The following is a 115,343-nucleotide window of genomic DNA, read 5'->3' as shown; positions in this document are numbered from 1 at the left end:
GATCGGGGTCGATCTCCTCCTCGATGCCGACCGCCGACGCCGGATCCTCCAGCACGCTGATGCCCGCATAGCTGATTTCGTCGAGCAGGGTCGCGAGCTGTCGGCGGTCCTCGGACTCGTCGATCCCCTGCACCTTGAGCAGCCGGATGAGCCACGGCAACGTGCCGCCCTGGACGACGAGCGTCACGACGGCGACCGTGAAGGCGATGAGGACGAGCTGTTCGCGGTACGGGGTGCTCTGCGGCAGTGACTGTGCGGCGGCGAGCGTCACGACGCCGCGCATACCCGACCAGCTGAGGATGACGCCTCCTCGCCAGTCGATCTGCTCCAGCCGCAACTGCTCGAGGTCGGCGCGCTGCCGCTCGTAGGCGCGCTCCCGACGCCGCCGTCGATGCCATCGGCGGTTCTGTCTCGGGAACCGTTCCGAGTACCCCATCGACAGCCACCGTTGCAGGGTCTGCCGCTCAGCCCAGCGTTCTCGTGCACGGAGCCCGAGCACCAGCGGGCCCACCCACAGGAACCGCAGCGCGATGAGCGCGGCCGTCGCGACGAGACCGATCCCGATGGACTCCTCGACGGACAGGATCTCCGCGTCGACGGCGCCGATCAGCGTCCGGATCTCGAGTCCGATGAGGAGGAACACGGCGTTCTCGAGCAGGAACTGGATGGTCCGCCAGTTGATGCGGTCGCTGATCCGCGCCTGCGCCGAGAACGCGGCCGAGCTCGCGTGGCCCGTGTACAGGCCGGCGATGACGACGGCCAGCACGCCGGACCCACCGAGCGCCTCGGTCGGCATGAACGCCACGAAGGGGACGGCGATGGAGATCGCGGTGTCGAGGACGGAGTCGTTGAGCTTCGATCGCAGCCAGACGGTGACGTACCCGGCGATGAAACCGACGATGATCGCGAGCACGACCGCGTAGACGAAGTCACCGACCGTCGCCCACGGCGTGAGCATGCCGCCGGCCGCCGCAGCGCTCGCCGATCGGAGGAGCACGAGCGCAGTCGCGTCGTTCACGAGCCCCTCGCCCTCGAGCACCGTCAGGAGGCGGGGCGGGAGGCCGAGACGGCGCCCGATGGAGGTCGCCGCGACCGCGTCGGGCGGGCTGATGATCGCGCCGAGGGCGATGGCTGCGGCGAGGTTGAGGTCGGGTAGCAGGCTGAAGAGGAGGAAGCCTGCACCGAACGCGGTGACGATGACGAGCACGACCGACAGGCTCGTGATGGTCGCGAGGTTGCGGCGGAAGTCCATGATGGGAACGCTGATCGCGGCGGCGTACAGGATCGGCGGCAGGACGACGTCGAGCACGAGTTCCGGTTCGACCTCGATCTCCGGGACGCCCGGGAGGTAGGAGAGCCCGACACCGACGATCACGAGGATGATCGGCGCGGCGACGCCGAGCTTGCGGGAGAAGGCCGCGACGGCGACGATCACCGCGATGCCGACGACCGCATACACCCCGAGTTCCATAGCGATCAGGCTATCGGTCGCTCGGCCGGCCCCACCCCGACGGCTGTCGTGGGCGCCGGGAGACTATTCGAGCAGGCCTCGGATGTCCTCCGCGGTGAGCGCCTGACTGAACACCGCATCGTCGTCGAGGACCGCGGCGAAGAGCTCCGACTTCTTCGCTTGGAGCGCCATCACCTTCTCCTCGATCGTGTCGGCGGCGACCAGCCGGTAGACCATGACGTTCTCCGTCTGGCCGATGCGGTGCGTCCGGTCGATGGCCTGCGCCTCTGCGGCCGGGTTCCACCACGGGTCGAGCAGGAAGACGTAGTCCGCCTCGGTCAGGTTGAGGCCGAACCCGCCGGCCTTCAGGCTGATGAGGAAGACGGGGGCGTCACCGGTGCGGAAACGATCGATGACCTCACCCCGACGACGGGTGGATCCGTCGAGGTACTCGTACGCGATGCCCTGTTCCTCCAGCCGACGAGCGGCGGTGCCGAGGAAGCTCGTGAACTGGCTGAAGATGAGCGCCCGGTGGCCCTCGGCGACGACGTCGTCGAGCTGCTCGAGGAGTGCGTCGAGCTTGCTCGAGGGGATGCCCGCGTGCTCCTCGGCATCGATGAGACTCGCGTCGAGGCTGAGCATGCGGAGGAGCGTGAGCGAGCGGAACACGATGAACCGGTTGCGGTCGAGGTCGTCGACGAGTCCGAGGAGCTTCTGCCGTTCGCGCTGGAGGACGAGGTCGTAGAGCTTGCGGTGGGCCGGTGCGAGCTCGATACGCAGCACCTGCTCCTGCTTCGGCGGCAGTTCGGGCGCGACCATCTCCTTGGTGCGTCGCATGAGCAACGGTCGGATGCGTCGGCGCAGGGTCTGCAGCCGACTCGAGTCCAGGCCCTTGCCGATCGGCTTGACGTAGTGCTCGGTGAAGCGCGGTGCCGACGCGAACAGACCCGGTGCGACGATCGACAGCAGCGACCAGAGCTCCATGAGGGTGTTCTCGATGGGCGTGCCGGTGATCGCGAGCTTGAACGGTGCTCTGAGGTCGACCGCGCACTCGTGCAGCTTGGCGCGGTGGTTCTTCACGAACTGCGCCTCGTCGAGGATGAGCCCCGACCACTCGACCGCCTGGTACGCCGCTGCATCGAGCCGGAACAGCGCATAGCTCGTGACCACGATGTCGGCGCCCGCCGCGAGGTCCGCGATTGACGCGCTGCCCTTCGCCTGCGTGGCCGTGATGCTGCGGACGACGAGGCCGGGCACGAAGCGCGTGGCCTCGGCGACCCAGTTGGAGACGACCGACGTCGGGGCGACCACGAGGAACGGTGGTGCCGTGGTCCCGGTCGTCTCGCGCGCGTGGGCGACGAGGGCGAGGGTCTGCAGCGTCTTGCCGAGCCCCATGTCGTCGGCCAGGATGCCGCCGAGTCCGTGCTGCCAGAGGAACGCGAGCCAGCGGAAGCCCTCGACCTGGTAGGGCCGGAGGTCGGCGCGGAGTCCCGACGGCAAGGGGGTGTCGGGGACCGCTTCGATCGCGTTGAGTCCGGCTGCAGCCTCGCGCCAGGAGACGGCCTGCTCGGTCTCGTCGGCGAGGTCTTCGAAGTCGGCCCAGAGGCTCGCCTGATAGCGACTGATGCTCGGCTTCGTCTCCCACTCCTTGAGCGCGGCCGCCTCGGTGAGCAGTTCGCGCAGGCGGTCGAAGGCGGGGTGCTCGAGCGAGAGGTAGGTGTGGTCGACCATGAGCAGCTTCGTGCGCCCCTTCGAGAGGGCCTTGAAGAGGGGCTCGAAGGGGACGCTGTACTCGCCGATGTGGATGACGATCCCGAGGTCGAACCAGTCGCGCTGCTCCGTCTCCACCGTGGTGACCGAGATGTGAGGTGTGCCGGTGAGCTCCCGGTACTCAGGGCGGTCGCCGGACACCTCGACGAGGACGTCGTCGAGCGATTCGATGACGGGCAGGGTGCGCTCGGTGACGAGTGCCGCGTCGAACTCCGTCAGGACCTGCGGCCTGGGCGGCCAGACGCCCGGGGTCGTGAGCTCGTCGAACGAGCCGGCGGCGAGCGCGCGGCGTTCCGGTTCCGCTGCGGCGGCGATGGCGGCACCGACCCGGTCGAGGATGGCCCGTTCCGCGCGTTCGTCGCGGAGGACCTCCGCTGCGGCAGTGCCGGTGGCGGCGTCGGTCGGCGCGCCGTTCGGCACCGTGGACACGAGTGGTCGCCCTGCGGCGAGCGCCGGGGTGCCGCCACCGATCGGGACGCGCTGCGCCGGGGCGTACTGCCAGAACCAGGCGAGGCGAAGGGTCTGCTTCGGTTCGAACAAGGCCGCGAGCACGAGCACCGGTGGCACGATCTCGGGGAGGGCGACGGTGCCGTCCGTCGAACTCAGCGAGATGCTGCGGCGGAGTCGTGGGACGTAGTGCTCGAGGAACTCCGCCACCTCGGCCTCGGGGACGACGACGGGCTCGCCTGGCCCGAGGAGTCCGCGGGCCTCGTCCGTCAGCGGTTCGGCGAGCGGTGCGAGCACGATCGCCTGCTGGGGTTCGAGCGTGTAGTGGTAGAGCCCATGGTCGCCGAGGGCTCCGCTCGTGGCGGCGTCGACGTCGGTGCCGTCGATCGTCACGACGGATCGGAGGACCACGCCCTCGTCGTCGTGCGCGGCGTCCAGCCGGATGGCGGCTGTGGTGCCGAGGGTGACCGTGCCCTTGCGCGTGCCGACGAGTTCGATCCCGAGTTGGGCCGCCTCCTCGAACAGATGCCAGAGGACGGGGCTGCCGAAGTCGTCGAGGACGAGCCAGTCCGAGTCGCCGGCGCCGGCGTAGGCACCGGCCGGCGGACGGGTGGCACGCAGGAGCGCCTGGAACTGCGTGAACCACTGCTGGTGCGCCGGATCGAGCGACAGCCGGTGGCCCTGGTGCGTGAACGAGGTCCACGAGATCGTCGACTTCACGAACCCGCCGCCGGCCTTCTTGACGACGGGTCGGACGGCGATCCGGCGGGGGTGCCGTGGCTCGGGCGGGCCGTCGGCCGTGCGGGAGGTCGGTCCGCGCCAGCGTTCGGCGGTGCGCGGGATGCTCTCGCGGACCGCGAACTGCAGGCCCATGGCCGTCGGTGCCGTGGCGCGACCGGCGTCGCCGGCGAGGGAGTCGAGTCGGTTCCGCCAGCTGGGCGGCGCCGGCGGTGTCTGCGGACTCGGGGTCCATCGCGCTGCTCGCCGTTCCGCCTCCGGACGCCAGGAGGCGGGGAGGTCGTCGAGCTCGTCGAGGGCGTACATCGGCTGGTGCTCGGCCGGTTCGTCGAGCGCGGGGTCGTTGATGGGTGCGGTCCAACGCCGGTCGGAACGCCAGGACGCCTCCTTCACCGACGGCGGCCGCTGTGGGGCCACCCACCGGTCGGAGCGACCTTCGGCCCGGAGGTGGGCCGCGTTGCTGTGCAGCAGGGTGGCGACGATGTGCTTGCAGTCGCCGCGCAGGGGGCACGAGCAGGCGCTTCCTTCGATCCGTGCGAACCCGCCGGTGTCGTCGCCGAGGTCGATGATGCAGGCGTACGGGACGTCGGTGGAGCCTTCGACGATCCCGTGGAGCCGACGCTTGTCGGGGTCCCAGTCGGCAGCGGTGACCCGACCGTCCCTCGCGTAGACCCGGCCGCGGTCGAACGCCACCCGCCCGACGAGCCGGACGAGGTCGGCCACGTCGACCAGTGGTGCGGGCTCGGGAGTCATCGCCCCATGGTCTCACGCACGACGGACACCCTTCCCTCGGTCCAGCGCGGTGCGCTGACGCGAGCGCGGGTCTCCGACGTGAGCGCGCCCCTCCGGAGGGGCGCGCTCACGCCTGCGGGTCGCGGTCGGTCCAGCGCCCCGCGCTGACCACAGCACCGTCCGAGGCACGTCCGGCGGCTCGTAGAATGAAGCAATGACCTCTCTCCCCCACGACGAGCCTGCGAACCACGCTCCCGGCGACGACGCGGGCATCGATCCCACCGATCTCAAGGTCACGCTGCGCGTCCTCCAGACGATGGCGACGATGGACGAGGAGCACCCCGACTACCTCCAGGTGCGCCGCGCCACCGCCAAGATGTTCAAGGCGGTCAAGAAGGAGCGCCGACTCGACCGCCGGGCCCGGATCGCCGACGCCGACCGCGCCGTGATCGCCGCCACCGCGACGGGCGCCCCCGACCGCATCGACGACGAGACGCGAGGCATCCCGCTCGCCACCACCACGACGGCTCCGACCGCCGGCGAGCTGCTGGTGCCGCGCAACTGCTACATCTGCAAGCAGCCCTACACGACGGTCGACGCCTTCTACCACCAGCTCTGCCCGCAGTGCGCGGCGATGAGCCACGCGAAGCGCGACGCCCGCACCGACCTCACCGGCAAGCGCGCCCTCCTCACCGGCGGCCGCGCGAAGATCGGCATGTACATCGCGCTGCGACTCCTGCGCGACGGCGCACACACCACCATCACCACGCGATTCCCACGCGACGCCGTCCGCCGCTTCAGCGCGCTCCCCGACAGCGCCGAGTGGCTGCACCGGCTTCGCGTCGTCGGCATCGACCTCCGCGACCCGGCCCAGGTCATCGCTCTCGCGGACTCCGTGGCCGAGCAGGGCCCGCTCGACATCCTCATCAACAACGCCGCGCAGACGGTCCGCCGCACGAAGGGCGCGTACCAGCCGCTCGTCGACGCGGAGCTCGCCCCGCTGCCCGACGGCCCACTGCCCGAGCTCGTCACCTTCGGCCACACGAACGACGCACACCCGCTGTCGCTCGCGGCGTCGGTGTCCGCCCACCCGATCCTCGCCGCTGCGGCCGCCAAGGCCGACGCCCTCACCGAGGCCGCCATGACGGCCGGGTCGTCCTCGCTCGAACGCCTCGCCGCCGGCACCGCGATCGACGCCGGCGGACTCGTGCCCGACGTCGACCACAGCAACAGCTGGGTGCAGAACGTCGACCAGGTCGAGCCCATCGAGATGCTCGAAGTCCAGCTGGCGAACGCGACCGCCCCGTTCATCCTCATCAGCCGGCTGCGTGTCTCGATGGCGGCATCCGACTTCCCGCGCACCTACGTGGTCAACGTCTCCGCGATGGAGGGCGTCTTCGGTCGCGGGTACAAGGGCCCGGGCCACCCGCACACGAACATGGCGAAGGCCGCACTGAACATGCTCACCCGGACGAGCGCACGGGAGATGTTCGAGACCGACGGCATCCTCATGACGAGCGTCGACACCGGCTGGATCACCGACGAGCGCCCACACCCGACCAAGGTGCGACTGGCGGAGGAGGGCTTCCACGCCCCGCTCGACCTCGTCGACGGTGCGGCGCGGGTGTACGACCCGATCGTCCGCGGCGAGGCCGGCGAGAACCTCTTCGGCGTCTTCCTCAAGGACTACCGCCCGAGCTCCTGGTGAGGTTCGACTCGCGGTCGTGGTCGAGGACCCGGCGATGATCGGTCCGGCGGCCGTCCGCTTCCTCCGGGAGGCATCGTTCGGTTCGCGGGTCGTCGTGCGCTTCGCACTGCCCGAGGGCGCCGAGGCGGGTGCGACCGATGCCCTCGGCGAGCTCGTCGAGCGGTCGGACACGGGCTGCACGGTCGAGACCAAGCGCGGACCGGTCGAGATCGCCGACACCGACGTCATCGCGGCGAAGCCCGTCCCGCCGGCACCGGCACCACGGGAACGCCGCCGCTCGCCCTAGGCTGGGCCGATGAGCAGCGAAGCCACCCAGGACCCGTCGCCGACGCAGCATCGCGTCGAAGTGACACTCCGACGTCCCTGGTACGGCGCTTTCCAGCGTCCGACGGTGGTGTTCGACGGGCGCGGCCAGCCGGCGCAGTGGGGCACGGGGAGCTGGCAGGTCGGCGGGAAAGACGTCTCCTTCGAGGTCTTCCTCTTCAACCGGGTCTGGCGGTACGGCGCGGCCCGGACCACCTTGACCGCCGGCGTCGACACGTCGCTCGTCTACCGCGCTCCACTCCTGCCGTTCCTCCCCGGTCGGTTCACAGCGAGCTGAGCGGTGGCTCGGAAGCCCGTCGGCGGCCGCCCCTAGGCTGGCCGGATCACCCCTTCACGCACGGGCATCGGGAGAACACGGCATGGCGAAACGCACCGGAACGACGGCACCACGGCTCGACCCCGTCCGTCTCATCGGATTGACCGACGGCGACGAGGGCGCCCTCGACGCACACGACAGCGTCGAAGGCCTGCGGTTCGCCGACCTCGACCTGTCGCACCGTGACCTCTCGGGTATCACGATCTCCGAGTCCTTGCTCGCGGGCATTCGAGCCGACCAGACCGACTTCCGGGCGGCGTCGTTCCTCGACTCCCGGCTCGAGCGGTGGGACGCGCCCATCCTCCTCGCCCCACGGAGTCGGCTGCGCGACGTCGAACTGGAGGGGTCACGGGTCGGTTCCGCCGACTGCTACGACGCGAACTGGCAGTCGGTGCGGGTGACCGGGTGCAAGCTCGGGTTCGTCAACCTGCGGGGTGCTGTGCTGCAGGACGTCCTGTTCGAGGACTGCACGATCGACGAACTCGACCTCGCCGATGCGACGGCCACCCGGGTGCGGTTCGTCGACTGCACCCTCAACAGTCTCGACGTCACGCGGGCGAGGCTCACCGACGTCGACCTCCGGACACTCGAGCTGCGGCGCATCGCCGGCATCGAGCACCTTCGGGGTGCGACGATGACCCCGTTCCAGGTCGGCGAGCTCGCGGCGATGTTCGCCGAGCAGTTCGGCATCCGAGTCGAGGACTGACCTCCCGGGTTGCGCCAGCGCGGTGCGCTGACGTCACCGCGGGTCTGACGCGTGAGCGCGGGTCTCCGGAGGCCCGCGCCCACGCGTGTGCCCCGCGCCCACGCCGGTTCCCCCGCGCTCGCGCCAGCGCACCGCGCTGGCACCCGATGACCCGCGCTCACGCCAGCGCACCGCGCTGGCACCCGAGCCATCGGCACCCGTTACCGGGGCAGACGGACCCCGATGCGCTCCAGGTGTGCATTCGAGAAGGTCCCGTCGGGGTCCAACTCCTCGAAGAGGTCCCGCGCATCGGCGAGCCGCGGCACGACCTCGGCGATGCGCTCGGCGGTGAGGAGGTTGAGCTTGCCCCAGTGCGGGCGGGCACCGAAGGGCGCGAGCGCCTCCTCGATCGCGGGCAGCACGGCCCGGACCTCCTCGGGCAGGTTGCGCCAGGTGAAGTGCACGGCGAGCATCTCCCGGTGGTACGCACCGCTCAGCCAGAGCTTGTCGGGCGCCGCCGTGCGCAGTTCGGTCACGAGCAGCAGCGGGGCGATGCGGTCGCCGAGCGCGCGCAGGGCCGTGATCGCGGCGGGTCCGTCGGCGCGGTCGATGAAGTACTCGGTCTGGATCTCGTCGCCGTTGCTCGGCGTCGACTCGAGCCGGAAGTGCGGCAGCCGCTCCCACCAGTCACCGGGGACACCGCCCTGGAGCGTGAGGTTGTCGGGGTCCGTCTCGACGAGATTGCCGGCGGCCAGGGAGTCCCGCTGCACGCCGAGCCACGACTCCGGGACCACGGGCAGCTCGTCGTTACCAGCGGCCAGGCGGGTCTTCCACCAGATCTGCTCGACGGTGTCGCCGAGCCAGTTCGTGAAGATGCTGACACTGTAGGCACCGCCGGTGACGCCCTCGAAGTCGGCGAGGACGGCGTCCCACGGGACGTCGCGGTAGACGTCCTGACGCACGCGGTAGGCGGGCTGCACGTCAACCGTCACGCGCACCACGATGCCGTACGCGCCGAGCCCGACGACGAGGCCGTCGAAACCGGGGTCCCCGCGACGGACGTGGACGAGTTCGCCCGTGGCGTCGACGTACTCGAGACCGCTGACGGCTGAGGACAGGATGCCGTTGTCGTTGCCGGATCCGTGGGTGCCGGTCGCGATCGCGCCGCCGATGGAGATGTGCGGGAGCGAGCCCATGTTGTGGAAGGCGAGGCCCCGTTCGGCGAGCCAGGCGGCGGCGATCCCGTAGCGCGTCCCGGCTCCGATCGTCACCGAGCCGGCGGCCTCGTCGAACACCGGGTCGGCGGGGATGTCGAGCACCGTGATGAGCGTGCCCTCGGAGTCGGCGAGGTCGGTGAACGAGTGTCGGGTGCCGAGGGCACGGACCCGCGTGCCCGTCCTGGCGGCCTCCGCGACGAGTGCGCGGACCTCGTCGATCGACGTGGCGTTCACGATCCGCGGCGCTGCGAAGGTGTGCGTGCCGGCCCAGTTGCGTTCAAGCGTCATGAGCGCAAGCTTGCCAGAGCTGAGACGACCCGCAGGCGTTCCCGAAACATTTCCGGTCAGGCGGGCGGGGTGGCGTGCTTGTTCTCGAGCAGGATGCCGACGGAGACGAGCACGACCGCACCGAGGAACTGCGCGATGATCCAAGGGATGCCGCTGAACGGGAGCGGGAGGACCGGGTTCCACACGATCGCGACGAGCAACGTCGGGATCATCCAGAGCGGCTGCTTGGCCTGCCAGGCGAACACGGCCATGATGAGCGCGAGGATGCTCACCACGAACAGCACGATCGTGAAGGCGTCGAGTTCGAGCAGCGCGAGGCCGAGCATGAGCGCGACCGCACCCATGATGCCCGGGATGAGCGCCGGGCGAAGGGCGAAGGGCGCAGGGGCTGGAGCTGACGTCGGACTCGGCATCCCACGAGTTTACGTGGAGCGGCGGGGCGTCGCCGAGCGGTGCGGCGGGGCGGATACGGCACAATCACTGCATGGGCGTTCTCATCTACGGTGCCGGAAGTCACTACGACTTCGACGACCGCGTGCTCGCCCACCTCAGGGCGGCGATCGGGAACAAGCTGCGTCGTCGGGAGTCATTCTTCGTCGAGTGGACGAAGGGGGCTGTGGATGGCGGTGGGCGGGTGAGCCTCTGGATCACGAGCGACGTCCCGTTGCAGTTCCGGTTCGCGCAGCCGGAGCCCTCGGTCAACCAGGCGTGGGTGCGCGCCCTGCTCGACTCCTCCTACACCCCGGGTGGCATGATCCTGACGCCCGAACCCGACGCATCGGCCGCATGATCGGGACCGTCCACACCCGATGATGACCGGTCAGCCGGCGTCGTCCTCCACGCGGGCGAAGCGCGGTCCCTCGTAGCCGTCGCGCGAGACGGGCTCGACGAACATCGCGAGCGGTCGCACCCACGACGTGGGTGGGGTCGTGGTCGTCCGATAGAAGACGTACGGCTCCTCGGTCTCGCTGTGGCGCCCGACGCCGATGACCTCGTACCGTGCACCCTTGAAGTGTCGGTAGGTGCCGGGTTCGACGCCGAAGGACTCGCCGTCGTCGGTGCTGGCTGTGCTGTCGTCGCTCATGCCGCGATTCTAACCAGCGGGCGTCGCAGAATCAGCGCTCGCTTCGTCGGCCCGGAGCTCGGACACGTGCCGCACCAGATCCTGCATCTGGCGGGGGAACGCCTCGCCGATGTCGATCCCGAACCGGTCGGCGAGCACGAGACACGACCAGACGGCATCACACAGTTCGTGCTCGAGCTGTTCGAGTCCGATGCCGTCGATGCGACGCGTCCCTTCGAGCGTCATCACGATCTTGGCCAGGTCACCGACGTCGCCGACGAAGCCGAGGGCGACCTCCTGGTTCGTCCACGGGCGTCCGATCCGCTTCGTGCTGAGATCGTCGTAGGCGGCGGCGACCTCCATGGCGTGGGCGTTCAGCGTTGCGAAGTCCTGAGTCATCCCCAGAGCCTAGTCAGCGCGCAACGAGGATCCCAGGCACTCACCCGGCGGTCGGCACCACGTCCCAGTGCTCGCGGATGAGCTTGTCGTCGACCCGGAAGATGTCCGCCGCCAGAACCGGGTCGTCGGCCTTCGCTCCAACGCTCTGTGAGAACGTCCACACGAGGTCACCGTCGCTCAGCGAGATGACCGACTCCTGCGGCGGGAAGGTCGCGGATCCCGAGAAGAACGACTTGAGCGCTGCCGTGCCGTTCGGTGCGACCGGGTTGTGCTGGAGGTAGGCGGGGTCGAAGGCCTTGTCGAGGATCGAGACGTCCTGGTCGCGGAACAGCGTGTTGTACGCGCTGACCGCGAACGTCCGGTTCTGTTCCTCCTGCTTCTCCGACGGCGCGACCGCGGGCTTCGCCGGGCTGTAGAGGTCGCTGAACATCGTGTTGGTGTTCCCGCTCGCGGGCGTCCCGGTCGCGATCGGCTGATCGAATGCCCAGCGCTCGACGACGGCGCCGTCCCGCACCCGGAACAGGTCGACGGCGGCCTCGCCCGTCCGTTCGTCGGCCGGGTCGGAGGCGACCTGGTAGTGCACGGCGACGAGGTCGCCGTCGGCGGCGGTGTGCTTGACGACCGCCTGCGCCCCGGGGACCCGCGTCCGGTCGGCGGTGAACTCCGCCAGGAGCCCGCTCGGACCGGACTTCTGCCCGGAACCGTGCGCGACGGCGTCGGCCGCGACGAGCTTGTCGGTCGTGGCCACCGCCTTCGAGGAGGCGGGGTCGGGGAAGGCGTCCGTGTAGAGCTTGAGCACGGCGGCGAGGTTCTTCTGCTCGGTCTTCGAGTCGCTGCGGTCGCCCGTCGAGCCGCCGTCGGCACTTCCCTTCCGCGCCGTCGAGACCGAGGACGACGGATCAGGCACGGCTGCCGAGGTGGCCTGGCACCCCGCAAGCAGTGAGACGCCGGCGAGGACGGCGGCGGTGCGGACGAGGGGAACGACGAAGGCACGTGATCTGGTCATGGAATCACTGTGCGACGGCGTTCTGAACCTCAGGTGAGGTGTCCCTGGGCTTCGCTGGGAATCGGTGTTTTTCAGTTCGACAGCAATGGAGACTTCCCACAGTCTCCTCTCGCAGCTCGCATCCGTTCGATCCGTTCTCTACCCTGGGTGCAACGACCGTGACATCCGGGGGGGTGCATCGTGGGCCTGATTCAAGACGTGGGTGGCGGGCTGCTGCTCGCGCTCGGACTCCTGCTCGCCGGGCTCGTGCTCTTCCTTGTCCTCGCGCTAGGCACCCAGTACGTGCGGATGCGCCGCCGACGGCCGCAGGGCAAGGTGGCGCGCGCCGACGCCGAGCTCCGAGCGCAGTTGCTTGATGAGGGCTTCACCACGAGCGAGGCCGCGGATGCGATCCGGTCCAGCGATCCTGCCCTGGACTCGGAGAAAACTCACCATGACTGAGTCATGGCTCCTGGTCCTGATCCCCATCTGCAGCGTCCTCGCGATCTGGTCGGCACTGCAATTCCTAGCGGGAAGCAAACGGGTCAGCGTCGGGGTCCTCGTCACCATCGTCTGTGTCTACCTGCTCGGGGCCCTCATCGTGCTGTTCGGTGGGCCGTTTCTGGCGCAGATCGACCCTTCATCGGATGAACTGACGGCTCCCTCCATCGACGGAGGTCTCGTGATGGCGTACCTCGGCCTGGTCGCTGGCGCACCGGCTGTCATCACAGCACTCGTGCTCCTTGCCGGGTACTGGGCTCTGGCACGGCTCTCACAGAGGACCGCTGGGGTTTCGGGTGGGCAGATGTAGCGCGACTCGTAACGCCCCGACGGCGAGACGACCGCGAACTGCTACTCGCGACCCTGCCTGTTGGTATCGTCGCTGCCCCCCCCCCCCCCCCCGTTACGGGCGGCACATCGACGAAAGCCCCTCCATCCCAGCGGCCTCATAACCGTCGGAAATCGGAAACGATCGAAGAGCGTCTCAGGTGTGCACATTTTCGCTCGCTGCGCCTGGCTAAGCTCGCCCCAGGTCTTACGAGTTCTGGTACATATCCCTGCCGTCGGGGCAACGGTTCAGGGGTGAGTCGGAGGAAGATGCGGCGAACCGTGAACTATCTGAACTCGTTGACCGTGGGTGGGAGCCGGTGAACGCGACCCGTCCGGGAGCGATTGGACCGATCGGGTTCCTGCTGCGGAAGGAGAAGTGATGAACGATCGCACGCCGCCGGGTGTTCCGAAGGAGAAAGCGAGCCGTCCAGCGAAAATCGTCGCGTGGGTTGCCGTGATCGTGTTGGTGGCACTAGTCGTGTGGATTGCGGTGAACACGGCAGGTTTGGTGTGACATGTCGAGTCGCTCGGAGCAGCACTACCCCGCCGCGCCGCAAGATCTCGGGAGCAGGTCGTCACACACGGAACGTGCGGCCTCGAAAGAGAAGAAGCCCCCTCCGTCCCGGTGTTGCTCGGGGATGGAGGGGGCTTCTTCGTGGCGGTACCGGTGGGATTTGAACCCACGGTGCTCTTTCAAGCACACAACTTTTCGAGAGTTGCACCTTCGGCCGCTCGGACACGGTACCGGGGTCGAGTGTAATAGAAGACGAGCGCCGACGCGAATTGAGCGATGCCGGTCATCCACAGGCGGCGCGGAGGGCCAGCGGTGTCGGCGGCCGCGCTTAGGCTGGCCGCATGGCCAAGGCACCCTCCCCCGCATTCCGCTGCACCGAATGCGGCTGGACCACCGCCAAATGGGCCGGCCGATGCGGCGAATGCCAGCAGTGGGGCACGGTCGTCGAAGCATCGGCTCCCACCGGTGTCCTCGGCAAGCTGACTCCGATCCGCGCCACGGACGAACGCGCCGCACGCCCCATCACGCAGGCCAGCGCCGACGAGGCTCCACGCTGGTCGAGCGGCATCGCCGAGTTCGACCGGGTGCTCGGCGGCGGCATCGTCCCCGGCGCCGCGATCCTCCTCTCCGGCGAGCCGGGCGTCGGCAAGTCGACCCTGCTGCTCGAGGTCGCGTCCCGCGCGGCGAAAACCGGTGCGCGTGTCCTCTACGTCAGCGCCGAGGAGTCGGTCGGCCAGGTCCGCCTCCGCGCCGAACGCACCGGTGCCCTCCACGACGACCTCTACCTCGCCTCCGAGACCGACCTCGCCACCATCCTCGGCCACATCGACCAGGTGCAGCCCAAGCTCCTCATCGTCGACTCCGTCCAGACCGTCTCCTCCTCGCAGTCCGACGGCCTCGCCGGTCAACCCGGCCAGGTCCGCGAGGTCTCCGCCGTCCTCACCCGCATCGCCAAGGAACGCGACCTCCCGATCCTCCTCGTCGGCCACGTCACGAAAGACGGCTCGATCGCCGGCCCCCGGCTCCTCGAGCACCTCGTCGACGTCGTGTGTCAGTTCGAAGGCGACCGCCACACCGCGCTCCGCTTCCTCCGCGCGCAGAAGAACCGCTTCGGCGCCACCGACGAGGTCGGCTGCTTCGAGATGGCCGGCGACGGCATCGCCGAGGTCCCCGACCCGAGCGCCCTCTTCCTCAGCCAGAACGAACCCGTGGCCGGCACCTGCGTCACCATCGTCATGGAGGGACGCCGCGCGCTGCCCGTCGAGGTCCAGGCCCTCATCAACAAGACGCAGGCGCCGAACCCCCGCCGGGTCACCAACGGCGTCGACCCCTCACGTGTCGCGATGATCCTCGCCGTGCTGCACGGACGCTACTCCTACGACCTCACCGACCACGACGTCTACATCTCCACCGTCGGCGGCGTGAAGATCAGCGAACCGGCAGCCGACCTCGCGATCGCCCTCGCCCTTGTCTCCGTCATCCGCGATTTGGCCCTCCCCCGCGACCTCGCGGCCTACGGCGAGATCAGCCTCAGCGGCGAAGTGCGCCCGGTGAGCGTCGCGAAGCAGCGCGGCTCGGAGGGCAACCGCCTCGGCTACAAGCTGCTGCTCAACTCCGATGTCAGCAACGACCTCAAGTCGGTGCTGGGCATCGCGAAGACCGCAGCCGAGGCAGCACGCCCCGCCCGACGCGAACGCGAGCTCGACGCCGCCTTCTGAGCGGACCCGCCCACCTGCCTGCTCCAAGAACCAGAGCAGGGGCATGCTGTTCACAACTCCTGCGGACTGGTCCCGCAGGGCCCCAGAAGCAGACCTGTCCGCGTTCGGACGACGACGTGCAGGAGTTGTGAACCGCGGACGCCGCCGAGAGCAGGACCTGCGGTCGGGGTCGGGCTATTCGGCGGCCGGCGCCTCGAGCTCGAGGACCCGCAGCAGTTCCTCCGGCGACGCCTGCAGCGAGTGCGGACCCGCGACGTCGAAGAGCACCGTCTCGATGTCGTCGCCGTAGGTGCGGAGGAAGCTCGCCAGCCAGGTGCCGTCGTGCAGGCCGACGTAGGGAGGCAGGGCGGCCGGCTTGTTCTTCGCGTCGGAGAAGAGGAGCAGCGCGAGCCTCGCGGTCTCGGGCTGACGGAACATCCAGACCTCACCGGTCTCCGTCGGCTTGTCGGGGTTGCCCGGCTTCATGAGCGGGACGACGAACCGGCCGTTCCGCAACGCGAGTGCCACGGCCACCATGTCGCCGGCGGTGAGGGCCGCGGCCAAAGGCTCGGAACGGAACTCGGGTCGCTTCTGCTTCGCCATGCGTCCATTGTCGCAGGCCGGTGCGGGGCCGCGGGTCGAGCACTTCGACAGGCTCAGTGACCGGGGAGGGAGCGGCTCAGTGACCGGGCGGCACGGTGACTGGGATGGCTCGGTAACCGGGGTGGCTCAGCGAGCAGGTTCCGTCAGTTGAGCAGGAACTGCGCGCTGTCGGCGGAGGCGAAGCCGCCGATCGACGTGTTCAGGTGGTACGAGGCGCCACCGGCGGGCACCGGGTCGCGCGGCTGGTCGCAGGTGTCGGGCACCGACCGCGTGCGGTCCCAGGTGATCGGGGGGTTCGACGAGACCGTCTTCCCCGGCTCGAGGAGCACCTGCTGGTCACTCGGTGCCGTCTGGCAGTCGGTCGACGTCCAGTACGGCTCCTCACCGCTCGACACCGTGAAGACCTGCTGACTCGTGCCGGCGTTCATCGTGCACGCGGCCGAACCGGTGTTCGTCACACTGAGCGAGAGCTGCGGCAGTTCGTCCGCCGCGAAACTCGTGCCGTTCACGACGGCCTCGACGCGGATCTGGTCGGCCGTGCACGCGGCCGCCGAACCGGGGTCGGTCGTCGCGGCCTCGTCGATCGGTGCGGTCGTCGACGCCTCAGGAGCCGGCGTCGGCGCGGGGGTCGCGGTGGGCGTCGGGGTCGTCTTCGCGGCGGTGTTCTCGGTGCCCGGACCCGACGCGAGCCGGACGATGAGCACGATGACCAGGACGATGACGGCGAGCAGGACGCCGAACACGATCAACCTGCGTCGCCAGTAGACGGCGGGCCGCTCCGGTCCGCGGGGATTCGTGAGGCTCGACATGCTCACAGATTAAGTGCAGTGGCGCGGAAACGCCCGATGCCCCGCCGTCGGTGCGGACCGTGGTCCGACCGATGACGGGGCATCGGGATGATGCTGGGTGGTGCTGGGTGGTGCGAGCGCCTAGAGCTGCTGCGCCGAGCGACGACGGGCGATCACGAGCGCGAGACCACCGACGAGGAGCAGAGCGGCGAGCGCCGCGTTCCCCCACGGCTCGGCACCGGTCTTGCTCAGGCTTCCGTCCTGGCTTCCGCCGGCCGTACCCGAACCGGTCCCGCCGCCCGCACCGGGCTGGGTGCCGGGGTCGACCGCCGCAGCCTGCACGACGATGTCCTGCCAGCCGATGACGTTGCCGTCGGCATCCTGGACGACGAGGCGGTGGGCACCGACCGGGGCGTCCTCAGGAACCGTGACCTGCACGTTGCCATCCGCGTCGACCTGCACGAGGCCGTCGCTGACGAGGATCGGGTCGGAGTGCAGCCAGACGCTGACCCAGGTGCCGGCGTACTCCTTGCCGACGTGGATCGTGGCGAGCTTGCCGATGATGAAGTCGGTGATCGCCTTGATCAGGTCCTTGAGCGCCTGGATGAGCGCGGACTCCGGTGCGGGCGTCGGCGGGGTGACCACCGGCGGCGTCGCGACCGTGAGCGGCACCGTCAGCGTCGTCCCCGAATCGAGTGCCGTGAGGCGCACCGTCGCCGCGCCGTCAGCGGTACCCGCCGGCACGGTGAAGGACACCGTTGCTGCACCCGCGGTGACCGGGACCGTCCCGATCGGCGAGCCGTTGAGTTCGATCGCCAGCGAGGTGTTCACCGGGCTGCCGGTCGAGGTGAGGTCGAGCTTCGCGACGTCGAACGAGACCGTCTTCCCTGCGGCGACCGCTGCGGTCGGCGCGTTCGTGACCTGCACGCTCTGGCGGGCGAAGTCCGGGGCCACCGGGCTGTTCGCCGTCAGGTAGGCGATCCACGCGTCGCGGTCGACGAGACCGGAGTCGCGCGTGTCCGTGCCGTTCGCGAACTCACGGAAGTTGTCGCCACCCTGCAGCAGGAAGCTGAAGGAGCCGATCCGGTAGCTCTTGCTCGGGTCGATCGGCGCACCGTTCACCGTGATGCTCGTGATGCGCTGCCCCTGGGCCTTCGTGGGGTCGAACGTGTACTGCACGTTCGACGACAGTCCGAGCTGCAGGTACGGACGGGACGGGACGTTCCCGGCCGCGTCGAGCTGCCACTGCTGCTCGAGCACGGTCTTGAACTGTGCACCCGTGAGCGAGGTCGTCCACAGGTTGTTGAGGAACGGCAGCACCGCGTTCGCCTCGGCGTACGTGATGTCGCCCGCGAGGATCTCCTCACGCATGCCACCCGGGTTGACGATGCCGATGTCGGCTCCGCCCCGGTCGGCACTCGAGAGCGAGGCGCGGAGCGAGTCGGCGACGAGCGCACCGAGCGTCGACTCGGCGCCGCGGTCGTCCTTCACCCCGTTGTTGAACGCGCGGGTGATGTCGGCCTTCGCCTCACCGATCTTCTGGTTGCCGATCTCCGCCGCGACCGCGAGGGCCTTGTCGGTGATCGTCTTGACCGTCGCGACCGCCGGGAACTGCTTGACCAGGTCGGCCTCGGCCACCGTGGTGCGGGCGACGTTCTTCGCGGTGTAGGCGGTGACGTCACCCGACGCGCGGTCGACGGTCAGCGTGATCTGACCGATGAACTCGCCGTAGCTGCCGGTCTGGAGCACCGGGCGGGTCTTGCCGGTCACGCCGGGGATCGGGGCGTCCCACGCATACTGCTTGTGCGTGTGGCCGGTGAAGATGGCGTCGACGTCCGCGCTCGTCGTGGTGACGATCTCGGTGAAGGCGCTCTGTTCGGCGAGCTCCTGCTCGAGGGTCGCGCCGTCCGGCGTGCCGGCCCCGGCACCCTCGTGGTACTCGGCGACGATGACGTCCGCCTCACCGTTGGACTCGTCGCCGTCGGTGAGCTGGGCAGCGACGCGGTTCACGGCCTCGACCGGGTCCCCGAAGTCGAGGTCCGCGATGCCGGCGGGCGACACGAGCGTCGGCGTCTCCTGGGTGATGGCACCGACGACGGCGACCTTCACCCCGTCGATGTCGAGGATCGTGTACTCCTTGAGCGCGGGCTTCTTCGTGCCCTTTTCGTACACGTTGGCCCCGAGGTACGGCCAGGCCGCGTTCTTCCCGTCGGCCATGACACGGTCGACGAGGTCGCCGTAGCCCTGGTCGAACTCGTGGTTGCCCACCGCGGACGCCTTCAGTCCGAGTGCGTTGAGCACGTCGATCGTCGGCTGGTCCTGCTGCGACGAGGAGGCGAAGAGCGAGGCACCGATGTTGTCACCAGCGGAGATGAACGCCGTCTGGTCGGGCGCGAACATCGCCTTGAGCTGCTCGATCGTGCCCGCGAACTTCGTCGTGTTGGCGTCGATCCGACCGTGGAAGTCGTTGATGTTGAGCAGGTTGACGGTCGCGGACGCGCTCGCGTCGGCGCTGATGCCGACGATCACGGGGTCGTGGTCGCTCGAACGGAACATGTCCGGCACGTTGAAGTCGGTCACGTTCGCGTTGTATCGGGAGTACTCGAGGGCGATCGACTCGACGGAGTTGATGTTCCACACGTCCGCACCGGTGACGCTCTGGTCGGCCTCCGGCGAAGCGAAGATGTGGTCGAGGGACCCGACCGCGCCTTCGTACGCGTAGGTGTACTCGCCGGTCTTGGCCTCCTGGCTGATGTAGCCGGCGTCGCGGAGCACGTCCAGCGGGTCCTCGGCGTCGTAGGAGTTGAAGTCACCGACGAGGAAGACCTTCTTCGTGCCGACGTCCTTCGAGACCGTGTCCGCGAAGGTCACGAGGGCCTTGGCCTGACGCGTGCGGTCGCCGGTGAAGGCGCCCTGACCGGTGTTGGCGTTGTCACCGGTGGCTGCTGCCGAGGTGCTCTTCGACTTGAAGTGGTTGGCGATCACCAGGAACGTCGCGGCGTCGTCCGCACCCTTGGGCTTGAACGCCTGCGCGTCGGGCTCACGGGCGTTGTCGAAGGCGGGCGAGTCGAGCAGGATGCGCGATTCACCGACGGTCTCGACGGTGGCGGACTTGTAGATGAAGGCCGTGCGGATGACGTCCTCGTCCGCGGGGACCTTCGCGGGCGACGGGACGAACGTCCAGGTGCCCTCGCCGGCATCGGCGTTGAGCGCCGCGGTCAGCGTCGTGAGGGCGTCGTCGCGGTCGAGGCCGATCGAGGCGGAGTTCTGGATCTCCTCGAGCGAGACGACATCGGCGTCCAGGGCGTTGATCGCCGAGACGATCTTCGCCTGCTGGCGAGCGAGGCTCTCGGCCGTCGCCGCACCTCGGACACCGCAACCGGCGGCGTCGGAGTTGTTCACCGTGGTCTTGCCGCCCTGACGGTCGGTGTAGAAGGTGCACCCGGTGCGGGAGTCGCCGGTGGTGGCGAAGTAGTTGAGGACGTTGAAGGTCGCGAGGGACACGTCACCACCGACACCGCGAGGCGAGGTGGAGCGCGTGTTCTCGAACGTGGCCGGCTGCACGGTCGCCGTGTTGGCACCGGTCAGCTGCTGCGTGGGCTGGAACTTCCAGTTGCTGTTGCGGAAGTCGAAGACGACCGGAGCGGTGAAGTCGACGGCGGCACCGACCCGGACGGGCGCGGTGGTCGAGAGGTACGGCAGCGGGGTGCCGGTGTTCTCCGCCTTCGAGAAGTCGACGGTCGCGCCGTCGTCGAGGACGACCTTCTCCGCCGGGACCCGTGCCGCGGCTGCGAGAGCCTCAGCGGAACCGGGCTTGCCGAGGACCGTCGGCGTGACGAACGGCGTCGTCGATGCCGCGAGCGCGATCTCGCCGTAGCGGTTCGTGCTGTAGTTGTCGGTGACCGTGTAGTCGCCGGCGGGGTCGAGCAGCATGCCCTCGAGGCGTTCGCGCTCCTCGTCGGTCGCCGGGAAGGCGGCACTCGCGGCGGTCGGTGCGGTGACGCCGGTGGCATCGAGTGCCGTGACGGCGGCCGCGTCCGTGACCTTCAGCTGAGTCAGGCCGTAGTACTCGTCCACGACGCCGGTGACCTGCAGGTACTGGCCGACGGTGACGGAGCCGACGGTGGCCGGCGAGTAGACGAAGACACCGTCGGACGCGAGGTGCGTCGCGGGGTCGATCGCTCCACCGGTGCCCGCGGTCTGCAGGTAGTAGCCGTTGAAGCCGCCGGTCGGGAAGCTCGCGGTGACGAAGCCCGTGGTGGTGACCGTCTGGCCGACCATCGTGCTCGCGGCGCCGGTGCCCTGGATCTCCGCGATCGTCGCCGTGCCGGGCTCGACCGGGGTGGTCGGGTCGGTGGGTTCAGGGGTCGGCTCCGGTGTGGGCTCGGGGTCGACCGGGGTGTCGCCAGCGCTGTTCTGCGGCGTGACCGTGTCGCTGAGCGTGAAGTCGGCGGCGTTGCTGTCGGTGTCGGCGAAGGCGGTGCGCACGATCGACTGCGGCACGTTGTTCGCTGATGGGGCGGGCGACACGGCGGTCTCGAAGGTGTTCGACGTGCCGTAGCCGAGGAGGTCGACGACGGCGGGGTCGCCGACGACGGAGCCGGCCGTGAGGGTCACTGGGGAGGTCGAGGCGACGAGGGCGATCGTGCCCTTGGAGCCCGACGCGTTCAGCTCGCTGGCCACGTCGGGTGTCGGCAGAGCCGCGCCGACCGCGCCGTTGCTGCTGCCCGAGACGAGGAAGTAGCCGCCGGCCGCGATCTTCCCGGTGAGCGGAACCGTCGTCGACGACGCCGCGGTGCTGGTCGACGAGCGGTACTGGACCGACCAGCCGCTGACGTCGACTGCCGCGTCGCTCGGGTTGTAGAGCTCGACGAACTTGTTCAGGTAGGGCGCATTCGCGCTCCCGCCCGAGAGGTAGGCCTCGTTGATGACGACGCCGAGGCCGTCGGTCGAGGCGACGGCTGGTGTCGCCACGAGGGGTGCGGCGACGAGCCCGGCAAGGGCGGCGAAGGCGGACAGCCTCCACGGGTGTTTGAACGACATGTGGCTCCGAATCGAGGGCCGTCCTCGTTCGGAGCGCGCGACAACGCACCCCCCATTCGAGGCACAGACGATGGGTAGTGCCTCACAAGCTAACCGACATGCGTGACGGAAGACCACCGCGAATGTGAACGGCACGTAAATCCGGGCCTGCTCATCTGAGCACGGGCTTCGCGTTGGAAACGTGCGAAATCGCTGATCAGCGAGGTATTGTGAACGGTCTCATCGGTCACTCCGACGAGCGCCAACCTTCAAGCTGTGGTTCAGAGCAGCTTGAGCATGCGGGTGTTACCGAGCGTATTCGGCTTGACCCGCGCGAGGTCGAGGAACTCCGCGACACCTTCGTCCGACGAGCGCACGAGCTGTGCGTAGACCTCGGGTGGGACGATCTCCTCGCCGATCTCCTGATAGCCGTGCTTCGTGAAGAAGCCGGTTTCGAAGGTCAGGCAGAACAGGCGACGCAGGCCGAGCTCGACCGCGTCGTGCTCGAGGCGCTCGACGAGCGCGTGACCGACCCCGGTGCCGAGGTGGTCGGCGGAGACGGCGAGCGTGCGGACCTCACCGAGGTCCTCCCAGATGACGTGCAGCGCGCCGCAGCCGATGAGTTCGCCGTCGGGTGTCTCGGCGACGCGGAACTCCTGGACCGCTTCGTAGAAGACGACGTCGTCCTTGCCGAGGAGGATGCGCTGCTGCACGAGTGGTTCCACGAGCGCCTGGATGCGTCGGACGTCGCTCGTGCGGGCGCGACGGACGACATACCCCTGCTGAGCCTGCTCGACCATCCCGCCTCCTCCTGTCAGAACCTCCGAGAAGTCTACTGACGCCAGCGCGATGCTCCCGACCGAGCGCGGGCCGGTGGGCGTCAGCGCGGTGCTCTCGCGCGAGCGCTGCCGAAGCGGCGTGAGCGCGACCCAGCCGCGTGAGCGCGGGCCTCCAGAGCGGCGCGCTCGGTCCGATGGGGCGCGCTCACGTCAGCGCACCGCGCTGGCGCCGGACATCGGAGTGGCGGCACCGGATCACGAGGGGCGGATCAGTGCCAGGACCTCGGGCCCGCGGTGCCGGCCGGGTAGGTGTCGATCGACACCTCGTCCTTGCGCCACGCCTTGAGGACGGGCGCCACGATCCGCCAGCACTGCTCGGCGACGTCACCGCGCACCGACAGGGTCGGGTCTCCCTCGAGGATGCTCGACAGGACCTCGCCGTAGGCACTGAGCTGCCCGGCCTGGAGTTCGGCGTGGAGGGCGACCGGGTCAAGTTCGAAGGGGTCGTCCTCGCCGTTGATCATCAGGTCGAGGTCGAGCGACGCCGGCTTCAGGCCGATGCGGAGCCGCGCCGGGGTCTTCATGCCGTGCAGGCCGGACGGGAGGTGCGGCACCGGCTTGAAGGTGAAGACGATCTCCTGACGGGTGTCCGCCAAAGCCTTCCCGGAGCGCAGCACGAACGGGACACCGGCCCAACGCCAGTTGTCGATCGCGAGCGTCATCTCGGCGAGCGTCTCCGTGTGGTGCGACGGGTCCACGCCCTGCTCGTCGACGTAGGCGGGCAGCTTGCGGTCGCCGATCGTCCCGGCGCCGTAGCGTGCACGCCGACTCTCCGTGCCGTTCGCCTTCCACGGTCGGGTCGCTCGCAGCACCTGAGCCATGCCGCCGCGCAGATCCTCCGCGTCGACGCTCGCCGGTGGCTCCATGGCCGCGAACGCGAGGACGAGGAGCAGGTGACTCTGGATCATGTCGATCAGGGCGCCCGCACGGTCGTAGTACCCGGCGCGGCCCTCGAGCGCCAACTGCTCGTCGAAGACGATGTCGACGCGTTCGACGTTGTCGGCCGAGAGGAGCGGCTCGAAGATGCGGTTCGCGAAGCGCAGGCCCAGCAGGTTGAGGACCGTCGACTTGCCGAGGAAGTGGTCGACGCGGAACACCTGCTCCTCCGGCACCAGGTGCTGGAGCAGACGGTTGAGCGAGCGGGCGGAGGCGTAGTCGGTGCCGAACGGCTTTTCGAGAGCGAGCATGATGCCCTTGGGGAGCTCCAGCTTCCGCAGCGCCTTGCAGGCGAGCAGGGTGATGGCGGGCGGCAGGGCGAAGTAGAGGGCGACGTTCGGACCGGCGGCCGCGAGGACTCGTTCCAGTGACGCCGGGTCGGAGACGTCAGCCTGCACGTAGGTGGTCTCGGCGACGATCGTCTCGGCGAGCTTCGACGGGGCGTCGGCGAATGCGGTCTTGACGCGCTTCCGCCAGGCCTCGTCGCTCGACTCGGAGCGGTCGACCCCGATGAGGCGCACCGCCTGGCCACGCGGGGAGGCGAGGAGCGACGCAAGTCCCGGCAGTAGGAGCCGGGCCGTGAGGTCGCCTCCGGCACCGAGGATCACGAGGGTTCGAGGGGCGGAGGATTCCGAGGTGGCGGCGGTCATGCGGCGATCCTACGCGGTGGGCCGACGAGGTCGCGCGGCCTTGCGCCCTCCCGAGGTCCATCCCGGTCCAGCGCGATGCGCTGACGCGAGCGCGAGGGTGTGGGCATCAGCGCGGTGCGCTGACGTGAGTGGCGCGGTATCGGCCTCACCGCGGGTCAGGGACGTGGGCGCGCCCCTCCGGAGACCCGCGCTCACGCCCTGGACCCGCGCTCACGTCAGCGCACCGCGCTGGCGACCCACCACAGCAGACCCGGGCGGGCAGGCAGTACTGTGAGCGCATGCGACTCGGAGTCCTCGACGTGGGATCGAACACCGTCCACCTGCTCATCGTCGATGCCCACCCGGGAGCGCGGCCGATCCCCCAGTCGTCGCACAAGTCGGTGCTGCGACTCATGCGATACCTCACGCCGGATGGATCGATCAGCGAGGAGGGCGTCGCGGTGATCCTCGAGTCGATCGGTGCAGCGGCGGCGATCGCTCGCGAGAGCGGCCTCGACGAACTGCTCTCGATGGCGACCTCGGCCATCCGCGAGGCGACGAACGGGCCGGAGGTCCTCGCCCTCGTCGAGGAGCGGACCGGCATCGCCCTGCAGGTCCTCTCCGGTGACGACGAGGCGAAGCTCACCTTCCTCGCCGTCCGCCGCTGGTACGGCTGGTCGGCCGGCGAGATGCTCCTCCTCGACATCGGCGGCGGCTCACTCGAGATCGCGGCCGGCGGCGACGAGTACCCCGATGTCGCGATCTCCCTCCCGCTCGGCGCCGGACGCTCCACCGTCGGCTTCCTCCACGACGACCCACCGACCGCCGCACAGCAGGAGGCACTCCGCCTGCACGCCCGCGAGGTGCTCACCGCTGCACTCCCCGCGTTCGCCGAGGAGCCCGACGCCCATCACGTCGTCGGGTCGTCCAAGACCATCCGCTCCCTCGCACGCCTCGCAGGATCGGTGGCCGACGGCATCGGTGGCACCGAACGGTCGCTGCTCCGGCGCAGCCAGCTCGACGACTGGATCCCGCGCCTCGCCCGCATTCCGGCTGAGGCCCGCCCCGCGCTCCCCGGGATCACCGCCGACCGGACCTTCCAGATCGTCGCCGGCGGCATCGTCCTGTCCGAGGCGATGGCCGCCTTCCGCGTCCGCGAGCTCGACGTCTCCCCCTGGGCGCTCCGCGAGGGCATCATCCTCCGGTACCTGGACCGCCTCGGCTGACCGCCGCCGTTTGCTCGCCCAGGTTTGGGCGAGTGAGCGCCGAATCGCCCGAAGATGGGCGAACGAACACTCCCGACACGACGAAGGCCCCCACTCCGCGGAGTGGGGGCCTTCGGTGACTCGGGACTACTCGCCCGTGATCGCGAGGTCCGGCGTGGCCGAACCCGTACCGAGCGACGCCTGCGCGTTGACGCCGGCACCGACCGACTCACCGCGAGCCGAGGTCGTGAAGGCGAACGCACCGTTCACGAAGTCGACGTGCACGTGGTCGCCGGCGTTGAGCTCGCCGTGGAGGATCTGCTCGCTGAGCTGGTCCTCGACCTCGCGCTGCATCGCACGACGCAGCGGACGAGCACCGAGGGTCGGGTCGAAGCCGACCTCGATGAGGCGCTCCTTCGCCGGCAGCGTGAGCTCGATCGTCATGTCGCGGTCGAGCAGACGCTCCGAGAGACGCTTCGTGAACAGGTCCACGATCTGCAGGAGCTCCGGCTTCGACAGCTGCGGGAACACGATGATGTCGTCGACACGGTTCAGGAACTCGGGCTTGAAGTGCTTCTTCAGCTCCTCGTTCACCTTGCCGCGCATGATGTCGTACCCGGTCGAGGCGTTGCCCTCGATCTGGAAGCCGACCGGACCACCGGCGATGTCACGAGCACCGAGGTTGGTGGTCATGATGATGACGGTGTTCTTGAAGTCGACGACGCGACCCTGACCATCCGTCAACCGGCCCTCTTCCAGGATCTGGAGGAGCGAGTTGAAGATGTCGGGGTGGGCCTTCTCGATCTCGTCGAAGAGCACGACGCTGAACGGCTTGCGACGCACCTTCTCGGTGAGCTGGCCACCCTCTTCGAAGCCGACGAACCCGGGAGGAGCACCGAACAGTCGCGAGACCGTGTGCTTCTCGCCGTACTCAGACATGTCGAGGGAGATCAGCGCGCCTTCGTCGTCGAACAGGAACTCGGCGAGCGCCTTCGCGAGCTCGGTCTTACCGACACCCGTGGGGCCGGCGAAGATGAACGAGCCCGAGGGACGCTTCGGGTCCTTGAGGCCGGCACGCGTGCGGCGGATGGTCTTGGAGAGCGCCGAGATGGCCTCCTCCTGACCGATGACCCGCTGGTGCAGCGCCTTCTCCATGAAGACGAGTCGCGAGGACTCCTCTTCGGTGAGCTTGAAGACGGGGATGCCGGTCGCCTGGGCGAGCACCTCGGCGATCAGACCCTCGTCGACCTCGGCGGTCGTCTTGACGTCGCCCGAGCGCCACTGCTTCTCGAGGCGCAGACGCTCACCGAGGAGGTTCTTCTCCTCGTCGCGGAGGGACGCCGCCTTCTCGAAGTCCTGCTCCTCGATGGCCGTCTCCTTGGCCTCGCGGACGCCGGCGATCTTGTCGTCGAACTCGCGCAGCTCAGGCGGGCTCGAGAGGATCGACAGACGCAGGCGTGCACCGGCCTCGTCGATCAGGTCGATGGCCTTGTCGGGCAGGAAGCGGTCGGAGATGTACCGGTCGGCGAGGTTCGCCGCCGAGACGAGCGCACCGTCGGTGATGGACACCTTGTGGTGTGCCTCGTACCGGTCGCGCAGCCCCTTGAGGATGTTGATCGTGTGGGGCAGCGACGGCTCCATGACCTGGATCGGCTGGAAGCGACGCTCGAGTGCGGCGTCCTTCTCGAAGTGCTTGCGGTACTCGTCGAGCGTGGTGGCACCGATGGTCTGGAGCTCACCGCGGGCGAGCAGCGGCTTGAGGATGGAGGCCGCGTCGATCGCGCCTTCGGCGGCACCGGCACCCACGAGGGTGTGGATCTCGTCGATGAAGACGATGATGTCGCCGCGGGTGCGGATCTCCTTGGTGACCTTCTTCAGGCGCTCCTCGAAGTCACCGCGGTAGCGGCTACCGGCGATGAGCGAGCCGAGGTCGAGCGAGTACAGCTGCTTGTCCTTCAGCGTCTCCGGGACATCGCCCTTGACGATCGCCTGGGCGAGACCCTCGACGACGGCGGTCTTGCCGACGCCGGGCTCACCGATGAGGACCGGGTTGTTCTTCGAGCGACGGGAGAGGATCTGCATGACCCGCTCCATCTCCTTGTCGCGACCGATGACCGGGTCGAGCTTGTTGTCGCGCGCGGCCTGCGTGAGGTTGCGGCCGAACTGGTCGAGGATCTGCGACCCGCCCTGTGCCTGCTGCTCACTCTGGTTGCCGCCGACCGGGGCTGCTTCCTTGCCCTGGTAGCCGGACAGCAGCTGGATGACCTGCTGGCGCACGCGGTTGAGGTCGGCGCCGAGCTTCACGAGGACCTGGGCTGCGACGCCCTCGCCCTCGCGGATGAGGCCGAGCAGGATGTGCTCCGTGCCGATGTAGTTGTGGCCGAGCTGCAGCGCTTCGCGCAGGCTCAGCTCCAGCACCTTCTTGGCGCGCGGCGTGAACGGGATGTGTCCCGTCGGCTGCTGCTGGCCGGTGCCGATGATGTCGGTGACCTGCTCGCGCACGGCATCGAGGGAGATCCCGAGGGACTCGAGTGCCTTGGCGGCGACTCCTTCTCCCTCGTGGATGAGGCCGAGCAGGATGTGCTCGGTCCCGATGTAGTTGTGGTTGAGCATCTTGGCCTCTTCCTGGGCCAGGACGACGACACGACGCGCACGGTCGGTGAATCTCTCGAACATGATCACTCTCCTCCGGCACCGGGCAGGGTGGTGATGCCGTTAGTAGGAGCGTAACGACCGCCGCAGCTCTCTTCGCCCCTGTTCGCCGTGGGCGTGATGCTCGGCCGCCTGGAACGCCGCAGCGCACGTGCACCGGGCACGTGCGCTGCGGGTGTCGGCTGATCGCGGCTCGGTCAGACCGGGAACCGGACGGTCGCCGCGAGGGCGCCCCCACCGGGGACGTCGTCGGCGCGGACGGCGAGGATCCGGGCGTCCGAGAGCAGCGCCCGGCGGAGGATCTCGTCGATCACGCCGTAGTTCGTCGCGTCGGCGTCGTCGGCGAGGGTGACGACACCGGTGGTCTCGTCGACCGTGCCCGGCAGGTTGCTGTCGATGTCGACGAACAGGGTGTCGACCGCGTTCGCCGTCGCGGCGCGTGCCACGTCGCCGAGGTCGGTCACGGCACGACCGTTCGACGCGCGCGTGCCGAACTCCTCGCACAGCGCGTGCAGCTCGGCGGCGTACAGCTCGTCGAGGATCGGGCGGGCCGCTGCGGCGAGCTGCTCGTCCGAGCGCTCCTGCTGGTTGCCCTCGATCTCGGGCTTCACGAGGTGCTTATAACTCGAGACGGACCGGAAGATTCCTGTCATCGGTTCGGCGCCCGCGAGGATGAGCGGCTCCTTCGAGCCGGCGAGCACCGGCGACAACGCCTTGTTGATCGCCTGCGCGTACTCCTGCATCCGGACCTTCTGTCCCTCGGAGCCCTGGATGCGTCCCTGGGGGCTGCGTCCGTCGGAACCGCGACCCCGGATCGAGTCGACACCCGCGGCAGCAGCCACGTCGGCGGGGACACCTTCGAGCTCGATGCTCGTGGCCGGCAGATCACGCGAGACGGCGACGAGTCGCACACCGCTCTGCGCGAGTGCCAGGACGTAGGCCGACTGCGGGAAGGTGAGCGCTCGCATCAACGGCTTGATGAAGAAGCGGTCCGAGACCTCCGTGCAGGACTGGAGGATGTTCGGGACGCGGAAGTAGCGCGTGAGGCTCGGGCTGATGTACAGCGCGAGACTCGACGACAGGTAGCGGAGGAAGTCCGGATCCTCCTGGAGGTCGTCGACCTGCTGCGTGAACGTCGCGATCGCCGCCCGGTCTGCTCCCGCGGCCGTCAGCTGCTCGACCGCCACCTTCACCTGGTTCTTGAGGTCCAGGCGGATATGGCTCGTATCCGAGGGGTTGGTGCTCGTCGCGAGGATGATCGACACGCTGCCCGGCTCGCGAGCGGTGGCGAGCTCGACGATGTCGGAGCGGGTCGGAATATCGGTGTGGTGCACTGATGCCTCCTTCGATCGCGTCAGGCGAAGGGTCGACCGGGAGCAGGCGACGCCGTCGTGGGCCTGACTTGACCCCAGTATAGGGAGCGCCCACCCCTCGATCCGGGGTCGATTCTGCGGACATTCAGAGCCGAGTCGGGCCGCGGGACCTCGATCACGCGGCCCGACTCACGGCCTCGTCACTCAGTCGTGACAGGGCCGTCCGTCGGCTGCTCCGATGCGACGAGGCGTCGCGTCCGCCGCAGCGCGAGGACGAGCAGACCGGCGACGACGAGCAGGGCGGCCGCGAGGAGGGCGCCGGTCGTGAGCCCGGCGCCGGTGACGGCGAGCGGACTCGCGGTGTCCCGGCTGGGCGTGCCCTCCGGCGCACCCGGCGTCGCGCCCGGCTGTTCCGGCTCCGGGCCGGTCCCGGGGTTGGTCGCGATGAGACCGCCGTTCCAACGGAGGTCCTCGCCGTCCGCTCCGCTCGGCGACGGGTCGGCGATCACGATGTCCGGCATGACCCACTCCGCAGGGTCGATCGCGGAGTTCCGGAGATCGTCGTCGCCGACCCGAGGCGACGTGGCGTCGGCCACCAGGTCGTCCGGGAGTCGCACGTCGATCCGGTAGGCACCGGAGAGGACCGCGTCGAACCGGTACCGTCCGTCGGCGTCGGTCATGGCGGTCCGGGTGACCGGCTCACCGCGCTTGTCGGTGCCGGTCAGTTCGAGCTCGACGTCTGCGACACCAGGCCCCGGCGTCCCGTCGAGCCCGTCGTCGTCGAGCCCGTTCGCGTCGAGATCCCACCAGATGCGTTCGCCGAGCGCCGAGCTCACCAACTGGGCCGCGACCTGAGGCGATTGTGCGCCGAGCGATTGCGTCGCGGAGTGCACGACGGCGTCGTTCACGAACCGCGCGTCGACCGCGGCACCGGTGGTCGCCAGCTCGTAGGCGACGACCACGGGCGCGAACGGCGCGAGCTCGGCGACGGTGGCCTCGATCGCGGTCGCCTCCGCGATGGACGCCGGGCAGCCGGTCATGCCGAACTCGTCCGCCCCGCACCACCGCGCTCCGTCCGGCAGGGTGCCGAAGCCGTCGTCGACGACGGGGTCGACGTGGCTCGCGACCGCGTCACCGGGCGCCGCCGTGTAGCGGAGGTCCGCTCCGTCCGACGAGGCCGGACCCGCCAGGACGCCCTGCCCGGTCGAGCCACGTTCGTCGCCCGGGTACGGGAGGACGTCGATCATCCGCACCTCGCGCTGCACGGCCCCGGCGCTCATGTTCCCGAAGACGACGTCGACGTCGACCGCGTCGCCGAACTCGACGACGGACCGGGCGACGTGCTTGTCGATCTGCAGCCCGGATGGGGTGGTGACCACCATCGACTGCCAGGAGTAGTGGGAGTCGAGTCGTCCTGGCTCCGCGGGGAAGTCCGTCAGGGACCCCGGGTCGTCCGGACTCGCGACGATCGCACGATTGAGGAACTGTCCGACGGAGAACCGGTCCGAGACCGCAGTGTAGGCGATGACCGGCTCGGCTCCCTGTCGGATCCGCCCGAGGTCCCAGGTGAGGAGCGTGCTGCCGTCCGCCTGCGGGACCACGGTCGTGGCCGCCGGGGTCGCCGAACCCTCGTCGAAGAGGAACCCGGCCGGCAGGGAGTCCGTGACCGTCACGGCGTCAGCTCGATCGGCCACCCCGTCGGGGGTGATGATCTGCGGACGCACCTCGAAGGTGATGGGTGAGCCAGCCGCGATCGGTGCCGGCGCGCCAGGCGCGACCTCCGGCGAGATGGCCCGCTTGTTGAGCGTGACCGCCGCGTTCGCGGCGACCAGCTGATCACCACGGGGGTACTGTGCGTTGCCCTCGGACGCGCGATACCGGCCGTGCCACCATCCGTCCTCGACCCAGGCGGTCGCCGACTCCCGGTCCGGACCATTGCCGGAGGACTTGATGCTGTAGGTCTCGGTGATCATGGTGCCCACGTCGAGGCCCGGTATGGCCTGCAGTTGCACCCACAGGGTCACGCTCGTGCGGGGCGGGAGCTCGCCGTCGACGGGACGAAGACGGACCTTCGTGATGTCGTCGGTGTCGACGAGTGACGGGTCGGAGACCCACGTGTCGTCGGCGTCGTCGCAGGTGGTCGCATCCATCTGCGACTGCCGGGTCTCGGCGTCGGCCGCGGCGTCGACACTGGGCGTCGTCCCGTACTCGACGATCACGGCCCCGGCCGTGGAGCGGAACTCCGCCGGGTCACCACCGCCGGGACGCTCACCGACCTGCTGGGTGGCCGGGTCGAACACCGCGCAGAGCACGGCGCCGGTCAAGGCACTCGTCGTGGTGTTGTTCCAGGCGACGGTCTGCTCGAACCGCTGGCCGCCGGCGACAGGCCCGTCGCCGGAGCCGGCCGTGCTCTGTCCGGGCACCATGCGGTTGTCGGTCCGGCGGTCGGAGTACCGGCTCGCGTGGTCTCCGCCGCCGGTGCGCTGCGCGATCGTCGCCGTGGCGCCGTTGTCCGCCAACGGCTCCGGAACGTTCGGCAGGGGCGTCCCGTCGGCAGCGACACCCGTCACACGGAGATCGACGAGGTCCAGCCGCACGGGCAGGGCGCCGTTCGCCGGGACGTCGTCCTCGGGCACGAACACGCCGAATCGTCCAATTGCGAGGTAGCCCTGCGCCGTGATCGCGGAGCCGGAGGCGGACCGCGACGGGATGTGGTCGCCGCTCAGGTCGGCCCCACTGACCGTGACGAGGACGGAGCGGCCGTCGGCTGCCGGCTCGCAGGTCCAGGTCCCGGAATCCGAGACCGCGTCGTCGCCTCCGCCCGCCGCCTTCGGGAAGACCGCGGAGTCGAAGGCTCCGGTGAGACAGCTCTGAGGCACTGGCCTCCCCTCAGGGTTGACGGTCGCGAGCCGCGCGCCGGCTGGATACCCGTTGAGATCGATGACGAAGGTGACGTCGCCCACGACGTTCCCGGATCCGCGAGCGCCGCGTCCCTCGTCGGTGCCGAAATCGGTGATCGAGAGGTAGGTGTCGTGTGCGATGTACCAACCCACCGTGCCGTCCTGCTCCTGCACGCCGTCGACGACCGGCCCCCGTCGGACGCCGACGTTGACGCGCGGGCCGCTGCTCACCACCAGATCCGGTGCGGTCGTGCTGGCCCGGATCTCGGACCCGTCGGCGGCGTCGGCGGCGATGATCTCGATGCCGTCCTGCGGTGCGCTGATGACGGTGCCGTTCGCCGGCGCGGTGGTGAGCATCGCGGTGAGCTCGATGGCGCTCACGGAGTTCGGGAGGACGTCGGAGCGGACGCAGTCGAGGACGGCGCGATCGGGACTGACCGTCGATCCGGCGACGCAGTACCCCGGCAACTGATCGACGGTGGGCCACTGCAACCCTTCGGGCAGCCGCTGTCGGACGACCACCCGGTTGTCGCGGGCGGCACCGCGCAGCTGCGCCTCGATCGTGTACGTCACGGCGTCGTGGGACCGCAGCACCGCGTCGTCGGGTGAGACGTCGAGCCCCGGACCGGGCGCCGGATCGAAGGGAACGCTCCCGGTGGCGGTGCGCTGCAGTGACGTGTTGAGGCCGAGCGCCTGGGTCGAGGCGGCAGCGGGAGTCGAGGTGGTGTCCGGTGCCGTGACCGGCAGCATGGCGCCGCCGGTGACGGCGACGATGGACAGGGCGCCGAGCGCCCTGCGGAAGAGGATGGTGTTCACGTGGGTCCGACCTTCTGGAGGAGAGGGGGCCGTCACACGATACACAAATTGGTCGACTGATATGTGGGATATTCAACTTTTATTGCGATGCAGGACGACTGTCGGGGACGGGCGCGACATCCGGAGCACGACGAAGGGGGCCGACCGCGATGCGGTCGACCCCCTTCGATGGGATCACTCGGCCGTCGCCTCAGGCTCCATCCGACGACGGCGGGCGAGGACGAGACCGGCTCCGATCGCAAGGAGCAGCGCGGCCGTCACGGCCCCCGCGAACACCCAGGCCGTACCGGTTTCGGCCAGGTCGCCGCGGGTGGTCTTCGCGGTAGCTTCGTCGACCTTCGGAATGCCGGGCGGATCCACGGGCGCAACCGGGGGCTCGGCTCCGACGACCAGCCCACCGTTCCAGGTCAGGTCCTCACCGTCCGCACCGGTGGGTGAGGGATCGACGATCGTGATGTCCTCCATCACGCCCGCAGCGGCGTCCACAGCGGAGTTCAGCAGGTCGTCGTCGCCGACGCGGAAGGTGGTCACACCCGCGTTCGCCGGGACGTCCACGACGATCGCGTATTCACCGGACACGAGACCCGAGAACCGGTAGGAGCCGGTCGAGTCGGTCCCCGTCTCGGCCTCGACGACCTCACCGAACTTGTCGACTCCGGACAGGCGCATGGGCACGTCGGCGACGCCCTCACCGGGCGCCCCCTCCGGGCCGTCGTTGTCGAGACCGTCCTCGTTCGTGTCCCACCACAGACGCTGACCGATCGACGAGGACACCACGCGGGTGCTCACAAGCGGCGACCGGGCCCCCAGGGTCTGGGTCGCCGAGCGGACGGTCGCGTCGTTCGAGAAGGTGGCACCGCTCGGCGCACCCTGTGAGACGAGGGTGTACCGGACCTCGACGCGCTCCAGGGCCGCGAGCGAATCGACGTCCATCCGGATCGCGGTGACGTCGGCGAAGGACGCGGCACAGCCCTCGGCGCCGAGCTCGGACGCGGTGCACCAGGCCGAACCGGCCGGGAGCTGACCGTATCCGGCACTGCCGTCGACGACGGATGCCGCGGCGACGGCCGCCGGATCGGCGTCCGTGTACCGGACCGTGACACCGGACGGTGCCTCGACCGCTGCTGCCAGCACACCCTCGACGGACGACGAGCGTGCATCACCGGCGTAGGGCAGCACATCGATCGACGAGGCGCCCTGCTGCGGGGTGTCGGCGTTCATGTTCGCGAACGCGACCGTGTAGTCGATGTCGTCGCCGGACTCGACCGCCTGCTGTGCCACCGACTTCTCGATGCGCAGCCCTCCGGGGGCACTGAGCGAGACCGTCTGGCGCGAGTAGTGCGCGTCAGAGATCGTCGGCGATTCGGGGATCTCCTCGAGCGACGAGGGGTCGTCGGAGCTCGAAACGATGACCTGATTGACGAGGTCGCCGACGATCGTCGAGTCGGTCTTGGCCCAGTAGGTGATGACGGGCTCGCTCCCGCGGTCGATCCGCTCGAACGACCAGGTGAGCTCGGTGGTGCCGTCCTCCGCGGTCACCACCGAGTCCGGAGCGGACGAGACGTCTGCAGGGTCGAAGGCGAGCCCCTTCGGGAGTCGGTCGACCACGACGACGTCGCGCGCGGAGTCGGCGAGGCCGGACTTGCTGGCGATCTGCGGGGTCAGTTCGAACTGCACACGTTCTCCTGAGGCGACGTGCGCCGGCGATCCTGCATCGACGGCGGGTGCGATCGCGCGCTTGGCGATGGCGACGGACCCCTCTGAGACGAGGAGGCGGTCTCCACGGGGGAAGTCCTTGTTCGTCGACTGCACCGGGTTGTACTTCCCGTGGTACCAGGCGTCCTCGATCCAGTGGGTCGGCGCATCGGCGTCATCGCTGTACATCGAGGTGGACTTCACGGAGTAGGTCTCCATGATGGTCTCGCCGACCGGCAGACCATCGTGGAGCTGCAGCGTGAGCGACCCGTTGAACTGCGCTCCCGCAGACAACTCGCCGCCGACGGGACGGTAGCGCACCCGCGTGACGTCCTTGAGATCGAGCGACTGCCAGTTCGCGGTCCAGGTGTCGTCTGAATCGTCGCAGGTCGCGGCGTCGAGGCCGCTCCAGCGGGTCTCGTCGTCGGCAGTGGCGTCGACGACCGGCGTCGTGCCGTACTCGACGATGACCTGACTCGGGTTGAACCCGTCGGCCGCCCCGCTCGCCCGGACGGTGACCGGAGGCGCGCTGGCACCCGCGGTCGCGACGAACTGGGTCTTGGGGTCGAAGACCTGACACACGATCGCGCCCGTCATCGGCGCCTCCACCGAGGAGTTGATGACGGCCGTGTGTGCGACGAAGGTCTGCCCGCTGGTCACCGGACCGTCTCCGGAACCGACCGTGCTCTGGCCGGGGACCTTGGTGAGGTTGGACGCGCTGTCGAGATACCGCGTGCTGTGGCCCGTTCCCACGCGTCGGGTGAGGCGCGTCGTCACGGTGTTGTCGGTCAGCGGCTCCGCACGGTTCGCGATGGGCTCACCGGCTGCGTTCTCGCCGAACGCGACGAGGTCTCGCAGGGTGACGAGCGCGTCGATGCTTCCGTCGGACGGGACGTCGGTGTGCGGCACGAAGACCGCGAACTTGCCGATCGCGACGTAGCCCCGGGTGGTGATGTTGGCGCCGGAGGCGGTCTTCGTCGGGACGTGATCCGCGCTGAGGTCGGCACCGGAAACGACCACGTGGATCAGCTGCGGGTTCGCCGCATCGGCTGTGCACGTCCAGGTACCCGAGTCGGTGACGGTGTTCTCCGCACCGCCGGCGCTCCACGGGAACGCATTGCCGTCGTAGGGGTTCAGCGCGCACCGCTGCCCGGCCAGATCGACGGCTTCGGCATGGTCGCTGAAGTCGGACAGATCGATGTCGAACGTCACGTCACCGACGATGGCCGACTGGCCCCGTGCGCCGAGTCCGCCGGCTGCGTTGTAGTCGGCGAGGTCGAGGAACGTGTCGAAGTACACGCGGTACCCCCTGACCCCCTCCGCGTTGACCGCGACCTGGTCGGTGGTGTGCCGCTTGACGCCGAGATTGAGGCGGGGACCCGTGCTCATGACGAGGTCGTCCGGCGTCACCGTCGAAGACGCGGCCTGCCCGCTCGTCGCGTCGGCGGCCGACACCTGGATGGCGTCCGCCGGAGCCGGCAGGACGGTTCCGTCGGGCAGTGCCGTGCTGGCGGAGGCGATCAGGTCGTAGGTCGACACGGAGTTCGGTGCGACCTCGTGCACGACGCAGTCGACGGTGCGCGCATCGTCGCTCACGACCGAACCGTCGCCACAGTAGCCGGGCAGCGACCCGACGGCAGGCCAGGTCATGCCCGAAGGGAGCTCCTGACGGATCGTCACCACGCCGTCCTGAGCCGTGCCGTTCACCTGGACCTCGATCCGGTACGAGACGGTGTCGTGCGAGCGGACGATGAGATCCTCGCCGCTGGTGTCTCGACCGGGCCCTGCATCGTCGTCGAAGGGCGCTGTACCGGTGACGGTGCGCTGCAGCTTGGTCAACAGGGTCAGCGGTCCCGCGTCGGGCACGACCGCCGTCGGAGCCGCGGGCTCAGCGTCGGGCGCCGCCGGCGCCTCGGGAGACGCCGACGAGGTGTCGTCGGTCGTCGGCGGATCGGTCGCGGCCGACGCAGGCACGATCGCGCCGAAGCCGATCACAGCTGCTGCCGCAACGGCAGTGCAGGCCGCGAGTGCGCGTGGCGGGGAGAACAGAAGTGACATGGAGTCGCTTTCTCGAGGGGGTGAACCCTGCGAGAATATCAGACAGATATATCTGTTGGAAACGACACATATCAGTTACTGCAGCGCTGACGTCAATCTGGCGAGGTTGTCGAGCACGGTCGACCGGAGGGGCTGCTTCAACCATTCCGCGAGCGTCAGCTCTTTGCTGATCTCCCGGTACCCGTCCTCGACGCCGCGCATCTCCTGGACGAACTCGCGCCCGCGGACCATGAGCGAGACCTCCAGGTTCAGACCGAAGGAACGCATGTCCATGTTGCTCGACCCGATCACGGCGACGTCGTCGTCGATCGTGAAATGCTTCGCGTGCAGGATGTACGGCGCCGGGTACTGGAAGATCCGCACGCCGGCTCGCAGGAGCGCCTCGTAGTAGGAGCGCTGCGCGTGCCACACCATCGCCTGGTCGCCGATCTCCGAGACGAACAGGTCGACCGGCACACCACGCTGGACCGCCGTCGTGACCGCTGCGAGCAACGACTCGTCGGGCACGAAGTACGGACTCGTGATGACGATGCGCCGCTGCGCCGCGTAGATGAGTGTGAGGAACAGTTTGAGGTTGTTGTCGCCGTCGAACCCCGGCCCGCTCGGCACGACCTGCAGCTCGAGGTCTCCCACCGGTCGGGCCTCGAGCAGGCCGACCTCGTGGGACAGGACGTCGCCCGTCTCGCTGTACCAGTCGCTCAGGAAGATCGTGTTGATCCCCGCGACCCCGGGGCCCTCCACCCGCGTCATGAGCTCCTGCCACTGGAGACCACGCTTGATATTGCCCGGCTTGTTGTAACTCCGGTCGATCATGTTCTGCGAGCCCATGAACGCGACCGCGCCGTCGACGATCACCATCTTGCGGTGGTTCCGGAGGTCGGGACGTTGGAACTTGCCCTTGAACGGTTGGAGCGGCAGCATGAGCGCCCACTGGGCACCCATCGCGGTGAGGCGTTTCAGCGTGTGCTTGTAGTCGGGGGTCCGCCAGCTCGCGAAGTGGTCGAGCAGCACCCGGACCGTGACACCGCGGGCCACCGCGCGCTCGAGCGCGTCGAAGAACGGCTTCGTGGTGCGGTCGCAGGTGAGGATGTAGAACTCGACGTGCACGAACTGCTCGGCACGGTCGACCTCGTCGGCCATGGCGTGGAGCGAGGCCTCGTAGTCGCCGATGAGACTCGCGGTGTTCCCGCCCTGCAGCGGCATCGACCCGAGGTTGCGGTTGAGCGTCACGACGGACCGGAACCAGGCCGGCGCGTTCGACGTCAGGTTGGCCTTGACGAGGTCGCGGGTCGTCTGGCGGATGTAGACGTTGATGTCGTACTGCTTCCGCCGGCGCACCCGTGGGAGTTTCGGGTTGCCGATGAGGAGGAAGGCGATGACACCGACGTACGGGATGAGGAAGATCGCGAGCAGCCAGGCCATCCCCGCGGTCGGGCGCCGGTTGCGCGGGACGACGATCACCGCGATGACACGGATGATGAAGTCCAGGACGAGGGCCGTGATGCCCAGCCAGTTCCAGGAGAACTCGATCGTCATGTCGCCCATCCGCTCAGCTGCCGAGGCTCCAGCCTACTGACCATGCCGGACAGCTGTGGGGTGACCTAGCCGCGTGATACGGGCGGGTCAGACCTCGCGAGGGGCGGAGGGCTCGACCGGCGGGAGACCGAGCTTCGCGCGCTGCTCCGCCTCGACCTGCGCGTACGCCTTGCGCTCGTTGCGGTCGGACCGCAGGATGGCGCGCATGACGACCCAGAAGATGATGCCGACGACCACGGTGGGCAGCAGCGACCAGAGCGCGTTGAGCCAGTAGTCTTCGATCACTCGTCAATCGTACCGCCCTTCGACAGGCTCAGGGACCGGAGGGTTCGCTCAGGGACCGGAGGGTTCGCTCAGGGACCGGAGGATTCGCTCAGGGACCGGAACGAAGTGGTCGCCCGATGCCGAACGAGCGCGCAGCGGCCTCAGGAGCCTCCGGCGAGGGCGCCCCACAGACCGCTGACGACGAGGTACAGGCCGATCCCGCTGACCACGATCCAGATCGTGATGCGCGCCGTCGTCGGCCCCTGCTTCTTCGGGTCCTGGTGGTCGCCGGGGTCCATCATGCTCATCGTCGCGCCTGACTGTCGGTGGTCGTGCTGCCGGGTGGCCGCTACTTGACCAGGGGGAAGAGGATCGTCTCGCGGATACCGAGACCGGTCAGCGCCATGAGGAGTCGGTCGATGCCCATCCCCATGCCGCCGGACGGCGGCATCCCGAACTCGAGCGCACGCAGGAACTCCTCGTCGAGACGCATGGCCTCGACGTCGCCCTGCGCGGCGAGCTTCGCCTGCTCGATGAAGCGTTCGCGCTGCACGACCGGGTCGACGAGCTCGGAGTAGCCGGTGGCGAGCTCGAAGCCGCGGACGTAGAGGTCCCACTTCTCGACCGCGCCCTCGATGGAGCGGTGGGCGCGCACGAGCGGGCTCGTGTCGACCGGGAAGTCCATGACGAAGGTCGGGCGCTCGAGGCCACCCTTGACGAAGTGCTCCCACAGCTCCTCGACGTACTTCCCGTGGATGGGGTGCGGGACCTCGACGCCCTCACGCTCGGCGAGCGCCTTGAGTTCCTCGATCGGCGTCTGCGGCGTGATCTCGACACCAGCGGCGGCGGAGAGGCTCTCGAACATCGAGATGCGGTCCCACTCGCCACCGAGGTCGAACTCCGTGCCGTCGGCCCAGGTGACGACGTGGCTCCCGCTCGTCGCGAGCGCGGCGTTCTGGATGAGGGTCTGCGTGAGGTCGGCCATGGTCCCGTAGTCGCCGTAGGCCTCGTACGCCTCGAGCATGGCGAACTCGGGGCTGTGCGTGGAGTCGGCGCCCTCGTTGCGGAAGTTGCGGTTGATCTCGTAGACGTGGTCGATGCCGCCGACGACGGCGCGCTTCAGGTACAGCTCGGGCGCGATGCGCAGGTAGAGCTCGGTGTCGAACGCGTTCGAGTGGGTGACGAAGGGGCGGGCCGAGGCTCCACCGTGCATGACCTGGAGCATCGGCGTCTCGACCTCGACGAAGTCGCGCTCGGTGAAGGTCTGGCGGAGGCTGGCCACCGTCTTGGCGCGGTCGAGCACGTTCTTGCGCGCCTGGTCGCGGGCGATGAGGTCGAGGTACCGGCTCCGGACCCGCGTCTCCTCGTTCAGCTCGTTGTGGAGGTTCGGCAGGGGCAGGATCGCCTTCGCCGCGATGGTCCACTCGGCCACCATGATCGACAGTTCGCCGCGGCGGCTGGAGATGACCTCGCCGGAGACGAAGACGTGGTCGCCGAGGTCGACGAGTTCCTTCCAAGCGGCGAGCTGTTCGTCGCCGACGCTGGCAAGGCTCACCATCGCCTGGATGCGGCTGCCGTCGCCCGACTGCAGGCTGGCGAAGCAGAGCTTGCCGGTGTTGCGCAGGTGCACGACGCGGCCTGCGACGCCGACCGTGACGCCCGTCGCCTCGTCGGGCTGGAGCTCACCGAAGCGGGCGCGCACCGCCGGGATCGTGTCGGTGATGGGGAGGGTGACGGGGTAGGCGCCACCGGCACCCGACGTCGCCTCGTCGATGAGGCGCTGGCGCTTCGCGAGCCGGACGGCTTTCTGCTCGGAGAGCTCTGCCTGCTCTGCTGCGTCGTCGATCGGCTCTGGCGTCGTGTCAGTCATGCGGTGGGATTCTCCTCGTGCGGTCACTGGAGTTTACCGGGGACCGTGCGGGCCGCGCGCACGGCCGGTTTCCTATGAACCGGCTATCGACGCCCTGACAAGGGTCTGCGAACAACCATTCGGAGGACATCGCCGGGTGCCCGGGCCGTGCTTGGCTCGAAGGACAGGAGTCCCGATCGGGGGCACCGACGCCGGAAACGAACTCGAAAGGCTCGTCATGACGACGCTCTCCGACCACCAGCACACCGACCACCGTGAAGCCACCACCGTCCCACCGGTCCCGGCCTCCCCCGCCGCGCCGCGCGGACAGGCGGGGATCGACGCCGGTCTCCTCCTCCTGCGCCTGGCCCTCGGCGTGGTCTTCATCGCGCACGGGCTCCAGAAGTTCCTCGTCGACTCCATCCCGGGCGTCGCCTCCGGGTTCGCCGGGCTGGGCATCCCGGCTCCAGAGGTCGCGGCGGTCGTCGTCGCCGGTCTCGAGGTGGTCGGTGGCCTGCTGCTCATCATCGGCCTCGGCACGCGCATCGTGGGCGCCCTGCTCGCGGTGACGATGGCCGTGGCGATGGTGCTCGTGCACCTGCCGGCGGGGTTCTACGCCGCCGACGGTGGCTTCGAGTACGTCATGCTGCTCGCGCTCGCGTCGCTCGCGCTCACCCTCGCCGGCCCGGGCCGATTCGCGATCGACGCGCTGATCCGTCGCCGCCGCAGCCGCTGACACGGGCCCGCACGCCTGCCCGGACTCGGGTGGGGCGGGCGGCGCGATTCGCCCACCCGGTTAGAGCAGCTCGTCGACGTCGGGCGTGGTCGCCCCGCGCAGCGCCTCGTCGACCGACGACCGCACGAGCGACGACAGGAAGCCGCCGGCGTTCTCCACGCCGATCTCCTGGAGCAGAGCCGTCGACTGCTGCACGACCGCGCGGGAGAAGCTCGCGGCCGTCTCCACCGCTTCGGCGTAGGCCGCACGATCGGCCTCGGCGATGATCACGGGCTCCGCGCCCATCTCGACCACGAGCGCCTGCCCGATCGGTTGGACGGGGGCCGGTGCGGTCACGGCGAACGACGTCTCGTGGAGCCGGGCGAGGTCGAGGCTCGTCCCGGTGAACACCATCGCGGGGTGCAACGCCAACGGGATGGCACCGGCGCGCGCTGCCGGAGCGAGCACCGCCGTCCCGAACCGAGCCGAGGTGTGCGCGACGAGCTGGCCCGGCTGCCACGCACCGACCGCCGCGAGCCCTTCGACCAACGACGCGAGTTGCGCATCGGGCACGGCGATGACGACGAGTTCGCTCCGCTCGACCACCTCGGTCGGATCGAGCACCGGCACATCCGGCAACAGGGCGTTCGCCCGTTCGAGGCTCTCCTCCGACACCGCGGTGATGCCGACGATCGCGTGTCCGGCTCCCCCGAGCGCCGCTCCGATGACCGGGCCGACGCGACCACTCCCGATGATCCCGACGCCGAGCCTGGCGCTCCGTCGTTCCGCGCTCACGTGGTCCTCCGGTCCTGGTCGGTCGTCGGGAACGGCACGGACGGTGCCGGGCTCTGCTCCTGCCACGGCTCGGCGTGCGCCCGCGTCGTCGGTTCGGTGCCGGACTGCGCCACCGGCTCATCGAGGTAGGGCGCCGTCGCCTGCGCCTCGGACGGCTGGTGCTCGGGGTCGAAGCTCGCCCACCGGTGGCTGCGGTCGGTCGACTGCGCGACCACGATCGCCGCCGACGCCGCGTCGAACATCCGCACCGCCTCGTCGCGGGCCATGGCCGGGAGCTTGGCGATCACCGGGCCGGGGACCGTGTGCGCGGTCGCGGAGGCGAGATCGAGCGCCCGCAGGAGCGGTCCCTGGTCGATCCGGATGCTCTGCAGGCGTGCGAGCGGGAGGATGTGGAGTTTGCGCCAGACCACCCCCTGCCGGAACAGCAGCATCCCGTCGCGCAGGGCGTAGCCGGTACGACGCCAGGAGAACCAGTTGATCCATCGCGAGCGGCGGGGCGAACCCACGAAACCGACGCCGTCGCGTGTGGCGAGGGCCGACTGCAGGGGCGCCCAGGCGCTGCCGTCGATGCGGCCCGCGAGCATCAGCTCCACGACCTGGGCGGCGTCCACGAGCGACCCGACCGGCAACACCGTGTTGCTCGTCGCACCGCGAGCGGCCTGCTCGAGCGACAGGCCGGCCTTGTTGATCCGCACCCGCCACCAGCCGAACGGACGCCAGATGATGGGCTGTGACACCTCGATCGCGTGGATCCGGCCGGGCGGGACGGTGTCGTTGGTCGTCGAGAAGAGCCCGAAGCCGATGCGGACGCCCGAGGGCGTCGCGGCGATGCTGTAGCGCAGCGACTTCGTCACGCTCGACCAGACGAAGGCCCCGAGACTCAGCACCATCGGGACGAGCCAGAACCAGGCCCAGTCCAGGCCGTTGACGAGGAGCACGACGCCGACCACGACCGAGATCAGGACGATCACGGTGAACGGGCTGAGCAGCGTGGACCCGACCAAGCGTCCGAGCGTCAAGCGCACGACGGAGTCCGGCACCGCCTCCTCCGGATCGAGTTCGGGCGAGATGAAGTCGTCGACGCGCTCGGTGACGAACCGGGACACCCCGCCGGCACCGTCGGGCACCGATTGCGGCGGCAGGGTCGGGTCGGCCGGGTCGCCGGCTGCGGCGGTCTGCCGGCGTTCGGCGAGCTTCACCCCGCTCGCGAGCGTGAGCACGTCCCGGCGGAGGCCGTCGGCGTCGGCACCGTACAGGTACTCGAGTTTGACGTTCGCGTCCTGGCCAGCGACGCTCACGTTGATGCGCGAGGCCCCGATGAGCCTGGCGAGGAGCGGCTTCTCGATGGAGACGCCCTGGATGCGGTCGAGCTTGGCTTTGCGGTTCGTGCGGAACAGGATCCCGCTGCGCACCTCCACCGCCTCGTCGGTCACCCGGAACGTGTGCATGCGCCATGAGAACCAGAACACGGCGATGACCACGATGAGCCCGACGGCGATCGCGAGGAGCACCCACCCGACGAAGCCGTGGTTGAGGATGTAGTCGATCGGGTCGGTCGGCTGCTCCATCCCCGGGGCGGGGATGAAGAACTCGATGAGGCGCTCGCGGAGGTTCGCGATGACGATGCCGAGGATGGCGACGAACGCGATCCCGCCTCGGAGCAACGGCGTCGCCGGGTGCAGCCGGTGCCACTGCCCGTCGACGAGACTCTGTCCGGCCACCCGTGGGACGATCGCCTCGGCTGTCGGCTTCACCCGAGGACCCGCGGCCGGAGCCTCGAACCGCTCCGGCGGTCCTGCCGCCTGGTGCTCGCTCACAGCCCGGTCCGCCGGCTCTCCGCCACGGCGACCAGATGGTCGCGCAGCCCCTCGGCTTCGGCTTCCGGCAACCCGTTGATCACCACTCCGGTCGAGGCGGAGGCGGTCACGAACTTGAGGTCGGCGAGGCCGAACGCCCGCGAGAGGGGTCCGCGGTTGATGTCGACGAGCTGCATGCGCCCGTACGGCACGGCGACGAAGCGCTGCCACATGATCCCCCGGCGGAACAACAGATCGTCCGCGCGCAGCTGATACCCGATCGATCGGATGCGGCGCGGGATGAACGCGGCGGCGATCAGGGAGATCACGGCGAAGGCGGCGAACGGCCACCAGATCCAGGTCCAGTCCCAGACGAGCGCGACGAAGACCACGGCCGCCGTGACGAGCACGAGGCCGGCGCCCTCGGAGATGAACTCGACGGCGATGAGCTTGCGACTCACGCGGCGCCACTCGGCATCAGGCAGTTCGAGCCGCTTGCCGCTCTGCTCCGCGGGGCCGGCGTGGACCCCCTCCGGCGACGACAGCTCCTCCAGCGGCGTCTCGATCAGCGGCCGTTCGGCGGGCTGATCAGGTGTGGGACGGGGCTCCCCCGGGTGCGGCGTCGTCATCATCATCCTTCGGAACGGTGCAGAACCACTCGGCCACCAAGGCGGCGACGACGAGTGCGACGGATCCCACGATGGACGCGATCACCAGCCACAACGAGCCTATCGCGGGCAGGATCGGGCGGGTCAGGACGAAGAGCAGGATCCCGACGGTCGCCCCGGCCACCAGGGAGCCCGCATGGCTCGAGGCCTTCGCGAGCGCGGCGACCCGCATGGCGCGGAACGGATCGATCCGCCGGGTGGCGCGACCGGTCGTGCTGCGGCGGATCGGCCAGGACAGGGCGATGAGGATGATTGCGACCGCCACGAGCGAGACCGCGAGGGTGACGGGCGGGATGATCGACGCGCGTCCGCCGGAGACCATCGCGACCTCGACGAGGAAGCCGAAGACGACGCCCACCCCGGCGAGGACGATGAGCGGTGTCGCGGTGGTGCGGGTCACGGGTGCATGCCGTCGTCGGGGACCACGGAGCCGTCCTTGGCGGCCGCGAGGGTGTCGAGGCGGCCGACGCCGGGCAGCGTCGCGTCGGGGTCGAGGAGCAGCCAGGGCACGACGACGAACCCGCGCTCGGCGGCTCGCGGGTGCGGGACCGTCAGGCGTTCGTCGTCGATCGTCTCGTCGTCGTAGGCGATGAGGTCGAGGTCGAGCGTCCGGTCGCCCCAGCGCTCCTCGCGGACACGGCCGTGCGCGAGTTCGATCCGCTGGAGTTCGTCGAGGAGCGCGTGCGGCTGGAGGCGGGTGCGGACGGCAGCGACACCGTTGAGGTAGGCCGGAGCCGACTCGTCGACGCCGGACACCTTGACGGCCGCGCTCGAGACGAGCGGCGACGGCCGCACCTCGAGCACCCCGTCGACGGCGGCGAGGTCGTCCACCGCCTGTGCGATCGTCGCGCGGCGGTCCCCCAAGTTGGCCCCGATGGCCACGACGGCCCAGACGGCGCGCGGCTTCGGTGGTCCGGGCCGACGGGCGGGGTCGTGGATCGGTGTGCGCGAGACCATCAGACGGCCCGCCCGGCCTGCGTGCGGTCGGCCTGGGTGCGCTCGATCGTCACCGCCACGTCCGCGAAGGGCACCGTGATGGGGGCGCTCGGCTTGTGCACGGTGACCCGGACCGCCTCCGCGCGCTCGTTCGCGAGCACCACGTCGGCGATGCGCTCGGCCACCGTTTCAATGAGGTCGACCGGGTCGCGCTCCACGGCCGCGACGACCGCCTCGGCGAGCTCGCCGTAGTGCATGGTCGCGCCGAGCTCGTCGCCGCCGGCGGCCGGGCGGAGGTCCAGCGACACGGTGACGTCGATGACGAACTCCTGTCCGGCCTCGCGCTCGAAGTCGAAGACGCCGTGGTGCGCGAACGCACGCAGGCCCGTGAGGGTGATCGAATCAGTCATCGGCTCCACCTTGCCATGCATCGAGGGTATCGAGAGCGAGTCTGGTTGCGGCGACGTCGTGGACGCGCACACCCCAGGCTCCGGCCTGCGCGGCCAGCACGCTCACCACGGCGCTCGGCAGGTCGCGCGCCTCCATCGGGGCGTCCTCGGGGAGGAGCGCTCCGATGAACCGCTTGCGGGACGCGCCCACCAGCACCGGGTATCCGAGCTCGCGCAGCAGGTCGAGTCGGGCGAGGATGCGCCAGTTGTGCTCGGCGTGCTTGGAGAACCCCAGGCCGGGATCGACGACGATCCGGCCGGGGTCGACGCCCTGACCGCGGAGGGTCGTCACCCGGTCGTCGAGTTCCCGAGCGACGTCGACCGCCGCGTCGGTGTAGGTGGCGCGGCTCGCCATGTCGGCCGAGTGCCCGCGCCAGTGGCTGATGACGCAATCGAGACCCGACGCCGCCATGACGCCCGGCATGCGATCGTCGGCGAGGCCACCGGAGACGTCGTTGATGATCGAGGCACCGGCGTCGGCCGCGGCACGGGCGGTCTCAGCGTTCATCGTGTCGATACTCACTCGCGCACCAGCGGCGGCCAGCGCGGCGATGACGGGTGCGACCCGGTGCTGCTCCTCGCGGGTGTCGACCCGGGCGGCACCGGGCCGGGTCGATTCGCCGCCGACGTCGATGATGGTCGCGCCGGCCGCGATGAGCTCGAGCCCGTGGGCGACGGCGTCGTCGACGTCCAGGTACCGGCCGCCGTCGCTGAACGAGTCGGGGGTGACGTTGACGACGCCCATGATCTGGAACATGCGATCACCCCGCCTGGTCGGCGGACGCGCCGATCAGGACCATCAGCTCGGCCCGTGCAGCCGGATCGGCCAGGGCTCCACGGCTGGCGATGGTGACGGTGGTGCTCGTCAGCTGGCGTGACCCGCGCATCGAGACGCAGCCGTGTGCGGCCTGGAGCACGACGAGGACGCCACGGGGCGCGAGCCGTTCGACGAGGGTGTCGGCGATCTGCTCGCTCAGGCGCTCCTGGACCTGCGGGCGCGACGCGAGTGTGTCGACGAGCTTCGGCAGGGCACCGAGTCCGATGACGAGTTCGTCGGGCAGGTAGGCGATGTGCGCCGTGCCGAGGAACGGGAGCAGATGATGCTCGCAGACGGAACGGAAGGCGATGTCGCGGACGAGCACGACGTCGCTGGTCGCGCCCTCCTCGATCGGGATGGGGCGGGCCAGGTGCACACCGGCGTCCTGACCGACGCCACCGAAGAACTCCGCGTACGCGTCGGCGACACGCGTCGGGGTGTCGGCGAGGCCGTCGCGGGAGGGGTCCTCGCCGATCGCCTCGAGGATCTCGAGGACCGCTGCGGCGATCCGCTCGCGGTCCACGGACGACCGCGAGGCCGAGCCCTGATCGGGCTCGGCCTGCGCGGCTGCGACCGCGTCGTCCGCGGTGTGCTCGCCGTGGGTCATGCGGGCTAGGCGGTCGCCGGTCGTGGCTTCGTCGCGCGGGTGCGCTTGGGCTTCACGGGCGCCTCGGGCTCGGGCTCCGAGCTCACGCCGCCGTCAGCCGCACCGGAGTCGATGGGGGCGGTGAAGGACGCGGAACCGACGGCCGAACCCGACCCGACGGGCCGCTTCTTGCTGGACAGCCAGACGGGGCGCGGCGGGAGCTTCTTGACGTCCTTGAAGATCTCGGCCAGCTGGACGTGGTCGAGGGTCTCCTTCTCCATCAGCTCGGCGGCGAGGCGGTCGAGCACGGCCCGGTTGGTCGTGATGACCTGCCAGGCTTCGTCGTGCGCGGCCTCGATGAGCTCGCGGACCTGGGCGTCGACCCGCTGCGCGATCTCCTCGGAGTAGTCGCGCTGGTGGCCCATGTCGCGGCCGAGGAACATCTCGCCCGAGGACTGCCCGAGCTTGACGGCACCGACGTCGGTGGTCATGCCGTACTCGGTGACCATCTTGCGGGCGATGCCCGTGGCCTTCTCGATGTCGTTCGACGCACCCGTGGTCGGATCGTGGAAGACGAGCTCCTCGGCGACGCGGCCGCCCATCGCGTAAGCGAGCTGGTCGAGCAGCTCGTTGCGCGTGACGGAGTACTTGTCTTCGAGCGGCAGCACCATCGTGTAACCGAGGGCACGGCCGCGCGGAAGGATCGTGACCTTCGTGACGGGGTCGGTGTTGTTCATCGCCGCTGCAGCGAGCGCGTGCCCGCCCTCGTGGTACGCGGTGATGAGCTTCTCCTGCTCGCGCATGACGCGCGTGCGGCGCTGCGGGCCGGCGATGACGCGGTCGATGGCCTCGTCGAGTGCGCGGTTGTCGATCAGCTGCGCGTTGGAGCGCGCCGTGAGCAGTGCGGCCTCGTTGAGGACGTTGGCGAGGTCGGCACCGGTGAAACCGGGCGACTTGCGGGCGACGACCTCGAGGTCGACGCTCGCGGCGAGCGGCTTGCCCTTGCCGTGCACCTCGAGGATCTTCTTGCGGCCGGCGAGGTCGGGGGCGTCGACGCCGATCTGGCGGTCGAAGCGGCCCGGGCGCAGCAGCGCGGGGTCGAGGATGTCGGGGCGGTTGGTCGCGGCGATCAGGATGACGTTCGTCTTGACGTCGAAGCCGTCCATCTCGACGAGCAGCTGGTTGAGGGTCTGCTCGCGCTCGTCGTGACCGCCGCCCATGCCGGCGCCGCGGTGACGACCGACGGCGTCGATCTCGTCGACGAAGATGATCGCGGGCGAATTCTCCTTGGCCTGCTGGAAGAGGTCGCGGACGCGGCTCGCACCGACACCGACGAACATCTCGACGAAGTCGGAACCGGAGATCGAGTAGAACGGCACACCGGCTTCACCGGCGACCGCGCGGGCGAGGAGCGTCTTGCCCGTTCCGGGAGGGCCGTACAGCAGGACGCCCTTCGGGATGCGCGCACCGACGGCCTGGAACTTCGCGGGCTCCTTGAGGAAGTCCTTGATCTCCTCGAGCTCCTCGATCGCCTCGTCGGCACCGGCGACGTCGTCGAAGGTCACCTTCGGCGACTCCTTCGAGACGAGCTTCGCCTTCGACTTGCCGAACTGCATGACCTTGTTGCCGCCGCCCTGCATGCCGGAGAGCATCAGCCAGAAGAAGACACCGATGAGGAGCAGCGGGAGGAGGAGGCCGAGCATCGACAGGAGCCAGCTCGGCTGGGGCACCTTGTCGTTGTAGCCACCGGACGGGTCTGCGGCGTCGACGGCCTCGACCACGTCGGCCGCGCGGGCGCCGACGTAGTAGAACTGCACCTGCTTGCCGAACTCGTCGTCCGCCTTCGTCAGCGTGAGGTCGACGCGCTGGTCGCCGTCCGTGATGACGGCCTCCTTGACCTGACCCTTCTCGAGGAAGGCGAGACCCTCTTGCGTGGAGACCTCACGGAAGCCGTTCATGCTCATCAGGCTGATGCCGATCCAGAAGACCAGGGCGGCGATGATGAGGTACGGGATGGGACCCTTGAAGAGACGCTTGACGTTCATAAGTTGAGAGGCCGGGGCTGGCCCGTTCCCTTTCTGCAGGAGGGGTCGACGGGCGGAGCCGCGTCGCAAATCAGGCTACCCCCTCGCCGCTGGATGCCTCCCCTGTGTTTGCCGTGGGCTTAACGGGGGTGCGGTGTGAGGTCGGTGGAGTGGTTCAGGCGTAGACGTGCGGGGCGAGGACGCCGACGTCGCGGAGGTTGCGGTACTTCTCGTCGAAGTCGAGACCGTAGCCGACGACGAAGTCGTTCGGGATGTCGAAACCGACGTACTTGCACTCGACGTGCACCTTGGCGGCCTCGGGCTTGCGGAGGAGCGCGCAGACCTCGATGGACGCGGCTCCGCGCGAGGCGAAGTTCTCGAGCAGCCAGGACAGGGTGAGGCCGGAGTCGATGATGTCCTCGACGATCAGGACGTGGCGGCCCGTGAGGTCGGCGTCGAGGTCCTTGCGGATCTGGACGACACCGCTCGACTTCGTGCCGGCGCCGTACGAGCTGACGGCCATCCAATCCATCGAGAGCGGGATGCGGAGTTCGCGCGCGAGGTCGGCCATGACCATGACCGCACCCTTCAGCACGCCGACGAGCAGGACGTCCTTCCCGGCGTAGTCGGTCTCGATCTGCCGGGCGAGTTCGGCGAGCTTGTCGCGGATCTCCTGCTCGGTGACGAGGATGGTCGTGAGGTCGTCGGAAATGTCGCTCTGCTCCATGCGTCGAGTGTATGCGAGATGACCAGGACGCCCGTGCGCCTCCTGCTCGGGGAGCCCTGGGTCAGCGGGCCGCGAAGACGATGCGTCCCGCGTGCCGGGACGCCGTCAGGCCGGGCAGGTCGATCGGCCCCTGGCCCGCCCAATCGGTGACGAGGCGCGCGACTTCGATCGTCTGCGACCGCGTGAGCGAGACGCCGAACTCGCTCTGGACGATGTACCGGATGATCCGCTGGCGGAGCGCCGCCGGATTGGCGGCGAGTGCCCCGGCGCTGACGGAGATCCCGGCCTCGGCGTGCTCGACGAGCTCCTCGATGGTCTCCTCGATCATCTCCTCGAACGCGTCCGCGTCCTCGCGAGCGGCGTCGGCGGTGCGGGCGAGGGCCTCGGCGATCCCCGGCCCGAGCTCCGCCTCGAGCACCGGCAGGACCCGCTCGCGGACCCGGACCCGCGCGTAGGCGTCGTCGGTGTTGTGCGGGTCGTGCCACGGTTCGAGCCCTTCGGCAGCGCACGCCTCGCGGGTCTGGGAACGCCGGATCCCGAGCAGCGGTCGGAGGAGCGCACCGGAGACGGGCGCCATCCCTTGGAGGCTGCCCGTGCCCGACCCTCGTGCGAGGCCGAGGAGGACGGTCTCCGCCTGGTCGTCGAGGGTGTGCGCGAGCAGCACCAGGGACGCACCGACCTCGACTCGCGCGGCGTCGAGTGCGGTGTACCGGGCCGCCCGTGCCGCGGCCTCCGGTCCGCCCTCGGAGCCCACCTCGACGACGCGGACGAGGACGGGGTCGAGCCCGAGGGCACGCGCCTGGTCCGCGGCACGCGCCGCGACGTCGGCCGAGCCCGGTTGCAGTCCGTGGTCGACGATCACGGCGCCGGCCCGCAGACCGACCTTTCCGGCCTCGAACGCGGTCGCGGCGGCGAGCGCGAGCGAGTCGGCGCCACCGCTCAGCGCGACGAGCAGGTCGGCACCGGCGGCGTCACGCGACGGCGTGGACGCCGTGCCCGCGATCGCGTCGCGCACCGCCTTCCGGAGGGCGGCGACGGACGGGTGGAGCGGGGGTCGGACGTCGTTCACGCGGACCACGCTATTGCACCGCGCCGAGCGCCTCCCCACACCGTTCGCTCCAGGACGTATCGGTTATGGTTGGTCCTCGTCGGCGACCGCGCCGACTCAACGTCATCCAACCGCGCAAGGAGCAGGCTTATGGCCGAGTACGACGCCGTCATCGAGATCCCGCGGGGCAGCCGCAACAAGTACGAGATCGACCACGAGACCGGTCGGGTCTTCCTGGACCGCGTCCTGTTCACGAGCTTCGTCTACCCCGCCGACTACGGCTTCTTCGAGAACACCCTCGGCGAGGACGGGGACCCGGTCGACGTGCTGGTCCTGCTCGACTTCCCGACCTTCCCGGGCGTCGGCATCAAGGTCCGCCCCGTCGGTGTGCTGCACATGACGGACGACGGCGGCGGCGACGACAAGGTCATCGCCGTGCAGTACAAGGACCCGCGCTGGTCGCACATCCAGGACCTGAACGACATCCCGCAGGCGACGCGCGACGAGATCGAGCACTTCTTCGTCCACTACAAGGACACCGAGCCCGGCAAGTGGGCGCGGATCGACGGCTGGGGCGACGCCGCAGCGGCGGAGAAGATCATCCTCGCGGGCTTCGACAAGCTCAAGGCGGAGGGGCACTGACCCCTGNGTCGTGCGGGTCGCTGCGCTCGATCAGCCGAGCGGCGCCCCGCGGTCGGCCATGAACGGCTGCGCGTCGATCGCACTGCCGTTGATGCGGACCTCGAAGTGCAGGTGGCAGCCGGTGGAGGCACCGGTCGTGCCGACGTAGGCGATGACCTGTCCGGCGGAGACCTGGTAGCCGACGCCGACCTGGATGCCACCGTTCACGATGTGCGCGTAGCCGGTCGAGACGCCGGAGCCGTGGTCGATGAGGATGAAGTTGCCGTAGGTGCCGTACCAACCGGCGTAGGTCACGGTGCCGGAGGTCGCCGCGTAGATCGGGATCCCGCAGCCGCCCGCGATGTCGGTGCCGCGGTGGAAGCTCCCTGAGCTGCCGCCGCCCGTGGAGATCGGATCGCGGTAGCCGTAGGTGCCCGAGATGCTGCCGGAGGCCGGGATCGCCCAGCCCTGGCTGCTGAGCTGACCGCCGTCGGCGCTCTGCCCCCGTGCGGCGGCTTCGGCCGCGGCCTTCGCCTTTGCCGCAGCGACTCCGGCTTCGTAGTCCTGAACCGTCTTCGCCGTCGTGTCCTGCAACGCGGTCAGCTGCGCGTTGAGCGTGACGATCAGCTCCTGGTTCTTCTCGAGCTTCTCCGCCGCCGCGGACGCCGCCGCCTGGGCCGCCTCCATGGCCGTCTGTGCCGCCTGTCGGAGCGACTCGCGCTCATCGCGGGCGACACCGGCTTGCTCACCGAGCGCAGCCGCGGTGTTGCGTGCGGCGACCGCCTGCTCGTAGACGCCGTTGCTGTGCTCGGCGACCTGGTTCATGTTGCCGAGCTTCGACAGGAGGTCGGTCGCGCCCTTGCTCTCGCCGTCGAGGAAGAGGCTCAGGCTGAGGTCGGCGCCACCGGAGCGGTAGAGCTGCGAGGCGACCCGACCGGCCTGCTTCGTCGCGGTGTCGGCCTCGGCCGTCTTGGCGTCGGCCTGCGACTGGATCGCGGTGGCCCGGGCGTCGGCCTCGAAGAAGGCCTCCTCAGCGGCCTGGAACTCCGTACCGCGCTTCTCGGCCTCGTCCTGGGCGACCTGCAGCTCGTCCTGCAACTGGACGATGAAGTTCTTGATGTTCGTGACCTCGGCGGCCTTGGCGGCCTCATTGCCCTTCGCGGCCTGGACGTCATCCCACGAGGGGTAGTCGGCTGCCGACGCCGGACCGGCGACGCCGAAGGAGCCGACGATCGCGAGCGACATGACGATGGCGGCGGTGAGGCGTCCTCGCCACCGCACGGAGGACGCCGATGCGGCGTTGGTCGTCCGGCTTCGGCGCCAAGCGCCGGCAAGCTTCTTGCTCATGAAGTAGGGGCCCATCTCGGTTCGCTGCAGTCACATCGGTCACATCGGTACCACTGTCCACGCTAGCCCGACGGGGGTCGGGACCGGCTGCGGACACTCCCGTCGGCCGTGGCATCCGGGAGTGGTCCACGCCAGAGGCTAACCCCGGCCGGGGGCCGTGGAGCGGTCATTCGGCGCCTGTCGTCAGATCCGGCAGGGAGCGCCGATCACTGCTGTGCGAACCCGATTTTGGATTCGGCGGTTTCATCCGTATGCTTGTCGCTCGGTAGTCATGAAGCTTCAGGGCTTCGCGGCCCTATCGTTTAGCGGCCTAGGACACCGCCCTTTCACGGCGGCAGCACGGGTTCGAATCCCGTTGGGGTCACCACTGACTACTGGAAAAACAGCCGCTCGGATTCAGGTATAGTGAGTCTGCGCGACTGCGAGAAGCACCGAGTAACACCAGCATCACCGCAGTTCGTATCACCAGCAATTCAACATGTATGGCCCTGTAGCGCAGTTGGTTAGCGTGCCGCCCTGTCACGGCGGAGGTCGCGGGTTCAAGTCCCGTCAGGGTCGCAAAAGGTCGGAAGCCCTCTCGCAAGGGAGGGCTTCTGCTTTTGAGACATCGTCGCCGTTCGTGCAGCTGATGTACTCGGCTCTGTAGCTCAGTTGGTAGAGCGCACGACTGAAAATCGTGAGGTCACGGGATCGACGCCCGTCGGAGCCACGGAACCCCCACCTAGCTTCTACATGGTGGGGGTTCTTTTTTTGCCCGGATGCCCGCGAACACCCACGCCACCACCCGAGTTGCCACTCCTGTCCCACGGCGGACAGACTCGCACCGTGGAATCGAAACCGTCACGCTGGGTGACCGCCTCCGTACTCGCAGTCATGCTCGGCACGTCGCTCGTCGCCTGCTCGGACACGCGGTACGGACTGCCACGTGGTGAGGCCGTCGGCACCTGGCGCAGTGGGGACACCCGGCTCGAGCTCGCCGACGACGGAACCTTCGAGGCCACCGCCTGGCCCTCGGATGTCCAGTGCAGTCTTGGCGACGACCCCCGCGCGGACGACCCGATCGACTTCTCCGGGACCTGGATGGTGGACAACGAGGGGACCAATCGAGACCTCGTCCTGCATCCCGGCGACGGCGCATGCGAGACGTCCCGGATCACCTCCGACGTCCGGAGCGACGACGGTCTCGCGCGCCTGTGCGTCCACGCCCGCGGATCCTTGTCCGGCCCGGCCGAGAACTTCTTCACCCTGTATCAGGGTGATCCTCCGGAGACCCAGGATCCGGATCGCTGCCTGAACTACTAGCCCGCGGGGGCAGACGATTATCGCCCGCCCGATCCCTGAACCTTCCCCGCTCCGTGCGGCCTGTCGAAGGGCGCACGGAGAAGCATCCAAGACCAGCGACACCCATCCGGTCCCTGAGCCTGTCGAAGGGTACTCGTAGGCACTTCGACAAGCTCAGTGACCGGAAGAGGTGCACCCGCACTCACTCCGGTCTCCGCGCAACCTTCCCCGGTCCCTGAGCTTGTCCAAGGGCACACGGGAGAACCCCGCAAAACCGGTATGCCTCCTCCGCTCCCTGAGCCTGTCGAAGGGCACACGAAGACACTTCCACAACCGGGCCGACTCACCATCTGGAATGTCAGTGGTCCATGGTGGACTGGAGTCATGACCAAGACCACCCTCACCGCGATCCGCGCGAGCGACGAGTACGCCGCGCGCCTCGCGGAGTTCTCGGATCACTACGCGGACATCCAGCGTCGGCGTGCGGCTCTGGACGCCGAGGAGGCCCGGCTGCTTGCTCGCTCTGCCGCCTACGCCGATGCGTTCGCAGACGTCACGGTTCCGGCGATCTTCCCGCCGGCCGAGCGCTTGGCGCTCTCCCGCCGCTCCACCTGCGCAGCCCTCGCGATGGCGACCCGGACACCGGAACGGACGGTTCAGCGGGCGACGAACGACGCCGAGCGGCTCGTGAAGGACGCACCTGCCGTGCTTGCCTCCCTCGAAGCCGGCCGCATCTCGGCGCAGCGCGCGCAGACGATCATCGACCAACTCAGTGACGTGCCGACCGCGGGGCGGGCGGTGTTCCTCGCTGAGGTCCTTCCGATTGCGGAAGAGTCCACCAACGCGAACCTCCGCAGGCGCGCCCGCGTCCTGCGCGAGCGTCTCCACCCGGAATCCATCACCGCCCGAGCAACCCGCTCGGAGGCCGACCGTCGGGTCGAGTTCGAACCCGCCGCCGACGGCATGGCGTGGGTGCACCTGTTCACCACGGCGCCCATCGCGCAGGGCATCACCGAGCGGGTCGAGGCGGCGGCAGCGGAGTCGCGCGCAGCTGGCGACACTCGCACCTGCGCCCAGCTGCAGGCAGACGCCTTGGCGGCGCTCGCGCTCACCGGCGTGACCCCGGAAGATGTCATGTCGAGCCCGGTCCTCCCGCACCCGATCGAAGTGCAGGAGCACATCAAGCCAACGGTGCAGATCACGGTTCCGGCGCTGAGCATGGCCGGTGTGAGCGATGCCCCGGCCACCCTCGACGGCTACGGCCCCATCGATCCGGAGACCGCAGCCCGTATCGCGGTGAACGCACCCAGCTTCACCCGGATCCTCGTCCAGCCCGAGACCGGCGCGTTGCTCTCCGTCGGGCGGAATCAGTACCGAGTTCCGGCCGACCTGCAACGCGCGGTGCGGCTTCGGGACGGCACCTGTCGTGCACCCGGTTGCGGCAGGCGCGCCAGAGCCTGCGACCTTGATCATTCGGTCGCCTGGGAGGACGGCGGGACGACAGATGTCGGGAACCTCGCCTGTCTCTGCCGACATCACCACCGGATGAAGCACCTCCCCGGCTGGAACCTCGACCACGGACCCGGCGGGGTACTCGAGTGGACGACACCCGACGGGAAACACCATCGGACGGAACCGGACCCCGCACCGTTCTGACCATTTGTGGTCACTGCGCTGCGCCTATCGACGTGTCGGAAGGGTTCCTCGTGGGCACTTCGACAAGCTCAGTGAGCGGAAGAGGTGCGCCCGGAACGACGAGGCATCCTCGTGGGCACTTCGACAAGCTCAGTGACCGGGAGAGATGTGCCCGGAAAGATGAAGAGTCCTCGTGGGCACTTCGACAGGCTCAGTGACCGGGAAAGGTGTGCCCGGAACGATGAAGAGTCCTCGGGGGCACTTCGACAAGCTCAGTGACCGGGAAAGGTGTGCCCGGAACGATGAGGCATCCTCGGGGGCACTTCGACAAGCTCAGTGACCGGGAAAGGTGTGCCCGGAACGATGAAGAGTCCTCGTGGGCACTTCGACAAGCTCAGTGACCGGCAGAGGTGTACCCGGAACGATGAGATGTCCTCGTGGGCACTTCGACAAGCTCAGCGACCGGGGAGAACAAGCTCGGTGACCGGGCTGGACTGTGCCCGGATCGCTCCGGTCCCTGAGCCTGTCGAAGGGCAGTCGGGGTGCGCTCGCTCGGTGCGCGGGAGGACGTCCGCCGGCTCACATCGTGCACCTCCGTCCGCAAGCCCCAGACATCCGGGGCCGATCGGGACAGACTGGTGAGATGAGTTCTGCAGACGATCGCACCACCGACGGCCCCGACGACGCCCACCGAGTCCCCGCAGGGGTCGACGACGCCACCGTGGAAGCGGTCGGCAAAGTGACCGAGGCGCTCGAAGTCGTCGAGCAGGCGCGCGGCATGCTCTACGGCTTCCATCGCCTGACCGGCAAAGCGGACCTCGCGCTCGGCGAAGCCGCGGACGCCCTCCGTGAAGCAGGACACGACGCCCTCGCCGACCGGATCGACACCGAGCTGGTCGGACGCAACGTCATCGACGGACGCTGGACGTTCCAGATCGTCGAAGACTACGACGGCAACTATTGGGAACCGTTCCGCACGCTCGAGACGGAGGTCCGGAACGAACTGGCGGGCGGCCGACGCCACCTCGCGGAAGCCGCCATGAAGGAGGACCGCCGCACGCACGGCGCGCCCCACCACGAAGCCACACCGCCGACGGTCTGAACCCGCACGGCATCAGGGCCGCGGGCGGTTAGGCTCGATCCGATGACCGATGCACCCGTTTCCCGGACGAAGTTCTCCCGCCAACGGGTGATCGTCGGAGCCGCCGAGTTCGCCGACACCTACGGCGCCGACGCCCTCACACTCGCCGCCCTGGCCCGCGAGCTCGACACCTCGGCACCGGCCCTCCTCAAGCACGTCCGCAGCACCGAGGACCTCCGCGCCGCCGTGGCCCAGCTCGCCCTCGCCCAACTGGCCAGCGGACTCGACATCGCGACGAACGGGCTGAGCGAGACCCCCGCACTCACCGCACTGGCCGACGGATACCGTCGCTTCGCCCTCGCCTATCCCGGCCGGTACGCCCTCGCGTTCTCGATCGAGGGCGTCCGCGCCGACACCGGCGAGCCGGCCGACCGAGAGCTCGTGATGCTCGTCGAACGAGCACTCGCGGGGCGCGGTCTCGACAGCGTGGCGATGACGGACGCCGGACGCATCGTCCGAGCAGCCCTCCACGGCTTCGTGTCCCTCGAGCTCGTCGGCGGCTTCACCCGCGGCGCCGACCCCGCCACCAGCTACGCTGCCCTCGTGGACCTGCTCGACCATTCGTCCGCGCTCGGCTCACGCCACCTCCAGGAGACGCCATGACCATCACCCCCACCGTCCTCTTCGTCTGCGTGCACAACGCCGGTCGCTCCCAGATCGCAGCCGGCTTCCTCGGCGCCCTCGCCGGCGACCGGGTCGAGGTGCTGTCGGCCGGGAGCGAACCGAAGGACCGGATCAACACCGTGGCGGTGGAGGCGATGGCCGAACACGGCATCGACATCACCGCAGCCGTGCCCCGCATCCTCACGACCGACGCCGTCCGGGCGTCCGACGCGGTCATCACGATGGGCTGCGGCGACGCCTGCCCGATCTTCCCCGGCAAGCGCTACGAGGACTGGGAACTCGAGGACCCGGCCGGGCAAGGCATCGAGGCCGTCCGCCGCATCCGCGACGACATCGAGGAACGGATCGCCGCGCTGTTCGTCGAACTCGTGCCCGCCGAGGCGTCCGAGTTCCCGGCCACCATCGGCTCGGTCGCCCACGAAGCACTCAGCGCGCACGGGTTCACCCGCTTCGAGCAGCTCACGCGGGTCTCCCCCGCCGCCCTGCTCCGCATCCACGGCGTCGGCCCGAAGGCCGTCGACGTCCTGACCGCAGAACTCACGGCCCGCTCACTCGCCTTCGCCTCCTGAGGACGCCTGCGGCGCGCAACCCCATTGCCCAGCGCGACACCCGTCGTATCGTGGTCGTATGAGCAAGCACGCAGCGAACGACGACAACCTCCCCGAGGACCACGAGACCACCGAGGACTCCATCGAGCAGGAGGTCGACGGCGAGGACACGTTCCTCCCCGTCGCCGAGCCGACCACCGGTCCCGCTCCCGCCCCGTAACCCGACGCGCCTCCGGACGCCGCGACTCAGGGGCCGACGAGTGCCTGGAGGTCGCGCAGGGAGCCGTCGAAGACGTTCACGTCGATGAACGCCTCCTTGCCGACGTACCCGGGCAGCCGTTCCCGGCTGGTGTATTGCCAGAGGTCCCACGCCCGCCCGTCCGACAGGACCGGCGGCGTGACGACCGAGCGGATCCAGATCGGGTTCCGCTCGTACGAGCCCGCGAGGAACGCGTCGTAGTACCGCATGGTCGCGTAGATGATCGGCGGCTGACCGTAGTGCTCCTCGAGTGCCGCGAGGAGCGGATCGAGCACGGCGGCGACCCGCTCCGCACTCGGTGGCGTCCGGCAGTAATCGGCGTAGCACTCGAGGTCGATGGTGATCGGTAGGGCGCCAGCCGTGACCGGGACGGTGTCGAAGATGTTCTGCGCCTGCGTCTCGGCCGGGCTGTCGAAGCTCAGGAAGTGGTATGCCCCGATCAGCAAGCCGGTCTCGTCGGCCGCCCGCTGCGCGCCCGCCCAGTTCGCAGCGAACCGTTCGCCCTGATCGCCTGATCCCTCGGTCGCCTTCATCATCGCGAAGTCGATGGGCTGAGCCGCGAGGACGTCCCAGTCGATCTCGCCCTGGTACGAGGAGACGTCGACACCGCGCACCGCGTAGGAGGCGGCCAGGATGGCGTTCGGCCGCACGAGCCCCATAGCGACGAGCGCCACGCAGATCCCGCCGATCGCGAGCGTGCCGGCGGCCCCGACGACGAGCGGCCACCAGCGTCTCCAGAATCGGTTCATCGACTCACTCTGTCACGTCCCGGCCGTGTCCCGGTGCAGGATGCCTCAGCGCGGGTACAAGACCGCTGCCCGCGGGTCGACCACGAAGTCGACGACGTCGCCCGTCGACCACCCCGCGGCCGCGAGCTGCTGCACGGCGACGTCGGCGGTGATGACCGCCGAGCGGACCCGGACGACGTCGCCGCGGGGTTCGAGGTCGGTGATCGTCGCGCGGACGGCTCCTGACGCACTCGGACCACCAGACCCGTCAGCGTCGCGGATCTCGACGCGGGACGGTCGGAACGCGCAGGCGACGGCGACCCCGACCGGGATCGGGTCTGCCTCCGCGGAGGAGTCGACCTCGACCTCCGCTCCGTCCGGCAGACGGAGCCCGCGTGCCGTGCGGACGCCCGTCAGCAGTTCGAGTCCCGCGAGGTCCGCGGTGAACGCCGTCCGCGGCCGCTCGAGCACCTCCGCCGTCGGCCCCTGCTCGACGATGCGCCCGGCGTCCAGGACGATCACCCGGTCCGCGAGCGTGTACGCGTCGAGCACCTCGTGCGTCACGAGAACGGTCGTCCGCCCACGCAACTGCTCACGGAGCATGCGGCGCAGCTGGGGCGCGACCGTCGCATCGAGCGCGGCCATCGGTTCGTCGAGGAGGAGGAGGGCCGGGTCCGGGGCCAGCGCGCGGGCGAGTGCCACCCGCTGCGCCTGGCCGCCGGACAACTCGGCGGGACGGCGCCCCTCGAGCTCGGACGCCTCGACCTCCGCGAGTCGTCGTCGGGCGACGTCCCGAGCCTCGCCGCGCGACGCACCGGCGACCAGCGGGCCATAGGCGACGTTGTCGAGCACGGAGCGGTGCGGGAAGAGCAGCGCCTCCTGCGCCAGGAGCGAGATCCCCCGCCGGTGCGGCGGCAGCCAGTGGTCTCGACCCGATCCACCGACCGTGAACAGCTCGCGACCGGCGAGGGTCGCGTGACCGGTGTCCGGACGCAGGAGCCCGGCGAGGACCGCGAGCAGCGTCGACTTGCCGGCGCCGTTGGGGCCGAGCACGGCGACGGTCTCCCCCGCGGCGAGTTCGACGGCGAGCTCCCAGTCGCGTTCACGCAACGTCGCTCGGAACGCCAGGGCCGCCCCGGTCATCGCACCACTCCGGCGACGGTCCGTCCACGGCGGAGCGACCCCTGCGCCCCAGCGACGCCCACGACGAGCACGGCTACGACGACGAGGACGAGCGACAGCGCGACCGCGGCGTCGGGATCGGTCTCGCGCTGCAGGTAGATCTCGAGCGGCAGCGTCCGCGTGACCCCCTGCAGGCTGCCCGCGAACGTGAGAGTAGCCCCGAACTCACCGAGGGCCCGCGCGAACGAGAGGATCGCGCCCGACACGACGGCGGGTGCGAGGAGCGGCAGCGTGACGGTGCGGAAGACGGTGGTGGGACGAGCGCCGAGCGTCGCGGCGACGGCCTCGTACCGCGAGCCGGTCGTTCGGATCGCCCCCTCCAGGCTCAGCACGAGGAACGGAAGCGCGACGAACGTCTGGGCGAGGACGACGGCGGTCGTGGAGAACGCGATGTCGATCCCGGCGTCCGCGAGTGCCGGTCCGAGCAGGCCGAGCCGACCGAAGGTGTAGAGCAGGGCGATCCCGCCGACGACGGGCGGGAGCACGAGCGGGAGGAGGACGAGCGACCGCAGCAGGCGCTGCCCCGGGAACCGGGTGCGCGCGAGGACGAGGGCGAGCGGCACGCCGAACACGATGCAGAGGGCCGTCGCGAGTGACGACGCCCGCAGACTCAGCCCGAGCGCCGCGACCGACGACTCGGAGGTGACGAGTGCACCGAAGTCCGCCCAGTCCACCCGCAGGACGATCGCGACGAGCGGCAGCAGAACGAAGGCCGCGCCGACCATGGCGACGACGACGATCCAGCGGGGCACCCCCGAGCCGAGTTCCCTCACGGGGTCACGGTGCGCCGAAGCCGGCGTCGGCGAGCACCCGCTGTCCCTCGGCGCTCACGACATAGGCCGCGAAGGCCGCCGCGACCGTGGGGTTCGCGCTCCCTGCGAGCGGCGCGATCGGGTAGGTGTTGACGGCCTTCGACGACTCGGGGAAGGCGATGCCCCGCACGGCGTCGCCGGCCGCGATGACGTCGGTCACGTAGACGAGCCCGGCGTCGGCCTCGCCCGAGGTCACCTTGCCGAGGACGTCGGTGACGGAGGACTCCTCGCTGACCGGGCTCAGCGCGACACCCGTGGCGTCCTCGACGGCGACGGTGGCCGCCCCGCAGGGGACCTGCGGCGCGCACACGACCGTCTTGACGCCCGGACGGGCGAGATCGGCGAACGTCTTCACGCCGGCGGGGTTCGACGGGGGCACGGCGATCTGCAGGACGTTGGTCGCGAAATCGACCGGGTCGCCCTCGACGAGGTCGGCATCGGTCAGCTTCGCCATGTTCTTCTCGTCCGCCGAGGCGAACACGTCGCCGGGAGCACCGTTCGTGAGCTGCGTGACGAGGTCGGAGGAGCCGGCGAAGGTCAGCTCGACGGTCGTACCGGGGTGCGCCTCCTCGAAGTCCTCCGCGAGCGCGGTGAAGGTCGTCTTGAGCGACGCCGCCGCGTACACCGTGATGGAGCCGCTGAGCTCGTCCGCCGTGGCCGAGACGGTGGGTGTCGACGTCGCGGCGGGGGCGGCGCAGGCGGACGCCGCGAGCAGGACCCCGGTGCCGAGGGCCAGTGCACTGAGCAGTCGGAAGGATCGACGGGGTGCGGTGCGGTTCATGAGCTCGCCTTCGGGGTTTCGATGAGGACCGTCGTGGCTTTCACGACGGCGATTGCTGTCGAGCCGAGTTCGAGACCGAGTTCGCGGACCGCCTCACTGCTCAGGAGCGACACCACGCGATGCGGCCCGCACTGCAGTTCCACCTGCGCCATGACCGTGTCCATCGTGATGTCGGTGACGATGCCGACGAAGCGGTTGCGTGCCGAGCGTCCGATCTCCGAGGGGTCGACGGGGAGGACGGCGTTCTCTCGGGCCAGCCGAGCGAGCGACAGGCCGTCGACGACCGCTCGGCCCGCCTCGTCCTTCGCGCTGACGAGTGCGCCCTGGTCGATCCAACGACGGACGGTGTCGTCACTGACCCCGAGGAACAGGGCGGCGTCTCGGATACGGATCTGCGGCATGGAGACAGGCTAGTGCACGCATTCGCGTTGACACGACCTAGCTGTAACCGCATTCGCGCTTCGGGTCGTCGGCGGCGGGCCGGCGCTTCGACCCTCCACGACGCCCCCTGCTCCGAACCATCCGTATGAGATCACGCCTGCTCGCCGCCGTCACCCTGCTCGCCCTCGCCACCGGCCTCTCCGCCTGCGCATCGCCCGATTCAGGAACCGGCGGCGCCACGGGCGACGGACCGCTCGTCGCGTTCTACGGCGACTCGTACACCCTCGGCACCGGAGCGAGCGACCCGGCCAATCGCTGGTCCACCGTCGTCAGCGAGGAACGCGGCTGGCGGGAGTTCAACCCCAGCGTCAACGGCCTCGGGTTCGTGAACCACCGCGACCGATTCGGCGACGGCAGCGGCGACCTGCCCTCCCTCATCATCGCCGAGCAGCCCGACATCGTCTTCGTCACGATGGGCCTCAACGACGCGTTCAGTTTCGACGATGCCGCCGACCGGATCCACGAGCAGATCACGACGGACCTGCATCGCCTCCGCGACGCCCTCCCGGAGGCCCGCTTCATCGTCGTCGAACCGTTCTGGTACACCGATGAGCGACCGCAGTCGATCGAGACGATCATCGGCTGGGTGGCCGACGCCGCGCAGGAGATCGACGCCGACACCGTCCCCGGGGCGTCGCACTGGATCGAGGGGCACCTGGAGTGGATGGCCGCGGACGGCCTCCACCCGAACGACGAGGGGTACGCGGAGATGGCTCGGCGGATGGACGTCGAGCTCGAGCGCCTCGGACTCTGACGCCCCGGTGTCCGTCGCCGCTCAGCCCAGGCGGATGCCCCGGTCAGCCATGAACGGGACGGCATCGACGCGCGAGCCGCCGATCCTGACCTCGAAGTGCACGTGGCATCCGGTCGAGGCACCCGTCGTCCCGACGAGCGAGATGTTCTGACCGGCGGACACCCACTGCCCCTCGCCGACGAGGATGCTGCTGTTGTGCGCGTACCCGGTCATGACGCCGCCACCGTGGTCGACGAGGACCCAGTTGCCGTAGGTGCCGAGCCAGCCGGCGTAGACCACGGTGCCGGCGTTCGCGGCGTAGACCGCTCGCCCGCAACCCGCTCCGATGTCGGTGCCCGAGTGGAACGGGTTGACGCCGGGCACGGGGCGACCGGGTCGCGGTCCGTAGTTGTCGGTGATCCGGCCGGAGATCGGCAGGGCCCACCCCTGGCTCCCGACGGCACCCGAGGCACCGCCGCCTCCGCCGCCGCCGCCGCCTCCGCCGCCGCCGCCACCGCCGGCGTTCGCAGCGGCCTCGGCAGCCGCCCGTGCGGCCTCAGCCGCAGCCGCCGCGGCTGCAGCAGCAGCGGCCGCAGCCGCCTTCACTTCCTCGCCCTTGCGGTAGTCGGCCTCGGTGGCTGCGCGGTTCTCCTTGAGGACCACGAGCTGGGCCTCGAGCGTCGCGAGGTACTCCTGCTGTTCGGACACGGCGGTCTCGGCGTCGGCACGGGCTGCGACCGCATCTCCGAGCGCGGTCTCGGCCGCGGCGGCGAGCTCGCCGAGGGCGGCCTCGGCGATGGTCGCCTGCTCGGTGAGCAGCGACGCCGTGTTCGCATCGGTCCTCGCCCGGTCGTAGGTGCCGTCCGTGGACTCGCTGAGCTTCGTGATCGTGCTCAAGCGCCCGAGGAGCGACTCCGGCTCCTGGCCGTCGAGGAATGCGGCGGTACTGAGGTCGACGTTCCCCGACCGCAACCACGCGGCGACGAGCGCGCCGGCCTGGCGTTTGGAGGCCTCTGCCGCGGTCGTCGCGGCCACGGCCTGCTCGCGGAGCGAGACGGCACGGTAGCTCGCCTCGTCGACGGCCAGCTGAGCGGCCTCGTACTCGTCGGCACGGAGGACGGCCTCAGCTTCGGCGAGCGCCGCAGCGGTCTTCAGCTGCTGGACGAGCCCTTCGATCTGACCGATGGTCGACTGCTTCGAGGATTCGCTCGAGCGGGCCGCCTCGACGTCCTCCCAGCTGGGGTACTCCGCAGCGGCGGCCGGCTGCGCGAGACCCATCGAGAGGACGATGACTCCGGCGAGGGCCGCGGCGATGGAGGCGCGACGGCGCGCGGGACGGAGGCGTGGCATGCTGCCATCCTGGCAGTGGTCAGCCCCGTTCGGGGGGAGGCTCGCCCGCCTCTGAACGAACCGGCGCCGCCCGGTGGGAGAGCACGAGGTCGAGCAGCCGGTCGGCGATGCTGCGCTTCGATCCGTTCGCCTCACCGACCACTTCGCCGGCGCCGTCGATCACGACGACCTCGTTGTCGGGCGTACCGAAGCCGTCCGTCCACCCCACACGATTGAGCACGAGGAGGTCGGCGCCCTTGCGTGCCACCTTGGCTCGGCCGAGGGCCAACAACTCCTCGCGGTCGGCGGCGGTCTCCGCAGCGAACCCGACGACCAGTCGTCCCGGCACCCGGGCCGCGGCGAGCCCGGCGAGCACGTCGGGGTTGCGGACGAGTCGCAGGGTGAGCTCGTCGCCGGTGTCGTCCTTCTTGATCTTCCGTTCGGCGATCTCGGCGGCACGGTAGTCGGCCACGGCGGCCGCCATGACCACGAGCGTCGCGTCGGCCGCCTCGTCTTCCATGACCGCTGCGAGTTCCGCTGCGGTGCCGACCGGGACGACCCGCAGACCGTCGACCGCAACCGCTGCGGCCGCGACATCGGCGTCGAGGTGCGCCGCGACGAGCACCACGTCGGCCCCGCGCTCGGCGGCGGCCTGCGCGATGGCGAGCCCCTGCCGACCGCTCGACCGGTTCCCGAGGAACCGCACCGGGTCGAGCGGCTCACGGGTGCCGCCGGCCGAGACGACGACGCGCTCGGCCCGCAGGTCGGCCGGGTCCGCGTCCGTTCCGCCGGTGCGTCCGGCGAGCAGTGCCAAGCCCGCGGCCACGATGTCGTCGGGCTCGCTCATGCGTCCCGGCCCCGTGTCGCCGCCCGTCAGCGCACCGTGCGCCGGCCCGATGACGGCCACCCCGCGCGATCGCAGGAGGGCGACGTTCGCCGTCGTCGCCGGGTGCTGCCACATCTCGGTGTGCATCGCCGGTGCCAGCAGGACCGGTGCCCGGCTGGCCAGGATGGTGGTGCCGAGGAGGTCGTCGGAGAGGCCCGCAGCGAGTTTCGCGAGGGTGTTGGCCGTCGTCGGCGCCACGACGATGAGCTCGGCACGCTGCCCGAGGGCGACGTGCCGGACTTCGGCGACGCCGTCGTACAGCGAAGTCGTGACGGGGTTCCGGCTGATCGCCTCGAGGGTCGGCAGGCCGACGAACCGCAGTGCGTTCTCGGTCGGCACGACGTGGACGTCGAATCCCGCGAGGACGAACCCGCGGACGACGCCGACCGCCTTGTAGGCGGCGATCCCGCCCGTGATCCCGACGACGACCGTGCGCCCTGCCGCCTCCCGCGATGCGTCCTGCACGCCCATGCCGCCTCCTCGCTTCCGGCGCTCCCGCGCCGGGTCCTCGTCTAGTCTGTCCTAGTCCGGCCGGCCGAGGAGGAACCAGCGTGTGCACCGTGATCATCGACTTCGAGCCGGGGCGCGCGTGGCCGATCGCCGTGCTCGGGCTGCGAGACGAGCAGCCGGGGCGCGCCTGGGACCCCCCCAGGCGCGTGGTGGCCCGGACTCGGTGACAGCGTCCGCGGCATCCACGACCGCGAAGCGGGCGGCGCGTGGCTGGCGACGAACGACGATGCCCCGGGCGGCCCACGGGCGGCGGTGGTCCTCAACCGACGCGAGGACCTCGACATGCCCGCCGCCGGGTGGACCTCGCGAGGCGTCCTGCCGCTGGAAGCCGTCACGACCGGCGTCGATGCGGACGACGCCCGCAGCGCCCGATCCTGGAACCTCGTGGAGCTGCGTCCTGATCGCGTCGCCGTGACGAGCTGGGACGGCACCTCGCTCCGGTCGATCGACGTCGCACCCGGTCTCCACCTCGTGACGCACGAGGGCCCCGACCACCTCGACGTCCCACGGGTCCACCGGTGGCGGCCGGCCTTCCTCGACGTCCCGTCGCCCATCGGTCCGCTGGACGGTGCGACGGCCGCGTCCTGGGAGCCGTGGCTGCGCACGTTGCGCTCCACGACGACCGTCCCCGCCGATGCCGACGAGGCGATCGTCCGCATCGACGACCATGACGGCCTGCGCCTCGCCTCGCTCTCGGTGACGGCACTCTCGCTCGGCCCCGACGGCGCGGTGCTCCGGAACGCCCGACTCGCCGAGCCCGGCCATCTGCCGGAAGAGCTCGTCTGGGAGTGACCCGGACGGCGACGGTCGTCACCCTCCGGGAGCCACGGGACCCGGATCGGACTGCCACCCGTGTGGAGGGCGCCCTGGCGCGCTCGATACTGTTGCAGCATGGCCCTGAACCCCGTGCGACTGCGACTGCTCGAGGCGTTCGACCGCCTCGGTACGATCCGCGCCGTCGGCCGTGAGCTCGACCTCAGCCCCTCGACCGTCTCGCAGCAGCTCTCCGTGCTCGAGGCCGAGACCGGCGCCGCGCTCCTGGAACGACGCGGCCGGACGCTCACCCTGACGCCGACCGGTGCGCTGCTCGTCGAGCGCGCTCGGGCCCTGCTCGCGCAGATGGACGCCATCGAGGTCGAACTGGCCGAGGTCGAGTCCGAGCCGTCCGGTCGGTTCCGCATCGCCGGGTTCGCGAGCGTCATCGCCCCGATCCTCATCCCCGCCGCGCGCTCCCTCGCGCGGCAGTACCCGCGCCTCGAGGTCGAACTCATCGAGGTCGAGCCGCACGAGAGCACCACCGCCGTCCAGCGGGGCACGTGCGACGTCGTGATCACCGTCGATCAGGAGGACGGGTTCCTCCTCGACCCCTCGGTGCACAGCGTGCCCCTCACCACCGACCCGCTCCTGCTCATCGCGCCGCTCGACCACCGACTGGCCGCACAGGAGCAGGTCACCTTCAGCGAGCTGCAGACGGAGTCGTGGGCCCTCGACGCACCGGGCACCTACCTCGGCGAACTCGTCCCGCTGATCTGTCGCCGCGCGGGGTTCGAGCCGAGGGTGGCCGGACGGTTCACGAGCTACGAGGTCGTCATCGACCACGTGGCGGCCGGGCTGTCGATCGCCGTGCTCCCGGACATCGCGATCGGCTCGCGGACGGACGTCGTGCGGAAGCCCATCGCCGGGATGAGCGAGCGGAAGATCGTCGCGACGGCGCGGAAGGGCTCGCTCCAGCGTTCGGCCGTCGCGGCAGCGCTCGCAGCGGTGCAACGGGCCACGGACGAGGCCGTCGCCCGCTGAGCCGCCGCGGAACCGGCCGAGCCTCCTGCGGGGAGGATCAGCCGTGGTAGCCGGACTTGGCCATGGCGACGAGCGCCCCGACCAGGCCGATGCCGCCGAAGACGGTGATGAAGGCGATCACGCCGATGAGGATGTCGTTGACGGTCATGGACCCATCGTACTGAACCCGACGGGCCCCACGACTAGGGTTGGTCCGTCCCCCGACACCACCCGGAGCAGCACCATGATCACCTCATCGAGCGAATCCCAGGCTGCCGCCTTCCGCGACGGCCGGATCCCTGCGACGGAGCACCTCGACGCCGACACGGTCGTCATCGCCGTCCCGACCGGCGACCCCGGCAATCCCTTCACCCTCTGCTCGGTGCTCTTCGGCACCGACGGTCGTGCGATCGTCGTCGACCCCGGAACCGACACCCCCGAGGGCCGCGAACACCTGCTGCGGGAGCTCCGCGGTGTCGGCGTGACGACACTCACGGGCGTCGTCGTGACCCACCTGCACCCCGATCACCTGGGCCTCGCCGGCATGCTCCGCGACGAGCTCGCCGCACCGGTCCTCATGCACCGTCTCGAAGACGAGGCGGCGGGCTCGACGCCGCCGGGCCCGGCCGACCTCGCTGCGGCGTTGGACGAGTGGGGCGTCCCGGCGGACGACACGACCGTGCGCCCCTGGGCCACCGGCCCGAAGGCACCCGCCGGGCACCTCGGCGACACCCGCGCGGACCGGACGCTCGAGGACGGCGAGCTGCTGACGCTCCCCGGTCGCTCGATCAGGGTCCTGCACACACCCGGCCACACGACGGGTCACCTCACCCTGCGCGATGAGGACCGCGGCTACCTGTTCACCGGTGACCACGTGCTGCCGACGATCTTCTCGGGCCTCGGCCTCGGGGCGCGCACCTCGGAGAACCCGGTGACGGCCTACCTGTCGTCGCTCGACCGCGTCCGCGGCTACGACGGCGATCAGGTGGTCCCCGGACACGGCTTCCGGTTCACGGGACTCGCGGACCGCTGCGACGAGCTGGCCGCGCACCATCTGCGGCGAGCCGACGAGGTGCGCGCCGTCCTGGCGGACGACCCCGATGCGAGCGTGTGGACCATCGCCTCTCGCATCGGCTGGTCGGCCGGATGGGACGCACTGACCGGTCTCCTCCGCGTCTCGGCGCTCACACAGACCGAGTGGCACCGGGCACGCCTCCAGCAGCTCGCCGGCTGACCATCCGCGCTACCGACTGAGGCCGGCCCACCCTCCTCGACGACGCGCCAACGCCCGTTCGAAGGCGTAGAGCCCACCGCCGGCCGCAACCCCGGCGGCGAGCACCGCGAACACGACGACCCCGATCGTCGAGGCGAGTCCGATGGGTGCGGCGATGAGGCCGCCGACGATCAGGACGAGGAAGGCCGCACCGCCACCGGCGATCCAGGCCCGGTGGACCGGGCCGCGCTCGCCCCAGTGGTCGAGGATGCCGAGCGCCAGCAGCGCACCGACCGCCCCGACGGCTGCGAGCATCCCACCGACGAGTCCGCCGACGAGGACCGCGATCCCGCCGAGATCGGCCGGATGCACCGAGACGGTCCCGACCGCCCCGAAGAGCTCTGCACCGGCCGCGAGGGCCGCTCCGGCGACCGCACCGACGCTGACGGCGAGGCCGAACAGCGGGACGACACGGAGGAGGGACCAACCCGGGTCCGCTGCTTCATCGAACACGTCCATGGCTTCGACCGCCTCCTGCGCGCCTCGTCGTCGACGGCGCTTGGCGCTCAGCGTGGCACGAGGGTGCGTGGTGCTCCAGGGCGTTGCGCGCGAAGGAGGAGCGGGTGTAAGACTGCGGCGTCCGCTACCAGCCGCGCGTGCCCGGGGCGCCCTTGAACGGCCCGACGATCCCCGGCGTGATCCATCCGCCGTAGAAGTCGCCCTCCTGCGCCTGCACCGGCACCCCGTCGACCTCGCAGGCGTCCATGCGTCCCGGATAGACGGCGATCATGCCGAACAGCGGCGCGTATCCCGGGCGTGGATCGGGGTAGGTCCACGCGGCGGCACCGGCGACCGCGTCGCCCACCCGTACGTCGAGGTAGTGGGCCTCGCCCTTGAACTCGCACATGGTCGTCCCGTCGACCGGCACCAGGACCCCCGGCGAGAAGTCCGCCGCCGGGACGTAGTACACCGGAGGGTGACTCGTCTCCAGGACCCGGACCGCGGCCGTGGACTCCGCGATGACCGTGCCGCCGAACCGGATCACGACGCGCTCGTCGCGCGGCTCGACCCGCGGCGGACGCGGGTACTCCCAGACGGACTCCTCACCGGGTCCGGGCTGGACGGGCAGGGGGCGGCGGAATCGCGAGGAGTCGGGCATCTCCCCACTCTGCCCGGTCCACCTGAGCGACGACCGCGAATCAGGCGCGTCGGTCCACGGGCCGGAGCGCCAGCCAGAGCAACCAGGTGCCGGCCGCGGCGTACCCGATCAGCAGCAGCACGACGGCCGTCGACCCGAGGTCGTACATGACGGGGACCACCGGGGAGCCACCGACGCCGGCATCCGTCGACTTCCAGTTCGCGGTGAGGAGGGCCAGGACGAGTAGCACCGCGGCGCTCGCGAGGATCGGTCCGCCGGTGGCCCAGACCTTCTGCCTGGTCGTCCAGGCGCGCGACCGCCACAGCATGACCATGCCGGCCACCCAGCCGACGAACGGCACGACGAGCCCGCCGAGCATCACGAACAGGGCCGCCGTGATCGCGAAGCCGCGGCGTTCGAGGACCTGCTCCGCGAACGGCCGGTCGTCCTCGGGTTGGCGGGCGCCCTCCTCGTCATCGTGTCCGATCATGCGCTCCTCCTCGTCGACGTCGCCCGGACGTGCATCCGTTCGCCCTGCTTGCCGAACAGGCTGAGGAACTCCACCGCTCCGGCCTCTGCCCGGCCGAACCAGTGCGGGACGCGCGTGTCGAACTCGGCGACCTCCCCCGCCGTGAGCACGATGTCCTGGTCGCCGAGGAGGAGCCGCAACCGACCGTTGAGGACGTAGAGCCACTCGTATCCCTCGTGGACCTTCTGTGTCTCGGGCGTCTGCGGACCGTCGCCGCCGTGGATGATGCTCTTGAACGCGTGGAGGCCGCCCGATCGACGCGTCAGCGGCACGATCGTCTGGCCGTACCGCTGGACGGGCTTCAGGTGGACGCGGGGATCACCCGTCTGCGGAGCACCGACGAGGTCGTCCAGGGGCACCTGGTGCGCCTTGGCGAGTGGCAGGAGCAGCTCGAGGTTCGGTCGGCGCTGGCCGGACTCGAGCCGGGAGAGGGTGGAGACCGAGATGCCCGTCTCGGCCGACAGCGCGGCGAGGGTGGTGCCACGATGCTGCCGGATGGCTCGCAGCCTCGGCCCGACAGCATCCAGCACGCCGTCGATGGACCGTTGCTCGTCGTGTGCATGCGCCATGGGTCGATTCTCGCTCCCACGTTGCCGCTTCGGCAAGTCTTCTTGCCACTTCGGCACCGGTCGGCGCACCCTGGACACCTCCCAGCACGTCGACCGAACGGAACGATCCATGAGCACCCCCGTCACCCCAGCAACCAGCACCGACCTCGTCGACGCCGTCATCGTCGGCGGTGGCGCCGCAGGGCTCAGCGCAGCCATCATGCTCGGACGATCACGACGATCCGTGATCGTCGTCGACGGCGGCGAGCCGCGGAACGCACCCGCCGACGGCGTGCACGGCTTCCTGACCCGCGAGGGCACCCCGCCTCGTGAGCTCCTGCGCCTCGGCCGAGCGGAGGTGGTGTCGTACGGCGTCCGCATCGTCGACGGCCAGGTCGTCGATGCCGGGCGCGACGACGACGGGTTCATCCTGACGACGGCGGACGGCGCGATCGTCCGGGGCCGCCGCCTCCTCATCGCCACCGGCACCGCCGACGAGCTCCCGCCCATCCCCGGCCTCTGGGAGCGGTTCGGCCGCGACGCCCTCCACTGCCCCTACTGCCACGGGTGGGAGGTCCAGGACCGCGTGATCGGTGTCCTCGGCACGAACGCGGAGGCCGCAGCCCACCAGGCGCAGCTGTTCCGGCAGCTGAGCGACCGGGTCGTCGTGCTCCGCAACACCGCGGGCGCCTTCACGCCGGAGCAGGAGGCGGCGTTCGCGGCACGGGGCATCGAGGTGGTCGACGGCGTCGTGGAGCGGCTCGAGATCGCCGACGACCGGCTCGTCGGCGTACGCCTGGACGACGGCCGCACCGTCCCCGTCGAGGCGCTGGCCGTGGCCCCGGTCAACCGGGTGCGCGCCGAGGCGTTCACCGGTCTCGGGCTCCACACGCGACCGCACCCGCGAGGAGCCGAGTTCGGAGACGCGATCGGCGTCGACGAGCTGGGCGCCACCTCGGTGCCGGGTGTCTGGGCGGCCGGAGACGTCACCAACCTGCGCACCCAGGTCCTGCAGGCGGCGGCCGCCGGATCGATGGCCGGCGCGATCATGAACGCCGACCTCGTCCAGGAGGACGTGCGCCGAGCCCTCGCGAAGCGGTAGAACCACCACTGTCGCGCGAGACGCGGACATGGGACGATGACGGCACGGGGGCAGCGGCTCCCGTGCCGTCTCCGTTCCGACGAGGAGAGACATGCCGGGTGCACCCACCACGATCGACGACTACCTCGCCACGCAACCCACCGACGCCGCGGACGCCATCGAGGAGATCCGACTCCGCGTCCACCGCATCGTGCCTGGAGTCACCGAGGCCATCCGGTACGGCATGCCGACCTTCATGCTCGACGACCGCTACCTGCTGTACCTCGGCGCCTGGAAACACCACATCGCCCTGTACTCGATCCCGCCGTTCGACGGCCCCCTCCAGAACGCCGTCGCCGACTACCGGGCGGCGAAGGACACGCTGCAATTCCCGTTCAGCCGGCCGATCCCCTTCGAGCTCATTGACCGCATCGTCACGGAGCTGCTGGAGCGGCGTCGGGCGGCCGACGCACGCCACGAGCACTGAGGGCGGCGTGGGAAGTCACGGGAGCATCGCGCCGGCACCGTGGGCCAGCCAGAGCCCGACGGTGGCGAGGGCGACCGTCAGCGGGGCGACCACGAAGCCGAGCGCGATGAACCGGCCCCAACCGAACTCGACGTCCGCCGCGGTGAGCCGCGCGTGCCAGAGCAGCGTCGCGAGCGCCGCCCACGGGGTGATGAGCGCGCCCGCGTTCACGCCGATGAGCAGTGCCGCGAAGCGCACGGGGTCGCCGGCCACCGGCTCAAGGGCCAGGTACGCCGGGAGGTTGTCGACGAGGTTGGCGCTCGCCATGCCGACCCCCGCCAGCTGCAGGAGCGCCAGGAGCGAGTCGCCGGTCCCCGCGATGGACGCGAGCGCCCGCGCGAGCCCGAGGGCGTGAGCCGCCTCCACCACGAGGAACAGTCCTGAGGCGAGCAGGACGAGCTGCCACGGAACGAGGGCCGGACGGAGCGCCCCGGGACGCCGGATGAGGAAGACGACCACGAGGATCACCGCCGCACCGAGCGCCGACATCCACACCGGGATGCCGGACACCAGCAGCGGCAGGAGCACGAGCACGACGAGCCCGGACGTCCACAGCAGCACCCGGTCGTCGTCCTGCGCCTCCACGTCCACCGTGTAGGCACCGGCGAGCTGACGGCGGTACACGATCGCGAGGACCACGCACGGGACCACGACCGCGATGATCGCGGGGACGACCATGAGCGCTGCGAATCCGCCAGGGCCGAGCGGACCGCCACCCGAGGCCGTGGCGGCCTCGTCGATCGCGTGCTCCGCGAGGAGGTTGGTGAGGTTCGACACCGGCAACAGCAGCGACGCCGTGCATGCCAGCCAGACGGTGGTCAGGGCGAACGGCACCGGCGACAGCCCGGCGTGCCTCGCGAGCGTGATGACGACCGGCGTCAGGAGGACGGCTGTGGTGTCGAGCGAGAGGAAGACGGTGCTGAGCGTGGCCAACGCGACGACGAGCACCCACAGCAACCAGGTGCTCCCCCGGCCCCAGCGCACGAGCCGCGAGGCGACGAGGGTGAACAGGCCGGCGTCCGCAGCGAGTTCGGCGACGACGGTGATCGCGACGACGAACAGGAGGATCGGCCAGACGCGGTCGGCGATGCCGAGGGCCTCCGGGGCGGGGAGGACACCGGTGAGGATCGCGATCGTCCCGATGACGAGCAGCACGAGGCCGAGCACGGCACTGCGCACGAGGCCTCCTTCACCGCCGGTCCGTCGGTGCGCTGTCGCCCGCTCGGCAGTCGATCATACGACGGCTCGCCGACCGCGTGCTCCCGCGCTCGTCGACGGGTGTCAGGCCCGCACCCAGCGCCCGATGAGTTCGAGCAGGGCGGGCTCCGCGTCGGCCGCCGCATCGATGGTCGAGAAGGTGACGACACCGCGGTCCGGCGCCGCCCACACCACGAGACCGGAGGGGTCGTCGAACCGGAAGGCGTCGGTGTCGTCCCGCTGATGCACACCCCGGTGCAGGATGATCCGGATGCGGTTCGCCGGGTGCAGGGCGAAGGTGACGCGGTCCTCGCCGTCGTAGACGAAGCTCGGCGCCTTCCACTTGAGGTGCTCCGAGATGCCCTCGTCCGAGGCCATGATCGCCTCGCGCAGACGGACGACCGCCGGCTTCAGCTGGTGGGTCAGGGAGGCGAGGTAGGCGTCGACCTCGGCGGAGCTCATGGGGTCAACCCGTCGGGCGACCGACGTAGGGTACGACGTCGCCGGATCCCCAGATACCGCCGACCCGGGTGCCGGCCCGCTCGTTGGCCGCTTCGACGATCTGGCCGTTCCCGAGGTAGATGGCGACGTGGTAGTAGTCGTAGCCGCTCGACCAGAAGATCAGGTCGCCCCGCTGCTTCTGGCTGTAGGGCACGAGGCGTCCCTGCGACTGCATCGTGTAGTACTGGTTCGTCGCGGAGTGCGTCCCGATGCCGCTCCCGTAGGCCGCGCGGGTGAGGCCCGAGCAGTCCCAGACGTTCGGACCGGAACCGCCGAGCTGGTAGCCCTTGCCGACCTGGGCGAGCGCGAAGGCGATCGCCGACTCGACGCCGGCGGAGTCCGGAGGTGCGACCGAGCCGCCGCCGCCACCGCCGCTGGACGCACCGCCACCGCCGCCACCACTGCTCGATCCGCCGCCGGACGAACCGCCGGACGACGCGGGAGGGGTGTTGGCCGCTGCAGCAGCCGCCGCTGCTGCAGCCGCTTCCGCCGCTTGGCGGGCGGACTCCCCGGCCGCGTACCCGCGCTCGGTCTCGGCAGTGGTGTTCTTCAGGGAGGCGAGCTGCGCGTAGAGCTGGTCGGCCTGCTGCTCCTGTGCCGCCACCGCTGCGGATGCCGCCGCCGAGGCACTCTCCGCCTCGTCGTACTTCGTCTGCGCTTCGCCCTCGAGGCGTTCGCGTTCCGTCTTCGCGACCTCCGCCTGGTCGGTCAGGCCGCTCGCCGCGTTGCGGTCGGTCACCGCCTCGGCGTAGCTCGCTGCGTTCCGTTCGCCCAGCTTGTCCATGACGGACAGCCGCGAGAGCAGGTCGTCGGACTTGCCCGCGCCGAGGACGAGGTCGAGCGAGACGTCGCCACCGCCGCCACGCGACAGCTGCGCGATGAGCGCACCGGCGCGCTGCTTCGAGACCTTGGCGGCGGCCGCAGCGGCCTCGGCCTGCTTGCGCAACGCCGACTCACGGGCGGCCGCCTCGGTCACGGCGTCCTGCGCCTGTCGATAGGCCTCGGCGGCGATCTGCGCCGTGCGGAACGCGGCGTCGGATTGCTCCTGCAGCGAGGTGATGAGTGCGGTGATGTTCGTGATCTCGGCGGCCTTCGCGGACTCACTCGACTTGGCCGCTTCGACGTCGGCCCAGCTCGGATAGTCGTCCGCGTGGGCCGGCAGGGCACCGACGGTGAGTGACGCCGTGACGACGCCGACGGAGAGGGCCATCGCCAGCCAGGGACGGCGGCGGCCGTACTGCGCACCGGGCGTTCGTGCGGGGGTCATCATTCTCCAGTCCGACGACACGATCACGGCGACCTCGGCGGGTCGCGGCCGTCATCCTGTCACAACAGTCACAATAGAAACTTTGATCACACTAGCCACTCTCGTCCCGGAGCACCAGCTCGAATCCCCCCGGACGGGGCACGGGTGCGCGCAGATCCGGCCCTGAGCGGACACCCGAAGGGCCGCCCCGGCCGGACACCCTCGCACCACGAACGTTCCCCGTGGGCGCTTCGACAAGCTCAGCGACCGGGAGAGGTGCACCCGGACCTGGAACGGTCCCTGAGCCCGTCGAAGGACAGCCCCGGGTGGGCACGCTCGCATCATGCGAGGTTCCTCGGGGGCACTTCGACAGGCTCAGCGACCGGGAGAGGTGCACCCGGACTTGGAACGGTCCCTGAGCCTGTCGAAGGGCAGCCCCTGCTGGACACCCTCGCATCACGGAGGTTCCCCGTGGGCGCTTCGACAAGCTCAGCGACCGGGAGAGGTGCACCCGGACCTGGAACGGTCCCTGAGCCTGTCGAAGGGCAGCCCCGGCCGGACACCCTCGCATCACGGAGGTTCCCCGTGGGCGCTTCGACAAGCTCAGCGACCGGGAGAGGTGCACCCGGACCTGGAACGGTCCCTGAGCCTGTCGAAGAGCCGCCCCGGCCGGACACCCTCGCATCACGGAGGTTCCCCGTGGGCGCTTCGACAAGCTCAGTGACCGGGAGAGGTGTACCCGGACCTGGAACGGTCCCTGAGCCTGTCGAAGGGCAGCCCCGGCCGGACACCCTCGCATCACGGAGGTTCCCCGTGGGCGCTTCGACAAGCTCAGCGACCGGGAGAGGTGCACCCGGACCTGGAACGGTCCCTGAGCCTGTCGAAGAGCCGCCCCGGCCGGACACCCTCGCATCACGGAGGTTCCCCGTGGGCGCTTCGACAAGCTCAGTGACCGGGAGAGGTGTACCCGGACCTGGAACGGTCCCTGAGCCTGTCGAAGGGCAGCCCCGGCCGGACACCCTCGCATCACGGAGGTTCCCCGTGGGCGCTTCGACAAGCTCAGCGACCGGGAGAGGTGCACCCGGACCTGGAACGGTCCCTGAGCCTGTCGAAGAGCCGCCCCGGCCGGACACCCTCGCATCACGGAGGTTCCCCGTGGGCGCTTCGACAAGCTCAGTGACCGGGAGAGGTGTACCCGGACCTGGAACGGTCCCTGAGCCTGTCGAAGGGCAGCCCCGGCCGGACGCCCTCGCATCACGGAGGTTCCCCGTGGGCGCTTCGACAAGCTCAGCGACCGGGAGAGGTGCACCCGGACCTGGAACGGTCCCTGAGCCCGTCGAAGGACAGCCCCGGGTGGGCACGCTCAGCGAGCGGGGAAGGGCGGCCCGGCAGGCAGGTCAGGCGGGTTCGACGTCCTCGGGCGACCAGCGGGCGGACTCGCCCGAACGGATGATCGCGAGCAGCTGCGACCGCAACGCCGACTCGTCGGGCAGCTCCGGGAAGACGTCGGCCTCGAGCCGGTGTGCCGCCAGCCAGGCCTCGTCACCCGCTGGTGTCCGGCTCACCACGTGACGACGACGGTCGTCGGCCGCGGCGATGCGCTCGATGTGGCCGGCCCGCTCCAGTCGGTCGAGCGTGCGTGACATCGTCTGGTTCTGCACGCGGGCTCGTCGGGCGAGCTCCTTCTGACTGGCGGGGCCGCTGTCGAGCAGGTGCAGCACGATGAGACCGGCGTGGGTCACCCCGATGCCGTCCAGGGCCTGCTGCCAGGTGTGCTCGATCAGTCGTGACGCCGTGGACAGGAGGCGTCCGGTGGGCCAATCGGCCATGGGATCGCGGGCGGCGTCGGCGATCACGCCATCGGTCGCGCGCGCTCCATCCATGGCACCAATGTAGTCGCTGAGCCTACGGCCGAGCCGCCACCCACGACCGGGGTGACGTCGGCAGTGGGTGCTGTCCCCCACCGGGCGGCGACGAGAGCGACCGACGAGGTCCGTCGTCATCTCGGCCGATGACGACGGAATCGCGCGTCGAAGGACCCCCACACCCCCAGCATTGGGGGCGGCGACCCCCCTGGAGTGGGGGATCCGCCGATGACCCCCGCTTCCTACAGTTGAGGGATATCCAAGGGGGACGCTCATCTCGACCGGTTTCACCGGTCGGTCGTGGGCACACGAGCGACGTCGCGTTCTCCGCGGGCGGCCCGAACCGCCCTTGCGCATCGCGCACCCGAACCGCACCCGAACCCCACAAGTGGATAGCAACCCAATGACGACGTACCCGAACCGCCGTCGGTCCTCCCGACAGATCCGTCCGCGCACCCGAAGCGCGGCGTTCGCCCAGTTCCGCTCCGAGGGGTCGACCCGAGCATGAGCGCCGACGTGAACGACAACGCCTTCCCGATCACGGGACCCATCGCGCTCGTCCGACGCAGAGCTGCTGCGCTCGGCGCGGAGTCCTCCACCGTCGCGGTCAAGTCCATGACGCAGCGCGAGTGGTCGAAGCGCTACCGTCGCTGGCTCATCCTCACCGACAGCGTCATCGCACTCTTCGCCGTCTCGGCCGCCTTCGTTGTGCGGTTCGGCGACGACCCGGTCGGCCCCGAGGCCCAGCAGCTCTACATCCTGCTGTCGGGCGTCATCGTGCTCGTGTGGCTCGCCTTCCTCGGCTTCACCAGGACCCGGGACAGCCGCATCATCGGTTCCGGTGTCGCCGAGTACAAGCGCGTCGTCAACGCCAGCGCGTTCGCCTTCGGCATCCTCGCCATCGTCTTCCTGATCCTGAAGATCGACATCGCCCGGGGCTACTTCATCCTCGCGCTCCCCGCGGGGACACTCGCGCTCCTCGCTTCCCGCTGGATGTGGCGCAGATGGCTGCTCAGCCGTCGTCGCGTCGGTGAGTACACCGCACGGACGGTCGTCGTCGGCCGGCGTGACGACGTCGCGTACGTCCTCGAACAGGTCGCCAAGCAGCACAGCATGAGCTACACCGTCGTCGGTGCGGCCGTGGTCGACCAGGAGACGGCCGAGCCGTTCTCGAGCCGGGGAACCTCCGTCCCGGTCATCGCGCACATCGACGGCGTCGCCCAGGCCGCCGCGAACCTCACCGCCGACGCGGTCATCATCGCCGGCCCCGTCGACGGCGGCAGCGACTACGTCCGCCGACTCGGGTGGGACCTCGAGGGCACGGCGACCGAGCTCGTGCTCGCGGCCCGACTCACCGACGTGGCCGGGCCCCGCATCCACTTCCGCCCGGTGGAGGAGCTGCCGCTCATCCACGTGGAGATCCCGCAGTTCGAGGGCGGTCACCACATCATGAAGCGCGCACTCGACGTCGGGCTCACGAGCCTCGGGATCCTCCTCATCTCGCCGCTGCTGGCCCTCGTCGCCCTCGCCGTCAGGCTCGACAGCCCGGGCCCGGTCCTCTTCCGGCAGGAACGCGTCGGCAGGAACGGTGAGCGCTTCACGATGTTCAAGTTCCGATCCATGGTCACCGACGCCGAAGCCGTCCTCCCCGCCCTCATGGCGCAGAGCGAGGGCAACGGCGTGCTCTTCAAGATGAAGAACGACCCGCGCGTCACCCGCGTCGGTCGCATCCTGCGCAAGTACTCCCTCGACGAGTTGCCGCAGCTGTGGAACATCCTCACCGGCGACATGAGTCTCGTCGGACCCCGGCCGCCGCTGGCGAGCGAGGTCGCCGAGTACGAGAAGGACGTCCACCGGCGTCTGCACATCAAGCCGGGCCTCACCGGCATGTGGCAGGTCTCCGGGCGCTCCGACCTGACGTGGGAGGAGAGCGTCCGCCTGGACCTCTACTACGTCGAGAACTGGTCCATCACGGGCGACCTGATGATCATGTGGCAGACCGTCAAGGTCGTGCTCAAACCGGTCGGCGCGTACTGATGTCAGGACTGCTGTCGGTGATGCCCCCAATGCGAGGGGTGTCCTGCGAAAAGAGGACAAATCCCCTTCCAGAGGGGGCAACACTTCGATACAGTCGTCACCATCACCGCCCGCAGTCGCACGGCGAGTCACCCGAAAACGGCTCGATCGCACAGCTGCTCACTGGCGAGACCCGCACACCCGAACCCGCCCGCGACGCACTGCAGCGACGACTTACCCGAGCCGTCGGCGCATCACCTCCGGCACCGTGCGCGCCCCGCCACGATTCCCGCACTCCGGCACCCGTCCGGTCGCGGAACACCCGAACCCGGGCGCGCCTTCGTCGCCCGACCGCTCACGACCGCTCACCCGAATCAGCGATCGCCTGCAGCGCCCACATGAGAACACAAGGACCGGCATGACCCGAACTGCCCCCATGACTCAGCCCACGGAAGACCCCGAAGTCGCCGAGCGGTACTCCGACATCGTCGCCCGTCTCGCCGGTGCACAGAAGAAGCGGACGCGAGGCGCTCCGGCGTACTCGATCTACGTCAACCGCAAGGCGGGTCGCTACCTCGCCGCGGCGGCGTACCAGCTCGGTCTCACGCCGAACATGGTCACCGTGATCAGTGCGGTCTTCACGTTCAGCGGCATCATCATGCTCGCGACCCTGCCCCCGAGCATCGGTCTCGGTGTCGGCGTGTGGCTCTGTCTCGCGATCGGGTACGCCTTCGACTCGGCCGACGGCCAGGTCGCACGACTGCGCGGCGGCGGATCACCGTCCGGTGAGTGGCTCGACCACGTCATCGATGCGACGAAGATCTCGTCCCTGCACCTCGCCGTCCTCATCAGCGCGTTCCGGTTCTTCGAGCTGCCGACCCCTGCGCTGTTGCTCATCCCCATCGGCTACTGCGTCGTGGCGGCCGTCGCGTTCTTCGCGATCATCCTCAACGAGCAGCTCAAGCGCGTCTACGGCGCCGACCCGGCTCCGGAGAACGGCCACAGCACCATCCTGCGCTCGCTGCTCGTCATCCCGACCGACTACGGCTTCCTCTGCCTGATCTTCGTGCTCCTGGGTGCCCCGCAGGTGTTCTTCGCCGCCTACACCCTCATGTTCCTCGCCAACGCCGGCCACCTGCTGCTCGCGTCGGTGAAGTGGTTCCGTGACATGGAGCGGCTCGGCTCGGTCGGGACCGCGTCCGGCGGCCAGCCCGTCGCGCTCGGCCGGTGACCGCCATCGACGCATCGGAGACCACCCTGGACGCTCACGCGCTCGCCGGCACCTCGGCCACCGATGCCGGTCAGACGGTCCTCATCGCGAACCCGTCGGGTGACGTCTACGGGTCGGACCTGCAGATGCTCGAGAGCATCAGCGCGTTCGTCGGGCGCGGGTACCGGGTGATCGTCGCCCTCCCCGCCGACGGCAAGCTGGTCCCGAGGCTGCTCGCCCGCGGCGCGGAGGTCCGGTTCGTCCCCTTCCCCGTCCTCCGGCGGGCCAACGCCTCCCTGGGCGGCGTCGCCTCGCTCGCGATGGAAGGCCTGCGATCCGTCCGCTTCCTGCGGAGGGTCATCGAGGAGATCGCGCCGACCGCGGTCTACGTCAACACGGTGACGCTCCCGTGGTGGATCCTCGCCGCGCGCCTGACGCGCACACCGGTCGTCTGCCACGTGCACGAGGCGGAGACCGCGGACGGCAGGCTGGTCCGGTTCGCGCTGAACTCGCCGCTGATCCTCGCCGACGCGCTCATCGTCATCAGCCGTGCGGCGGTCGAGGCGACCACCACGGCCGCGCCCGGACTCGCCCGGAAGGTCCGGCTCGTCTTCAACGGCGTCGCCGGCCCCGACGTCGACCCCACGCCGGCGCCGATCGGCTCCGAACCGCATCGACTCGCGATCGTGGCCAGACTCTCCCCGCGGAAGGGGCCCGACATCGCGCTCGACGCGGTCGGGATCCTGCGCCGTGCCGGACGCGACGTGCGGATCGAGATCGCGGGCACGCCGTTCGAGGGGTACGAGTGGTTCGAGCAGCAGCTCCGGGACCGTGCCGACCAACCGGACCTCCGTGGCGCGGTCACCTTCTCCGGCTACGTCTCCCCGATCTGGCCGGCGCTGGAGCGCGCGCACCTCGTCGTCGCCCCCTCGCTCCGGGAGCCCTTCGGCAACGCCGTAGTCGAGGCCCAGCTGGCCCTGCGACCCGTCGTCGCATCGGCAGCGCTCGGCCATCTGGAGAGCATCGAGGACGGCGTGACCGGTCTTCTCGTGCCGGCGGGTGACGCCGAGGCCATGGCCGCAGCGGTCGCCGAGCTCCTCGACGACCCGGACCGGAGCGCACGGATCGCCGACCGGGCCCGCCGCTCGGCGCAGGAGCAGTTCTCCCCGGAGCGCTACCGATCCGAGATCATCCAGGTGGTCGAGTCCGTCCGGCGCGTCCGCGTCTGACGGCGAGGTCACCGACGCACCGACCACGACACGAGGAACGGCCCCTGGCATGCCAGGGGCCGTTCCTCGTGTCAGCTGGGCCCGCGCCCGATCAGGCCCCGAAGAACTCGTCGACCAGGCGGCGCGTGCTCTGGATGTTCTGCCGGCTGGAGGCCCCGAACACCATCGACTCGATGTTCGGCTGCTCGGAGAGCCACTCGATCGCCTCGCGCGGCGGGATCGCGCCGGACGCGTAGACGGACATCGCGACGGCACGGAACCGACGCTCCTCGAGCACCCGCTGGTACCCCTCGATACCGCCCGACATGCGGAAGCCGATCTTGTTGATGTTCGAGCACACGATCGGGTTCTCGAGGCCCGCCTCGTCCAGGGCGTCGAGCAGGAGCGGCAGGTTCATCGTGATGAACCCGGGCTGCGCGTGGTACTTCGTGCGCACGTGGTGGTCGAAGATGGCGAACGCATCCTTGAACCCGAGGCCGAGCAGGAGGTCCACGACGACGTTCTGCAGCCAGATCACCGGCGTTTCGACGCCGCGGAACATCGCCATCTCGGCGTCGATGAGCAGCGTGATGATCCCCTCGACGTCCTTCGTGGCGAACGCCTTACCGCCACGCAGGGCGGCGTTCATCAGGCCCTCTTCCGGCAGGAAGCGCTTGAGCGCACCGAGCATGCCGTTCTCCGTGACGGCGTCCGCGTACTTGTGCGCATACGGCATGCACGGTTGGAACGTGAAGTCGGCGTATCGCGTCGGGTCGAGCCGTACCCGCTCCGCGACCTCGGCGATCCGGTCGTGCGTCGTGCACATGAAGGAGGTGATTCCCTCGTCGTACGCGACGTCGAGCACGTCCATGATCGCGCCGGTGTCCTGGAAGCGCATGGCCTGGGCGCGCGCCTTCTCCTCCGACATGTGGTTGACGCCGAAGAACTGGTTGTCTCCGAACAGGAGCCGGGGAAGCTTCGGGCCAGCGGTCGCGGCCGCGCCGGTCTGGGTCTCTACGCTCGTCGCCATGGGAGGAGGCCTTTCTTCTTCGCGACGGGAGCGGGTGCGGCCGTCGCGGCTCGGGTGGACGGGCCTGCCGCCGCGTCGATGGTGAGGAGTTCGAGGACGTGGTCGGTGGCGGCCGCGCTGGTGAAGGAGTTCGTCCCCAGCACGGCACCCTCGACGACCCGGGTGACGAAGTGGTCCAGCTGGGCGCTGTACTCCTCGCCGCGCAGGTAGTACCAGACCTCGTCGGTGAGTTCGGTGGTGTACTTGACGTTCCAGCCGGTCTCGTAGCCTTCGATCTCGGGCGCGGTGTCGCGCAGGTAGACCTGGCATTCCTGCCGGTCGGCGTGGATGCGACCGGCGGTCCCGGTGATGGTGATCTGCGTGGTCATCTTGCGGTAGGACTCGTCCGACCAGTTGACGGAGAGCTGCGCGCTGACCCCGGCGTCGAAGAAGAGGGTCGAGAAGACCTCGTCCTCGGTGTGCTCGGAGAACACGCTGCCGAGGACGGTGCCGCCGACGCCGATCGGCTCGCCGGCGTACCAGGTGAGGAGGTCGACCGGGTGGGCGGCGTAGTCGTAGAGGCAGCCGCCGCCCTCGTTGCGGTTGCTCCGCCAGGTCGAGCCGCGCGACTTCAACACGACGGGACCGTAGGCCTCCGCCTGGATGTGCGTGACGCGACCGATGGCACCGAGGTCGAGCAGACGCTTGACCTCGCGGAACGCGCCCACGAAGCGGTTGTGGTACCCGACCTGGGTCACGACGCCGCGACGCTCGGCCAGTGCGGCGAGCTCGTCGGAGTCGGCCGCGCTCAGGCTGAGCGGCTTCTCGCAGAAGATGTGGAGACCGCGCTCGAGCACCGACTTCACCATGGGTGCGTGGAACTTCGTCGGGGTCGCGATGATGACCGCGTCGAGCTCGACCTCGGCCAGCATGTCGTCCACCGAGGTGAAGGTCCTGAGGCCGGTGTACTTGCCCAGGACGTCGAGGATGTAGCCGGTCGAGTCGACGACCGCGTCGACGCTCACCCACGGGTGGGCCTTGATCATGGCGAGGTGGGAGAGGCCCATCTTGCCGAGACCGATCACGCCGACCCGCACGCGGGCCGTCTCGATGGGCACTTCCGCGGCCGGGGCGTTCGTTTCAGACACGTGCGACACGTGCACCTCCAAGGTAGGTCTGCAGGACGGTTTCGTATTGACCGGCGACGTGCTCCCAGGTGAACTCCTCGGCGTGCCGCGCGGACGCGGCGGAGGACAGGGCGGCGCGGCGGGCGGGGTGCTGGAGCAGCTCGCCGATCCGTGCGGCGGCGTCGTGTGCGGTGGTGAAGTAGAGGGCGCCGTCGCCGGCGACCCATCGGTTGTACGGGTTGTCGTGGGCGATCACGGCGTTCCCGGCGGCCATCGCCTCGACGAGCGAGGGGTTCGTGCCGCCCACGGTGTGCCCGTGGAGGTAGCCGAGCGCGTGGAATCGGAGGGCGGCGAGCTCCTCGGGGTCGTAGACCGACCCGACGAACGCGACCTCGTCGCTCGCGGCGTCGACGACGGCGCGGTGGTACGGGTCCGTCTCCGGGGTGTAGGTGCCGAAGACGGCGAGGGTGACGCCACGTCGTTCGGCCGAGAACGCCTGCACGAGCTCCAGGATCGTGTTCTCGGGGATCGGGCGGCAGATCAGCGTCAGGTACTCCCCCGGCGTCAGCCCGTGGGCCGTCAGCGGTGCGACGGGTGCCGAGTCGACACGGTGCGCGCCGTAGGTGATCGTCGTCAGCTTCGACCGCTTCGCCTTCTTCGCGAGGTAGGTCTCGATCTCGGGGTGGTCCGCGATGAGCGTGTTCCCGACCCAGCAGGCGATGCGTTCGTTCACGTAGAGGATCGCCTGCTTCATGAATCCCCAGCGCGCCCGTGACCACTCGATGCCGTCCATGTTGATGACGTTCGGGATGCCCTTGAGGCGCTGCAGGACGTTGAAGACGGCGGTGTTGTAGCCGAAGGTGAGGCAGACGTCGTCGAACCTCGAGGCGTGCCGGATCGACTTCAGGTCGAACAACGAGGTGCCCTTCCACCCGTCGGGACCCACGGGGATCGTCACGCGTTCGATGCCGCGCCACACGTCCTCGACGATCGGTCCGTCGCCGTCGGACTGGCAGTAGACGATGACGCGCCACCCCTGATCCCGGAGGAAGACGGCGATGTTCTCGGCCGCCGTCTCGAATCCGCCGTAGGCCGCCGGGATCCCGTGCGTACCGAGGATGCGAACCGTCGGCTGCCCCTGCCGCCGTGCAGCGTTGTCCCCCATCGAGCTTCTCCTCATCGCTCCAGGCGCCGTTCGGGCGGCGCGGACACAGAGCGTGTCTCGGCTGGAATGCTGAAGAGCCTACCGCCCAACATTCGTCGGAAAACGGGAAAATCGCCCCCTGCGTACCCCCAAAGACAGGGGTAGTGATGACCCTCGAACCGCTACCGCGTGAGGGCTTCCACAGCGGCGCCGAACCGCTCGACCGAGCGCTGGACGGACCGCAGGGTCGTCCGGTGCGCCCGCTTGCCGAGGTTGTGTCCGTCGGCGATGTCGAGCGGGTCGACGTCGCTCCCGAATCGCGCGAACAGCCCGGTGCGCTCCGGCTTCGGAGCAGGAGCGAGACCTCGACGGGCGTTGAGCAGGGCCGCCAGGTCGGACAGACGTTGATCGGCCGTCGTGCCGGCACCGGGTCGCCAGGTGGCGATCGCCTGGTCGGGCGCTTCCGCCAGCGCGGCCGCCTCGCGGAGCGTGAAGACCTTCGATCGGGCCTCGGGAGAGAGTTTGGCGAGGGCGGAGCGCTCGGCGCGGCTCGCGGTCAGCACGAGCCCCGCACCACCGATCATCGACTTGGTGACGCGGCGTGCACGATGAGCTGGCGCCTTCGGTCCCTCCGACGGCAGGCCGAGGACCGCGGCCGCGTCAGCGCACATCTCGTGCCCGCGACTCACCTCGATGCCGGCGCTCGAGCAGACGAGGCGGTCGAAGCCGGGAATGGTCGAGAGTCGGGCTTGGAGGAGCTGTTCCGCGAGCGGGGAGCGACAGACGTTGGCACTGCACACTACGAGGATCCGCGCCATGACGTCCTTCGGTTTTCGCTCGGGGGAAGAATTCCGACAATCGTAGCGTGAGCGCCACACCCCCTCGACCGCCACCAGAGGAGACCCTCCTGAACCCCGTCGAACGGGGGTCATCCGCGGGGGTGGACACCCTCGGACTGGGGGTCATCAAACGGCCCGTACCCCCCTGAGTGGGGGCGTCTTTCCCCTGATAAACCGGGAAATCGTCGGTACGCTGAGGTGTTGGGTGTCAACAAACCAGGGGGAGTCAGATGGATCTCGGCGACTACATCGCAACGCTGCGCAAGCAGTGGATCGTCATCGTGGTGCTTGCACTCGTCGGCGCGACCGGAGCCTACGTCTTCGCTCAGACGATGGCACCGCAGTACCGTTCCACGACGAGCGTGTTCGTGACCACCGAGGCCGGCAACTCAACGACCGAGCTGGTCCAGGGATCCACCTACGTGCAGAACCTCGTGCAGTCGTACGCCGTCCTCGCGTCCTCGCCGATCGTGCTCGAGCCGGTGATCAACGAGCTCGGCCTCGACATGAGTGTCCAGGACCTCGCGGAGTCGGTCAGCGCCGACGCTCCCCTCAACACCGTGATCGTCGAGATCTCCGCGGTGTCGACGAGCGCCGAGCAGGCCCAGAGCATCGCAGCGGCCGTTGCGAACTCCCTGTCCTCCGCGGTGGACGGCATCTCCCCGAGGGACGACCAGGACCGCCCGGCCGTCCAGCTCACGATCATCGCGCCGGCCAAGCTGCCCATCTTCGCCTTCGCGCCCAACACGAAGCTCCTCGTCGCCGGAGGTGGGCTCGGCGGTCTGCTCATCGGCGTGCTGTACGCCTTCGGCCGGGAGCTCCTCGACACGAGGATCCGCTCGCTGCGAGAACTGCAGCAGGTCTCCGACACCCCGGTCCTCACGACGGTCGCCCGCACGCGGAAGGGTGAGCTGCCGACGCAGGCCATGATGCGGAACCCGAACGGCATGATCGCCGAGGGCTTCCGGAGTCTCGCGACGAACCTCAGCTTCGCCGACGTCGACGAACGGATCACCTCCGTCATCGTCACCTCGGCACTCCCCGGCGAGGGCAAGAGCACCGTCGCGCTCGGCCTCGCCCTCGCGATGACCGAACGCGCACCGCGCGTCCTCCTCATCGACGCCGACCTCCGCCGCCCCTCCATCGCCGGCTACACGCAGATCGAGGGCGAGGTCGGATTGACCAGTGTCCTCGTCGGCGACATCACCCTCGAGGAGGCCGTGCAGCCCTGGGGTCGGGGCAACCTCGACGTCCTCGCCTCCGGTGGGGTGCCGCCGAACCCGAGCCAGCTCCTCGCGTCCGACGCGATGCGCCAGCTGGTGGACCGCGCCAAGGAGTCGTACGACTTCGTCATCATCGACACCGCGCCGATCATCCCGGTCACCGATCCGCTCTGGCTCACGCACATGACCGCCGGTGCGATCGTCGTGTCCCGGTACAAGTCGACCCGCCGCCAGCAGCTCCACCGCGCGCTCGAGACCCTCGACGGCGCGAACGCCCGCACGATCGGGCTGGTCCTCAACGGCCTCAAGCAGGACGAGACGAGTTCCTACTACCGCTACAACTCGTACCGGTCGGCTCCCGACGCCGCCCCGCTCGGCCCCGCCGCGCCGGGAACGGCCGTCCCCGCGGCGAACGACTCGGCGCGCACGCCGTCCATGGCCGGCCGCTGAGCCGCTGCCCGACGACGCGCCCGAAGGGACCGAGGAACGATGCCAACACCCGCCCGCCTGAGCCATCCCCGCGCCAGGCTGTACGAGGTCGTCCGCACCGCGCACCTCGAGCGCGCTCGTGAGCTGGCGCCTGCGAGCATCGTCTACCGTCGCCGCCGCTACGACTTCGATCCGAGCGTCGCCCCGGGCGTCGAGCTCGTCCAGGCCGAGCCGATGGCTGCAGCACGGCTGCTGGTCCGCTCCGGCGTGACCGCGCTCGAGGTCAACGAACCGCTTCAGCTGTCCTCCGCCATCGCCACGCTGAGCACCCTGATCGCCCTCGACCTGCGAGGACGCCTCCGGGGAACACGGCCACTCGTGGTGACGTACGCCATCGAGAACCTCGACCCGATGACCGCTCGTCCCGCCCGGCTCAGGTCCCGCGTCAAACTCCGGGCACAGCGGTGGGCCGCCGGTCGTGTGTGGCGTCGTCTCGACCGCATCGTCTACGGGACGAGCGGGGCCCGCGATCTGCACGCCCGGGTCCTTCCGGCGCGACGCGACCTCGAGTCCACCGTCATCGAAGCCCTGCCCGCGCCCATGTCGGAGCGGCGCGACGTCGTCCGGGACCCTCTGCAGATCGTCTTCCTCGGAGCCCTCGTCGGACGGAAGGGCTTCCCCCTGCTCGTCGAAGCGTGGTCGACCGTCTTGCAGCGCGAACCGCGCGCCTCTCTCGTCATCCTCGGCTCCGGTGAGCTCGAGCCTGCGGCGGCCGCGCTGAGTGACCGCCACCCGTCCGTCACCTTCCACCGGGACCCAGCTCGCTCCGTGATCTTCGACACCCTCGCCGCGAGCCGCACGCTCGTCCTGCCGTCCCAACCGCGTCCCGACTGGCGCGAACAGGTCGGCCTGCCGATCGTCGAGGGCCTCGCCGCAGGCTGCGTCGTGGTCACCACCACGGAGACCGGCATCGCCGGCTGGCTGCACGAGCACGGCCACCGGGTCGTCGAGCCGGGGGACGACGCGGTGGCGCTCGCCGAGGCCCTCCTCGCGACGCTCGCCAGCACCCGGACCCCGGAGGACGTGCTCGCGGACCTTCCCGCTCGTGACGGCCGCCTTGCCGCGGACACCTGGCTGTTCCGTGACGCCGGCGGTGATCGCTGATGGCGCGCGGCAGGGGCGGCATCTGGGCCTCCGTCAGCCAGACGGCCATCGCCAAGATCTTCGTGATGGGGCTCTCCGGCGTCCTCGGCATCTTCACGAGCCGGATGATCATCGAACACTTCGGGTCCGGCGCCTACGCCCAGTACGGCCTGCTGACGAGCCTGCCGGCCCTGCTGCCGTTCGCCGACCTCGGCATCGCCGCCGTCGTCATCAACGCCATCGCCGGATCCGACGACCCGAAGCGCGACCTGCAGGTGCGGCGTTCGATCGTGACGGCGTTCCGGATCCTCACCGTGTCGGGCGCGGTCATCATGCTCGTCGCCATCCTCATCACCGTCCTCGACCTGTGGCCGGCGATCCTCGGCAACGGCCTCGCACCCGACGGCGGCAGCGTCGCGGCGTTCCTGTGCCTCGCGACGTTCGGACTCGTCCTGCCGATGACCGTCGGTCAACGCATCCTCATCGGGGTCGGCAAGACGAGCACCCAAGTCGCGACGCAGGCGATCGCCGCTCCGGCGATCTTCCTCGGCGTGTGGCTCTTCGTCGTCACCGGGTTCGACGGCGGCTCCTTCGTCGCCGTCCTCTCCTACGCCGCGAGCGGGATCGTCGCCGCCGTCTGCCTGGTGCTCGCCGCGCGCTCGATCAGGCCGCAGGTCTGGCAGGCGATGAAGGAGGTGCCGAAGCTCCGCAGCGCTCCGGGCGTCCCCGCGTTCGCCCTCGCCTGGCCGATGGTCGTCCAGATGATCGCGTTGCCCATCGCCATGCAGACCGACCGGTTGCTGCTCAGCCACCTGACGACCGGACCGGAACTCGCCCAGTACAACCTCGCGACGCAGCTCTTCGGCCTCGTCATCCAGACGATCGGAGCGGCCGGGCTGGCGCTGTGGCCGATCTACGCGAAGGCTCGCTCAGCGAAGCGCGTGGAATCGCCACTCGTCCCGACGCTGTGGTTCCTCGGCGGTGGGCTCGCCCTCGCGGTCGTCCTCGCGGTCATCTCCCCGTGGATCGCCGGGTTCGTCTCCGACGGCGAGATCACCCTCGGCTGGCCGATCCTCGTCTCCTACGTCGTGTTCGTCGCCCTCCAAGCGGCGAAGTACCCGGTCGGCATGTACATGACGGACGCGAAGGGCCTCCAGTTCCAGGTCCTTCCCATCCTCTGCATGGTGCCGCTCAACCTCGGCCTCTCCTGGGTGCTCATCCCCGTCCTCGGCGCCGCGGGCCCCATCGTGGGATCCGCGGTCGCCGTCGCCATCTGCCAGGTCGTCCCGAACCTCTGGTACGTCCAACGCGACCTCGCGAAGCGACGCCGGCTCGCTGCGGAAGCGGAGCCCGTCGATGTCGCTCACTGACCCGAAGACGAACGCGGGGCCGAAGGCGACCGCCGTCCCGCGGTGGCGTGCGGCGCGGCCTCGGCCCGCATCCCGGCGGATCGGGGGAACGCGGGCCGCTGAACGGCTCGAGCCGCTCCCGGTCCTCGACCGGCCGACGTCTCCGACCATGGCGACGCTCCACACCCTGATCGCGGTCGTGTTCCTCGTTGTCCTCGGTGCGCGGATCCAGTTCTGGCAGGGAGCCACGATCGGGTTCGCCATCGCCGTCCTACTGATCCCGCTCTGGGTCGGTGAGCTCCGGAAGTACCGCGGAGCCACCTGGTTCGTCATCGGAGCCTTGGCCGCCTCGGCGTCCGGTGTGTGGTTGACGGAGTGGGCCTCGTCGGATCACGCCACGAGCCAGGGGATCACCATCGCTCAGACGATCGTGCTGCTCGGCCCGGTGCTGTCCATCGGGGCGATCCTGTGGACTCGGACAGTGCTCACTCCGGCCAGGATCGCCGTCTTCTATGGCGTCGGACTCCTGATCCGCGCCTTCCTCGAAGGCCCAGGCGGGACCATCTACAACTCGAACGTCTGGAAGTTCCAGTATTCGGTTCCGCTGACGATCATCCTGCTCGGGCTCGCTCTTGCCACGCGCCGTCGCTGGGTCGAACTCCTCGTCGTCGCCGGACTCTGCGCGATGTCCATTGCGAACGACTCGCGCTCCCTCTTCGCCATCCTGCTGCTCGCCTTCTGCCTCGTGGCTTGGCAGATGCGTCCAACGTCGACGACACGTCGAGCCTCGACGACTCGAGTCGTGATCGGCATCGGTATCGCCGCAGCGGCGGTGTTCAACGTCGGACAAGCCCTGCTCCTCGACGGAGTGCTCGGTGCCGAGACCCAGGCGCGGACGGTGGCGCAACTCGACCAGTCCGGATCGATCCTCCTTGGCGGGCGACCCGAGCTGGCAGCGACGGCAGCTCTGTTCGCCCACCAACCGAGCGGGTTCGGCAGCGGCACCTATGCGTCGCTCAACGACATCATCGTGGCGAAAGCGGGCATGGCGAGCATCGGCTACGACCCGAACAACGGCTACGTGGAGACGTTCATGTTCGGACTCGGCTTCGAGGTGCACTCTGTGGCGGGCGATCTCTGGGTGCGTTTCGGCCTGGTGGGCCTCGCATTCGCGGCCTTCATCGCGTGGATCGCGATCGTCGGACTCGGACACGGCATCGCTCGTCGGTCCGCGAGCGCCGTGGTCATCTACCTCGGCGTCCGGCTCTGCTGGGACCTGCTCTTCAGTCCGCTCTACAGCTCGGTCCCGACACTGATCTTGTTCTTCGGCCTGGCGTTCGTCCCTCGTATCGACCGCCTGTCTCAGAGCAGTACATCGCGGGGCCGACCGGCACCCGCAGCGCGGCGCACCCCGGACCCGACCTCCTCCCGGACCGGAGTCGTCCGGTGAGCCCGATCGCAGGAACGACGGGCGTCATCGTCGTGAACTACGGGTCGCCGCATCTCCTCCAAGCGAACCTCGCTCCGCTGACACGATCGGACCCGTCGCTCGTCTGCGTGGTCGTCGACAACTTCTCCACCGCAGCGAACCGGGCCGCACTCGAAGCGCTCGCGGCTGAAGAGCACTGGACGTTGCTCCTCCCGGACGCCAATCTGGGATTCGGCACTGGCATGAACCTCGGCGTGCAGCGCGCGATCGACCTCGCATGCTCCCGGGTACTCCTCCTGAACCCAGATGCGACATTGGATCGCCGCGCACTCGATCGGTTGGTCGAGGAGACCGACCGCGACCCCCTTGCCATGTGTGCCCCCCGCATCGAACGGTCGGACGGGAGTGTCTGGTTCGACGGGAACGACCTGTGTCTTGACGATGGAGCGATCTGGGCGACCAGCCGACGCCGTCTGCATCCCGAAGCCGCCGTGACGCCTTGGCTGACCGGAGCATGCCTCCTGCTGACGGTCGAACTCTGGACCCTCCTCGGCGGCTTCCGCGACGAGTACTTCCTGTACTGGGAGGACGTCGACCTCTCGTTCCGCGTCCCCGCCGTCGGTGGCACGCTCGTCGTCGTACACGACGCGGTCGCGATCCACGACGAAGGCGGCACCCACGACCGGTCGGATGCGGCATCGTCGCGGGCGAAGTCGTCGACCTACTATTACTACAACGTCCGGAATCGACTGCTGTTCGCGGCCCTCCATCTTCCGCCGGAACGCGTGCGGTCCTGGCGGCGCACGGCGCTGTCCGCCACCTGGGCGATCCTGCTCCAAGGTGGCCGTCGACAGTTCCTGACGAGCACGAGCCCCCTTCGGGCCGGCTTCTCGGGGCTGCGGGATGGTCTGCGCCTCTCGCGCGACGCAGCGCGTCGGCGCTGACGTCTCCTCGGCACCAGCACCAGATCGCGCGGCGATCCGCCGAGCCGGACCCTCGTGCTGGCGCTACACCGGCACTCGGTCGGTCCCATCCCATCCGACCACCGTCATCAGTCGCTGGATGCCCCACCACCGCTCACCGGGAAACGGCCGTCGGCCCGCCACCGAGAGGGTGACGGGCCGACGGCCGTTCCGGACGACGCGTCTCAAGCCACGGGCTTGACCACGTACTCGTCGAAGCGGACCGTGATCGGGCCGTTCGTCGCCGTGCCGGAGACGTAGGCGTTCAGGCCGACGGAGCCCGCCGTCTGGAGCGCCGCGGTCGCGTCGGTCGTCGTCAGCTGCCAGTTCGCCGGTTCGACTCCCCCGACAGCCCACACCTTGGCGCGGATCGTGGTCGGCGAGGTGCCGAACACCTGGAGTCGGACCTGGAGCTGCTGGCCGGGCACGTAGACGAGATCAGCGATGTTCACCGCTGTGAGCGTCGTTCCGCCCTGCATGAGCTGCAGCTGCACACCGCTGTTCGAGCGGATCCAGACCCGCGCGGCGTAGTTCGCCGAACCGACCTGCCGGCCGATCACCGATGCGAAGTTGCCACCTCCGGTCGGTCCCTGGTCGAAGGACAGCTTGACGCCGACGTCCGCACTGGTCTGACTCACGCCGCCCAGGAGGTTGGCACGGGTCTGTCCGACCGGCGAGGTGACGACCGCCTTGCCGTCGGACAAACCGAATGCCGCCGGATTGTTCGTCGGCGTCCATGCGCCTCCGGTCTCGGCCGTTCCCCAGCCGGTGCCGGCCGGTCGTTCGAACGCATCCTGCGCGATCACGGTCGGCGCGGGTGGAACGACGACCGTACCGGTGACGGTCACCTGCTGCTGCTTGGTAGCAGTCGCACCCTGATTGTCCGTCACGGTCAAGGTGACCGTGTAGGTGCCGGCGGCCGCATAGGTGTGGTTCGCCGAAGCGCCGGTTCCCGTCGCCGTGTCGCCGAAGTCCCAGACGTAGCTCGCGATCGTCCCATCGGTGTCGGTTGAAGCCGATCCGTCGACCGTCAGTGCCAGGCCGTTGGCCGTCGGCGTGAATGCGGCGGTCGGTGCCACGTTCGGAGGCGGAGCCTGGACGGTCACGGTGCTGGTCGAGCTCGATGATGCACCACTCGTGTCCGTCACGGTCAGTTTCACCGGGTATGCGCCGGCCGCGGCATAGGAGTGGGTCGCTGTGACACCAGCTGCAGAGGCTCCGTCCCCGAAGTCCCAGACGTAGGAGACGATGCCTCCGTCAGCGTCCACCGATGCAGCGGCATCGAACGATGCGGTCAGGAAGCTGGCCGACTGAGTGAACGACGCCGTCGGAGGCACGTTCGCGGGCGGAGGGGTGGCCGCAGCCGAGGGCTGCGCGACCAGGTTGCCGAACCGCGTGACGACGGTGCCGCCGGTCGCCGTCCCGGAGATGTAGGAACGGAGACTCACCGATCCTGGCGCCTGCAACGCGGCGGTCGCGTCCGTGGACGTGAGCTGCCATGCCGTCGGTTCAGCCGAGCCGATGGCCCAGACTTTCGCCTTGAGCGTGGTCGGCGAGGTGCCGACCGTCTGGAAACGCACCTGGAGCTGCGTCCCCGGCAGGTAGGTCAGCCCGTCGATGTTCACGGCCTTCAAGATGGTGTTGCCGTTCATCAGTTGCAGCTGGACGCCCTGGTTGTTCCGGATCCAGATTCGCGCTGCGTAGTTGTCGGCACCAATGACGCGACCCATGACCGAGGCGTAGTTCCCACCTCCGGTCGAGGACTTGTCGAAGGACAACCGGACCTGCGTCTCGTTGTCGGTAGCGCCCGCAGTCGTGAGCTTCGCGGTCCTCGTGATACCGATCGGAGTCGAGATCAGGCCGCTCCCGGCCGAGACCGAGAAGTTGGACGCAGCGTCCACCGCCCAGGCTCCGCCGACGTCGGCAGTGCCCCAGCCGCTGGGGACCGATCGTGCGAAGGTGTCCTTCGCGAGCACCGTCGCAGCAGGAGGTGCGACGACGGTCACGTTCTGGACGAGCGTCGCGGTCGCGCCGGCGTTGTCGGTGACCGTGAGGCTGACCGAGTACGTGCCGCCCGCAGCGTACGGGTGGACTGCTGTGGCTCCGGTTCCGGTCGCGCCGTCGCCGAAGTTCCAGTCGTAGCCGGCGATGGTCCCGTCCGGGTCACTCGACGCCGTGGCGTCGACGCTGACCGTCAGTCCGGTCGCCGTCGGCGTGAACGCCGCCACCGGGGACTGGTTCACCGGCAACGTGGTGACGATCTGCTGCGTCGTCTCAGCGACGGTTCCGCGGTTGTCGGTCACGGCGAGGTGCACCGTGAACGTCCCTGCCGTTCCATAGGAGTGGGCCGGAGTCACGCCGGTGCCCGTCGTCCCGTCGCCGAAGTCCCAGGCGTACGAGGCGATCGTTCCGTCGGAGTCGCTCGATGCCGAGGCGTCGAACTGGACGCCGAGGTTCGCCACGGTCGCGGTGAACGACGCCGTGGGGGCGACGTTCGGTGCGACGACGGTCGCCGGGTGCTGCAGCGTCCCCGTGCCGCCGCGGTTGTCGGTCACGGTGAGGGTCACCGTGTAGGTGCCGGCTGCCGTGTAGGCGTGGTCGGCCGTCACCCCGGTGCCGGTGGTGCCGTCGCCGAAGTCCCAGGCGTAGGTCGCGATGGTCCCGTCGGTGTCGACCGAGCTCGAGGCGTCGAAGTGCGCGGTGAGGTCGGTGTTCGTGACGGCGAAACCGGCGGTCGGAGCGACGTTCGGCAGGATGCCGAGGCCGAGGTCGTGGTGCTGGGTGACCTGCGCCGACGTGAGTGGCTGTGCGTAGACGGCCACCTCGTCGATGCGACCGCTGAACGTGCCCGCGGTCCCACCCCACGTCGTGTCGGAGCCCACGCGCCAGTAGCCCGTGTAGTCCTGCGCACCCGTCTGCGGGTTGGTGCCCTGGAGGACGCCGTCGACGAAGAGCTTCATGCCCGCCGACGACTGCTCGGCCACGACGTGGTGCCAGGTGCCGTCGTTGTATGCGGCGGGCGTCGTGATCGTGTTGGTCTGGCCCGTCCAGGTACCGAAGGTCAGCTGACCGCCGTTCTCCATGTAGACGTGTCGGTCGTAGCCGCCCGATCCGCCCTGCTGGTTGGCGCCGAAGCCGATGATCTTGCCACCGTTCGTGGTCGTGGTGTTGAACCACGCCTCGAGGGCGTAGCTCGTCGGGTTGGAGTAAGCGGTGTCGCTGGCGACACCTGAACCATCGGGACCGAACTGTGCGGAGCGGTTCCCGGCGACGCCGGTGAGCGCACCGTTCTGGTCCTTCGCGACGGCACCGTAGTAGGTCGCGGGGCCGTCGTTCCGGCCGGAGTCCTTCGCCGTGGTGCCGGTCGTCTCATCGAAGCGCCAGTAGGACGTCGGATCGAGGTTGAACACCGCGGCACCGTACGCGTCGGTGGGAGCAGCAGCGACCGGCGAGGTGCGGCCGGAGGCGACGTAGTGGTTCACGATCGTGTCGCGGTCGAGGACCGTCGGGTAGATCGCGGTGTCGTCGATGGCCCCGGCGAAGTAGTCGCTCGAGCGCGAGCCCGGCCAACCACCGAGGTTGTCGCCGCCGACCCGCCAGTAGCCGGTGAAGTCCTGGCCGCTCGTCGTGTCCGTGCGGCTGTCGAGCTTCTTACCGTCCACGAAGAGCTGCATGCCGTTGGCGCCGAGCGTCGCGACGACGTGGTGCCACTCGCCGTCGTTGTAGGCCTTCGCCGACTGCACGGTCCGGACGGTGCCCGGGTAGACGCCGAACATCAGGCGCCCGTCGTTGTTCATGAAGATCATGCGGTCGTAGTTCCCGGAGGTCCCGGTCGACGATCCACCGAACCCGAGGATCTTGCCACCGCGATCCGTGGTGGTCTTGATCCACGTCTCAGCGGTGAAGGTGTTCGGCGCCTTCTGCGCCGTCGTCGTCGAGGCGGCGCTGTCGCTCGTGCCGGCGAACGTCGTCGCGGTCGTGTTCGACCCGATGATCGCGCCCGCCGTCCCACGCGTGGTGTTGCTCGTGAGCGTCAGGTCGTCGCCTGTGGCCCAGTCGTAGGCGGTCGCGCCGCTCGACTCGCCCAGCGGCCAGTAGGAGGTCGGTGAGGAGGCGAGTACGGCGTTGCTGTAGGCCGAGGTGGAGCCGTCCGCCGAAACGGTCACTGCGACGTTGTCGCTCATCGTGGAATTGCCGAACGGGTCGGAGACTTTCACGCGGTAGTTCACGGTCGAGCCGGCGGCGAGGCCGGTGTCCGTGTAGTTCATCGACCCGATCTTCCAGAAACTGCCCTTGGCCGTCTTGGTGGCGATCGGCGTCGCCGTCGCGTTGTTCCGGATCAGCTCGTAGGTCAGTTGCTCATTGTCGCGGTCCTGATTGGTCTTCCACGCGACCCGCACAGTACCTGCGGCGAGCGAAACCGCGTTGATCTTGTAGTTGGCTCCCTTGATGGTCGGGCCATCGGCGTTGGGGGCGATCGCCTTCGACGCGAATCGGACCAGACCCTGCTGCGCCTTGCCGTTCACCGCGGTGAACTCACCGCCGTAGACGACGTACTGGTTGTTCGCGGCGACACTCCACGGTCCCTGGTTGGCACCGGTGAAGTTCGCGGAGGTGAAGTCCGGGTACCAGTGGAGCGCCGTCGGGGTCGGGTTGCCGGCGAAGTTGAAGTAGCCGTGCGGGTCAGCCGTCGCCACGCCCGTCGCCTCCTTCGAGAAGGCCATGCCGTGATGGAAGGTCCAGGGCTCGGTCTGGGGGAAGCTCCCGATGTTGCCGCAGTAGTGCGGATGACCGGCGATGTAGATCGAGTCGCCCTGCGGGGCGACCGAATAGGTGTCACCGTGGCAGTCCTCCAACCAGTTCAGGTCGCCGGATGCCCAGCCGGCACGGAACGCGCCTTCGAGGTTTCCGCCGCCACCGAAGACGTAGCCGGACCCGTAGACGGAGTCGGCGTCGGAGCTCAGGGAGTAGATCGACGCCTTCTCACCGCCGTTGCGGATGACGTTGTTGGCGTTGAACGGGAGGAGTCCCCCAGCGGTCGCATCGACAGCCGCCAGACCGTAGCCGGGATTGCTGCTGCCGTTGACGGTCGTGAAGGAGCCACCGATGATGACCTTGGACGCGTCGGGAGACAACACCATGGCGCGGACGGTACCGCCGAGGGCGCTCGGCGCCCACGGCAGGAGACCGCCGTTGGATGCGGCGAACGCGGCGTTCCCTGCCCGGGCCACACCGTTGGCGTTCGTGAACCCGCCACCGACGTACACGGTCGTGTTGGTCGCGACGACGGCGAACCCGATGTAGTTGAGCGTCGGAGCCCAGTTGGTGAGGTTGCCTGTGGCGGTGTCGAACGCGGCTGCGCGGTACCGGTTCTGGCCGTTGACGGTCGTGAAGTTGCCGACGGCGTAGAGCGTCTTACCGTCCGGTGAGACCGCGATGTTCTTGACCTGCGAGTTCAGGACCGGTGCGAATGAGGTCATCACCCCGGTCGTGAGGTTGTACGCCATCAGGTGGGTGCGCGCCACCTCGCCAACGCCCGGCGCGTTGCCTGCGGCACGAGCGGTGGTGAAGTTGCCGGCGACGAAGACGGTGTTCCCGGAGATCACCTGATTCCAGACGACACCGTTGATCTGCGGTGCAGGAAGGGCATCCGAAGCGACCGTGGTCGGGTCGGTCGCGACCGGTGGCTGGGTGTCGGCCATCGCGGGCGTCGCTGCGACGGTGGTCGTCAAGAGCGCGGCGAACAGCGCTCCGATCACCGCGAGCGAGATCGGCCGGACGCGACGAGACCGGCGTCGGGCATCGTCATCGGATTGGAGCGGCGGGTTCGCGCTCGATCGATCGTTGGATCGCAGGAAGAAGGACACGGGTTCTCGGGTTTCGCTCGGAGGCAGGCTCGGGGTAGCGAGAACCTGATCGGCCCGTCCGGAGGTTCGTTCGTGTTTCGGATCCACGAACGCCGGTCGGGCCAGAGGTGCCCCGCACCCGAAGCTTAGGATGAGGGGCAACACCACCGTCACCCCCAGAACAGGTGCGATTCCTGCCCTGGCCTACTGACGCCGTCGCTCCGACCCTGCCGGTCGACGATGTGTCGAGGGACATCGCCGGCGGGTGGAACGACGTCCGTCAGGCAGGAACGGGACCCGAGAAGACTGCCGCCGGAACGCCGGCGAGGTAGTCGACCGTGATGGTGACCGCGTCACGCTGGTCGACCGGGATCGTGAACAGGAGGACCGCGTCCGCCGAACCGCCGGCCGCAACCGTCGCAGGCAACGTACTGCCGCCCGGTTCCGTGAGCGGCAGCGAGGGAGTCCGGTCCGGCCCGTAGTAGGCGTTCACCACGACCTGGCTGAGGTCGACCGCAGTCTCGGTCGCGTTCTTCACGGTCACGTGGACGCGGACAGCGGGCCCGGCGATCTCACCGGGGACGGCCGATTCGCCCTCGACGGATTCGAAGTCGCTCAGCGACACGGTGACCTGCGGAACCACCTCGACCGGTTGATCGAGTGCCGCCGGGTCGCGCTCGGGAAGCGCGGCGGATGGATCCGTCACGGCCGGACTCGGAACGGGCGTCCCGCTGATCGCGGGCGGGTTCACGACGTTCGGTCCGGTACCGACACCGCGGCCCATCCCGGAGACCACCACGATGACGGCCACGATGATCGCCACGACCACGAGCGCGAGCACCACCATCACCGGCTTCGACAACGCACGACGGCCCGTCTCACCGCCGTCACGGGCGTCGCCTGCGTCGTCCGTGCGTTGTGCTGGCTGACCCACGATGCTCCTGTTCCCGTCGCAGGGCCCGGGTGCCGTCGACGTGGACCCGAGTGTACTGTGTCGAATCAACACAGCGTCCTGCATCCCGAGCAGCACGGTGGCGTCACCCGAACCATCACTCACCTTCCCGTACGCGGCCCATCCGCGTCCCTGTCTGGAGGCCTCCGTGTCGTTTCCCCACACCGTCCTCGCGCTGAAGCGCGGCACCGTCCTGCGCTCGAGCGACCGCCTCGACCGACAGCTCGAACGCGATGAGCGGCTCGACCCTGACGCGCTTGCCGCACTCAGCGCCGAACGGTCGATCGCGCACGCTCGATTCGCGATGGAGCACAGTCCCTTCTACCGCGAGCGATACGGATCCGCCGGGTTCACCCTGGACGACCTCCGAGACCCGGCGGCCTTCGATGAGCTGCCGATCATCGAGAAGGCGGATGTCCGCGAACACGCCGCCGCGTTCAGGACGCCGGAAGCCGACGACCGCACGAGTGCCGTTTCGACGACGGGAGGGAGCACCGGTGAGCCGCTGCGGCTCCTCAGAGACCTGCGATTCCCTGCGCGGGCACTCGAATGGCGGTTGTTCCGATGGTGGGGCGTCGATCCGTCGGACAACACCGCGCTGCTCTCCCGGCACGTGAAATCGGCTCGCGCCGAGCTCAAACATGCTGCCGCCTGGTGGCCGTCTCGACGGATTCAACTCGATGCGAACCACATGGACCCCGAACACGTCGATCGTTTCGTCGAGGGTTGGCAACGGATCCGCCCGAAGGCGCTCGTCGGGTATGTCGGTGGGATCGCCGAACTGGCGAGGCTTCTCGACGAACGGGGGCTCTCCATCGCGGCGCCGACTGCCGTAGCAGTGACTGCGGCGCCGATCACCCCGGCACAGCGTGAACTCATCGGCCGCGTCTTCCGAGCGCCCGTTTACGACCACTACCGGTCCGCCGAGATCCCCTGGATGGGCGGCGAGTGCAGCGCGCACGACGGCCTCCACGTCTTCTCGGACGTCCGTACGCTCGACCTCGTGGACGAGTCCGATCGCCCAGTGCCAGACGGCACCGTCGGGCAAGTCGTCTTCACCGACCTCACGAATCGGGTGTTCCCACTCGTCCGGTACCGATTGGGCGACCGGACGGCTCGGATGCAGGGCGAGTGCAGCTGCGGCGTCACGCTCCCGCGCATCACCGCGGTCGTCGGTCGGGTGTCCGAGGCGCTGCACCTGCCGGACGGCCGGGTGATCGCCGGTGAAGGACTGACCCAGCTCTTCGCGACCGCTCCAGGCGCCGTGCGTCAGTTCCAAATCCACCAACTCGCGGACCACTCGATCGTCGTCCGAGTCGTCTCGTCCGGTGCCGACGACGCCCCCGGGGCGATCCGCGCCGCCGTCGATCGTCTCGCAGCGATGACGAGCGGCTCCGTTCCGGTGAGCCTCGAACTCGTCGCCGACATCCCCCACGACCGGGGAAAGGTCAGGTACATCAGGAGCGACGTCGCGAAGCGACCGACCGCCTGACCCCCGGACGGGGAGCCCCTGAAGGTGGACTCGTGCGGGCGAAAACCGCCTCCTACCATCGCAGGTGGACCTCGCTGCGCGAAGACCGTCGACCGCACCCGAGCGGACGTCGGCACCGTCGAGGCCTGCCTGCCAGGGGGATACATGTCTGCATCACGCGGTTCGAGAGTCGGCTATGCAGCCGGTGCGTTCGACCTGTTCCACGTCGGTCACCTCAACATCCTGAAGCACGCGAAAGCATCCTGCGACTATCTGATCGCCGGTGTGGTGTCCGACGAGCTGCTTCGGACTCGGAAACGCATCGAGCCCATCGTGCCCCTCTCTGAACGACTCGAGATCGTGCGCCACATCGCGTTCGTCGACGAGGCGGTGGAAGAGACCTGGGACGACAAACTCCAAGCCTGGGAAGCACTCCGGTTCGACATCTTCTTCAAAGGTGACGACTGGAGGGGTACTGCGGAAGGTCTCCGCCTCGAGGAGGAGTTCTCGAAGGTCGGCGTCGAAGTCGTCTACTTCCCGTACACGATGAGCACCTCCAGCACCGCCCTGCGCCGCGCGCTCGCCCACCTGGACGAGCAGCGCGAGTTCGAATCCGTCAAGGCCTGACCGAGCACTCCATCCCGCCGTCCCCTCCGCGCGGGAGCGTCTCCCGCGGCCGGCCTGCGCCGACGTCGGCGACTGGTACGCTCACCCGGCCCCTGCCACACTGGCCCGAGACGCCCGCCGTCCGGCGTCCACCCAGAGGAAGTACATGACTTCACCGATCACCGTCCTGCAGCAGTTCCCGGTGCCGCGCCCGACCACGAACCCGTACCTGATCATGCTCGCGGACCATCTGCGAGCAGTTCCGGGGGTCACCGTCCTCAACTTCACGTGGATGACCGCGTTCCGCGGGCGGTACGACGTGTTCCATGTGCATTGGCCGGAGATCCTCGGGACCGGGAACGGTGCGCTCAAGAGTCTTGCTCGTCAGGTACTGACGGTGCTCCTGCTCGTCCGACTGGCAGCGACCCGCACGCCGATCGTGCGCACCGTGCACAACGTCGAACTCCCGTCCGGATTGAACCGTCGCCAGCGCGCGCTGCTCCGCCTCATCGACCGGCGGACCGCTCACCGCATCACCCTGAACACCACGACCACGCTCCCCGCGGGCCAGGACTCCACCTTGATCCCGCACGGCCACTACCGCGAGTGGTTCGCCCGATACGCGCGCGCCGAGGCCATCGCGGGCCGTCTGGGCTATTTCGGTCTCGTACGTCGGTACAAGGGCGTTGAGACGCTGCTCGACGCGTTCGACCACCTTGCGACGCGAGACGCCGAGGTCTCTCTTCGCATCGGCGGACGTCCATCGACGCCGGAGCTGCAGGCGACGGTCGAGGGGCTGGTCACCCGTCCTGCCCGCACCCTCCTCGATCTGCACTTCCTGTCCGATGCCGAACTGGTCGACATCGCCACGGGGGCCGAACTCGTCGTCCTCCCCTATCGGTTCATGCACAACTCCGGGAGCACCCTCGCCGCTCTGTCGCTCGACCGACCTGTCCTGGTGCCGGACAACGAGGTCAACCGGGCGTTGGAAGCAGAGGTCGGGCCCGGGTGGGTGCACCGCTTCACCGGGGAGCTCGACGCAGAGGACCTGACCGTCGCGCTCTCCGCAGTCCGCTCGACCGACCGCGCCACTCCGGTGTTCCGGGATCGCGAATGGGGTCTTGCGGCTACGCGGCACGTCGAGGCGTACCGCCGCGCAATCCGCTCGCGCCCGCGCAGGTCCGAAGGGCTTCAGGCATGAGCCCCCACAATCGAACGGACGAGCCCGTCGACCTCGTCGTGGGCATCCTCACGTTCAAGCGCCCCGAGGACCTTGCAGCCTCCCTGCCGAAAGTGCTCTCACAGGTGCAGGCCTTGGCGGAGAACGATCCTCTGATCGCCTCGGCTCACGTTCTCGTGGTCGACAACGATCCCGCCGGGTCGGCACGGAACGTCGTGGCGGGACTCGACGTCGTCCGGTACGCCGTGGAAACGACCCCAGGCATCGCCGCTGCCCGCAATCGGGTCCTGTCGGAAGCGGCAGACGCACGCCTCCTCGTCTTCATCGATGACGACGAGGAACCCGACGAGCACTGGTTGGAGCCGCTGGTACAGACCTGGCGGGCGTCGGGTGCGAGTGCGGTGATGGGGCGGGTGGTGTCCCACCTGCCCGCGGAGACCGAACAATGGGTCGTCCTCGGTGGGTTCTTCTCGCGTCCGCAGCGAGCCACCGGCACCGAGATCCCCGAGGCTGCGGCGGGAAACCTCCTGCTCGATCTCGAGGACATCCGGCGCTTCGACCTGCGATTCGACCAACGCCTGGCGCTCGGTGGCGGCGAGGACTCGCTGTTCACCCGCCAACTCGTGCGAGCCGGCGGCCGGATCGTCTGGTGCAACGAATCACTGACCCACGACTACGTCGCCGCCGAACGCGCCAACCGCGCTTGGACGACCCGACGAGCCTGGAGTCACGGCAACACCCGGGTGACGATCGACCGTATGCTCGCTGAGCGTCCGATGGAACGGCTCGTGATCCGCTGTCGTGCGGCCGTCGGAGGTGCCGTCCGCATCGGCGTCGGCGCCCTGCGCACGGCGCTCGGTGTCATCACGCGATCGGTGCTGCACCGGGTCAAGGGTGTGCGCGGGATGAGTCGGGGGGCCGGTATGTTCGTCGGCGCGTTCGGCGTCGTCGTCCAGGAGTACGCGAGGCCGGAACCCTCCGAGGAGGCCACCCTCCGATGAGTGCCGGAAACCGATTGCGTCGGGCGGTGCCGTTCGTGGGATCGCTCACGGACATCCGCACTCCTCGACCCGAGGTCGTGCTGACGTACGACGACGGCCCTCATCCGACGGGGACTCGGGCGGTGATGCAAGCTCTCGCCGCCCATGGCGCGACGGCGACCTTCTTCGTCCTCCTCTCTCGCGCACGTGTGCACCCCGAGATCATCGGTGAAGTGACCGCCGCCGGCCATGAGATCGGGCTGCATGGACCGGATCACCGCAGGCTCACGTCGTTCTCAGCGAGAGAGGTGGTCCGACGCACTCGTGACGCCAAGCGTGAACTCGAGGATCTGACGGGCACGTCCGTCCGCTGGTTCCGGCCGCCCTATGGCGCGCAACGGTTGAGTACCTGGGCGGCAGTGCGCAGGGCGGGCTTGGAAGTGGTCCTCTGGTCTGCGACGACCTGGGATGCTCGACACGTCTCCATGGAGGAGCGACTGACGCACGCGCTCACCGAGGTCGGACGGGGCTCCATCCTCCTGGCTCACGACGCCTTCGCCAGTGCTGCGGACGGGGTCGACGACGGCGACGAGCCTGAGGTCGACCGCGGGGCACTGACCTCGCTCCTCCTGAGTGAGTTCTCGCAACGCGGCCTGCGCGGGACGTCGCTGTCGCAGGCACTCCAGCACGGCACACCCCGACGGACAGCCCTCTTCTCAGCGTAGCCACGGCAAGGACGGTCCGACTGCCGATCGAGACCACAGCGAGGTACTGTTGGACGGATCGACTCACAGGGCGGTGGACACATGACGAAGGCTCGGCAGGCGCTGCTCGCACGCCTCACCGGTTCGCTCCCCGTCCATGGTTCCATCGTCGGTGTCGCCACCGAGGAGCGCACGGTCGTCATGACCTACGGCGACGGTCCGAGCCCCGACGGCACGCCGGGTGTCCTCGACGCCCTCGCCGAGGCCGGCGCGACCGCCACGTTCTTCGTCCTCGTCGGCCGCGCACGGAAGCACCCCGGGCTCCTCGAACGCATCGTCGCAGGCGGGCATGAGCTCGCCCTGCACGGCGACGACCACGTGCGCCTCACCGACTTCTCCGAGGAGATCGCCTACCGGCGCACCCTCGCGGCCAAGCAGGAACTCGAACAGCTGAGCGGCCAGTCGATCGAATGGTTCCGGCCGCCGTACGGCGCGCAGAGCATCGAAACGTGGCAGGCCGTCAAACGGGCCGGCCTGCAGACGGTGCTCTGGACGGCGACCGCCTGGGACGTCAAGGACGTCGGCGAGCACGAGCGCGTCGCCCACGCCGTCCGGCACTGCCATCAGGGTTCGATCCTGCTCGCGCACGACGGCTTCGCCGGCCCGGCCGACGGCGTCGACGACGGCCCGGAGCCCGAGGTGGACCGCGGCGCGCTCGCAGCAGAGCTGCTGAGCGGCTTCGCCCGCGAGGGTCTCGTCGGCCGCTCGCTCGGCGAGGCCCTGCGGGTGGGCAAGGCCGTCCGCCGGGCCCGCTTCACGGAGTGACCACCCCCGGTTTGGGGGTTTGGATTCGACTCCGGACCAGGGAATTCCTGCCCTGTTGACCCCCGTCTGATGTTAGCCTGGACGTCGAATCAGGCCAGGTCCACCCGAAGGACCTGCCGCAAGGGGAACAGTCATGCCAGCGCTTCCTCGCTCCAAGTACGACGGCATCCAGTCGCTGCGCTTCGTCGCGGCATTACTCGTCGTGATCACCCACTCGACCTTCTACGCGAGTGAGCGGCTCGGCGCGGGATCGGACACCTGGCACTTCGGCGAGGTCGGCGTCGACATCTTCTTCGTGATCAGCGGCTTCGTCATGATGATCTCCGCGGGCAGCCTGGCCGGAACCAAGGACGGCTGGAAGTTCTTCGGCATGCGCCGACTCGTCCGCATCGTGCCCATGTACTGGCTCGCGACCACTGCGAAACTCGCGACCCTCGTCCTGCTCCCCTCCGCCGTGTTGCACGCCAGCCTGAATCCGGGCACGACGATCCTGTCGTACCTGTTCCTCCCGTCACGCAATGCTGAGGGCCGGATCGAACCGCTGCTCGGCGTCGGTTGGACGCTCACGTTCGAGATGTTCTTCTATGCGGTGTTCACGATCGCGCTCCTCGTCCGGGCGAAGCCGATCTACTTCTGCGCGGCGATCCTGTCTGCAGCCGCAGTCGGCTCGGCCTTCCGCGGTGACGACTGGCCCCCGGCAACCGTCTACCTCAATCCGATCGTCCTGTACTTCCTCGTCGGCATGGTCATCGGACAGTGGACGAAGGACCGGTCGGTCACACGGCTGGCGGCCTGGCTCGGCTACATCGTCGCTCTGTGGGCGATCATCCCGCTGCTCGACGGCTCATACACGTGGACAGACGCACAGGGCCTCATTCGTCACCTCGCCGTCGCCGCACTGCTCTTGGCCGTGACAGCTGCTGAGCCCTGGATCGGCGGGCGGATACCGAAGCCGATGATCTTCATGGGCGACGCGTCCTACAGCCTCTACCTGTTCCACCCGCTCATCGCGCCCATCGTCCCGATCCTCCTCGCGAAGATCGGTTTCCCTTCGGTGCCGTTGTCGATCGTCCTGTCCATCGTCGTGGTGACGATGGCCGCCGCGCTCATCTACCGGTACGTGGAGCGCCCGATCACCCGTGTGCTGCAGGCGCGACTCCCCTACGTCCGACGCCACAAGGCTGCGACGATCGAACCCGCACCGGTCGCCTGAGTACGAGCGCAGGCCTGTCGCCCCGCAGCCCGCGGCGACCCGCCCTTCAGTCCTTCGCGAACCGGTCCGTCGCGTCGATGAGCGCCGACAGGATGCCCGGCTCGTCGAAGGCGTGCCCCGCGTCGGGGACGATCGTGAAGTCCGCTTCCGGCCAGGCCCGGTGCAGGTCCCACGCGGTGAAGACCGGGGTGCACATGTCGTAGCGGCCCTGGACGATCACGCCGGGCACCCCTGCGAGCTTGCCGGCGTCGCGGATGAGCTGCTCGGGTTCGAACCAGCCCTTGTTCGTGAAGAAGTGGTTCTCGATGCGCGCGAACGCCACCGCGAAGTGCGGGTCGGTGAACCGCGCGACGGTCTCCTCCTGCGGTAGGAGGGTGATCGTCGACGACTCCCACCGCGACCAGGCGACGGCCGCCGGCCCATGGACGGCCGGGTCCTCGTCGAACAGGCGACGGTGGTAGGCCTCGATGAGGTGGCGGCGCTCGTCGACAGGGATCGGCTCGAGGTAGCCCTCCCACAGGTCGGGGAAGACCGCGGACGCACCGCCCTCGTAGAACCAGTCGAGCTCGGCGTCGCGCAGCGTGAAGATGCCGCGGAGCACGAGCTCGGTGACGCGCTTCGTGTGCTTCTGGGCGTACGCGAGCGCGAGGGTCGAACCCCAGGACCCGCCGAACACCATCCAGCGCTTGATCTTCAGCGCCTTCCGCAGCACCTCGAGGTCGGCGACGAGGTGCCAGGTGGTGTTCGTCGACAGGTCGGCCGCCGGGTCGCTCGCGTGCGGGGTGCTCCTGCCGCAGCCGCGCTGGTCGACGAGGACGATGCGGTACCGCTTCGGGTCGAACAGCCGACGGTGGATCGGGCTCGTCGCGCCGCCCGGGCCGCCGTGGAGGAACACGACGGGCTTGCCGTCGGGGTTGCCGGAGGTCTCCCAGTACAGCGACTGCCCGTCGCCGACGTCGAGCATGCCGGTCTCGTACGGCTCGATCTCGGGATACGGCTCACCCATACGGTCCACTTCCTCCTGTGTTCACGACACGTGTCTCATCTAGCATGCCGCACCCGGCCCGCCGGTCAGAGCTGGTCGGCGGACACCGAGAAGGTGTCGCACGCGGACGGACCGGACTGGTAGCCGGTCATGAACCAGCGCTGCCGCTGCTCGGCGGAGCCGTGGGTCCACGCCTCGGGGTTCACCTGGCCGGTCGCGGCCTCCTGGATGCGGTCGTCGCCGACGGCCGCTGCGGCGCTCAGCGCGTCGTCGATCTCCTGCTGGGTCACGGGCTTCAGGAAGGCGACCCCCTTCGTGTCCTCGGTGTCGGACGCGGCGGCGACCCACGCGCCGGCGAAGCAGTCGGCCTGCACCTCGATGCGCACGGAGTCGGAGGCCGGGCCCGTACCGCTGCGGTCGGCGCGGTCCATGATGCCGGTGAGCGCCTGGATATGGTGCCCCCACTCGTGGGCGACGACGTACATCTCGGCGAGCGGTCCGCCCGAGGCGCCGAAGCGGTCGCGCAGTTCGGCGTAGAAGCTGGTGTCGATGTAGATGGTCTGGTCCGGCGGGCAGTAGAACGGGCCGGTGGCGCTCGTGGCGGCGCCGCAACCCGTGTTCGTCTGCTGGTCGAAGATGATGAAGTCCGCCGGCGAGGTGTAGTCGGCACCGAGCGCGGGGAGCTCCTCGGCCCAGTAGGCGTCGAGCGACGAGTAGGCACCGCCCATGCGGCAGTCGACGTTCGCGTTCGCGTCGGCACCGGTCTGGCACTCGTCGGAGAGTTGGCTCTCCTCCTGCTGGCCCCCGCCGACGCCACCGCCGCCGAGGATGCCCGACACGTCGACCCCGAGGAACTGCGAGATGAGGGCGATCACGATGACGCCGACCGCGCCGCCACCGACGGCGATGCCGGTCGTGCGGCCCCGTCGCTTGACCTTGTTCCCGCTGATGTCGGCGTTGTCGTTGAACGTCATGTCGGCACCCTATCGCGCAGCGCGAGGTGAGGCATATCGTCACCCGCCCCTTGCGCGGACGACGATCTGCCTCCTCTCAACCGCGCGTGGTCAGCGGGACTTCTTCGTGAGCGTCTTCTCGTCGACGGGTGCGTCGCCCGAGGCACGGAGCTCGGCGAAGTAGTCGGCGGCCTCCTGCTGACGCTGCGCCTCCTGGCCGGTCGCGATGGGTGCGCGCACGTGCTCGGGGGCGAACCCGAACGCCTCGACGAGGTCGAGGGCGTGCGGACGCAGCCGGGCGATGAGGCGGTCGACGTAGGCACTGACGGCCTGGCCGCGCTGCGGGGAGAGGCGCCCGTGGATGAGGTACCAGGCGAGGTGCTTCTCGATGAGCGAGAGCCCGAAGAGGTCGTGCACCCAGGTCAGCACCTGCTTGGTGCCGGGGTCCTGGATCTGCTCGACACCCTCGGTGAACGCCTCCCACTGCAGGAGCTCGCCGTGCGCCCGCGCGGCCTCGATGAGCTCGTTCTGGTGTGCGTTGAAGAGGTCGGACGCGGCCTGCTTGGAGAGCTTGTTCGCGCCGCGCAGCTTCGTCGCGACCTCGGCGATCATCGACTCGACGCGCTCGGTCAACAGCTCGCGCTGGACGTTCGTGTCGCGCAGCTGGCTCACCGAGCGTGCCGTCGACCCGAAGTCCTTCACGGTCTGCGCGAGGCTCCGGAGTCCGCTGCTGTGCACGGCGCGGTCGGTCGCCTGCTCGACGACGTAACGGGCGAGCGCACCGGCGTCGACCTTCGCGAACTTCCGGCTGTAGTCGGTGAGGAGGCGCTTGGCGACGAGCTGCAGCAGCACGTTGTTGTCGCCCTCGAACGTCGCGTAGACGTCGAGGTCGGCGCGCAGCCCGGTGAGGCGGTTCTCCGCGAGGAATCCGTTGCCACCGCACGCCTCGCGCGCCTCCTGGAGCGTGTCGAGCGCGTGCCAGGTCGACAGCGGCTTGAGGGCCGCCGCGAGCGTCTCGAGGTCCTGACGGTCGTCGTCCGAGTCGGCCTTGCCGCTGAACACCTCGTCGAACTTCACGAGCAGCCGATCGTGGGCGAAGATCTGCGCGTACGTCGTCGCGAGACGCGGCAGGAGCCGGCGCTGGTGGCGCTGGTAGTCGAGGATGACCTCCTCCTGGGTGTCGCTGCCCGCGTTGAACTGCCGACGCTCACTGCCGTAGGTGATCGCGATCTGCAGAGCGAGCGCGGAGGCCGACGTCGCGGCTCCGTCGAGGGACACCCGACCCTGGACGAGCGTGCCGAGCATGGTGAAGAAGCGTCGCCCGGGGCTCTTGATGGGCGAGGAGTAGGTGCCGTCCTCGGCGACGTCACCGTAGCGGTTGAGGAGGTTGGTGCGCGGCACGCGGACGCCGGTGAAGTGCAGCCGGCCGTTGTCGATGCCGTTGAGCCCACCCTTCAGGCCGTCGTCCTCGCCGCCGATCCCGGGGAGGAATGCGCCCTCGTCGTCGCGGATGGGCACGTAGAAGCAGTGCACGCCGTGGTTCACACCGTTCGTGATGAGCTGCGCGAACAGGGTCGCCGCCTTGCCGTGCACGGCCGCGTTGCCGAGGTAGTCCTTCCACGCCGCGCGGAACGGCGTGTCGATGACGAACTCCTGGGTCTCCGGGTCGTACGTCGCGGTGGTCGCGATCGAGGCGACGTCGGAGCCGTGACCGGACTCCGTCATCGCGAAGGCACCCGGGACGTCGAGGTTCATCGCGCCGGGCAGGAACGCGTCGTGGTGCGGCTCGGTGCCGAGGTGCAGGATCGCCGCACCGAAGAGGCCCCACTGGACACCGGACTTGATCTGGAGGGACGGATCCGCGAGGACGAGCTCCTCGAACCCGGCGATGTTGCCGCCGTGATCGTCGGCACCGCCGAGGCGCTTCGGGAACGCCTTGAGCACCTGACCGTTCTCGACGAGGAGCTTCAGCTGGTGGAAGACGCGGTCGCGGTGGTCGTCCATCGACTGGCCCTCGATCCGCTGCATCTCCGGCTTGGCGGCGAGTGCGCGCGACGCGAGACGGGCCTCCGGCCAGGTGCCGAGCAGCTGGTGGGCGAGCGCCGTGACGTCGATCCGCGCGTCGGACGGCGCCACCTCGACCGTCGCTGCCGTAGTACCGCTGACGCTCGTCCGGATCGCTGTGTCGACCATCGCTGTGTCCTGCCTTTCACCCATGAAAACCTCCCACAATGGTAGGACTGTCATAACGATGGGTGAAAGCGCCTGTGGGATGTGGACAAGGGCCCGCCCGATCGCCGACGATCGACTTGGTCCTCCCCCACAGCTGTCGCAGCTCGCTCTCAGGAGCGGCGTCAGGCGTTGGCGGCGACGACCTCGATGAGCGCCTGCCCGTAGGCGTCGAGCTTCTTCGCGCCGATGCCGCTGATGCCGTCGAGCGCACCGAGCGAGTCGGGCTTCGCCGTCGCGACCTCCCGCAGGGTCGCGTCGCCGAAGACGATGTAGGCGGGGACGCCCTGCTCCTTCGCCACCCCGGCGCGCCAGGCACGCAGGGCCTGGAACAGCTCGGCCGCGGCCGGCTCGAGCTCGGCGTTCGCGCTCGACGAGCGAGAGGACGACCTCGACGAGGAGCGGGCAGCACGTTCCGGCTCGCGGCGCATGGCGACCGGCCGATTCCCCGCGAGCACCTCGGCGCTCCCGTCGGTGAGGCCGAGCGTGCCGTACTCACCGACGGTGGCCAGGAGGTCGCGTGCGAGCAACTGACGGACGACGCCGCGCCACTCCTGGTCGCTGAGGTCCTCGCCGATGCCGAAGGTCGCGAGTTCGTCGTGACGCTGCTGGGCGACGCGGTCGGTCCGCTTGCCGCGGAGGATGTCGATGATCTGCCCCGCGCCGAAGGACTGGTTGCGCTCGCGCTTCAGGCGCACGATCGTCGAGAGGAGCTTCTGCGCCGGTACTGTGCCGTCCCAAGTGACCGGAGGTTCGAGACAGGTGTCGCAGTTACCGCACGGCGTGGAGGGCTGACCGAAGTAGCGGAGCAGGTTGACCCGACGGCAGTCGACGGTCTCGCAGAGGGCCAGCATCGCGTCGAGGTGCGCGCTGAGGTTGCGCTGGTGCGCGAGGTCGCCCGGCGACTCGGCGATCATGCGCCGCTGCTGGACGACGTCCTGCAGGCCGTAGGCGAGCCAGGCGATGGACGGCTCGCCGTCGCGCCCCGCACGGCCGGTCTCCTGGTAGTAGCCTTCGACGCTCTTCGGGAGGTCGACGTGGGCGACGAAGCGGACGTCCGGCTTGTCGATCCCCATGCCGAAGGCGATGGTCGCGACGACCACGACGCCGTCCTCGCGGAGGAAGCGTGACTGCGCAGCCGCTCGAACGGAGGCGTCGAGTCCGGCGTGGTACGCCACGGCGTCCACCCCGTTGTCGCGCAGGAGCTGGGCCGTCTGCTCCACCGTCTTGCGACTCAGGCAGTACACGATCCCGGCGGTGCCGGCCGGCTGCTCCTTGACGAACGCGACGAGCTGCTTGCGGACCTCGTTCTTGCCGACGATCCGGTACTGGATGTTCGGGCGGTCGAAGCTCGAGACGAAGTGCTTCGCCTCGCCGAGGTGGAGCCGCTGCGTGATCTCCTGGTGCGTCGCCTCGGTGGCGGTCGCGGTGAGCGCGATGCGCGGGACGTCGGGCCAGCGTTCGGCGAGCTCGCCGAGCATGAGGTAGTCGGGACGGAAGTCGTGCCCCCACTGCGACACACAGTGCGCCTCGTCGATCGCCAACAGGGCGATGGTGCCCTGGCTGAGGAACCGGCGCGTCGCCTCGGAGCTCAGGCGCTCGGGCGCGACGTAGAGGAGGTCGAGCTCACCGGCGAGGTAAGCCTGTTCGACCCGGGAGCGCTCAGCGGGATCCTGCGTCGAGTTGAGGAACGCGGCGCGGACGCCGACGGCGAGCAGCGCGTCGACCTGATCCTGCATGAGGGCGATGAGCGGCGAGACGACGATGCCGGTGCCTGGTCGGAGCAGGGCGGGGATCTGATAGCAGAGGCTCTTGCCCCCACCCGTCGGCATGAGGACGACCGCGTCGCCGCCGCCGGCGACCTGCTCGATGATCTGCTGCTGCTCGCCGCGGAACGCGTCGTACCCGAAGACGGTGTGGAGTGCCTCCTGCGCCGTGGCGAACTTCTGGCCTGCCGCACGCACCGCTACCGGAGGCGCAGCGGGCGGAGCGGCTGGAGCAGACGCGACCGCTCCACTCCCCCATGCGACACCGCCGCCGAGGTACGCGTCGTCGGGCGGTGGGGCGTCGAAGTCGTCGGGAGCGTCCGCGTCGTCCGGGATCCAGTCGGGTTCGGTGCTCCAGCTCATCCGTCGATCGTAGCCGCAGCGGCTGACACCCCGGTGCCCCTCCACAGGAACGGATCCGAAGAATTTCGCTCCTCTTAATGCGCGACCCCGTCCGACACGCGATCGGATCTTTTTCCAAACCACCCCCGTGGGGGCTCCGAAGTGTCATCGAGGGCCGGTTCTGAGAGGCACTCGACAACCGGTCCAAACCTCATCAAAGGAGAATCACATGCGTACCATCAAGCGAAACCACATGGCAGTGCTCGCACTCGCCGCCGTCGCGACCTTCGGCCTCGCAGCCTGTTCCAGCGGCTCCAGCTCCGACAGCGGTTCCTCGATGGAGCCGAGCTCCGCTCCCACCGAGTCGATGGCTGCCGACCCCGCAGCGGACCTCGTCGGCTCGGGCTGCGCCGCCTACGCTGACGCCGTCCCGGACGGTGCTGGCTCCGTCGCCGGCATGTCGGCCGACCCCGTCGCCGTCGCCGCGTCCAACAACCCGCTGCTGACCACGCTCACCGCTGCGGTCTCCGGCCAGCTGAACCCCGACGTCAACCTCGTCGACACGCTGAACGGCTCCGAGTTCACCGTCTTCGCTCCGGTCGACGACGCGTTCAAGAAGATCGACGCTGCGACGATCGACAGCCTCAAGACGCCTGAGGGCGCTGCGACGCTGACCTCGATCCTCACGTACCACGTGATCCCCGGCCAGATCGCTCCGTCCGACATCGACGGTGAGCAGACCACCGTCGAGGGTGGAACCGTCAAGGTCGAGGGCTCGGGTGACAACATCACCGTCAACGGTGCCAAGGTCATCTGCGGTGGCGTCAAGACCGCCAACGCGACCGTGTACCTCATCGACTCGGTGCTGATGCCGCCGGCAAAGTAGCCGACCGCGGGTTCACCCGCACGCTACACCGGTAACAACCCAACAGCCCCGTCATCCTCTCCAGGATGGCGGGGCTGTTCCGTTGTGTCGGGACCGGAACCCGCTCGCCCGACCCCGGTCACTGAGCCTGTCGAAGTGCCCCCGAAGCACCTCGCCAGCCGGAAGCACCACCGACCGGACTACCCTTCGACAAGCTCAGGGACCGAAGCGTGTCACCTCCCCCGGTCACTGAGCCTGTCGAAGTGCCCACGAGATGCCCCGCCAGCCGACAGCACCATCGACCGGACTACCCTTCGAAAAGCTCAGGGACCGAGGCATGGCACCTCACCCGGTCACTGAGCCTGTCGAAGTGCCCACGAAGCACCTCGCCATCCGAGGACACCATCGACCGGACTACCCTTCGACAAGCTCAGGGACCGAACGGGGTGGCGCTCAGGGAACGCACGGGATGCCGGCACAGGGACCGGAAGAGGTGGGCTCCGGAACCGGACAGGCTGGCGCTCAGGGACCCGACGGGGTGCGGCTCAAGGACCGGACGGGGTGTCCGTGCCCTGGTCGTCCGAGGTCGGCTCCGGCTTCCGCCGGGTCACGAGCAGCACGCCGATGCCGGCGATCAGGACGACGCCGATCGCGCCGACGATCCACCACACATCGCCACTGAGCCCGCCAGAGGACGACTCCGGCTCGACACCGCCCGCCTCCGACGAGGGCTCGACGGTGGAAGCACCGCTCGTCGCGCACGCGGGCTTCGCACTCCCCGCGGCGAGTTCCTGGCCCTCGGCCGGCGCCCACTCGAAGGTGTAGCTGCCCGACAGCGGGTGGCCGTCGGTCGAGACGAGCTGCCAGACGACGGTGTACTCGCCGGCTTGCCCGAGCTGCAGCGGCATGACGAGCGCAGGGCCGTTCACGGCTGCGCACGCGGTGCCGTAGTACAGCCGCTCGTCACCCGGGCCGGTCACCTGGATCTGGTTGGACTGGCCGGCTTCGCCGAGGTCGAGCAGGTTGTCGTTCGTCGTGATGACGAGCTGCTCCGGCTGCTCGGTGATCGTCGACCCCTCGGCCGGCGTCGTCGAGATGATGCTGTTGTGCGCTGAGGCCGGCTGGGCCACGGCGAGCACCGCTGCGACCGCGAGGAACGCGGTCGCAGCGGTGCCGACGAGACGGCGACGACGGGAGACCGTCATCAGGCCTGGCGCTTCGCGTCGGACGCTGCGCGGCGTGCGGAGGCAGCGATGACGATGCCGGCGGCACCGACGACGAGACCGGCGATGCCGAGCACGCGGCCCAGCACGTCGGTGGTGCCGGCGTCGGTCGCGGCGGCGGCCTCGGTGTGGTCGCCGTCACCGTCGTCGTCCATGGCGGCGCCACCGTGGTGGTCGCCGGCCTCGGCAGCGGTCACGACGACGACGGGCGCCGGCGACTCGAGGTCGTCCTCGGTCTGACCGTCCTTCGCGACGTCGGTCCAGTCGGTCTGGCCGACCTCGCACGTCTGCGTCACCGGGAAGACGAGGGTCTTGCCCTCGGCGTCGGCGGGCAGCTGGACCTGGAAGGAGACGGTGTCGCGGTAGCCGTCGGCGAGGGGCGTCTTGGCCGTGTAGACGACCGTGCCGACGCGCTCGGCGAGCTGCTCACCGTGACTGTCGGTGATGGGCTTCGCGAGCGGGGCCATCTGCTTGTCGATGGTCCAGTTCGGGTTGACCGTCGGCGTCACGGCGTTGATCTCCTCGGGGATCTCGAAGGAGAGGCTCGTCGTGGGCGAACCGTCGCAGCCGTGACCGACGGCGAAGCTCAGCACCGTGTAGGAGCCGGCGGCCGTGGAGGTCGGCGTGACGCTGACGTGGGCGCTGGCGGCGAGCGGCGCGCCGACCGCGAGGAGCGCTCCGGCGCCGATGGCGACGGCACCGAGTACGGCGGGCTTGCGGAAGGTGGGGCGGGGGGTGGTTGCGTTCATGATCGTCCTGTCGACTGATCCGCACGGCGTCGAGCGTGCGGAATGGGGGGTGGCTCAC

The 115,343-nt window shown here is 69.5% G+C and carries 98 protein-coding genes, 4 tRNA genes and 1 pseudogene (1 of these 103 running past the window's edge); 43 read left to right on the top strand and 60 right to left on the bottom strand.

The features are described 5' to 3' along the window. Both IFR14_RS06170 and IFR14_RS06165 read right to left on the bottom strand, forming a co-directional pair. Positions 1-1,471, bottom strand: the 5' portion of a protein-coding gene (locus IFR14_RS06170; RefSeq protein ID WP_079705195.1) for a cation:proton antiporter. 266 nt of this gene lie to the left of the window's left edge; 1,471 of the gene's 1,737 nt are visible here — the first part of the coding sequence; the start codon lies at positions 1,469-1,471; the stop codon falls past the left edge of the window. A 63-nt stretch (positions 1,472-1,534) separates the two neighbouring features. Beyond that, positions 1,535-5,158, bottom strand: coding sequence for a DEAD/DEAH box helicase (locus tag IFR14_RS06165; RefSeq protein ID WP_191940577.1), 3,624 nt, complete (start codon positions 5,156-5,158; stop codon positions 1,535-1,537). A gap of 193 nt (positions 5,159-5,351) precedes the next feature. Between IFR14_RS06165 and IFR14_RS06160 the strand changes: the two genes are divergently transcribed. The 4 genes from IFR14_RS06160 (at position 5,352) to IFR14_RS06145 (ending at position 8,191) form a co-directional block, all read left to right on the top strand. After that, on the top strand, positions 5,352-6,845 hold the full coding sequence (locus tag IFR14_RS06160) for an SDR family NAD(P)-dependent oxidoreductase (protein ID WP_191940576.1): 1,494 nt from the start codon (positions 5,352-5,354) through the stop codon (positions 6,843-6,845). Between the two features lie 16 nt (positions 6,846-6,861). Next, the gene (locus IFR14_RS06155) at positions 6,862-7,131 is read left to right on the top strand and encodes a putative acetyltransferase (RefSeq protein ID WP_342365652.1); all 270 of its coding nucleotides are present in this window, start codon (positions 6,862-6,864) and stop codon (positions 7,129-7,131) included. A 9-nt stretch (positions 7,132-7,140) separates the two neighbouring features. Further along, entirely contained in the window at positions 7,141-7,446 is a 306-nt protein-coding gene (locus IFR14_RS06150; RefSeq protein WP_191940575.1) for a hypothetical protein, read from the top strand. An 82-nt stretch (positions 7,447-7,528) separates the two neighbouring features. Continuing rightward, positions 7,529-8,191, top strand: coding sequence for a pentapeptide repeat-containing protein (locus tag IFR14_RS06145; RefSeq protein WP_064294307.1), 663 nt, complete (start codon positions 7,529-7,531; stop codon positions 8,189-8,191). Between the two features lie 200 nt (positions 8,192-8,391). Here the strand turns inward: IFR14_RS06145 and IFR14_RS06140 are convergent, their stop codons facing one another. After that, on the bottom strand, positions 8,392-9,675 hold the full coding sequence (locus IFR14_RS06140; RefSeq protein WP_191940574.1) for an FAD-binding protein: 1,284 nt from the start codon (positions 9,673-9,675) through the stop codon (positions 8,392-8,394). Positions 9,676-9,731: 56 nt separating this feature from the next. Continuing rightward, the gene (locus IFR14_RS06135; protein WP_086474526.1) at positions 9,732-10,088 is read right to left on the bottom strand and encodes a DUF6804 family protein; all 357 of its coding nucleotides are present in this window, start codon (positions 10,086-10,088) and stop codon (positions 9,732-9,734) included. A 71-nt stretch (positions 10,089-10,159) separates the two neighbouring features. On the opposite strand from IFR14_RS06135, the gene IFR14_RS06130 reads away from it, so the two are divergent. Further along, positions 10,160-10,465 (top strand): DUF7882 family protein, encoded by a 306-nt coding sequence (locus IFR14_RS06130; RefSeq protein ID WP_137242219.1) that lies wholly within the window; start codon positions 10,160-10,162, stop codon positions 10,463-10,465. Between the two features lie 30 nt (positions 10,466-10,495). On the opposite strand, the gene IFR14_RS06125 is transcribed toward IFR14_RS06130, so the two are convergent. The 3 genes from IFR14_RS06125 to IFR14_RS06115 are packed head-to-tail and all read right to left on the bottom strand — an operon-like array spanning position 10,496 to position 12,143. Next, a complete protein-coding gene (locus IFR14_RS06125) occupies positions 10,496-10,759 on the bottom strand; it encodes a DUF1653 domain-containing protein (RefSeq protein WP_137242220.1) in 264 nt (87 codons plus the stop codon). Positions 10,760-10,768: 9 nt separating this feature from the next. Continuing rightward, positions 10,769-11,137: a nucleotide pyrophosphohydrolase gene (locus IFR14_RS06120; RefSeq protein ID WP_249406897.1), complete on the bottom strand. Its 369-nt coding sequence runs from the start codon at positions 11,135-11,137 to the stop codon at positions 10,769-10,771. Positions 11,138-11,177: 40 nt separating this feature from the next. After that, positions 11,178-12,143, bottom strand: a complete 966-nt coding sequence (locus IFR14_RS06115) for a nuclear transport factor 2 family protein (protein WP_191940573.1) — start codon at positions 12,141-12,143, stop codon at positions 11,178-11,180. Positions 12,144-12,323: 180 nt separating this feature from the next. Between IFR14_RS06115 and IFR14_RS06110 the strand changes: the two genes are divergently transcribed. From IFR14_RS06110 to IFR14_RS21155, 3 genes are all read left to right on the top strand, one after another. Further along, positions 12,324-12,584 (top strand): hypothetical protein, encoded by a 261-nt coding sequence (locus IFR14_RS06110; protein WP_137242223.1) that lies wholly within the window; start codon positions 12,324-12,326, stop codon positions 12,582-12,584. Then, a complete protein-coding gene (locus IFR14_RS06105; RefSeq protein ID WP_137242224.1) occupies positions 12,577-12,933 on the top strand; it encodes a hypothetical protein in 357 nt (118 codons plus the stop codon). The genes IFR14_RS06110 and IFR14_RS06105 overlap by 8 nt, the downstream gene beginning before the upstream one ends. 399 nt (positions 12,934-13,332) lie before the next feature. After that, positions 13,333-13,467 carry a hypothetical protein gene (locus IFR14_RS21155; RefSeq protein ID WP_255528001.1) on the top strand — a complete coding sequence of 45 codons (135 nt, stop codon included), beginning with the start codon at positions 13,333-13,335 and terminating at the stop codon, positions 13,465-13,467. Between the two features lie 142 nt (positions 13,468-13,609). Here IFR14_RS21155 and IFR14_RS06100 read toward each other — a convergent pair. After that, positions 13,610-13,699: transfer RNA gene (locus IFR14_RS06100), tRNA-Ser, on the bottom strand. Between the two features lie 109 nt (positions 13,700-13,808). On the opposite strand from IFR14_RS06100, the gene radA reads away from it, so the two are divergent. Next, positions 13,809-15,185, top strand: a complete 1,377-nt coding sequence (gene radA / locus IFR14_RS06095; RefSeq protein ID WP_137242225.1) for a DNA repair protein RadA — start codon at positions 13,809-13,811, stop codon at positions 15,183-15,185. A gap of 174 nt (positions 15,186-15,359) precedes the next feature. Here radA and IFR14_RS06090 read toward each other — a convergent pair whose 3' ends face one another. From IFR14_RS06090 to IFR14_RS06070, 5 genes are all read right to left on the bottom strand, one after another. Next, on the bottom strand, positions 15,360-15,767 hold the full coding sequence (locus IFR14_RS06090) for an SseB family protein (protein ID WP_137242226.1): 408 nt from the start codon (positions 15,765-15,767) through the stop codon (positions 15,360-15,362). Between the two features lie 143 nt (positions 15,768-15,910). Beyond that, positions 15,911-16,576: a hypothetical protein gene (locus IFR14_RS06085; RefSeq protein ID WP_191940572.1), complete on the bottom strand. Its 666-nt coding sequence runs from the start codon at positions 16,574-16,576 to the stop codon at positions 15,911-15,913. Between the two features lie 120 nt (positions 16,577-16,696). Continuing rightward, on the bottom strand, positions 16,697-21,598 hold the full coding sequence (locus tag IFR14_RS06080; protein ID WP_191940571.1) for an ExeM/NucH family extracellular endonuclease: 4,902 nt from the start codon (positions 21,596-21,598) through the stop codon (positions 16,697-16,699). Positions 21,599-21,858: 260 nt separating this feature from the next. After that, positions 21,859-22,377, bottom strand: a complete 519-nt coding sequence (locus tag IFR14_RS06075) for an amino-acid N-acetyltransferase (protein WP_191940570.1) — start codon at positions 22,375-22,377, stop codon at positions 21,859-21,861. A 248-nt stretch (positions 22,378-22,625) separates the two neighbouring features. Further along, positions 22,626-24,002 (bottom strand): glucose-6-phosphate dehydrogenase, encoded by a 1,377-nt coding sequence (locus tag IFR14_RS06070; RefSeq protein WP_137242230.1) that lies wholly within the window; start codon positions 24,000-24,002, stop codon positions 22,626-22,628. A 278-nt stretch (positions 24,003-24,280) separates the two neighbouring features. Here IFR14_RS06070 and IFR14_RS06065 point away from each other — a divergent pair, with 278 nt between their 5' ends. Further along, positions 24,281-25,207, top strand: coding sequence for a Ppx/GppA phosphatase family protein (locus IFR14_RS06065; protein ID WP_137242231.1), 927 nt, complete (start codon positions 24,281-24,283; stop codon positions 25,205-25,207). Positions 25,208-25,333: 126 nt separating this feature from the next. Here IFR14_RS06065 and IFR14_RS06060 read toward each other — a convergent pair whose 3' ends face one another. The 8 genes from IFR14_RS06060 to lysS all read right to left on the bottom strand — a co-directional run bounded on the left by IFR14_RS06060 (position 25,334) and on the right by lysS (position 40,290). After that, the gene (locus IFR14_RS06060) at positions 25,334-27,862 is read right to left on the bottom strand and encodes an ATP-dependent Clp protease ATP-binding subunit (protein WP_064294324.1); all 2,529 of its coding nucleotides are present in this window, start codon (positions 27,860-27,862) and stop codon (positions 25,334-25,336) included. A gap of 173 nt (positions 27,863-28,035) precedes the next feature. Then, a complete protein-coding gene (locus IFR14_RS06055) occupies positions 28,036-29,172 on the bottom strand; it encodes a baeRF11 domain-containing protein (protein ID WP_137242232.1) in 1,137 nt (378 codons plus the stop codon). Between the two features lie 179 nt (positions 29,173-29,351). Then, positions 29,352-32,867 carry an SdrD B-like domain-containing protein gene (locus tag IFR14_RS21360; RefSeq protein WP_191940569.1) on the bottom strand — a complete coding sequence of 1,172 codons (3,516 nt, stop codon included), beginning with the start codon at positions 32,865-32,867 and terminating at the stop codon, positions 29,352-29,354. Between the two features lie 174 nt (positions 32,868-33,041). Further along, complete coding sequence (locus tag IFR14_RS06045) at positions 33,042-36,620, bottom strand: SdrD B-like domain-containing protein (protein WP_191940568.1); 3,579 nt, start codon at positions 36,618-36,620, stop codon at positions 33,042-33,044. A 75-nt stretch (positions 36,621-36,695) separates the two neighbouring features. Further along, positions 36,696-38,165, bottom strand: coding sequence for a cardiolipin synthase (cls, locus tag IFR14_RS06040; RefSeq protein WP_137242235.1), 1,470 nt, complete (start codon positions 38,163-38,165; stop codon positions 36,696-36,698). 78 nt (positions 38,166-38,243) lie between these two features. Next, positions 38,244-38,441, bottom strand: coding sequence for a hypothetical protein (locus IFR14_RS06035; RefSeq protein WP_194718988.1), 198 nt, complete (start codon positions 38,439-38,441; stop codon positions 38,244-38,246). A gap of 140 nt (positions 38,442-38,581) precedes the next feature. Then, positions 38,582-38,728 carry a hypothetical protein gene (locus IFR14_RS06030; RefSeq protein WP_157579829.1) on the bottom strand — a complete coding sequence of 49 codons (147 nt, stop codon included), beginning with the start codon at positions 38,726-38,728 and terminating at the stop codon, positions 38,582-38,584. Between the two features lie 41 nt (positions 38,729-38,769). Then, positions 38,770-40,290, bottom strand: coding sequence for a lysine--tRNA ligase (lysS, locus tag IFR14_RS06025; protein ID WP_086474544.1), 1,521 nt, complete (start codon positions 40,288-40,290; stop codon positions 38,770-38,772). A gap of 217 nt (positions 40,291-40,507) precedes the next feature. On the opposite strand from lysS, the gene IFR14_RS06020 reads away from it, so the two are divergent. Then, complete coding sequence (locus tag IFR14_RS06020) at positions 40,508-41,005, top strand: DoxX family protein (RefSeq protein ID WP_191940567.1); 498 nt, start codon at positions 40,508-40,510, stop codon at positions 41,003-41,005. Between the two features lie 60 nt (positions 41,006-41,065). Here the strand turns inward: IFR14_RS06020 and IFR14_RS06015 are convergent, their stop codons facing one another. The 11 genes from IFR14_RS06015 to tilS form a co-directional block, all read right to left on the bottom strand. Further along, a complete protein-coding gene (locus IFR14_RS06015; protein ID WP_079705162.1) occupies positions 41,066-41,779 on the bottom strand; it encodes a Rossmann-like and DUF2520 domain-containing protein in 714 nt (237 codons plus the stop codon). Next, complete coding sequence (locus IFR14_RS06010) at positions 41,776-43,596, bottom strand: PH domain-containing protein (RefSeq protein WP_191940566.1); 1,821 nt, start codon at positions 43,594-43,596, stop codon at positions 41,776-41,778. The genes IFR14_RS06015 and IFR14_RS06010 overlap by 4 nt, the downstream gene beginning before the upstream one ends. After that, positions 43,593-44,204: a PH domain-containing protein gene (locus IFR14_RS06005; RefSeq protein WP_137242239.1), complete on the bottom strand. Its 612-nt coding sequence runs from the start codon at positions 44,202-44,204 to the stop codon at positions 43,593-43,595. Before IFR14_RS06005 ends, IFR14_RS06010 begins: the two co-directional genes overlap by 4 nt. Further along, positions 44,164-44,643: a DUF3180 domain-containing protein gene (locus IFR14_RS06000; RefSeq protein WP_086474548.1), complete on the bottom strand. Its 480-nt coding sequence runs from the start codon at positions 44,641-44,643 to the stop codon at positions 44,164-44,166. The genes IFR14_RS06005 and IFR14_RS06000 overlap by 41 nt, the downstream gene beginning before the upstream one ends. Beyond that, the gene (folK, locus tag IFR14_RS05995; RefSeq protein ID WP_137242240.1) at positions 44,640-45,200 is read right to left on the bottom strand and encodes a 2-amino-4-hydroxy-6-hydroxymethyldihydropteridine diphosphokinase; all 561 of its coding nucleotides are present in this window, start codon (positions 45,198-45,200) and stop codon (positions 44,640-44,642) included. Before folK ends, IFR14_RS06000 begins: the two co-directional genes overlap by 4 nt. Then, on the bottom strand, positions 45,200-45,589 hold the full coding sequence (gene folB, locus IFR14_RS05990; RefSeq protein WP_079705157.1) for a dihydroneopterin aldolase: 390 nt from the start codon (positions 45,587-45,589) through the stop codon (positions 45,200-45,202). Before folB ends, folK begins: the two co-directional genes overlap by 1 nt. Further along, positions 45,582-46,385, bottom strand: coding sequence for a dihydropteroate synthase (folP, locus tag IFR14_RS05985; RefSeq protein WP_079705156.1), 804 nt, complete (start codon positions 46,383-46,385; stop codon positions 45,582-45,584). The genes folB and folP overlap by 8 nt, the downstream gene beginning before the upstream one ends. Before the next feature lie 4 nt (positions 46,386-46,389). After that, complete coding sequence (gene folE, locus IFR14_RS05980; RefSeq protein WP_079705155.1) at positions 46,390-47,052, bottom strand: GTP cyclohydrolase I FolE; 663 nt, start codon at positions 47,050-47,052, stop codon at positions 46,390-46,392. A 5-nt stretch (positions 47,053-47,057) separates the two neighbouring features. Further along, positions 47,058-49,076 carry an ATP-dependent zinc metalloprotease FtsH gene (ftsH, locus tag IFR14_RS05975; protein WP_191940565.1) on the bottom strand — a complete coding sequence of 673 codons (2,019 nt, stop codon included), beginning with the start codon at positions 49,074-49,076 and terminating at the stop codon, positions 47,058-47,060. 154 nt (positions 49,077-49,230) lie between these two features. Next, positions 49,231-49,782 carry a hypoxanthine phosphoribosyltransferase gene (gene hpt / locus IFR14_RS05970; protein WP_064294334.1) on the bottom strand — a complete coding sequence of 184 codons (552 nt, stop codon included), beginning with the start codon at positions 49,780-49,782 and terminating at the stop codon, positions 49,231-49,233. Positions 49,783-49,843: 61 nt separating this feature from the next. Then, a complete protein-coding gene (gene tilS, locus IFR14_RS05965; RefSeq protein ID WP_191940564.1) occupies positions 49,844-50,851 on the bottom strand; it encodes a tRNA lysidine(34) synthetase TilS in 1,008 nt (335 codons plus the stop codon). 129 nt (positions 50,852-50,980) lie between these two features. On the opposite strand from tilS, the gene IFR14_RS05960 reads away from it, so the two are divergent. Continuing rightward, complete coding sequence (locus IFR14_RS05960; protein ID WP_064294335.1) at positions 50,981-51,472, top strand: inorganic diphosphatase; 492 nt, start codon at positions 50,981-50,983, stop codon at positions 51,470-51,472. 30 nt (positions 51,473-51,502) lie between these two features. On the opposite strand, the gene IFR14_RS05955 is transcribed toward IFR14_RS05960, so the two are convergent. Continuing rightward, entirely contained in the window at positions 51,503-52,798 is a 1,296-nt protein-coding gene (locus IFR14_RS05955; RefSeq protein ID WP_249406896.1) for a M23 family metallopeptidase, read from the bottom strand. A 291-nt stretch (positions 52,799-53,089) separates the two neighbouring features. On the opposite strand from IFR14_RS05955, the gene IFR14_RS05950 reads away from it, so the two are divergent. The 9 genes and pseudogenes from IFR14_RS05950 to IFR14_RS05910 all read left to right on the top strand — a co-directional run bounded on the left by IFR14_RS05950 (position 53,090) and on the right by IFR14_RS05910 (position 58,247). Beyond that, positions 53,090-53,165 (top strand) — tRNA-Glu (locus IFR14_RS05950). A gap of 117 nt (positions 53,166-53,282) precedes the next feature. Beyond that, a tRNA-Asp gene (locus IFR14_RS05945) sits at positions 53,283-53,356 on the top strand. A gap of 78 nt (positions 53,357-53,434) precedes the next feature. Next, positions 53,435-53,507: transfer RNA gene (locus IFR14_RS05940), tRNA-Phe, on the top strand. A 116-nt stretch (positions 53,508-53,623) separates the two neighbouring features. Next, positions 53,624-54,100: a hypothetical protein gene (locus IFR14_RS05935; protein ID WP_191940563.1), complete on the top strand. Its 477-nt coding sequence runs from the start codon at positions 53,624-53,626 to the stop codon at positions 54,098-54,100. 363 nt (positions 54,101-54,463) lie between these two features. After that, positions 54,464-55,735: an HNH endonuclease signature motif containing protein gene (locus tag IFR14_RS05930; RefSeq protein ID WP_191940562.1), complete on the top strand. Its 1,272-nt coding sequence runs from the start codon at positions 54,464-54,466 to the stop codon at positions 55,733-55,735. A gap of 622 nt (positions 55,736-56,357) precedes the next feature. Then, positions 56,358-56,816, top strand: a complete 459-nt coding sequence (locus IFR14_RS05925; protein WP_191940561.1) for a hypothetical protein — start codon at positions 56,358-56,360, stop codon at positions 56,814-56,816. 42 nt (positions 56,817-56,858) lie between these two features. Beyond that, positions 56,859-57,458 (top strand): TetR-like C-terminal domain-containing protein, encoded by a 600-nt coding sequence (locus IFR14_RS05920; RefSeq protein WP_191940560.1) that lies wholly within the window; start codon positions 56,859-56,861, stop codon positions 57,456-57,458. Further along, positions 57,455-57,853, top strand: a pseudogene (locus IFR14_RS05915) (arsenate reductase ArsC); the annotation flags it as partial. The gene IFR14_RS05920 and the pseudogene IFR14_RS05915, both read left to right, overlap by 4 nt. Before the next feature lie 253 nt (positions 57,854-58,106). Beyond that, a complete protein-coding gene (locus tag IFR14_RS05910) occupies positions 58,107-58,247 on the top strand; it encodes a hypothetical protein (protein ID WP_153303386.1) in 141 nt (46 codons plus the stop codon). 26 nt (positions 58,248-58,273) lie between these two features. On the opposite strand, the gene IFR14_RS05905 is transcribed toward IFR14_RS05910, so the two are convergent. Genes IFR14_RS05905 through IFR14_RS05885 form a run of 5 tightly spaced genes read right to left on the bottom strand, consistent with a single transcriptional unit; the run spans position 58,274 to position 62,190 of the window. Continuing rightward, positions 58,274-59,035: a GH25 family lysozyme gene (locus IFR14_RS05905; protein ID WP_191940558.1), complete on the bottom strand. Its 762-nt coding sequence runs from the start codon at positions 59,033-59,035 to the stop codon at positions 58,274-58,276. Between the two features lie 45 nt (positions 59,036-59,080). Then, complete coding sequence (locus tag IFR14_RS05900) at positions 59,081-60,157, bottom strand: sulfate/molybdate ABC transporter ATP-binding protein (RefSeq protein ID WP_191940557.1); 1,077 nt, start codon at positions 60,155-60,157, stop codon at positions 59,081-59,083. Next, the gene (locus IFR14_RS05895; RefSeq protein WP_191941257.1) at positions 60,154-60,921 is read right to left on the bottom strand and encodes an ABC transporter permease; all 768 of its coding nucleotides are present in this window, start codon (positions 60,919-60,921) and stop codon (positions 60,154-60,156) included. Before IFR14_RS05895 ends, IFR14_RS05900 begins: the two co-directional genes overlap by 4 nt. Positions 60,922-60,973: 52 nt before the next feature. Next, a complete protein-coding gene (modA, locus tag IFR14_RS05890; protein ID WP_191940556.1) occupies positions 60,974-61,789 on the bottom strand; it encodes a molybdate ABC transporter substrate-binding protein in 816 nt (271 codons plus the stop codon). Continuing rightward, positions 61,786-62,190: a TOBE domain-containing protein gene (locus IFR14_RS05885; RefSeq protein ID WP_137242253.1), complete on the bottom strand. Its 405-nt coding sequence runs from the start codon at positions 62,188-62,190 to the stop codon at positions 61,786-61,788. Before IFR14_RS05885 ends, modA begins: the two co-directional genes overlap by 4 nt. 125 nt (positions 62,191-62,315) lie before the next feature. Here IFR14_RS05885 and IFR14_RS05880 point away from each other — a divergent pair, with 125 nt between their 5' ends. Further along, entirely contained in the window at positions 62,316-62,984 is a 669-nt protein-coding gene (locus IFR14_RS05880; protein ID WP_191940555.1) for an SGNH/GDSL hydrolase family protein, read from the top strand. 21 nt (positions 62,985-63,005) lie between these two features. On the opposite strand, the gene IFR14_RS05875 is transcribed toward IFR14_RS05880, so the two are convergent. Together IFR14_RS05875 and coaBC are read right to left on the bottom strand one after the other, a co-directional pair. After that, positions 63,006-64,313: a M23 family metallopeptidase gene (locus IFR14_RS05875; protein ID WP_191940554.1), complete on the bottom strand. Its 1,308-nt coding sequence runs from the start codon at positions 64,311-64,313 to the stop codon at positions 63,006-63,008. 19 nt (positions 64,314-64,332) lie between these two features. Continuing rightward, a complete protein-coding gene (gene coaBC / locus IFR14_RS05870; protein WP_191940553.1) occupies positions 64,333-65,649 on the bottom strand; it encodes a bifunctional phosphopantothenoylcysteine decarboxylase/phosphopantothenate--cysteine ligase CoaBC in 1,317 nt (438 codons plus the stop codon). A gap of 321 nt (positions 65,650-65,970) precedes the next feature. Here coaBC and IFR14_RS05865 point away from each other — a divergent pair, with 321 nt between their 5' ends. The 3 genes from IFR14_RS05865 to IFR14_RS05855 all read left to right on the top strand — a co-directional run bounded on the left by IFR14_RS05865 (position 65,971) and on the right by IFR14_RS05855 (position 68,698). Continuing rightward, complete coding sequence (locus tag IFR14_RS05865; protein WP_191940552.1) at positions 65,971-66,480, top strand: hypothetical protein; 510 nt, start codon at positions 65,971-65,973, stop codon at positions 66,478-66,480. A gap of 99 nt (positions 66,481-66,579) precedes the next feature. Further along, on the top strand, positions 66,580-67,485 hold the full coding sequence (locus IFR14_RS05860) for a LysR family transcriptional regulator (protein WP_191940551.1): 906 nt from the start codon (positions 66,580-66,582) through the stop codon (positions 67,483-67,485). Between the two features lie 223 nt (positions 67,486-67,708). Beyond that, entirely contained in the window at positions 67,709-68,698 is a 990-nt protein-coding gene (locus IFR14_RS05855) for an MBL fold metallo-hydrolase (RefSeq protein ID WP_191940550.1), read from the top strand. Between the two features lie 9 nt (positions 68,699-68,707). Here IFR14_RS05855 and IFR14_RS05850 read toward each other — a convergent pair whose 3' ends face one another. The 4 genes from IFR14_RS05850 to IFR14_RS05835 all read right to left on the bottom strand — a co-directional run bounded on the left by IFR14_RS05850 (position 68,708) and on the right by IFR14_RS05835 (position 70,913). Beyond that, on the bottom strand, positions 68,708-69,196 hold the full coding sequence (locus IFR14_RS05850; protein WP_191940549.1) for a hypothetical protein: 489 nt from the start codon (positions 69,194-69,196) through the stop codon (positions 68,708-68,710). Positions 69,197-69,320: 124 nt separating this feature from the next. After that, positions 69,321-69,836, bottom strand: a complete 516-nt coding sequence (locus tag IFR14_RS05845; RefSeq protein ID WP_079705137.1) for a DUF427 domain-containing protein — start codon at positions 69,834-69,836, stop codon at positions 69,321-69,323. Between the two features lie 40 nt (positions 69,837-69,876). After that, the gene (locus tag IFR14_RS05840; RefSeq protein ID WP_191940548.1) at positions 69,877-70,305 is read right to left on the bottom strand and encodes a hypothetical protein; all 429 of its coding nucleotides are present in this window, start codon (positions 70,303-70,305) and stop codon (positions 69,877-69,879) included. After that, the gene (locus IFR14_RS05835) at positions 70,302-70,913 is read right to left on the bottom strand and encodes a helix-turn-helix domain-containing protein (RefSeq protein WP_191940547.1); all 612 of its coding nucleotides are present in this window, start codon (positions 70,911-70,913) and stop codon (positions 70,302-70,304) included. The genes IFR14_RS05840 and IFR14_RS05835 overlap by 4 nt, the downstream gene beginning before the upstream one ends. 109 nt (positions 70,914-71,022) lie before the next feature. Between IFR14_RS05835 and IFR14_RS05830 the strand changes: the two genes are divergently transcribed. Then, complete coding sequence (locus tag IFR14_RS05830; RefSeq protein WP_191940546.1) at positions 71,023-71,994, top strand: NAD(P)/FAD-dependent oxidoreductase; 972 nt, start codon at positions 71,023-71,025, stop codon at positions 71,992-71,994. A 91-nt stretch (positions 71,995-72,085) separates the two neighbouring features. Then, on the top strand, positions 72,086-72,460 hold the full coding sequence (locus IFR14_RS05825) for an iron chaperone (RefSeq protein ID WP_137242265.1): 375 nt from the start codon (positions 72,086-72,088) through the stop codon (positions 72,458-72,460). 15 nt (positions 72,461-72,475) lie between these two features. Here the strand turns inward: IFR14_RS05825 and IFR14_RS05820 are convergent, their stop codons facing one another. From IFR14_RS05820 to IFR14_RS05805, 4 genes are all read right to left on the bottom strand, one after another. Then, the gene (locus IFR14_RS05820) at positions 72,476-73,678 is read right to left on the bottom strand and encodes an SLC13 family permease (RefSeq protein ID WP_191940545.1); all 1,203 of its coding nucleotides are present in this window, start codon (positions 73,676-73,678) and stop codon (positions 72,476-72,478) included. A gap of 102 nt (positions 73,679-73,780) precedes the next feature. Then, complete coding sequence (locus IFR14_RS05815; protein ID WP_191940544.1) at positions 73,781-74,158, bottom strand: DUF1801 domain-containing protein; 378 nt, start codon at positions 74,156-74,158, stop codon at positions 73,781-73,783. Positions 74,159-74,162: 4 nt separating this feature from the next. Then, positions 74,163-75,464, bottom strand: coding sequence for a C40 family peptidase (locus IFR14_RS05810; RefSeq protein WP_249406895.1), 1,302 nt, complete (start codon positions 75,462-75,464; stop codon positions 74,163-74,165). Positions 75,465-76,840: 1,376 nt separating this feature from the next. Further along, complete coding sequence (locus IFR14_RS05805) at positions 76,841-77,326, bottom strand: MarR family winged helix-turn-helix transcriptional regulator (protein ID WP_197977384.1); 486 nt, start codon at positions 77,324-77,326, stop codon at positions 76,841-76,843. 486 nt (positions 77,327-77,812) lie between these two features. Between IFR14_RS05805 and IFR14_RS05800 the strand changes: the two genes are divergently transcribed. The 3 genes from IFR14_RS05800 to IFR14_RS05790 all read left to right on the top strand — a co-directional run bounded on the left by IFR14_RS05800 (position 77,813) and on the right by IFR14_RS05790 (position 81,763). Further along, a complete protein-coding gene (locus IFR14_RS05800) occupies positions 77,813-79,345 on the top strand; it encodes a sugar transferase (RefSeq protein WP_228501503.1) in 1,533 nt (510 codons plus the stop codon). 415 nt (positions 79,346-79,760) lie between these two features. Next, positions 79,761-80,555 (top strand): CDP-alcohol phosphatidyltransferase family protein, encoded by a 795-nt coding sequence (locus IFR14_RS05795; RefSeq protein ID WP_138946426.1) that lies wholly within the window; start codon positions 79,761-79,763, stop codon positions 80,553-80,555. Then, positions 80,552-81,763 carry a glycosyltransferase family 4 protein gene (locus IFR14_RS05790; RefSeq protein ID WP_191940543.1) on the top strand — a complete coding sequence of 404 codons (1,212 nt, stop codon included), beginning with the start codon at positions 80,552-80,554 and terminating at the stop codon, positions 81,761-81,763. The genes IFR14_RS05795 and IFR14_RS05790 overlap by 4 nt, the downstream gene beginning before the upstream one ends. Before the next feature lie 91 nt (positions 81,764-81,854). Here IFR14_RS05790 and IFR14_RS05785 read toward each other — a convergent pair whose 3' ends face one another. The 4 genes from IFR14_RS05785 to IFR14_RS05770 form a co-directional block, all read right to left on the bottom strand. Next, positions 81,855-82,772: a hypothetical protein gene (locus IFR14_RS05785; RefSeq protein WP_191940542.1), complete on the bottom strand. Its 918-nt coding sequence runs from the start codon at positions 82,770-82,772 to the stop codon at positions 81,855-81,857. Continuing rightward, on the bottom strand, positions 82,757-83,899 hold the full coding sequence (locus tag IFR14_RS05780; protein WP_198425034.1) for a Gfo/Idh/MocA family oxidoreductase: 1,143 nt from the start codon (positions 83,897-83,899) through the stop codon (positions 82,757-82,759). The genes IFR14_RS05785 and IFR14_RS05780 overlap by 16 nt, the downstream gene beginning before the upstream one ends. Continuing rightward, positions 83,892-85,043, bottom strand: coding sequence for a DUF1972 domain-containing protein (locus IFR14_RS05775; RefSeq protein WP_191940541.1), 1,152 nt, complete (start codon positions 85,041-85,043; stop codon positions 83,892-83,894). The genes IFR14_RS05780 and IFR14_RS05775 overlap by 8 nt, the downstream gene beginning before the upstream one ends. Positions 85,044-85,204: 161 nt before the next feature. Then, positions 85,205-85,840, bottom strand: coding sequence for an arsenate reductase/protein-tyrosine-phosphatase family protein (locus tag IFR14_RS05770; protein WP_191940540.1), 636 nt, complete (start codon positions 85,838-85,840; stop codon positions 85,205-85,207). Positions 85,841-86,091: 251 nt separating this feature from the next. Here IFR14_RS05770 and IFR14_RS05765 point away from each other — a divergent pair, with 251 nt between their 5' ends. Genes IFR14_RS05765 through IFR14_RS05745 form a run of 5 tightly spaced genes read left to right on the top strand, consistent with a single transcriptional unit; the run spans position 86,092 to position 92,378 of the window. Next, complete coding sequence (locus tag IFR14_RS05765; protein ID WP_191940539.1) at positions 86,092-87,534, top strand: polysaccharide biosynthesis tyrosine autokinase; 1,443 nt, start codon at positions 86,092-86,094, stop codon at positions 87,532-87,534. A 39-nt stretch (positions 87,535-87,573) separates the two neighbouring features. After that, positions 87,574-88,677: a glycosyltransferase family 4 protein gene (locus IFR14_RS05760; protein WP_191940538.1), complete on the top strand. Its 1,104-nt coding sequence runs from the start codon at positions 87,574-87,576 to the stop codon at positions 88,675-88,677. Next, positions 88,677-90,026: an oligosaccharide flippase family protein gene (locus IFR14_RS05755; RefSeq protein WP_191940537.1), complete on the top strand. Its 1,350-nt coding sequence runs from the start codon at positions 88,677-88,679 to the stop codon at positions 90,024-90,026. Before IFR14_RS05760 ends, IFR14_RS05755 begins: the two co-directional genes overlap by 1 nt. Then, on the top strand, positions 90,013-91,455 hold the full coding sequence (locus IFR14_RS20800; RefSeq protein WP_191940536.1) for a hypothetical protein: 1,443 nt from the start codon (positions 90,013-90,015) through the stop codon (positions 91,453-91,455). Before IFR14_RS05755 ends, IFR14_RS20800 begins: the two co-directional genes overlap by 14 nt. Then, complete coding sequence (locus IFR14_RS05745; protein ID WP_342365651.1) at positions 91,452-92,378, top strand: glycosyltransferase family 2 protein; 927 nt, start codon at positions 91,452-91,454, stop codon at positions 92,376-92,378. The genes IFR14_RS20800 and IFR14_RS05745 overlap by 4 nt, the downstream gene beginning before the upstream one ends. Positions 92,379-92,581: 203 nt before the next feature. Here IFR14_RS05745 and IFR14_RS05740 read toward each other — a convergent pair whose 3' ends face one another. Together IFR14_RS05740 and IFR14_RS05735 are read right to left on the bottom strand one after the other, a co-directional pair. Beyond that, positions 92,582-98,263 carry a PKD domain-containing protein gene (locus tag IFR14_RS05740; RefSeq protein WP_342365650.1) on the bottom strand — a complete coding sequence of 1,894 codons (5,682 nt, stop codon included), beginning with the start codon at positions 98,261-98,263 and terminating at the stop codon, positions 92,582-92,584. A gap of 259 nt (positions 98,264-98,522) precedes the next feature. Continuing rightward, on the bottom strand, positions 98,523-99,176 hold the full coding sequence (locus tag IFR14_RS05735; protein ID WP_191940535.1) for a hypothetical protein: 654 nt from the start codon (positions 99,174-99,176) through the stop codon (positions 98,523-98,525). Between the two features lie 166 nt (positions 99,177-99,342). On the opposite strand from IFR14_RS05735, the gene IFR14_RS05730 reads away from it, so the two are divergent. The 7 genes from IFR14_RS05730 (at position 99,343) to IFR14_RS05700 (ending at position 106,173) form a co-directional block, all read left to right on the top strand. After that, entirely contained in the window at positions 99,343-100,686 is a 1,344-nt protein-coding gene (locus IFR14_RS05730) for a phenylacetate--CoA ligase family protein (RefSeq protein WP_191940534.1), read from the top strand. Between the two features lie 144 nt (positions 100,687-100,830). Continuing rightward, positions 100,831-101,292, top strand: coding sequence for an adenylyltransferase/cytidyltransferase family protein (locus IFR14_RS05725; protein ID WP_191940533.1), 462 nt, complete (start codon positions 100,831-100,833; stop codon positions 101,290-101,292). 145 nt (positions 101,293-101,437) lie between these two features. Further along, entirely contained in the window at positions 101,438-102,472 is a 1,035-nt protein-coding gene (locus IFR14_RS05720) for a glycosyltransferase (RefSeq protein ID WP_191940532.1), read from the top strand. Beyond that, positions 102,469-103,452, top strand: a complete 984-nt coding sequence (locus IFR14_RS05715) for a glycosyltransferase family 2 protein (protein WP_191940531.1) — start codon at positions 102,469-102,471, stop codon at positions 103,450-103,452. The genes IFR14_RS05720 and IFR14_RS05715 overlap by 4 nt, the downstream gene beginning before the upstream one ends. Continuing rightward, complete coding sequence (locus IFR14_RS05710; RefSeq protein WP_191940530.1) at positions 103,449-104,156, top strand: polysaccharide deacetylase family protein; 708 nt, start codon at positions 103,449-103,451, stop codon at positions 104,154-104,156. Before IFR14_RS05715 ends, IFR14_RS05710 begins: the two co-directional genes overlap by 4 nt. A gap of 81 nt (positions 104,157-104,237) precedes the next feature. After that, positions 104,238-104,960, top strand: coding sequence for a polysaccharide deacetylase family protein (locus tag IFR14_RS05705; RefSeq protein ID WP_191940529.1), 723 nt, complete (start codon positions 104,238-104,240; stop codon positions 104,958-104,960). Positions 104,961-105,093: 133 nt separating this feature from the next. Beyond that, positions 105,094-106,173, top strand: coding sequence for an acyltransferase family protein (locus IFR14_RS05700; protein ID WP_191940528.1), 1,080 nt, complete (start codon positions 105,094-105,096; stop codon positions 106,171-106,173). A 46-nt stretch (positions 106,174-106,219) separates the two neighbouring features. On the opposite strand, the gene pip is transcribed toward IFR14_RS05700, so the two are convergent. The 4 genes from pip to recQ form a co-directional block, all read right to left on the bottom strand. Further along, the gene (gene pip, locus IFR14_RS05695; protein ID WP_191940527.1) at positions 106,220-107,179 is read right to left on the bottom strand and encodes a prolyl aminopeptidase; all 960 of its coding nucleotides are present in this window, start codon (positions 107,177-107,179) and stop codon (positions 106,220-106,222) included. 65 nt (positions 107,180-107,244) lie between these two features. Next, entirely contained in the window at positions 107,245-108,132 is an 888-nt protein-coding gene (gene ypfJ, locus IFR14_RS05690) for a KPN_02809 family neutral zinc metallopeptidase (protein ID WP_191940526.1), read from the bottom strand. Between the two features lie 90 nt (positions 108,133-108,222). Further along, entirely contained in the window at positions 108,223-110,304 is a 2,082-nt protein-coding gene (locus IFR14_RS05685; RefSeq protein ID WP_191940525.1) for an acyl-CoA dehydrogenase family protein, read from the bottom strand. 161 nt (positions 110,305-110,465) lie between these two features. After that, positions 110,466-112,469, bottom strand: a complete 2,004-nt coding sequence (gene recQ / locus IFR14_RS05680) for a DNA helicase RecQ (protein ID WP_191940524.1) — start codon at positions 112,467-112,469, stop codon at positions 110,466-110,468. Positions 112,470-112,677: 208 nt separating this feature from the next. On the opposite strand from recQ, the gene IFR14_RS05675 reads away from it, so the two are divergent. Continuing rightward, complete coding sequence (locus IFR14_RS05675) at positions 112,678-113,334, top strand: fasciclin domain-containing protein (RefSeq protein WP_079705110.1); 657 nt, start codon at positions 112,678-112,680, stop codon at positions 113,332-113,334. Between the two features lie 524 nt (positions 113,335-113,858). Here IFR14_RS05675 and IFR14_RS05670 read toward each other — a convergent pair. Next, positions 113,859-114,518: a copper resistance CopC family protein gene (locus IFR14_RS05670; protein ID WP_137242287.1), complete on the bottom strand. Its 660-nt coding sequence runs from the start codon at positions 114,516-114,518 to the stop codon at positions 113,859-113,861. Next, positions 114,518-115,285, bottom strand: a complete 768-nt coding sequence (locus tag IFR14_RS05665) for a YcnI family copper-binding membrane protein (RefSeq protein ID WP_085511800.1) — start codon at positions 115,283-115,285, stop codon at positions 114,518-114,520. Before IFR14_RS05665 ends, IFR14_RS05670 begins: the two co-directional genes overlap by 1 nt. Positions 115,286-115,343: the final 58 nt, after the last annotated feature.

The sequence above is a fragment of the Plantibacter sp. CFBP 8775 genome (genome assembly GCF_014839505.1).
Taxonomy (GTDB): Bacteria; Actinomycetota; Actinomycetes; order Actinomycetales; family Microbacteriaceae; genus Plantibacter; species Plantibacter auratus.
The sequence above is the reverse complement of the archived record's forward strand: the minus strand, read 5'-3'. Positions and strand labels throughout refer to the sequence as shown.

Bases quoted from the DNA above. Each gene is read 5' to 3' on its own strand.
- IFR14_RS06045 (WP_191940568.1), bottom strand. From the start codon at position 36,620: ATGTCACTTCTGTTCTCCCCGCCACGCGCACTCGCGGCCTGCACTGCC.
- IFR14_RS05960 (WP_064294335.1), top strand. From the start codon at position 50,981: ATGGCCGAGTACGACGCCGTCATCGAGATCCCGCGGGGCAGCCGCAAC.
- ypfJ (WP_191940526.1), bottom strand. From the start codon at position 108,132: ATGACGTTCAACGACAACGCCGACATCAGCGGGAACAAGGTCAAGCGA.
- IFR14_RS05850 (WP_191940549.1), bottom strand. From the start codon at position 69,196: ATGGACGTGTTCGATGAAGCAGCGGACCCGGGTTGGTCCCTCCTCCGT.
- IFR14_RS05725 (WP_191940533.1), top strand. From the start codon at position 100,831: ATGTCTGCATCACGCGGTTCGAGAGTCGGCTATGCAGCCGGTGCGTTC.
- folE (WP_079705155.1), bottom strand. From the start codon at position 47,052: ATGACCCACGGCGAGCACACCGCGGACGACGCGGTCGCAGCCGCGCAG.
- IFR14_RS05665 (WP_085511800.1), bottom strand. From the start codon at position 115,285: ATGAACGCAACCACCCCCCGCCCCACCTTCCGCAAGCCCGCCGTACTC.
- radA (WP_137242225.1), top strand. From the start codon at position 13,809: ATGGCCAAGGCACCCTCCCCCGCATTCCGCTGCACCGAATGCGGCTGG.
- IFR14_RS05905 (WP_191940558.1), bottom strand. From the start codon at position 59,035: ATGAACCGATTCTGGAGACGCTGGTGGCCGCTCGTCGTCGGGGCCGCC.
- IFR14_RS20800 (WP_191940536.1), top strand. From the start codon at position 90,013: ATGTCGCTCACTGACCCGAAGACGAACGCGGGGCCGAAGGCGACCGCC.
- ftsH (WP_191940565.1), bottom strand. From the start codon at position 49,076: ATGAACGTCAAGCGTCTCTTCAAGGGTCCCATCCCGTACCTCATCATC.
- IFR14_RS05800 (WP_228501503.1), top strand. From the start codon at position 77,813: ATGAGCGCCGACGTGAACGACAACGCCTTCCCGATCACGGGACCCATC.
- IFR14_RS06075 (WP_191940570.1), bottom strand. From the start codon at position 22,377: ATGGTCGAGCAGGCTCAGCAGGGGTATGTCGTCCGTCGCGCCCGCACG.
- IFR14_RS05910 (WP_153303386.1), top strand. From the start codon at position 58,107: ATGAGCAAGCACGCAGCGAACGACGACAACCTCCCCGAGGACCACGAG.
- IFR14_RS06135 (WP_086474526.1), bottom strand. From the start codon at position 10,088: ATGCCGAGTCCGACGTCAGCTCCAGCCCCTGCGCCCTTCGCCCTTCGC.
- IFR14_RS05700 (WP_191940528.1), top strand. From the start codon at position 105,094: ATGCCAGCGCTTCCTCGCTCCAAGTACGACGGCATCCAGTCGCTGCGC.
- IFR14_RS05705 (WP_191940529.1), top strand. From the start codon at position 104,238: ATGACGAAGGCTCGGCAGGCGCTGCTCGCACGCCTCACCGGTTCGCTC.
- IFR14_RS05805 (WP_197977384.1), bottom strand. From the start codon at position 77,326: ATGGATGGAGCGCGCGCGACCGATGGCGTGATCGCCGACGCCGCCCGC.
- IFR14_RS05760 (WP_191940538.1), top strand. From the start codon at position 87,574: ATGCCAACACCCGCCCGCCTGAGCCATCCCCGCGCCAGGCTGTACGAG.
- IFR14_RS05715 (WP_191940531.1), top strand. From the start codon at position 102,469: ATGAGCCCCCACAATCGAACGGACGAGCCCGTCGACCTCGTCGTGGGC.
- IFR14_RS05865 (WP_191940552.1), top strand. From the start codon at position 65,971: ATGCCCGCCGCCGGGTGGACCTCGCGAGGCGTCCTGCCGCTGGAAGCC.
- IFR14_RS05900 (WP_191940557.1), bottom strand. From the start codon at position 60,157: ATGACCGGGGCGGCCCTGGCGTTCCGAGCGACGTTGCGTGAACGCGAC.
- IFR14_RS05770 (WP_191940540.1), bottom strand. From the start codon at position 85,840: ATGGCGCGGATCCTCGTAGTGTGCAGTGCCAACGTCTGTCGCTCCCCG.
- IFR14_RS06090 (WP_137242226.1), bottom strand. From the start codon at position 15,767: ATGGCGAAGCAGAAGCGACCCGAGTTCCGTTCCGAGCCTTTGGCCGCG.
- IFR14_RS05840 (WP_191940548.1), bottom strand. From the start codon at position 70,305: ATGATCGGACACGATGACGAGGAGGGCGCCCGCCAACCCGAGGACGAC.
- folK (WP_137242240.1), bottom strand. From the start codon at position 45,200: ATGGTCTCGCGCACACCGATCCACGACCCCGCCCGTCGGCCCGGACCA.
- IFR14_RS06140 (WP_191940574.1), bottom strand. From the start codon at position 9,675: ATGACGCTTGAACGCAACTGGGCCGGCACGCACACCTTCGCAGCGCCG.
- modA (WP_191940556.1), bottom strand. From the start codon at position 61,789: ATGAACCGCACCGCACCCCGTCGATCCTTCCGACTGCTCAGTGCACTG.
- IFR14_RS05795 (WP_138946426.1), top strand. From the start codon at position 79,761: ATGACTCAGCCCACGGAAGACCCCGAAGTCGCCGAGCGGTACTCCGAC.
- IFR14_RS05765 (WP_191940539.1), top strand. From the start codon at position 86,092: ATGGATCTCGGCGACTACATCGCAACGCTGCGCAAGCAGTGGATCGTC.
- IFR14_RS06065 (WP_137242231.1), top strand. From the start codon at position 24,281: ATGCGACTCGGAGTCCTCGACGTGGGATCGAACACCGTCCACCTGCTC.
- IFR14_RS05880 (WP_191940555.1), top strand. From the start codon at position 62,316: ATGAGATCACGCCTGCTCGCCGCCGTCACCCTGCTCGCCCTCGCCACC.
- IFR14_RS06160 (WP_191940576.1), top strand. From the start codon at position 5,352: ATGACCTCTCTCCCCCACGACGAGCCTGCGAACCACGCTCCCGGCGAC.
- IFR14_RS06070 (WP_137242230.1), bottom strand. From the start codon at position 24,002: ATGACCGCCGCCACCTCGGAATCCTCCGCCCCTCGAACCCTCGTGATC.
- IFR14_RS05930 (WP_191940562.1), top strand. From the start codon at position 54,464: ATGACCAAGACCACCCTCACCGCGATCCGCGCGAGCGACGAGTACGCC.
- IFR14_RS05885 (WP_137242253.1), bottom strand. From the start codon at position 62,190: ATGCCGCAGATCCGTATCCGAGACGCCGCCCTGTTCCTCGGGGTCAGT.
- IFR14_RS06165 (WP_191940577.1), bottom strand. From the start codon at position 5,158: ATGACTCCCGAGCCCGCACCACTGGTCGACGTGGCCGACCTCGTCCGG.
- IFR14_RS05685 (WP_191940525.1), bottom strand. From the start codon at position 110,304: ATGGTCGACACAGCGATCCGGACGAGCGTCAGCGGTACTACGGCAGCG.
- IFR14_RS05720 (WP_191940532.1), top strand. From the start codon at position 101,438: ATGACTTCACCGATCACCGTCCTGCAGCAGTTCCCGGTGCCGCGCCCG.
- pip (WP_191940527.1), bottom strand. From the start codon at position 107,179: ATGGGTGAGCCGTATCCCGAGATCGAGCCGTACGAGACCGGCATGCTC.
- IFR14_RS05825 (WP_137242265.1), top strand. From the start codon at position 72,086: ATGCCGGGTGCACCCACCACGATCGACGACTACCTCGCCACGCAACCC.
- IFR14_RS05925 (WP_191940561.1), top strand. From the start codon at position 56,358: ATGAGTTCTGCAGACGATCGCACCACCGACGGCCCCGACGACGCCCAC.
- IFR14_RS06085 (WP_191940572.1), bottom strand. From the start codon at position 16,576: ATGTCGAGCCTCACGAATCCCCGCGGACCGGAGCGGCCCGCCGTCTAC.
- IFR14_RS06105 (WP_137242224.1), top strand. From the start codon at position 12,577: ATGACTGAGTCATGGCTCCTGGTCCTGATCCCCATCTGCAGCGTCCTC.
- IFR14_RS05710 (WP_191940530.1), top strand. From the start codon at position 103,449: ATGAGTGCCGGAAACCGATTGCGTCGGGCGGTGCCGTTCGTGGGATCG.
- IFR14_RS06145 (WP_064294307.1), top strand. From the start codon at position 7,529: ATGGCGAAACGCACCGGAACGACGGCACCACGGCTCGACCCCGTCCGT.
- coaBC (WP_191940553.1), bottom strand. From the start codon at position 65,649: ATGGGCGTGCAGGACGCATCGCGGGAGGCGGCAGGGCGCACGGTCGTC.
- IFR14_RS21155 (WP_255528001.1), top strand. From the start codon at position 13,333: ATGAACGATCGCACGCCGCCGGGTGTTCCGAAGGAGAAAGCGAGCCGT.
- IFR14_RS06030 (WP_157579829.1), bottom strand. From the start codon at position 38,728: ATGAGCATGATGGACCCCGGCGACCACCAGGACCCGAAGAAGCAGGGG.
- IFR14_RS06150 (WP_191940575.1), top strand. From the start codon at position 7,141: ATGAGCAGCGAAGCCACCCAGGACCCGTCGCCGACGCAGCATCGCGTC.
- IFR14_RS05670 (WP_137242287.1), bottom strand. From the start codon at position 114,518: ATGACGGTCTCCCGTCGTCGCCGTCTCGTCGGCACCGCTGCGACCGCG.
- IFR14_RS05920 (WP_191940560.1), top strand. From the start codon at position 56,859: ATGACCGATGCACCCGTTTCCCGGACGAAGTTCTCCCGCCAACGGGTG.
- IFR14_RS05860 (WP_191940551.1), top strand. From the start codon at position 66,580: ATGGCCCTGAACCCCGTGCGACTGCGACTGCTCGAGGCGTTCGACCGC.
- IFR14_RS05810 (WP_249406895.1), bottom strand. From the start codon at position 75,464: ATGACCCCCGCACGAACGCCCGGTGCGCAGTACGGCCGCCGCCGTCCC.
- IFR14_RS06080 (WP_191940571.1), bottom strand. From the start codon at position 21,598: ATGTCGTTCAAACACCCGTGGAGGCTGTCCGCCTTCGCCGCCCTTGCC.
- IFR14_RS05845 (WP_079705137.1), bottom strand. From the start codon at position 69,836: ATGCCCGACTCCTCGCGATTCCGCCGCCCCCTGCCCGTCCAGCCCGGA.
- hpt (WP_064294334.1), bottom strand. From the start codon at position 49,782: ATGGAGCAGAGCGACATTTCCGACGACCTCACGACCATCCTCGTCACC.
- IFR14_RS06130 (WP_137242219.1), top strand. From the start codon at position 10,160: ATGGGCGTTCTCATCTACGGTGCCGGAAGTCACTACGACTTCGACGAC.
- IFR14_RS05875 (WP_191940554.1), bottom strand. From the start codon at position 64,313: ATGCCACGCCTCCGTCCCGCGCGCCGTCGCGCCTCCATCGCCGCGGCC.
- IFR14_RS05755 (WP_191940537.1), top strand. From the start codon at position 88,677: ATGGCGCGCGGCAGGGGCGGCATCTGGGCCTCCGTCAGCCAGACGGCC.
- folP (WP_079705156.1), bottom strand. From the start codon at position 46,385: ATGTTCCAGATCATGGGCGTCGTCAACGTCACCCCCGACTCGTTCAGC.
- IFR14_RS05785 (WP_191940542.1), bottom strand. From the start codon at position 82,772: ATGGCGACGAGCGTAGAGACCCAGACCGGCGCGGCCGCGACCGCTGGC.
- IFR14_RS05955 (WP_249406896.1), bottom strand. From the start codon at position 52,798: ATGAGCAAGAAGCTTGCCGGCGCTTGGCGCCGAAGCCGGACGACCAAC.
- IFR14_RS05830 (WP_191940546.1), top strand. From the start codon at position 71,023: ATGAGCACCCCCGTCACCCCAGCAACCAGCACCGACCTCGTCGACGCC.
- IFR14_RS05895 (WP_191941257.1), bottom strand. From the start codon at position 60,921: ATGGTCGGCGCGGCCTTCGTTCTGCTGCCGCTCGTCGCGATCGTCCTG.
- IFR14_RS06125 (WP_137242220.1), bottom strand. From the start codon at position 10,759: ATGAGCGACGACAGCACAGCCAGCACCGACGACGGCGAGTCCTTCGGC.
- folB (WP_079705157.1), bottom strand. From the start codon at position 45,589: ATGACTGATTCGATCACCCTCACGGGCCTGCGTGCGTTCGCGCACCAC.
- recQ (WP_191940524.1), bottom strand. From the start codon at position 112,469: ATGAGCTGGAGCACCGAACCCGACTGGATCCCGGACGACGCGGACGCT.
- IFR14_RS06005 (WP_137242239.1), bottom strand. From the start codon at position 44,204: ATGACGACGCCGCACCCGGGGGAGCCCCGTCCCACACCTGATCAGCCC.
- IFR14_RS06060 (WP_064294324.1), bottom strand. From the start codon at position 27,862: ATGTTCGAGAGATTCACCGACCGTGCGCGTCGTGTCGTCGTCCTGGCC.
- IFR14_RS06115 (WP_191940573.1), bottom strand. From the start codon at position 12,143: ATGACCAGATCACGTGCCTTCGTCGTTCCCCTCGTCCGCACCGCCGCC.
- IFR14_RS05775 (WP_191940541.1), bottom strand. From the start codon at position 85,043: ATGGGGGACAACGCTGCACGGCGGCAGGGGCAGCCGACGGTTCGCATC.
- IFR14_RS05815 (WP_191940544.1), bottom strand. From the start codon at position 74,158: ATGAGCTCCGCCGAGGTCGACGCCTACCTCGCCTCCCTGACCCACCAG.
- IFR14_RS06120 (WP_249406897.1), bottom strand. From the start codon at position 11,137: ATGACTCAGGACTTCGCAACGCTGAACGCCCACGCCATGGAGGTCGCC.
- IFR14_RS05855 (WP_191940550.1), top strand. From the start codon at position 67,709: ATGATCACCTCATCGAGCGAATCCCAGGCTGCCGCCTTCCGCGACGGC.
- IFR14_RS05675 (WP_079705110.1), top strand. From the start codon at position 112,678: ATGCGTACCATCAAGCGAAACCACATGGCAGTGCTCGCACTCGCCGCC.
- cls (WP_137242235.1), bottom strand. From the start codon at position 38,165: ATGGGCGACATGACGATCGAGTTCTCCTGGAACTGGCTGGGCATCACG.
- IFR14_RS06020 (WP_191940567.1), top strand. From the start codon at position 40,508: ATGACGACGCTCTCCGACCACCAGCACACCGACCACCGTGAAGCCACC.
- lysS (WP_086474544.1), bottom strand. From the start codon at position 40,290: ATGACTGACACGACGCCAGAGCCGATCGACGACGCAGCAGAGCAGGCA.
- IFR14_RS05835 (WP_191940547.1), bottom strand. From the start codon at position 70,913: ATGGCGCATGCACACGACGAGCAACGGTCCATCGACGGCGTGCTGGAT.